The 113,427-nt window shown below is 47.5% G+C and carries 116 protein-coding genes, 4 tRNA genes and 1 pseudogene (1 of these 121 only partly in view); 76 read left to right on the forward strand and 45 right to left on the reverse strand.

Annotated elements, in window-relative coordinates; all coding sequences use genetic code 11:
- Nucleotides 1-223: 223 nt before the first annotated feature.
- The 10 genes and pseudogenes from dnaA (at nt 224) to ACES2G_RS00050 (ending at nt 11,481) form a co-directional block, all read left to right on the forward strand.
- The gene (gene dnaA, locus ACES2G_RS00005) at nt 224-1,597 is read left to right on the forward strand and encodes a chromosomal replication initiator protein DnaA (protein WP_374000942.1); all 1,374 of its coding nucleotides are present in this window, start codon (nt 224-226) and stop codon (nt 1,595-1,597) included.
- A 232-nt stretch (nt 1,598-1,829) separates the two neighbouring features.
- Nucleotides 1,830-2,936, forward strand: a complete 1,107-nt coding sequence (gene dnaN / locus ACES2G_RS00010) for a DNA polymerase III subunit beta (protein ID WP_347355658.1) — start codon at nt 1,830-1,832, stop codon at nt 2,934-2,936.
- On the forward strand, nt 2,936-4,060 hold the full coding sequence (recF, locus tag ACES2G_RS00015) for a DNA replication/repair protein RecF (RefSeq protein WP_347355657.1): 1,125 nt from the start codon (nt 2,936-2,938) through the stop codon (nt 4,058-4,060). Before dnaN ends, recF begins: the two co-directional genes overlap by 1 nt.
- An 87-nt stretch (nt 4,061-4,147) precedes the next feature.
- A pseudogene (gene gyrB, locus ACES2G_RS00020) lies at nt 4,148-6,567 on the forward strand (DNA topoisomerase (ATP-hydrolyzing) subunit B).
- Nucleotides 6,568-6,590: 23 nt separating this feature from the next.
- Entirely contained in the window at nt 6,591-9,071 is a 2,481-nt protein-coding gene (gyrA, locus tag ACES2G_RS00025; RefSeq protein ID WP_374000943.1) for a DNA gyrase subunit A, read from the forward strand.
- 1 nt (nt 9,072) lies between these two features.
- Entirely contained in the window at nt 9,073-9,870 is a 798-nt protein-coding gene (locus ACES2G_RS00030) for a tetratricopeptide repeat protein (protein WP_374000944.1), read from the forward strand.
- On the forward strand, nt 9,870-10,103 hold the full coding sequence (locus ACES2G_RS00035; RefSeq protein ID WP_374000945.1) for an AtpZ/AtpI family protein: 234 nt from the start codon (nt 9,870-9,872) through the stop codon (nt 10,101-10,103). Before ACES2G_RS00030 ends, ACES2G_RS00035 begins: the two co-directional genes overlap by 1 nt.
- Nucleotides 10,100-10,456, forward strand: a complete 357-nt coding sequence (locus ACES2G_RS00040) for a hypothetical protein (protein ID WP_374000946.1) — start codon at nt 10,100-10,102, stop codon at nt 10,454-10,456. Before ACES2G_RS00035 ends, ACES2G_RS00040 begins: the two co-directional genes overlap by 4 nt.
- A complete protein-coding gene (atpB, locus tag ACES2G_RS00045; protein ID WP_374000948.1) occupies nt 10,446-11,135 on the forward strand; it encodes a F0F1 ATP synthase subunit A in 690 nt (229 codons plus the stop codon). The genes ACES2G_RS00040 and atpB overlap by 11 nt, the downstream gene beginning before the upstream one ends.
- Nucleotides 11,136-11,166: 31 nt before the next feature.
- Nucleotides 11,167-11,481, forward strand: a complete 315-nt coding sequence (locus ACES2G_RS00050) for an ATP synthase F0 subunit C (RefSeq protein WP_374000949.1) — start codon at nt 11,167-11,169, stop codon at nt 11,479-11,481.
- A gap of 102 nt (nt 11,482-11,583) precedes the next feature.
- Here the strand turns inward: ACES2G_RS00050 and ACES2G_RS00055 are convergent, their stop codons facing one another.
- Entirely contained in the window at nt 11,584-12,504 is a 921-nt protein-coding gene (locus ACES2G_RS00055) for a hypothetical protein (RefSeq protein ID WP_374000950.1), read from the reverse strand.
- A 77-nt stretch (nt 12,505-12,581) separates the two neighbouring features.
- On the opposite strand from ACES2G_RS00055, the gene ACES2G_RS00060 reads away from it, so the two are divergent.
- Complete coding sequence (locus ACES2G_RS00060; protein ID WP_374000951.1) at nt 12,582-13,118, forward strand: hypothetical protein; 537 nt, start codon at nt 12,582-12,584, stop codon at nt 13,116-13,118.
- 32 nt (nt 13,119-13,150) lie between these two features.
- Here ACES2G_RS00060 and ACES2G_RS00065 read toward each other — a convergent pair whose 3' ends face one another.
- From ACES2G_RS00065 to ACES2G_RS00100, 8 genes are all read right to left on the reverse strand, one after another.
- Nucleotides 13,151-14,518: a phosphomannomutase/phosphoglucomutase gene (locus ACES2G_RS00065; RefSeq protein ID WP_374000952.1), complete on the reverse strand. Its 1,368-nt coding sequence runs from the start codon at nt 14,516-14,518 to the stop codon at nt 13,151-13,153.
- A 47-nt stretch (nt 14,519-14,565) separates the two neighbouring features.
- Complete coding sequence (locus ACES2G_RS00070; RefSeq protein ID WP_347355638.1) at nt 14,566-15,516, reverse strand: 4-hydroxythreonine-4-phosphate dehydrogenase PdxA; 951 nt, start codon at nt 15,514-15,516, stop codon at nt 14,566-14,568.
- Nucleotides 15,509-16,453: a peptidylprolyl isomerase gene (locus ACES2G_RS00075; RefSeq protein WP_374000954.1), complete on the reverse strand. Its 945-nt coding sequence runs from the start codon at nt 16,451-16,453 to the stop codon at nt 15,509-15,511. The genes ACES2G_RS00070 and ACES2G_RS00075 overlap by 8 nt, the downstream gene beginning before the upstream one ends.
- On the reverse strand, nt 16,446-17,414 hold the full coding sequence (locus tag ACES2G_RS00080) for a peptidyl-prolyl cis-trans isomerase (RefSeq protein WP_374000955.1): 969 nt from the start codon (nt 17,412-17,414) through the stop codon (nt 16,446-16,448). Before ACES2G_RS00080 ends, ACES2G_RS00075 begins: the two co-directional genes overlap by 8 nt.
- 12 nt (nt 17,415-17,426) lie before the next feature.
- Entirely contained in the window at nt 17,427-18,236 is an 810-nt protein-coding gene (locus ACES2G_RS00085) for a peptidylprolyl isomerase (RefSeq protein ID WP_347355634.1), read from the reverse strand.
- 103 nt (nt 18,237-18,339) lie between these two features.
- Nucleotides 18,340-18,846, reverse strand: a complete 507-nt coding sequence (locus ACES2G_RS00090) for a lysophospholipid acyltransferase family protein (protein WP_347355633.1) — start codon at nt 18,844-18,846, stop codon at nt 18,340-18,342.
- A gap of 161 nt (nt 18,847-19,007) precedes the next feature.
- The gene (locus ACES2G_RS00095) at nt 19,008-19,976 is read right to left on the reverse strand and encodes an electron transfer flavoprotein subunit alpha/FixB family protein (protein WP_347355631.1); all 969 of its coding nucleotides are present in this window, start codon (nt 19,974-19,976) and stop codon (nt 19,008-19,010) included.
- Between the two features lie 12 nt (nt 19,977-19,988).
- On the reverse strand, nt 19,989-20,762 hold the full coding sequence (locus ACES2G_RS00100) for an electron transfer flavoprotein subunit beta/FixA family protein (RefSeq protein ID WP_347355629.1): 774 nt from the start codon (nt 20,760-20,762) through the stop codon (nt 19,989-19,991).
- Nucleotides 20,763-20,945: 183 nt separating this feature from the next.
- On the opposite strand from ACES2G_RS00100, the gene ACES2G_RS00105 reads away from it, so the two are divergent.
- The 5 genes from ACES2G_RS00105 to ACES2G_RS00125 all read left to right on the forward strand — a co-directional run bounded on the left by ACES2G_RS00105 (nt 20,946) and on the right by ACES2G_RS00125 (nt 26,776).
- Nucleotides 20,946-21,605, forward strand: coding sequence for a succinate dehydrogenase cytochrome b subunit (locus ACES2G_RS00105; RefSeq protein WP_374000956.1), 660 nt, complete (start codon nt 20,946-20,948; stop codon nt 21,603-21,605).
- Nucleotides 21,606-21,617: 12 nt separating this feature from the next.
- Complete coding sequence (locus ACES2G_RS00110; protein WP_374000957.1) at nt 21,618-23,534, forward strand: fumarate reductase/succinate dehydrogenase flavoprotein subunit; 1,917 nt, start codon at nt 21,618-21,620, stop codon at nt 23,532-23,534.
- Between the two features lie 10 nt (nt 23,535-23,544).
- Entirely contained in the window at nt 23,545-24,333 is a 789-nt protein-coding gene (locus ACES2G_RS00115) for a succinate dehydrogenase/fumarate reductase iron-sulfur subunit (protein ID WP_374000958.1), read from the forward strand.
- 339 nt (nt 24,334-24,672) lie between these two features.
- Nucleotides 24,673-24,921, forward strand: a complete 249-nt coding sequence (locus ACES2G_RS00120) for a hypothetical protein (RefSeq protein WP_347358399.1) — start codon at nt 24,673-24,675, stop codon at nt 24,919-24,921.
- A 211-nt stretch (nt 24,922-25,132) separates the two neighbouring features.
- On the forward strand, nt 25,133-26,776 hold the full coding sequence (locus ACES2G_RS00125; protein ID WP_347358398.1) for a S8 family serine peptidase: 1,644 nt from the start codon (nt 25,133-25,135) through the stop codon (nt 26,774-26,776).
- Between the two features lie 62 nt (nt 26,777-26,838).
- Here the strand turns inward: ACES2G_RS00125 and ACES2G_RS00130 are convergent, their stop codons facing one another.
- The gene (locus ACES2G_RS00130; protein WP_347358397.1) at nt 26,839-27,717 is read right to left on the reverse strand and encodes an alpha/beta hydrolase; all 879 of its coding nucleotides are present in this window, start codon (nt 27,715-27,717) and stop codon (nt 26,839-26,841) included.
- Nucleotides 27,718-27,730: 13 nt separating this feature from the next.
- Nucleotides 27,731-28,420 (reverse strand): FHA domain-containing protein, encoded by a 690-nt coding sequence (locus ACES2G_RS00135; RefSeq protein ID WP_347358396.1) that lies wholly within the window; start codon nt 28,418-28,420, stop codon nt 27,731-27,733.
- Between the two features lie 149 nt (nt 28,421-28,569).
- Between ACES2G_RS00135 and rpsF the strand changes: the two genes are divergently transcribed.
- From rpsF to ACES2G_RS00155, 4 genes are all read left to right on the forward strand, one after another.
- Complete coding sequence (gene rpsF, locus ACES2G_RS00140) at nt 28,570-29,028, forward strand: 30S ribosomal protein S6 (RefSeq protein WP_374000959.1); 459 nt, start codon at nt 28,570-28,572, stop codon at nt 29,026-29,028.
- 16 nt (nt 29,029-29,044) lie between these two features.
- On the forward strand, nt 29,045-29,935 hold the full coding sequence (locus ACES2G_RS00145) for a DUF2232 domain-containing protein (protein ID WP_374000960.1): 891 nt from the start codon (nt 29,045-29,047) through the stop codon (nt 29,933-29,935).
- Between the two features lie 14 nt (nt 29,936-29,949).
- Nucleotides 29,950-30,393, forward strand: coding sequence for a 50S ribosomal protein L9 (rplI, locus tag ACES2G_RS00150; RefSeq protein ID WP_347358393.1), 444 nt, complete (start codon nt 29,950-29,952; stop codon nt 30,391-30,393).
- A 169-nt stretch (nt 30,394-30,562) separates the two neighbouring features.
- A complete protein-coding gene (locus ACES2G_RS00155) occupies nt 30,563-31,444 on the forward strand; it encodes a trypsin-like serine protease (protein WP_347358392.1) in 882 nt (293 codons plus the stop codon).
- Nucleotides 31,445-31,498: 54 nt separating this feature from the next.
- Here the strand turns inward: ACES2G_RS00155 and ACES2G_RS00160 are convergent, their stop codons facing one another.
- The 5 genes from ACES2G_RS00160 to ACES2G_RS00180 form a co-directional block, all read right to left on the reverse strand.
- Nucleotides 31,499-31,702, reverse strand: coding sequence for a hypothetical protein (locus ACES2G_RS00160; protein WP_347358391.1), 204 nt, complete (start codon nt 31,700-31,702; stop codon nt 31,499-31,501).
- 113 nt (nt 31,703-31,815) lie between these two features.
- Nucleotides 31,816-32,742, reverse strand: a complete 927-nt coding sequence (locus tag ACES2G_RS00165; RefSeq protein WP_374000961.1) for an SDR family oxidoreductase — start codon at nt 32,740-32,742, stop codon at nt 31,816-31,818.
- A 14-nt stretch (nt 32,743-32,756) separates the two neighbouring features.
- Nucleotides 32,757-34,169 (reverse strand): replicative DNA helicase, encoded by a 1,413-nt coding sequence (gene dnaB / locus ACES2G_RS00170; RefSeq protein WP_347358389.1) that lies wholly within the window; start codon nt 34,167-34,169, stop codon nt 32,757-32,759.
- A 125-nt stretch (nt 34,170-34,294) separates the two neighbouring features.
- On the reverse strand, nt 34,295-34,594 hold the full coding sequence (locus ACES2G_RS00175; protein WP_011162662.1) for a helix-turn-helix domain-containing protein: 300 nt from the start codon (nt 34,592-34,594) through the stop codon (nt 34,295-34,297).
- Between the two features lie 34 nt (nt 34,595-34,628).
- Entirely contained in the window at nt 34,629-35,267 is a 639-nt protein-coding gene (locus tag ACES2G_RS00180) for a radical SAM protein (RefSeq protein WP_374000962.1), read from the reverse strand.
- A 92-nt stretch (nt 35,268-35,359) separates the two neighbouring features.
- Between ACES2G_RS00180 and ACES2G_RS00185 the strand changes: the two genes are divergently transcribed.
- The 11 genes from ACES2G_RS00185 (at nt 35,360) to ACES2G_RS00235 (ending at nt 45,685) form a co-directional block, all read left to right on the forward strand.
- Complete coding sequence (locus ACES2G_RS00185; protein ID WP_347358387.1) at nt 35,360-37,756, forward strand: DNA translocase FtsK; 2,397 nt, start codon at nt 35,360-35,362, stop codon at nt 37,754-37,756.
- A gap of 72 nt (nt 37,757-37,828) precedes the next feature.
- Nucleotides 37,829-38,401 (forward strand): hypothetical protein, encoded by a 573-nt coding sequence (locus ACES2G_RS00190; RefSeq protein ID WP_347358386.1) that lies wholly within the window; start codon nt 37,829-37,831, stop codon nt 38,399-38,401.
- 4 nt (nt 38,402-38,405) lie between these two features.
- Nucleotides 38,406-39,272: a hypothetical protein gene (locus tag ACES2G_RS00195; protein WP_347358385.1), complete on the forward strand. Its 867-nt coding sequence runs from the start codon at nt 38,406-38,408 to the stop codon at nt 39,270-39,272.
- Nucleotides 39,256-39,447: a hypothetical protein gene (locus ACES2G_RS00200; protein WP_347358384.1), complete on the forward strand. Its 192-nt coding sequence runs from the start codon at nt 39,256-39,258 to the stop codon at nt 39,445-39,447. The genes ACES2G_RS00195 and ACES2G_RS00200 overlap by 17 nt, the downstream gene beginning before the upstream one ends.
- Complete coding sequence (dapF, locus tag ACES2G_RS00205) at nt 39,444-40,301, forward strand: diaminopimelate epimerase (protein ID WP_374000963.1); 858 nt, start codon at nt 39,444-39,446, stop codon at nt 40,299-40,301. Before ACES2G_RS00200 ends, dapF begins: the two co-directional genes overlap by 4 nt.
- Nucleotides 40,298-41,179 (forward strand): 4-hydroxy-tetrahydrodipicolinate synthase, encoded by an 882-nt coding sequence (gene dapA / locus ACES2G_RS00210; protein ID WP_347358382.1) that lies wholly within the window; start codon nt 40,298-40,300, stop codon nt 41,177-41,179. The genes dapF and dapA overlap by 4 nt, the downstream gene beginning before the upstream one ends.
- Entirely contained in the window at nt 41,176-41,862 is a 687-nt protein-coding gene (locus tag ACES2G_RS00215) for a dihydrodipicolinate reductase C-terminal domain-containing protein (RefSeq protein WP_347358381.1), read from the forward strand. Before dapA ends, ACES2G_RS00215 begins: the two co-directional genes overlap by 4 nt.
- Nucleotides 41,863-41,876: 14 nt before the next feature.
- Complete coding sequence (locus ACES2G_RS00220; RefSeq protein WP_374000964.1) at nt 41,877-42,368, forward strand: hypothetical protein; 492 nt, start codon at nt 41,877-41,879, stop codon at nt 42,366-42,368.
- 59 nt (nt 42,369-42,427) lie between these two features.
- On the forward strand, nt 42,428-43,075 hold the full coding sequence (gene fsa / locus ACES2G_RS00225; protein ID WP_347358379.1) for a fructose-6-phosphate aldolase: 648 nt from the start codon (nt 42,428-42,430) through the stop codon (nt 43,073-43,075).
- Nucleotides 43,075-43,515 (forward strand): hypothetical protein, encoded by a 441-nt coding sequence (locus ACES2G_RS00230; RefSeq protein WP_347358378.1) that lies wholly within the window; start codon nt 43,075-43,077, stop codon nt 43,513-43,515. The genes fsa and ACES2G_RS00230 overlap by 1 nt, the downstream gene beginning before the upstream one ends.
- A 133-nt stretch (nt 43,516-43,648) precedes the next feature.
- The gene (locus ACES2G_RS00235; RefSeq protein ID WP_347358377.1) at nt 43,649-45,685 is read left to right on the forward strand and encodes a hypothetical protein; all 2,037 of its coding nucleotides are present in this window, start codon (nt 43,649-43,651) and stop codon (nt 45,683-45,685) included.
- On the opposite strand, the gene murD is transcribed toward ACES2G_RS00235, so the two are convergent.
- Nucleotides 45,686-47,035: a UDP-N-acetylmuramoyl-L-alanine--D-glutamate ligase gene (gene murD / locus ACES2G_RS00240; RefSeq protein WP_374000966.1), complete on the reverse strand. Its 1,350-nt coding sequence runs from the start codon at nt 47,033-47,035 to the stop codon at nt 45,686-45,688. It lies immediately after the preceding gene.
- Between murD and ACES2G_RS00245 the strand changes: the two genes are divergently transcribed.
- From ACES2G_RS00245 to ACES2G_RS00255, 3 genes are all read left to right on the forward strand, one after another.
- On the forward strand, nt 47,017-48,483 hold the full coding sequence (locus tag ACES2G_RS00245; RefSeq protein WP_374000967.1) for a metallophosphoesterase: 1,467 nt from the start codon (nt 47,017-47,019) through the stop codon (nt 48,481-48,483). The two genes, murD and ACES2G_RS00245, sit on opposite strands and share 19 nt — an antisense overlap.
- 87 nt (nt 48,484-48,570) lie before the next feature.
- The gene (locus ACES2G_RS00250; RefSeq protein WP_011162677.1) at nt 48,571-48,765 is read left to right on the forward strand and encodes a histone-like protein; all 195 of its coding nucleotides are present in this window, start codon (nt 48,571-48,573) and stop codon (nt 48,763-48,765) included.
- A gap of 76 nt (nt 48,766-48,841) precedes the next feature.
- Nucleotides 48,842-49,744: a M12 family metallopeptidase gene (locus ACES2G_RS00255; protein WP_374000968.1), complete on the forward strand. Its 903-nt coding sequence runs from the start codon at nt 48,842-48,844 to the stop codon at nt 49,742-49,744.
- Here the strand turns inward: ACES2G_RS00255 and ligA are convergent.
- Nucleotides 49,741-51,738 (reverse strand): NAD-dependent DNA ligase LigA, encoded by a 1,998-nt coding sequence (ligA, locus tag ACES2G_RS00260; protein ID WP_347358373.1) that lies wholly within the window; start codon nt 51,736-51,738, stop codon nt 49,741-49,743. The two genes, ACES2G_RS00255 and ligA, sit on opposite strands and share 4 nt — an antisense overlap.
- Nucleotides 51,739-51,852: 114 nt before the next feature.
- Between ligA and gatC the strand changes: the two genes are divergently transcribed.
- The 6 genes from gatC to ACES2G_RS00290 all read left to right on the forward strand — a co-directional run bounded on the left by gatC (nt 51,853) and on the right by ACES2G_RS00290 (nt 57,867).
- Nucleotides 51,853-52,134, forward strand: a complete 282-nt coding sequence (gene gatC, locus ACES2G_RS00265) for an Asp-tRNA(Asn)/Glu-tRNA(Gln) amidotransferase subunit GatC (RefSeq protein ID WP_374000969.1) — start codon at nt 51,853-51,855, stop codon at nt 52,132-52,134.
- Nucleotides 52,135-52,142: 8 nt separating this feature from the next.
- Nucleotides 52,143-53,618: an Asp-tRNA(Asn)/Glu-tRNA(Gln) amidotransferase subunit GatA gene (gene gatA, locus ACES2G_RS00270; RefSeq protein ID WP_374000970.1), complete on the forward strand. Its 1,476-nt coding sequence runs from the start codon at nt 52,143-52,145 to the stop codon at nt 53,616-53,618.
- Nucleotides 53,608-55,041: an Asp-tRNA(Asn)/Glu-tRNA(Gln) amidotransferase subunit GatB gene (gene gatB / locus ACES2G_RS00275; RefSeq protein WP_347358370.1), complete on the forward strand. Its 1,434-nt coding sequence runs from the start codon at nt 53,608-53,610 to the stop codon at nt 55,039-55,041. The genes gatA and gatB overlap by 11 nt, the downstream gene beginning before the upstream one ends.
- Before the next feature lie 14 nt (nt 55,042-55,055).
- Nucleotides 55,056-55,970 (forward strand): Ppx/GppA phosphatase family protein, encoded by a 915-nt coding sequence (locus ACES2G_RS00280; RefSeq protein ID WP_347358369.1) that lies wholly within the window; start codon nt 55,056-55,058, stop codon nt 55,968-55,970.
- Nucleotides 55,936-56,403, forward strand: a complete 468-nt coding sequence (locus ACES2G_RS00285; RefSeq protein ID WP_347358368.1) for a DUF192 domain-containing protein — start codon at nt 55,936-55,938, stop codon at nt 56,401-56,403. Before ACES2G_RS00280 ends, ACES2G_RS00285 begins: the two co-directional genes overlap by 35 nt.
- 114 nt (nt 56,404-56,517) lie before the next feature.
- A complete protein-coding gene (locus ACES2G_RS00290) occupies nt 56,518-57,867 on the forward strand; it encodes an LPXTG cell wall anchor domain-containing protein (RefSeq protein ID WP_347358367.1) in 1,350 nt (449 codons plus the stop codon).
- Between the two features lie 74 nt (nt 57,868-57,941).
- Here the strand turns inward: ACES2G_RS00290 and ACES2G_RS00295 are convergent, their stop codons facing one another.
- Nucleotides 57,942-58,310: a PilZ domain-containing protein gene (locus tag ACES2G_RS00295; RefSeq protein ID WP_347358366.1), complete on the reverse strand. Its 369-nt coding sequence runs from the start codon at nt 58,308-58,310 to the stop codon at nt 57,942-57,944.
- Between the two features lie 368 nt (nt 58,311-58,678).
- Here ACES2G_RS00295 and rho point away from each other — a divergent pair, with 368 nt between their 5' ends.
- The gene (gene rho / locus ACES2G_RS00300) at nt 58,679-60,433 is read left to right on the forward strand and encodes a transcription termination factor Rho (protein ID WP_374000972.1); all 1,755 of its coding nucleotides are present in this window, start codon (nt 58,679-58,681) and stop codon (nt 60,431-60,433) included.
- A 56-nt stretch (nt 60,434-60,489) separates the two neighbouring features.
- Here rho and ACES2G_RS00305 read toward each other — a convergent pair whose 3' ends face one another.
- Nucleotides 60,490-60,906 (reverse strand): hypothetical protein, encoded by a 417-nt coding sequence (locus ACES2G_RS00305; RefSeq protein ID WP_374000973.1) that lies wholly within the window; start codon nt 60,904-60,906, stop codon nt 60,490-60,492.
- Nucleotides 60,907-61,238: 332 nt separating this feature from the next.
- Between ACES2G_RS00305 and ACES2G_RS00310 the strand changes: the two genes are divergently transcribed.
- From ACES2G_RS00310 to murA, 4 genes are all read left to right on the forward strand, one after another.
- The gene (locus ACES2G_RS00310) at nt 61,239-61,484 is read left to right on the forward strand and encodes a type B 50S ribosomal protein L31 (RefSeq protein WP_374000974.1); all 246 of its coding nucleotides are present in this window, start codon (nt 61,239-61,241) and stop codon (nt 61,482-61,484) included.
- 114 nt (nt 61,485-61,598) lie between these two features.
- A complete protein-coding gene (gene prfA / locus ACES2G_RS00315; protein ID WP_347359464.1) occupies nt 61,599-62,672 on the forward strand; it encodes a peptide chain release factor 1 in 1,074 nt (357 codons plus the stop codon).
- 3 nt (nt 62,673-62,675) lie between these two features.
- A complete protein-coding gene (gene prmC, locus ACES2G_RS00320) occupies nt 62,676-63,557 on the forward strand; it encodes a peptide chain release factor N(5)-glutamine methyltransferase (RefSeq protein WP_347359463.1) in 882 nt (293 codons plus the stop codon).
- Nucleotides 63,550-64,803, forward strand: coding sequence for a UDP-N-acetylglucosamine 1-carboxyvinyltransferase (gene murA, locus ACES2G_RS00325; RefSeq protein ID WP_347359462.1), 1,254 nt, complete (start codon nt 63,550-63,552; stop codon nt 64,801-64,803). The genes prmC and murA overlap by 8 nt, the downstream gene beginning before the upstream one ends.
- A 42-nt stretch (nt 64,804-64,845) precedes the next feature.
- Here murA and ACES2G_RS00330 read toward each other — a convergent pair whose 3' ends face one another.
- The gene (locus tag ACES2G_RS00330; protein WP_374000975.1) at nt 64,846-65,748 is read right to left on the reverse strand and encodes a polysaccharide deacetylase family protein; all 903 of its coding nucleotides are present in this window, start codon (nt 65,746-65,748) and stop codon (nt 64,846-64,848) included.
- A gap of 148 nt (nt 65,749-65,896) precedes the next feature.
- Complete coding sequence (locus ACES2G_RS00335) at nt 65,897-66,295, reverse strand: hypothetical protein (protein WP_374000977.1); 399 nt, start codon at nt 66,293-66,295, stop codon at nt 65,897-65,899.
- A 260-nt stretch (nt 66,296-66,555) separates the two neighbouring features.
- Between ACES2G_RS00335 and ACES2G_RS00340 the strand changes: the two genes are divergently transcribed.
- The 9 genes from ACES2G_RS00340 to ACES2G_RS00380 all read left to right on the forward strand — a co-directional run bounded on the left by ACES2G_RS00340 (nt 66,556) and on the right by ACES2G_RS00380 (nt 74,057).
- The gene (locus ACES2G_RS00340) at nt 66,556-69,447 is read left to right on the forward strand and encodes a tetratricopeptide repeat protein (RefSeq protein WP_374000978.1); all 2,892 of its coding nucleotides are present in this window, start codon (nt 66,556-66,558) and stop codon (nt 69,445-69,447) included.
- Nucleotides 69,448-69,470: 23 nt separating this feature from the next.
- Nucleotides 69,471-69,779, forward strand: coding sequence for a hypothetical protein (locus ACES2G_RS00345; RefSeq protein ID WP_347359458.1), 309 nt, complete (start codon nt 69,471-69,473; stop codon nt 69,777-69,779).
- 29 nt (nt 69,780-69,808) lie between these two features.
- On the forward strand, nt 69,809-71,104 hold the full coding sequence (gene serS, locus ACES2G_RS00350; RefSeq protein ID WP_374000979.1) for a serine--tRNA ligase: 1,296 nt from the start codon (nt 69,809-69,811) through the stop codon (nt 71,102-71,104).
- 95 nt (nt 71,105-71,199) lie between these two features.
- Nucleotides 71,200-71,289 (forward strand) — tRNA-Ser (locus ACES2G_RS00355).
- A 121-nt stretch (nt 71,290-71,410) separates the two neighbouring features.
- A complete protein-coding gene (locus ACES2G_RS00360) occupies nt 71,411-72,223 on the forward strand; it encodes a DUF4476 domain-containing protein (protein ID WP_374000980.1) in 813 nt (270 codons plus the stop codon).
- Nucleotides 72,224-72,282: 59 nt separating this feature from the next.
- Nucleotides 72,283-72,918: a DedA family protein gene (locus ACES2G_RS00365; protein ID WP_347358791.1), complete on the forward strand. Its 636-nt coding sequence runs from the start codon at nt 72,283-72,285 to the stop codon at nt 72,916-72,918.
- A 182-nt stretch (nt 72,919-73,100) separates the two neighbouring features.
- The gene (locus ACES2G_RS00370) at nt 73,101-73,247 is read left to right on the forward strand and encodes a hypothetical protein (protein ID WP_374000981.1); all 147 of its coding nucleotides are present in this window, start codon (nt 73,101-73,103) and stop codon (nt 73,245-73,247) included.
- A gap of 21 nt (nt 73,248-73,268) precedes the next feature.
- Nucleotides 73,269-73,475 carry a hypothetical protein gene (locus ACES2G_RS00375; RefSeq protein WP_374000982.1) on the forward strand — a complete coding sequence of 69 codons (207 nt, stop codon included), beginning with the start codon at nt 73,269-73,271 and terminating at the stop codon, nt 73,473-73,475.
- A 3-nt stretch (nt 73,476-73,478) separates the two neighbouring features.
- On the forward strand, nt 73,479-74,057 hold the full coding sequence (locus ACES2G_RS00380) for a trypsin-like serine protease (protein ID WP_374000983.1): 579 nt from the start codon (nt 73,479-73,481) through the stop codon (nt 74,055-74,057).
- 15 nt (nt 74,058-74,072) lie between these two features.
- On the opposite strand, the gene ACES2G_RS00385 is transcribed toward ACES2G_RS00380, so the two are convergent.
- Nucleotides 74,073-76,019, reverse strand: coding sequence for an adenylate cyclase (locus ACES2G_RS00385; RefSeq protein WP_374000984.1), 1,947 nt, complete (start codon nt 76,017-76,019; stop codon nt 74,073-74,075).
- Nucleotides 76,003-78,039 (reverse strand): hypothetical protein, encoded by a 2,037-nt coding sequence (locus ACES2G_RS00390; protein WP_347358786.1) that lies wholly within the window; start codon nt 78,037-78,039, stop codon nt 76,003-76,005. Before ACES2G_RS00390 ends, ACES2G_RS00385 begins: the two co-directional genes overlap by 17 nt.
- A gap of 118 nt (nt 78,040-78,157) precedes the next feature.
- On the opposite strand from ACES2G_RS00390, the gene ACES2G_RS00395 reads away from it, so the two are divergent.
- Both ACES2G_RS00395 and ACES2G_RS00400 read left to right on the forward strand, forming a co-directional pair.
- Nucleotides 78,158-78,565 (forward strand): DUF333 domain-containing protein, encoded by a 408-nt coding sequence (locus ACES2G_RS00395; RefSeq protein WP_374000985.1) that lies wholly within the window; start codon nt 78,158-78,160, stop codon nt 78,563-78,565.
- 3 nt (nt 78,566-78,568) lie between these two features.
- A complete protein-coding gene (locus ACES2G_RS00400; protein ID WP_347358784.1) occupies nt 78,569-79,678 on the forward strand; it encodes a C1 family peptidase in 1,110 nt (369 codons plus the stop codon).
- A gap of 22 nt (nt 79,679-79,700) precedes the next feature.
- Here ACES2G_RS00400 and ACES2G_RS00405 read toward each other — a convergent pair whose 3' ends face one another.
- On the reverse strand, nt 79,701-80,834 hold the full coding sequence (locus ACES2G_RS00405; protein WP_374000986.1) for a hypothetical protein: 1,134 nt from the start codon (nt 80,832-80,834) through the stop codon (nt 79,701-79,703).
- Between the two features lie 433 nt (nt 80,835-81,267).
- On the opposite strand from ACES2G_RS00405, the gene ACES2G_RS00410 reads away from it, so the two are divergent.
- The 6 genes from ACES2G_RS00410 to ACES2G_RS00435 all read left to right on the forward strand — a co-directional run bounded on the left by ACES2G_RS00410 (nt 81,268) and on the right by ACES2G_RS00435 (nt 87,286).
- Nucleotides 81,268-81,735 (forward strand): nucleoside deaminase, encoded by a 468-nt coding sequence (locus tag ACES2G_RS00410; RefSeq protein ID WP_347358768.1) that lies wholly within the window; start codon nt 81,268-81,270, stop codon nt 81,733-81,735.
- Nucleotides 81,736-81,792: 57 nt separating this feature from the next.
- Nucleotides 81,793-83,832, forward strand: coding sequence for a hypothetical protein (locus ACES2G_RS00415; protein ID WP_374000987.1), 2,040 nt, complete (start codon nt 81,793-81,795; stop codon nt 83,830-83,832).
- A 25-nt stretch (nt 83,833-83,857) separates the two neighbouring features.
- On the forward strand, nt 83,858-85,153 hold the full coding sequence (locus tag ACES2G_RS00420; protein WP_374000988.1) for a hypothetical protein: 1,296 nt from the start codon (nt 83,858-83,860) through the stop codon (nt 85,151-85,153).
- Nucleotides 85,150-85,638 carry a hypothetical protein gene (locus ACES2G_RS00425; protein ID WP_374000989.1) on the forward strand — a complete coding sequence of 163 codons (489 nt, stop codon included), beginning with the start codon at nt 85,150-85,152 and terminating at the stop codon, nt 85,636-85,638. The genes ACES2G_RS00420 and ACES2G_RS00425 overlap by 4 nt, the downstream gene beginning before the upstream one ends.
- A gap of 40 nt (nt 85,639-85,678) precedes the next feature.
- On the forward strand, nt 85,679-86,191 hold the full coding sequence (gene queF, locus ACES2G_RS00430; protein ID WP_374000990.1) for a preQ(1) synthase: 513 nt from the start codon (nt 85,679-85,681) through the stop codon (nt 86,189-86,191).
- A 102-nt stretch (nt 86,192-86,293) separates the two neighbouring features.
- The gene (locus tag ACES2G_RS00435) at nt 86,294-87,286 is read left to right on the forward strand and encodes a hypothetical protein (protein WP_374000991.1); all 993 of its coding nucleotides are present in this window, start codon (nt 86,294-86,296) and stop codon (nt 87,284-87,286) included.
- 62 nt (nt 87,287-87,348) lie between these two features.
- Here the strand turns inward: ACES2G_RS00435 and ACES2G_RS00440 are convergent.
- Nucleotides 87,349-87,441, reverse strand: a tRNA-Ser gene (locus ACES2G_RS00440).
- 142 nt (nt 87,442-87,583) lie between these two features.
- On the opposite strand from ACES2G_RS00440, the gene ACES2G_RS00445 reads away from it, so the two are divergent.
- The 7 genes from ACES2G_RS00445 to groL all read left to right on the forward strand — a co-directional run bounded on the left by ACES2G_RS00445 (nt 87,584) and on the right by groL (nt 92,426).
- Nucleotides 87,584-87,660: transfer RNA gene (locus tag ACES2G_RS00445), tRNA-Arg, on the forward strand.
- Between the two features lie 66 nt (nt 87,661-87,726).
- Complete coding sequence (locus ACES2G_RS00450) at nt 87,727-88,182, forward strand: hypothetical protein (RefSeq protein WP_374000992.1); 456 nt, start codon at nt 87,727-87,729, stop codon at nt 88,180-88,182.
- Between the two features lie 57 nt (nt 88,183-88,239).
- Nucleotides 88,240-88,315 (forward strand) — tRNA-Asn (locus ACES2G_RS00455).
- A 149-nt stretch (nt 88,316-88,464) separates the two neighbouring features.
- Nucleotides 88,465-89,574, forward strand: a complete 1,110-nt coding sequence (locus ACES2G_RS00460; protein ID WP_374000993.1) for a hypothetical protein — start codon at nt 88,465-88,467, stop codon at nt 89,572-89,574.
- 191 nt (nt 89,575-89,765) lie between these two features.
- On the forward strand, nt 89,766-90,272 hold the full coding sequence (locus ACES2G_RS00465) for a hypothetical protein (protein WP_347357861.1): 507 nt from the start codon (nt 89,766-89,768) through the stop codon (nt 90,270-90,272).
- Nucleotides 90,273-90,435: 163 nt separating this feature from the next.
- Complete coding sequence (groES, locus tag ACES2G_RS00470) at nt 90,436-90,723, forward strand: co-chaperone GroES (protein WP_038452046.1); 288 nt, start codon at nt 90,436-90,438, stop codon at nt 90,721-90,723.
- Nucleotides 90,724-90,785: 62 nt separating this feature from the next.
- The gene (gene groL / locus ACES2G_RS00475; protein WP_374000994.1) at nt 90,786-92,426 is read left to right on the forward strand and encodes a chaperonin GroEL; all 1,641 of its coding nucleotides are present in this window, start codon (nt 90,786-90,788) and stop codon (nt 92,424-92,426) included.
- Nucleotides 92,427-92,505: 79 nt separating this feature from the next.
- Here the strand turns inward: groL and ACES2G_RS00480 are convergent, their stop codons facing one another.
- A complete protein-coding gene (locus tag ACES2G_RS00480) occupies nt 92,506-94,104 on the reverse strand; it encodes a hypothetical protein (protein ID WP_347357859.1) in 1,599 nt (532 codons plus the stop codon).
- A gap of 77 nt (nt 94,105-94,181) precedes the next feature.
- Here ACES2G_RS00480 and ACES2G_RS00485 point away from each other — a divergent pair, with 77 nt between their 5' ends.
- The 3 genes from ACES2G_RS00485 to ACES2G_RS00495 are packed head-to-tail and all read left to right on the forward strand — an operon-like array spanning nt 94,182 to nt 96,045.
- Complete coding sequence (locus ACES2G_RS00485; RefSeq protein ID WP_347357858.1) at nt 94,182-95,363, forward strand: hypothetical protein; 1,182 nt, start codon at nt 94,182-94,184, stop codon at nt 95,361-95,363.
- 42 nt (nt 95,364-95,405) lie between these two features.
- Nucleotides 95,406-95,798 (forward strand): response regulator, encoded by a 393-nt coding sequence (locus ACES2G_RS00490; protein ID WP_347357857.1) that lies wholly within the window; start codon nt 95,406-95,408, stop codon nt 95,796-95,798.
- Nucleotides 95,785-96,045 carry a hypothetical protein gene (locus tag ACES2G_RS00495; protein ID WP_347357856.1) on the forward strand — a complete coding sequence of 87 codons (261 nt, stop codon included), beginning with the start codon at nt 95,785-95,787 and terminating at the stop codon, nt 96,043-96,045. The genes ACES2G_RS00490 and ACES2G_RS00495 overlap by 14 nt, the downstream gene beginning before the upstream one ends.
- 81 nt (nt 96,046-96,126) lie before the next feature.
- Here the strand turns inward: ACES2G_RS00495 and ACES2G_RS00500 are convergent, their stop codons facing one another.
- From ACES2G_RS00500 to ACES2G_RS00560, 13 genes are all read right to left on the reverse strand, one after another.
- Nucleotides 96,127-96,318: a hypothetical protein gene (locus ACES2G_RS00500; RefSeq protein WP_347357855.1), complete on the reverse strand. Its 192-nt coding sequence runs from the start codon at nt 96,316-96,318 to the stop codon at nt 96,127-96,129.
- Nucleotides 96,319-96,509: 191 nt separating this feature from the next.
- On the reverse strand, nt 96,510-96,836 hold the full coding sequence (locus ACES2G_RS00505; RefSeq protein ID WP_347357854.1) for a hit locus: 327 nt from the start codon (nt 96,834-96,836) through the stop codon (nt 96,510-96,512).
- 15 nt (nt 96,837-96,851) lie between these two features.
- Nucleotides 96,852-97,802 carry an RHS repeat domain-containing protein gene (locus tag ACES2G_RS00510; RefSeq protein ID WP_374000995.1) on the reverse strand — a complete coding sequence of 317 codons (951 nt, stop codon included), beginning with the start codon at nt 97,800-97,802 and terminating at the stop codon, nt 96,852-96,854.
- A complete protein-coding gene (locus ACES2G_RS00515; RefSeq protein WP_374000996.1) occupies nt 97,765-98,505 on the reverse strand; it encodes a DUF6531 domain-containing protein in 741 nt (246 codons plus the stop codon). The genes ACES2G_RS00510 and ACES2G_RS00515 overlap by 38 nt, the downstream gene beginning before the upstream one ends.
- 124 nt (nt 98,506-98,629) lie before the next feature.
- On the reverse strand, nt 98,630-99,412 hold the full coding sequence (locus ACES2G_RS00520) for a type II secretion system F family protein (RefSeq protein ID WP_374000997.1): 783 nt from the start codon (nt 99,410-99,412) through the stop codon (nt 98,630-98,632).
- 3 nt (nt 99,413-99,415) lie between these two features.
- Complete coding sequence (locus tag ACES2G_RS00525) at nt 99,416-101,641, reverse strand: ATPase, T2SS/T4P/T4SS family (protein ID WP_347357851.1); 2,226 nt, start codon at nt 101,639-101,641, stop codon at nt 99,416-99,418.
- Between the two features lie 53 nt (nt 101,642-101,694).
- Nucleotides 101,695-103,227 carry a BON domain-containing protein gene (locus ACES2G_RS00530; RefSeq protein ID WP_347357850.1) on the reverse strand — a complete coding sequence of 511 codons (1,533 nt, stop codon included), beginning with the start codon at nt 103,225-103,227 and terminating at the stop codon, nt 101,695-101,697.
- 32 nt (nt 103,228-103,259) lie between these two features.
- The gene (gene cpaB / locus ACES2G_RS00535; RefSeq protein ID WP_347357849.1) at nt 103,260-104,168 is read right to left on the reverse strand and encodes a Flp pilus assembly protein CpaB; all 909 of its coding nucleotides are present in this window, start codon (nt 104,166-104,168) and stop codon (nt 103,260-103,262) included.
- 15 nt (nt 104,169-104,183) lie between these two features.
- Nucleotides 104,184-104,687 (reverse strand): hypothetical protein, encoded by a 504-nt coding sequence (locus ACES2G_RS00540; protein ID WP_347357848.1) that lies wholly within the window; start codon nt 104,685-104,687, stop codon nt 104,184-104,186.
- On the reverse strand, nt 104,681-105,319 hold the full coding sequence (locus ACES2G_RS00545; RefSeq protein ID WP_374000998.1) for a hypothetical protein: 639 nt from the start codon (nt 105,317-105,319) through the stop codon (nt 104,681-104,683). Before ACES2G_RS00545 ends, ACES2G_RS00540 begins: the two co-directional genes overlap by 7 nt.
- Nucleotides 105,320-105,337: 18 nt before the next feature.
- Nucleotides 105,338-105,589 (reverse strand): hypothetical protein, encoded by a 252-nt coding sequence (locus ACES2G_RS00550; RefSeq protein WP_347357846.1) that lies wholly within the window; start codon nt 105,587-105,589, stop codon nt 105,338-105,340.
- A gap of 2 nt (nt 105,590-105,591) precedes the next feature.
- On the reverse strand, nt 105,592-105,780 hold the full coding sequence (locus tag ACES2G_RS00555) for a hypothetical protein (RefSeq protein WP_262554936.1): 189 nt from the start codon (nt 105,778-105,780) through the stop codon (nt 105,592-105,594).
- Nucleotides 105,781-105,827: 47 nt separating this feature from the next.
- Nucleotides 105,828-106,016 (reverse strand): Flp1 family type IVb pilin, encoded by a 189-nt coding sequence (locus tag ACES2G_RS00560; RefSeq protein ID WP_262554934.1) that lies wholly within the window; start codon nt 106,014-106,016, stop codon nt 105,828-105,830.
- 126 nt (nt 106,017-106,142) lie between these two features.
- On the opposite strand from ACES2G_RS00560, the gene ACES2G_RS00565 reads away from it, so the two are divergent.
- Together ACES2G_RS00565 and ACES2G_RS00570 are read left to right on the forward strand one after the other, a co-directional pair.
- On the forward strand, nt 106,143-106,553 hold the full coding sequence (locus ACES2G_RS00565) for a hypothetical protein (protein WP_374000999.1): 411 nt from the start codon (nt 106,143-106,145) through the stop codon (nt 106,551-106,553).
- A complete protein-coding gene (locus ACES2G_RS00570) occupies nt 106,525-107,307 on the forward strand; it encodes a hypothetical protein (protein ID WP_374001000.1) in 783 nt (260 codons plus the stop codon). Before ACES2G_RS00565 ends, ACES2G_RS00570 begins: the two co-directional genes overlap by 29 nt.
- Before the next feature lie 96 nt (nt 107,308-107,403).
- Here ACES2G_RS00570 and ACES2G_RS00575 read toward each other — a convergent pair whose 3' ends face one another.
- The 5 genes from ACES2G_RS00575 to ACES2G_RS00595 are packed head-to-tail and all read right to left on the reverse strand — an operon-like array spanning nt 107,404 to nt 111,643.
- Nucleotides 107,404-108,831 carry a hypothetical protein gene (locus ACES2G_RS00575; RefSeq protein ID WP_374001001.1) on the reverse strand — a complete coding sequence of 476 codons (1,428 nt, stop codon included), beginning with the start codon at nt 108,829-108,831 and terminating at the stop codon, nt 107,404-107,406.
- A 17-nt stretch (nt 108,832-108,848) separates the two neighbouring features.
- Nucleotides 108,849-109,367, reverse strand: a complete 519-nt coding sequence (hpt, locus tag ACES2G_RS00580; RefSeq protein ID WP_347357842.1) for a hypoxanthine phosphoribosyltransferase — start codon at nt 109,365-109,367, stop codon at nt 108,849-108,851.
- Nucleotides 109,368-109,378: 11 nt separating this feature from the next.
- On the reverse strand, nt 109,379-110,101 hold the full coding sequence (locus tag ACES2G_RS00585) for a lipopolysaccharide assembly protein LapB (protein WP_011162737.1): 723 nt from the start codon (nt 110,099-110,101) through the stop codon (nt 109,379-109,381).
- A complete protein-coding gene (locus ACES2G_RS00590; RefSeq protein ID WP_347357841.1) occupies nt 110,101-110,838 on the reverse strand; it encodes an outer membrane protein assembly factor BamD in 738 nt (245 codons plus the stop codon). The genes ACES2G_RS00585 and ACES2G_RS00590 overlap by 1 nt, the downstream gene beginning before the upstream one ends.
- A gap of 34 nt (nt 110,839-110,872) precedes the next feature.
- Entirely contained in the window at nt 110,873-111,643 is a 771-nt protein-coding gene (locus ACES2G_RS00595; protein WP_374001918.1) for a hypothetical protein, read from the reverse strand.
- 150 nt (nt 111,644-111,793) lie between these two features.
- Here ACES2G_RS00595 and ACES2G_RS00600 point away from each other — a divergent pair, with 150 nt between their 5' ends.
- A complete protein-coding gene (locus tag ACES2G_RS00600; protein ID WP_374001002.1) occupies nt 111,794-113,170 on the forward strand; it encodes an aminotransferase class III-fold pyridoxal phosphate-dependent enzyme in 1,377 nt (458 codons plus the stop codon).
- Nucleotides 113,171-113,427 carry the start of a M20 family metallopeptidase gene (locus tag ACES2G_RS00605; protein WP_374001003.1) on the forward strand. 1,090 nt of this gene lie beyond the right edge of the window, so 257 of the gene's 1,347 nt are visible here — the first part of the coding sequence; its start codon is at nt 113,171-113,173; its stop codon lies off the right edge, out of view.

The following is a 113,427-nucleotide window of genomic DNA, read 5'->3' on the forward strand; positions in this document are numbered from 1 at the left end:
TATCTATCTCCCCAGTTTTTTACGACGCTAACTGACGTCAGTTACATCTATATATGTATCCCACAAAGTTGTTCACAACTAGATACGTGGGGCATTAATAAAGCACATTGCGGCAATAAGGTCAACTGTTGAAAACTTCAGCTCCCCTTGTTAAGAGGACCCGGTACTTGAGGGGAATCACGTGGAATTAAACTCGTCTTTTTGGACACTTATCAAATCAAAGATGAAAAGCAGGAACGACAACAACAAGTTGTTGGATACTTGGCTGGACCCTATTGAGTACGTAAGCACCACGGGTTCTAGCGAACGACCTCGTTTGGTTCTTGGAGTGCCTAATGCCCTTCATCAATACTTCGTTATTGAGAACCTGCAGGATAAGATTTATACAGAGATTTCAGACACTTACGGAAAGCCATTTGAGGTCGAGTTTAGTATCACCGGAAATAAGATAAATTCTCATATTGAGACATCCTCTACCCCGGACGAGCTTTTAAGTGGATCTGAAATCCTCCAGGCTCAATTGGCGCGTGCTCAGAATATCCAGCCTACTCAACCAAGGTCCAGTACGGATAGTCTGAATTCAGATCTCACTTTCTCTACCTTTGTCGTGGGGAAAAACTCAGAGTTTGCCCACGCCGCTTGCTTTAATGTCGCAAGAAACCCAGGGGCTGATGATTACAACCCTCTCTATATATATGGACCTGTAGGAATGGGTAAAACTCATCTTTTGCACGCCGCTGGAAACCATATTCGCGAGCAATATCAGCAACTTAGAATCACATATATCTCGGCTGAACGTTTTATGAATGAGTGTATTTCAGCCATCCGCCGCCATGAAATGGACAAGTTCCGCCAAAAATACCGCGAGAACTCTGACATCCTGCTGGTGGACGACGTACAATTCATCGCCCGTGGTGAGGCTGTACAAGAAGAGTTTTTCCACACGGTGAACAGCTTTATCGACAGCCGCAAGCAGGTCATCTTGGCCAGCGACCGCATGCCCAAGGATATCCACGGCCTGGAAGACCGCAGTCGTACACGTCTAGAGCGTGGTTTGATCGCAGACATCACAATGCCGGATTTAGAGACGCGTATTGCGATTCTTCGCTACAAGGCAGAAAAGTTCAATGTGCGCCTTCCTGAGGACGTCGTGAACTACATAGCCAGAATATCCAAACGATCCATCAGAGAGCTTGAAGGCAATCTGAAGAAGGTAAAGATGTTCTCTGAGCTTCAAGGTCTGCCAATTGATCACGAACTTGTTAAACGCATTTTGGCCCACCACGAAACACAAAGCACAATCTCGGTTGAAGAGATTATGAAGCTGGTGGCGGATCACTTTAAAGTGCGTGTTTTGGACTTAAAATCTTCAACCAGAGCCAAACCGATTGTCGTTCCACGTCAAATCGCGATGTATCTGATTAAGAAGTTCTTGGACAAATCTTTGGTGGATATCGGCAAGTCTTTCGGTGGCAAAGATCACACAACTGTGATGAATGCTCTGGAACGGGTTAAGAATCTACAAGCCACGGACCAGGATATTGCCAAAGATATCGAAGATTTAGAGCAGAGAATCCACAATATCACAGGAGTGTGAATGTGGACTGTGGAAAGAGTTGTGGAAGAGTTTGGGGCTTAAAATGTGGATCTAAGTTACCCCCAAAAAAGGCTCAAAAACTGCAAAGTTGTACAGAGTCTTTATCCACAAATGTTTTTTAGTGTTTACATGGACTTAGGGGATTTGTTAGGTTTTCCACGCCCCTACTACTACTACTAGTTATTTATATATATAGAATTAGATAATAAGAGCGTTCAAAAGAGGGTCTTTCATGAAACTAGAAATTGATAAGAGAGATCTATTAAGCCTTATCGGAAAAACTCAGAACATTGTTGAGAAACGCAACACAATGCCAATCTTGATTAATGTTTTGTTGGAAGCAGACCAAAACACTCTGAAGGTTTTTGCCACAGATCTGGAAGTCAGCCTTACAGACCAAATCAAAGTTCAAGTTCATCAATCTGGAAAAGTAGCCGTCAGTGCAAAAAGTCTTTTTGATATTGCCAAAGAACTTTCTGAAGGTCCTATCACACTCATCAAAAAAGAAAATAATTGGCTGGAGATCAAGCAAGGGAAATACACATCCAAGATTGTGGGTATCTCTGCGGAAGAATACCCGATCTTCCCAACTTACAACTCTCAGGCTTTTATTAAAATTGATGCGCAAGTTTTAAAAGAGATGATTGATAAAACAATCTACTCTGTTTCCACAGATGAAACTCGCTATCACCTCAACGGCGTTTTCTTTGAGCTCAATCCACAGTCTGGATTCAAGATGGTGGCAACAGACGGTCACAGAATGAGTTTGGTGAATAAACCATCTTCAGAGATCAAAGTCAGCGCAACTCAAGGTGTGATTATTCCACGCAAAGGCCTTCACGAGATTAAGAAAATTCTTGAGAGCATCGAAGGCACTGTGGAAATAGCTGTGGAAGGCTCCCAATTCGTACTAAAACATTCATCAACAATTTTGATGATTCGTTTGATCGAAGGAAAGTATCCGAATTATCAACAGTTTATTCCACAGAAGCTTCCGCAAAAAGTAATGATCAGCCGTGATGCTTTCCTGACTTCACTAAAACGCGTGTCATTGTTGGCGAATCAAAAATCCAAAGCGGTTCTTTTGAATCTTTCCAATGGTCGTATGGAAATATCTTCCAACAATCCGGAGCTGGGTGACGCGAAAGAAGAAATCGAAGTGGATTACACTGGCAACGAAATCAAAATTGGTTTCAATGCCAAGTACATCACAGATATTCTTACAAGCATGAACCACGATAAGATTGATTTCGAACTGAATGATCACTTGTCTCCAGGTTTGATGAGACCGCACAACGATCAGACTTACACCTGTGTTGTGATGCCGATGAGAATCTAATGATCTTCGAACGACTGCGTCTGGTTAATTTCCGAAATTATCGGGACGTAGTCTTGTCCTTCTCTCCTCGGGTGAATGTCTTCCTCGGAGAAAACGGACAGGGAAAAACAAATCTCCTTGAGGCGATGTACATGATCTCTCAAGGGGACTCCTTCCGCTACTCAGACAACTCCACACTCATCAACGCGCAATACAGCGAATCAGTTATTCAGGCGCTGATTAGTCAAAATGAACTTCACTACAAACTGAAGATGGGCCTTTCAAAAAGTCGCAAAGTTCTGACGTTAAACGAAAAACGTGTGAACTCTGCAGACATCCGAAAAATTTTTGCCAGTGTTGTGTTTAGTCCTGAAAGCCTGGCTTCAATCAAAGAAGGGGCTGATCACCGCCGGGAACTGGTGGATGAACTACTGGTGACTTTTGATCGTCGGAATGTGAGTTTAATTGCGGATTACCGAAAAGCACTTAGAACGCGCAATAAGATCCTTAAGAACTTTTTGGAGGGCTTGCAGGATAAAACGGTCACTGAAGGTCTTTTAGAGTCCCTAGAGCCCCAATTTGTGCGTTTAGCGAGCGATTTAACCCATGCTCGCATCACCGCCCTGGCAGGACTTTCCAAAGAGTTTAATAATGCCATGCAATACATTTCCGGGAATTCCTCTGTGGATATCTCGGTGGAATACCTTGTTTCCGATCAAAACGCGGTGAGTTTTTCCCGAGAACAAGTCGAAAATGCACTGACGAAACGTCTGCGCGAACTGCATGATGCGGAGCTCTCAAGTGGCACCAGTTTGGTGGGGCCTCATAAGCACGACATCGTGTTCCTATATGGTCAAAAAGACTCACGATTTTTCTGTAGCCAGGGGCAGCAGAGGGCGATCATATTGTCTTTCAAAATGGCCCAAATTGTGTATCATAGGAAGGCTCACGGAACCTATCCTGTGCTGATGTTGGACGACGTACTTTCCGAGCTTGATAAAGCCAAAAGAGATGCACTGATTACGTTCTTACACGAGATCAATACGCAGATTTTTGTGACAACCACGGATTTCACTTTGCCCGATTCTTTCAGCCTCGATCAGCTTTCCGTTGTGCGCATCAAGGATGGCCACATTCTTGAGTAGCTCCTTTCGGTTTCTAAACCGGAAGTGAATGATGAACGCGACTTCTTCGAGAGTGTCGAAGGGTATGCAAAGCAATGAGGGGTTCCAGTGTCAGTAGAAGAACAAAAATCCTATTCAGCCGATTCAATTCAGGTTCTTGAAGGTCTCGAAGCAGTTCGTAAACGTCCCGGAATGTATATCGGGGATACAGCCTTCAAAGGTTATCACCATCTTGTGTATGAAATTGTGGATAACTCGGTAGACGAACACTTGGCTGGCTACTGCAAAAAAATCAGTGTTTCCATCAACGCTGATGAATCCATCACGGTCGAAGATGACGGTCGTGGTATTCCTGTTGCAACACAAAAACAAACTGGTAAATCCGCTCTGGAACTGGTTATGACTGTTCTTCACGCCGGTGGTAAATTCGACGGCGGTGGTTATAAAGTATCTGGTGGTTTACACGGTGTGGGTGCTTCCGTAGTGAATGCTCTTTCTGACCGTGTGTCCGTGGAAGTTCAACGTGATGGATATTTCTGGAGACAAAACTACGAGCGTGGAAAAATTCTGGCGCCGGTGGTTCAAGGTGAAGCAACAACAAAAACCGGAACGAAAGTGACTTTCAAACCGGATCGCACCATCTTCAAAGACGAAACTTTGAGTTATGACTTCACCACTTTGGCAAATCGTTTCCGTGAACTGGCGTTCTTGAATGCAGGCTTGCATATCGCTTTGACTGATGAACGTAACGGCAAAAAGCAGGACTTCCAATATTCTGAAGGTGTGGCTGAATTCGTGAAGTACATGAATCAGTCCAAAAAATCCCTGCACAATGAAGTTGTTTACTTTAAGGGTGAAAAAGAAGGCGTCGACATAGAAATTGCGATGCAGTGGAATGATTCTTACTCAGAATCCGTTTTCACTTACTGCAACAACATCAATACACATGAAGGTGGTACTCACCTTGTTGGTTTCCGTGCGGCATTGACCCGTACAACCAATGCTTATGCGACTGAAAAAATCTTTTGAAAGATCTTAAAACAAATCTTGAGGGTGAAGACATCCGTGAAGGTTTGGCAGCTGTAATTTCTGTTAAAGTTCGTGAACCGCAGTTCGAAGGTCAGACAAAAACCAAACTGGGTAACGCCGAAGTAAAAGGTATTGTCGAGGCGATGGTGAATGAAAAACTGGCTGACTGGATGGATCGCAACCCATCGGTAGCAAAAAACATCATCATGAAATGCGTGGAATCTGCGCGTGCTCGTGAAGCTGCCCGAAAAGCCCGTGATCTGACTCGCCGTAAGACAGTTTTGGATGGCGGCTCTCTTCCAGGAAAAATGGCTGACTGTCAGGAACGTGACCCGGCTCTTTGTGAATTGTACCTGGTGGAGGGGGACTCCGCAGGTGGTTCCGCGAAGCAAGGACGTGATCGTCGTACGCAGGCGATCTTACCGCTTAAAGGTAAAATCCTGAACGTTGAAAAAGCGCGTTTTGATAAAATCATTTCTTCTGAAGAGATTAAAGTCATTATCTCTGCATTGGGTACTGGTATTGGTAAAGACAATGTGAATGTGGATAAAATCCGCTATCACAAAATCATCATCATGACCGATGCCGACGTCGATGGATCGCACATCATGACTCTTCTTTTGACGTTCTTCTATCGCCAAATGCCACTAGTGCTTGAGCGTGGTTATGTGTATATCGCGCAACCACCTTTGTACCGTGCGAAAAAAGGCAAAGAAGAAACTTACCTTAAAAATGAAGCGGCTTTGACTGAGTATCTTTTGAGCTCGGGTCTGGGTAACTTCAAAATCAAAGGCAAAGAATCCCTGCCGGAAAAAGATCTGCGTCAACTGATTTTGAATATCCAGCGCTTCAACGATCTTCTGCGTGTTTCGTCCAAGAAATACGACAAGGACGTTTTGTACTTCCTGCTTAGCAAAGTGAATGATTTTGAAAAAACCTTCACTGACGCGAAAAAAATGGAACAGGTTCTTACTGACCTGGGTGCATGGGTTAATGCTGATCAGACTTTGGGTATCACTGAATACAAAGGCGAAGTTAAGACGGAAGCGGAAACTGGAAAAATCTATGCTGACATCTACACTGTTCGTTATGCAGACCGCATGACGACGAAATTCAGCACGGACAATCTGCGTTCTTCTGAGATCATCGAGCTTAGAAAAATCTGGGCTGAGATCCAAGCAATCAGCACGCTGCCATTGACGATTCTTGAAGGTGATAACGAAGTTCAGTTTGAAAACTACAACGACTTCTACACTCACATTATGGAATCCACGAAAAAAGGAATCTACATCCAGCGCTATAAAGGATTGGGAGAGATGAATCCAGAGCAGTTGTGGGAAACCACTCTGAACAAGGAAAACAGAACTCTTTTGAAAGTGACTATCGACGACGCTGTTGCCGCCGACGAAACCTTCTCTATCCTGATGGGTGAGATGGTTGAACCTCGTCGTCAGTTTATCCACGACAACGCATTGCTGGCACGAAGCCTGGACGTTTAATTTTTTAAGGGATTTGAAATTTTATGGAAAATAATCAAGAAGAAAAAGGCGTCACGTTAGTTGATATCAGTAAGGAAATGCGCGGAGCTTATCTGCAGTACTCCATGTCTGTCATCGTGGGCCGTGCCCTGCCGGATGTTCGTGACGGTCTAAAGCCGGTTCACCGCCGTGTTTTGTTTGCTCAAAGTGAAATGAACAACCGCCACAACAGACCGTACTTGAAATCGGCTCGTGTGGTCGGGGATGTAATCGGTAAATACCATCCACATGGTGACGCTTCCGTTTACGATACAATGGTTCGTATGGCGCAAGACTTCTCTTTGCGCTACCCGCTTGAGGATGGTCAGGGAAACTTCGGTTCCATCGATGGTGACTCTCCGGCAGCCATGCGTTACACGGAGATCCGTTTGACTGCTTTGGCGGAAGAACTGCTGAATGATCTTGAAAAAGAAACAGTTTCCTTCGGTCCGAACTACGATGACTCTTTGCTGATTCCGACGGTGTTGCCATCCAAATTCCCAAATCTATTGGTGAACGGTTCTGCGGGTATCGCGGTTGGTATGGCGACGAATATTCCTCCGCACAATCTGGGCGAGGTTATCGACGGATGTATTCATCTGATTGGAAATCCTGACTGTCAGATCGAAGACCTCATGCAACACATTAAGGGTCCGGACTTCCCGACTTGCGGTGTGATAGCCGGCCGCGAAGGCATCTTGCAGGCTTATAAAAAAGGCCGCGGTATTGTGACTATCAAAGCAGTGGCTGAAATCGTTCAGGTTAAAGACCGTGAAGAGATCATTATCACTGAGATCCCTTATCAGGTGAATAAAGCCAAGCTGATTGAAAGCATGGCGGACCTGGTTCGCGATAAACAAATCGAAGGCATCTCTGACATCCGTGATGAGTCCTCCAGAGAAGGTATGCGTATCGTGGTTGTTCTGAAACGTGGTGAAAACGCCAGCGTTATTCTGAACAGACTTTACAAATACACGCAGATGCAGACGAGCTTCGGTATCATTATGCTGGCGTTGGATGCGAAAAACCAACCGGTTACTTTCGATCTTAAAGGCATGCTGGAAGCTTTTGTGGATCACCGTCGTGACGTTGTTACGAAACGTTGTATCTTCGAACTTAAAAAAGCCCAAGAGCGCGCGCACATCTTGGAAGGTTTGAAAAAAGCTCTCGATCATATCGAAGAAGTTATCAAAACCATCCGTGCTTCCAAAGAGGCCAATGCGGCTCGTGAAGCGTTGATGGAGAAATTCGAATTCTCTGAAAGACAAGCCGTTGCGATCCTGGAAATGCGTTTGCAACGTTTGACAGGCCTGGAGCGTGACAAAATCATCGCTGAACTTGCTGAGTTGATGAAACAAATCGACTGGTTGAAATTCGTCCTTTCTGATGTTCGCGAAATCTACAAAATCATCGTGGGCGAACTGGAAGAAGTGAAAAAACGTTATGCCGATCCTCGCCGCACTCAAATCACGGGTGACCTGAGCGACCTGGAAGACGAAGACCTGATTGCCGATGAACCAATGGTTGTGACTGTGACAAACACAGGTCTGATCAAACGTATCCCGGTTGAAGAATACCGCGTGCAAAAACGTGGCGGTAAAGGTCTGAAGGGCATGGAAACCAAGGATGAAGACTACGTAACAGACATCTTCTCTGCGAGCACTAAAACCATGCTGTTGGTGTTCACGGATAAAGGTAAAGTTTACTGGTGTAAAGTTCACCGTCTGCCTTTGGGCTCAAGAACTTCCAAAGGGAAGTCTTTGGCGAACGTGGTTCAGCTTTCCAATGGTGAAAGTGTTCGTGCGATTCTGCCGGTGAATGAGTTCAGCGAAAGTAAATATGTTGTTATGCTGACTGAAAAAGGTGTGATCAAAAAAACATCTTTGGATGCATTCTCTAATCCAAGAACAGCCGGTGTGATTGCGCTGACGACAGATCTGGATGATACGATCATCGACGTAAAAATCTCTGACGGTCAGAGTGACATCTTCATCGCGACCAAAGAAGGCATGTCCATCCGCTTTAACGAAGCTGATGTTCGTGGCATGGGTCGTACAGCTCGTGGCGTGAAAGCGATCACTTTGGCTAAAGACGACATCGTGGTGGCTATGGAAGTTCTGGAAAAGAACACTAAAGACACCATCTTGATGGTGACCTCCAAAGGTTATGGTAAACGTTCAGAAACGGGCGAATACCGTATCCAGTCCCGCGGTGGTGTGGGTATCATCACTCAGAAAACGACCGATAAGGTGGGTCTGGTTATCGGCACCAAAAAAGTCGCTGACAACATGGAGCTTATCCTTTCCACAGACAAGGGTCAGGTTATCCGCATGAAAGTGACGGACATCTCTGTCCTTGGCCGTAACACTCAAGGTGTCCGCCTGATCAATATTGATGAGAAGGAAGAGACCGTGACCGGTGTGGCGGTTGTTGCTGAGGATGACTCTGCGGCTGAAGAAACAGCTCCAGAGGGAGTCACTCACTAAAATGATCAGAGCCTTGCTGGTTGCCCTAGTTTTGGCTCTGTCAGCCTGCTCTTCCCAGGAAGAGGCAGATTTCAAGCAAGCACAAAAATCCATATCCCAGGGTCATTATCGAATTGCCCTGGGATACCTGGATCAAGTCATCAAAAGAAATGCCCCCAGTAAGTATCCTCTGGATGCTGCCCGCGAAGCCGCCCGAATTTCATACTTTGAGATCAAAGACTTTAAAAAGGCCGTCGCCTATCACCATTATATTGTTTTAAATTCGACGGATGAAAAAGAGCGCCTGGAATCACAAAGACAGATCGCTTCAATATATTTTAATAATCTTCAGGACTATCAGGCTTCGATTGTGGAATTCAGTAAACTGCAACAGATGCCTCACACGGATCTGGAGGCCGCCCAATACAAGATGAATATCGCGCGGGCGCAGTATTACCTGAGTAATTTCTTCCAGGCAGAATCTGAAATCGATTCTTTGTTGAAACTTAAAAGTGACGACAATCTTCGTTTTAGCGCGATGATGCTGAAGGGAAATATCCTGGTTGCCAAGAAGGACTTTAAAAATGCGGCGGTGATCTTTAAGGATCTGATTGATCACTACCCTGATAAGGCCGTGCAGGAAAACGTCGCACTGACGCTGGCGGTTTGTTACGAAGAGAACTTTGATTTTAGAAGTGCCATCGAGGTTTTGGAAGAACACCGTGGGAAGTACAACCCTCCGGAATATATTGAGCTGCGGATTAAACGCCTGCAAGAGCGTATGAAAAATGCGCCGGGCGCGAAAGGCTTCAGGAAGTAATGAAAAAGTATATAATCTTTGCATCCATTGGCTTTGAACTTGTCGGTTTGATCCTGGGATGTTTTTACCTTGGCCAATACCTTGATCAGAAATATCAAACAAAGGGCCTTATCTTTGCCGGATTAAGCCTGGCTTGTTTGGTGGGATGGTTATGGAGAGTCATCTGGTTGCTGCAAAGAATGCAGAAACAAGAGGAAGAGTCAGAATCTAAGAAACCACCCGGAACGCCATGAAATTTGTACTTACCATTCAAGCCCTTGTTATCCTCCTCGGAGGCCTGCTTTTAGGGTTTTTTGCCGCGCCACAACACAGCTATTCCTTCATTTCCGGCAGCTTGGTCATTTTTCTGAGCTTCTTGTTGGCCGGAGTTGCCTGGGTATTGATCTTCAATAAGAAATTGGTTGCCCTAGCTATCGGGATCATTGTATTTAAGTACGCGATTTTAGGGATTATTATCTTTAAGCTTGTGGCCTTACCTTGGTTCGATACCTTGTGGTTCGCTCTCGGTGTCGCAAGCTTTATTCTTTCAGCACTCGCATACGCGGTGAAAGAAGCCTTAAGAGAAGGAAAAGAAGATGTCATTTAACTGGACACAATTAGCACCTGGAGTAGGTCACGAATACGCACACGTTGCTACTTTGGGTATTGCAACTGTTGCAGCGTTTGGAATTGGTTTGATGGCAAGAGCATCACTTGGAAAAGGTGAAACTGCTGTTATGCCTGCAAACAAGTTCTCTCTTCGCGGGATCTTCGAACTTCTGACTGAAATGACATCCGGCTTGGCTGAGATGGTTATCGGTGAGCACGGCAAACACTATATTCCGTTCTTTGCTTCTGTCTTCTTCTTTATCTTGTTCAACAACTTGTTGGGCATGATTCCAGGTATGACTCCTGCGACTGAGAACATCAACACGACATTCGGTTTCGGTGTTTTGATGTTCTTGTTCTACAACTTCCAAGGTGTGAAAGAAAACGGCCCGGTGGCTTACCTTAAGCACTTCATGGGTCCGGTTATTTTCCTAGCTCCTTTGATGTTCGTGATCGAACTTGTTTCACACATTGTTCGTCCGTTCTCTTTGGGTCTTCGTCTTGCGAACGTTATGATGGGTGACCACACAGTATTGTCTGTGTTCTTGGATCTCGTACCAATCGGTGTACCAATTCCATTCTACATCATGGGATTGTTCGTATGTTTTGTTCAGGCTTTTGTATTTACATTGCTTTCAATGGTCTACGTGGCATTCGCGATTGCACACGATCACTAAAAGGCAAAATTTTAAACCATAAGGAGTTCACATGAAAAAAATGATCATCGCAGCTATCACTTTGCTTGCTTCTTCCGCTTTCGCTCAAGAATCTGCAGCTGTTGTAACTGAAACTGTTGTAGCTAACGCAGACCGCGGTCTTGTTGCTATCGCAGCAGCTATCGCTATCTCTTTGTCTGTATTCGCGGGCGCTATGGCTCAAGGTAAAACAGCTTCTACAGCTCTTGATGGTATCGCTCGTAACCCAGCGGCTTCTGGTAAGCTTTTGATCCCAATGATCTTGGGTCTAGCTCTTATCGAATCTCTAGTTATCTACGCATTGATCATCGCTTTGGGCTTGAAATAATTCAGGCTTGATCTCTTGATCAAGAAGGCCGGTTAAACGGTCTTTAGAAACCCACAACTTTCATCGGTTGTGGGTTTTTTATTTTCTGGAAATGAAAACCCTCTAGTTCGACTCTTCCAGCGGCTTTTTAAGGCCGGTGCTTTCGTAAACTCTCACACCGTCTTTCTTTAATAGGTCTGCTTGGGTGCAAACATTGGAAAGCTCTTTCAGAAGATCCTGATCTTGAGCATTCAAAGTTTTCGCCAGATCAACACAGTCTTCCAGAATAAGGCGCAAAGATTCCTGGGCCTTTTGTGACGTGTTGAAGACGTATCTGTCGCTGCGTTCGATATCGTTGCGACCAAAGCCATGAGGCTTGTGTGTGACATAGTATCTACGCAAAAGCTTTTCGATTGTGGTTTCTTCAAGACTTGCCGAGCGTTCAAAGAACACCTGCATCTTGGCATATAGAACGAAGCTTTGAATGGTTCTATTCTTGTGGCTTTCATCGCGATATTGTCCCAGATTGCGATAGATCTCTTTGGCTTCGAAGAAATCTTCCTGAGCATCCTCAGTGTGCATCAAATGAAGAGATTCCCGGGTGTTGTCAGTCATCATACGAGCCCGGTCAAAAAGGTAGTGAGCGTACTCATGGATGACCGTCCAATCGTCAGTACTTTCGATCAAAAGAATAGTGGGATTTTTAACTCCATAGGCATAGTTGGAATCTGTCATATACAGGCCGATGGCGCCTTCTGAAAATACCTTCAGGAACTTTTTTGGAATCATATCTTCTGTCGCGTACGGCAGAAATGAAACTGTCACGAGAAGGTTTTCCGTATCTTTCACGCGAAAGACATCAATTCCCTGGGACTGAATATAGGCAATTTTCTGCTTCAAGTTCATGTCCAGCATCGGTGTTAGCAGGTTGAGTTGAATCTCTTTTTCGAAATCCACAGTGGTGCAATCGCGACATTCAGCCAAGGCCACGGAAGTTGTTAAAAGGAATGAAAGAACAGCGGCCCCAAGCATAATCAGATTCATAGTCGCGCACCTCGGAGGCTTGAAATGCAAAGGCTATGACATCTCAGAGGCTCTAGATTACAGCGGAGACATTCCAGGTGTCTAAGACTTTGACAGAGGCCTTTTTCCGTCTTGAGAGCTTCTTGGGGCCTTGGTATCTATGGTGTATGAAGCAATTTGAAAACCGCTGGATCTATGAGTTCTTCGCGGAAAAATCCGATGCCATTATCAAGTCCATGTTCGGCGGACTGGCGCTCTACTATCAAGGGCAGTTGAAGTTCCTGCTGTCTGAAAATCCCGGCGACTATTCCTATCGTGGTCAGAAGTATGACTTCGAGATTTGGAATGGTGTTTTGATTGCCACTGACAGAATCCATCATGATTCCTTGTTAAAGCAATTTCCTTTCCTGGTGAATCATCCCGTGCTGCCGAAGTGGCTCTATCTGCCTTTCACTTTTGAAGGATGGGAAGACCGAATTGAATTAATTCTTCGTCTGGCAAAGACATCAGACCCACGAGTGGGTATCTGGCCCCAGGAAAAATCGCGAAAGAAAAGCAAAGTTGCCAAGAAGAGTTCTAAAAAGAAAGTGACTCAAAAGAAGGTTGCCAAAAAAGCACCAAGAAAATTGAAATAAAAAAGCCGGGTTTGTTGCCCGGCTTTTTGTTTTTAAAGATACTTGTTCACAATCTCTTCGACGCGGTTACGGATCGCATCTAGCCCCGCCTGGGAGGAGGATTCATAACGAACCACCACCACTGGTTGGGTGTTGGAAGAGCGGCACAGCGCCCAACCATCCGCGAAGCTCAGACGGATTCCGTCAGTGAAGTCCACTTTGTAGTCAGCGCCCTCTTTAGCCGGGAAAGCCTCGATCATCTTTTCAACAATCAGAACTTTCTTTTCCTCTGTGGTATCGATACGGATTTCGGGAGTGTTGAAGGATGGTGGCAAACCTTCCAAAAGCTGCGGAATCGTTTTGCCGGTCTTTGCCAGGATTTCTACCAAACGCAAAGCCGCGTAAGGAGCATCGTCGTAGCCGTAATTGCGGTCTGCAAAGAACACGTGTCCGGACATCTCGCCACCAAATGGTGCTTTTTCAACTTTGATTTTTTCTTTCACCAAAGAATGTCCAGTTTTCCACATGATCGGCTGTCCGCCGTGTTTGGCAACGTCGTGGTACAAGCGATCAGAACACTTCACATCACCGATGATTTTAGCCCCTTTTTGTTCAGCCAAAATCGCACGAGAGATGACAACCATCAACTCATCACCATAAACCATGCGGCCTGTGTGATCGACCACGCCGATACGATCCGCATCGCCGTCAAAACCAATACCGGCAACAGCGCCCTCTTTAAGTACCTGAGCTTTCAGGTCCACAAGATTTTCTTCAACAGTTGGATCTGGATGGTGATTAGGGAAAGTTCCATCTGGTTGTTCAAATAAAATTGTCGGATTCAAACCAACAGCGTTGAAAAGACCTTTCACGACGGATCCGCCAGCGCCATTCCCACAATCCAAAACAACTTTCGTATTTGGAATTGTTCCAAACTCTTTCGCATAGCGAGCATAGTACATCGGCTTGATGTCGAAGGATTCTTCAGAACCCTGACCATCAATGAACTCGCCTTTTTGAATGATGTGCAGAAGTTTTTGGATTTCCACACCAAAGATAGTGCCTTTACCAACGGAAATTTTAAAACCGTTGTATTCTGGTGGATTGTGGGAACCTGTCACCTGAACCGCGCCATCCACTTTCAATTCAAAAGTGGCGAAGTAACAAACCGGAGTGGTGACCAGACCCAAGTGAACTACATTTGCACCAGAATCCATCAAGCCTTTTGCGAGGTTCTTGATGATTGCCGGAGAACTTTCACGAGCATCACAACCCAAAGCCACTGTTGGCTTGTCGATATTCTTATTTTGTTTCATGTAAACGACATAGGCGCGACCCAGAAGGTAAGCGAAGTTATCGTCGAACTGTCCGTTATAGACACCGCGAATGTCGTATTCTCTAAAAATCACAGGCTGAAACATATATCACCTCAATTATTTCAAGGACTTAGGAGTATAATTTTTGCGCTCTAGAGTCGAGCTAATTTTACCGCCCAGCGAACGGCATCAATCATTGAGTTGGGATTGGCTTTATTCAGGCCGAAAATATCTTTTGCGGTGCCGTGATCCACGCTGGTTCTAATAAAAGGAATCCCTAGGGTCATGTGGACCCCGCTGTCCTGGCCATGGATCATTTTAAAAGGAATTAGGCCCTGATCATGGTACAGACACAGATAGATAGAATACTTGGGCCAATTTACAGGGAAGAAAGCAGCATCCGGCACCAAGGGGCCTTCGACAGGAATCTTCTTCTCTTTAGCAAAGGACAGAAGCTCAGGGAAGAAGAGAAGTTCTTCCTGGCCGATCAATCCTTGTTCTCCGGCGTGGGGATTGAGTCCCAGAATTCCGATAGGTTTTTTTGCCTGAGCTGCAGGAAGCTTCTTGCGCAGGTCATTGGCATTTAAAAGAGCTTCCGCCAACGTGCTAAAGCTGAGGTGCTTTGAAATATCCCGAATAGGAATATGGGCGGTCGTCAGAACAACATTGAACTTGTTGCCCAAAAAACCCATGTGAACATGACGGCTTTTGGAGACTCGCTTCAGGATGTCGGTGTGCCCGAGATCTTTATATCCGGCTTCTTTGATGGACGTTTTCGATAAGGGGGCCGTCGCCATTGCCTGCAAATCTTTTTTCAGACAAGCCTTGGCAGAAGCCTCCACCCAATGGGCTGGTGGTGCTTCCGTGGCGATGTCGATCAGATAAGGCCCTGTGACTTTGAGGGCCTCTGACAGGGTGTCCACCACGATACGTTCAAACTTTTTATCAATAAGCTTCAGATACTTGTCAGAAGCTCCTTCAGAACGCCAAAGAATAAATTGAGTGTTGGGCTGAGGACCTAAGTGATGCAAGGCTTTGGCTGTGACTTCCAGTCCAATGCCGTCTGCATCACCTGTGGTAAGAGCAATTCGATTTCTACTCATTGACTCGCACGAAAGATTCGTCGCGTTTTGTTTGCAGCCAGTTTTTCAACTGACGGCGGAAGCTGGTTTCCAACAACTGAGATTTGATTCTTTCCTTAGCCGCTTCAAACTTTGGATCTGTTGTCAGCTTTTTACCTGTCAGCTTTACGATGTGAAAGCCCATGCGGGATCTTACGATCGGTGTGGTTTCATTTGCCTTCAGGCTTGAGATCGCCTCTTCAATTTCCGGCAGGAACTCACCGGATTTAAAGGTGCCCAGGGCTCCGCCGGAAGAAAAATTCGGATCTTCACTGTATTGCTGAGCCAGATTTTCAAAGTTCTCGCCGCTGCGAAGTTTACCCAACACGGTTTCTGCGCGTTTGACAGAAGCCTCGGCGCCACCTTTTTTGGGGTTAAAGAAGATATGGGAAACGCTGAATTCATCAATGGATGGACGATTGTTTGGATTGGATTTCAAATACTCATTCAAGGCATCTTCGTCTGAAATGCGCAGCTTGGAAATAATCTCTGCATCCATCAAAGAACGTTTTTCAATGCTGTCTTTCAAGAAACGGCGATAATCATCCAGAGTCACACCCTGCTGCTTGATCACATTGGCAAGCTCCGCCTCGGTGACATGATTTTTTTTCGCCATATCCTTAAGTTCGGAATCCACACGGTCACTGGTGATAGTCAGGTTCAGGCGTTTGATCTCAGACTGAAGAATTTTTTCATTGATGAGGTATTCCAACTGAGCCTTGCGATTTCCTTTGAGGCTGGAGATCGGCTTATCAAACAACAAGGCCTCATCCACCATGCCTGGTTTTGGCAGGCGTTTCTCAAGATCTTTAAAATCTGATTCCAGTACCAGCTCGCTATTGACGATAGCCACAGTTTTTTCCACAACCTCAGCATGACTTGGAACGGCCACTAGCAAAGAAAAGAGAATATTAATCATTGGTTCCTCGTGTATCTACTTTAATGGAATTCATCAAATCGTAGTCCTTTAAGACTTTACTACTTCTGAGCTGAGCATCAAGCCAAGCGACGTATTCCGCCTGCTCGCGTTGTGCGCGCAAAGCCCGGATAATTTGTGGTTTAACCTCTTCCAGAGTCAATGTGGAGGCCGCAGCCTTCTTTTCCACACGGATCAGATGGATACCGAAGGGACTTTTGATTGTTTGCACCCCAGAGCCGACGCTAAACAGGGGGTCAAAATAATCCACAGTCCCCTTCTCGATCCAACCCACGACCCCACCTTGTTTGGCATCAGGAGTGATTGAGTACTTGCGGGCCAGCTCTGCGAAGTCGCCGGATTTAAGATCGGACTTAATGGCATCAGCCTTGGCGTCCTCGTCAACGACGATCTGGCGCAGGTAAATGCGCTCTTTGCGCTTGTAACGGTCTTTGTTGTCCTCGTAGTAACGTTTGATTTCCTCTTCTGTAGGAGCCTTGACCTTTTCATTGATCTTTTTAAAGACCTCACGTTCGACCAACGAATAACGAAGCTCCTCTCGCCATTCCGAGAAGGACAGATTTTCCTGAGCCAAGGCTCTGCGGAAGGAAAGATCGTCGGGATAGTTGGCACGCAAGGAATCGACTTCTTTGTCGAGAGTGGCCTCAGAAATCACAATGCTTTGAGCGCGCGACCAATCCAGCGTCAGACTCTTCACCAGGAAATCACGCAGAATTTCTTCTTTGATTCTGTGGATGTTGTTGGGGTCCTTGGCGGCCAGGGCATCAAAGTTACGCAGGCGACGTGCCAGTTGATTGGCGAACTGTTTGGAGGTCAGAACGTGATCGTTCACTTTCTCTACCGGTTTGGTAGAGATCTTCTGGTAGCTTGATGGACAACCCGCCAAGGCGAGGCTCATAAAAATAAAAAGCCCCGTCAGTGCGGGGCTCTTATTGATTTTCATCGAATCAAATCCTTATTTAAGAAGACCTTTGTTTTCTTTGATCGGATAAGACTTCTTCAACTTTTCAAAGTAGTCATTGAAGACGTCTTTTCTTTTCTCATCGTAAACTGCAGCTCTGATCTGGCGTTTGTTCGCGTTCTCATAGCTTCTACGACCTGTCAGCTTAATGATGTGGAAGCCAAATTTCGTTTCGATAAGCCCCGTAATCTCACCGACCTTCATATTGGCAACAGCATCATAATAGTTCGGAACCAGAGTTATACGAGACTGCCAGCCGATGTCACCACCAACTTGCTTGGAAAGCGCATCGTCAGAGTACAACTTAACCAGTTCTTCAAACGGTCTTTTGCTTTTTTTAACTTCGTCGTAAATTTCAGTCGCACGCTTCTTGGCTTCAGCAACTTGAGTCGGAGTGGCGCCCGCCTTGAACTCAATCAGGATGTGGCTGGTGCGAAGTTCCGGATTCTTGGCATACCAAGCTTTCATCTCAGCATCAGAAACCTGGATTTTCTGGATTCTTTGACCAATGTCTTTTTCAAGAAGAGCTTTGTACATTTCCTGGTCGAAGCGATCTTGAACGACAGGATCCTTTTGCATATTGCGCTTTTCAGCTTCCTGAACGCCCAACTCGAAGCGCACCAGGTCTTCAAGGAATTGCTCTTTGCTTGGAGGGTTGATCGTTTGTGACTTCACCTCGTTGTACTTTTTATTGAAATCTTCAAGTGTGATGGTTTTTTTACCCACCTGAGCCACGACTTCATTGGATTTCTGAGCGAAGGAGGTCGCAGAGATGAGCAACAAGATGCTGATTACAAGTTTCATACTTTAAAAGTCCCTCTAAAAAGTTGAAGACACACTAGCACTAATTCCAGATCAAGTAGCATCATTGCCTCGAAGATCTGAAAGCGAGTTCTACGCTAAAAGGCTAGCACTGAGCATCATTATCCGCAATGAATTTAAGAGCTTGCTGTCTAGCTTGATGTAAAAGTCCTTCTAACTCTAGAGCAAGGTCTGGGTTTCTTGGATCGATCTCTTTGCTCACTGGAGACATGGGGCCAATCCAGTAGATGATCACTTTGGCGAAGGGTTTTGGCAGGAAGGTTTTGTTCCACGATTTCGGAAAGTGAATCGCACGATCACAAGCCACGCCCGCTGCGTAGATCGGACCATGAATCATGCGAGAAAGTTCAAAGACTCCGGGTTTTACTTTGTGTAACGGACCCTTTGGACCATCAACTGCAAAGCTGCAATTTCCCCCGTCTTTTACTAAACGCAAAAGACCTTTAAGGGCCTGCACTCCACCGCGCGTGGAAGACCCGCGACTGGTTTTTGCACCCAACCACTTCAATACTGTGGCCATCAACTCTCCATCTTTGGATTGAGAGGCGATCGTGGCAATACGATACCTTTTTACGATGGATAAAAGAGCCAACTCATCTCCATGAAAGTGCGCTAGCACCACCGGCGATGGAGTGGAGGAATCAACAGATTGTTTCAGGGAATCAGGTTCGATAAGCCGAACCCTCCATGTCCATGAGAGGGTTCGGTAGAAGACGAAAACAATAATCGGAAGAATGTATTTTCTGAACACGATTAGTGGTGAAGAGCCTTTTTGAACTCTTCAGTCAGTTTCGGAACGATTTCCAAAGCGTCGCCAACAATTCCGTAGGTGGCTTTTTGGAAGATCGGAGCATTTGGATCGTTGTTGATTGCAACGATAACTTTAGATCCGCTCATACCTGCCAAGTGCTGGATCGCGCCGGAGATACCAACCGCGATGTACAGAGTTGGCGCTACAGTTTTACCTGTTTGACCCACTTGCATACCGTGACCAACCCAACCAGCATCAACAACGGCGCGGGAAGCTCCCACTGTTGCACCCAAAACATCGGCAAGATCATTCAAAACTTTGAAGTTTGCTGCTTCTTTAAGTCCACGACCACCGGAAACGATGATGTTTGCTTCGGTCAGATCCAGCTTTTCGCTGGCACCTTTCACGATTTCTTTCACCAAAGTTTTCAAATCAACCGTCGCTGCTGCGTTTTCAATAACGTTTGCAGTTTTGGAAGTGTCCGCTGCCGCTACCGGAAGTTGGTTGGCGCGCATCAAAACGATTTTAGTGGAGCTGTTTTCGAAGTTTACCGTCGCAAAACATTTGCCGGAGTACATCGGTTTGACCGCTGTTACGTTGTCACCGGAAATGGTCAAAGATGTGCAATCACTTGCCACGCCCACACCCAAGCGAGCTGCTACGCGAGGGAAAAGATCTTTCCCCGTGGAAGAAGCCGAAGCCAGGATGATGGAGGGCTGAACCTTAGCGATGATCGCTGCGATGTTCGCCGTGAAGGATTCAGGATTGTAAGCATCCAAAGCCGCGTCTTTAACAACGTGAACCTCAGAAGCGCCATTGTGACCCAAAGCTGCCGTCACATCACCTGCGTGAGAACCGAAAGCCACTGCCACAACGGTGTTGCCGGAAGCTGCTGCGGCCTGAAGCAATTCCTGAGCGCTGCGTTTAAGTTTACCGTTTGTGTGTTCAGCAAAAACTAGAATTTTACCCATGTCGCAAGCTCCTTACAGAACCTTCGCTTCGTCGCGAAGAAGTTTAACCAGTTCGGATGCCTGTGCAGAAGCATCGCCAGAGATCATTTTTACAGCCGGTTTTTCCGGAGGAAGAGCAAAGCCTGTGTATTTAACTTTGATGTCCGAAGCAGGGATGTTCAAAGAGGCAAATTCAACTTCTTTGATCACTTTCTTCTTGGCTTTCATAATGCCCGGAAGACTTGCGTAACGAGGCATATTCAAGCCCTTGTTCGCCGCCACAACCGCCGGAGTCATCATTTGCACAACCTCTTTGGCGCCGCCCTCAATGTCACGTTCAACCAGAACGTTTTCGCCATTGAAATTGAATTTCGATACCACTGTGGTGTGAGGGACATTAAGGAATTCCGCCATCATCTGGCTTACGGAGGAAGAATTGTCGTCGATCGCCAGTTTGCCGGAGAAGATGACTTTGGCGCCGCCTTCAGCCTTGATCACTTCAGCCAAAGCTTTTGCGGTAGAGAGATTGTCCAAACCTTCGCCATTAACCACGATGGCTTCATCAGCCCCCATTGCCAAAGCCGTGCGCAAAGACTCAACTACACGAGCCTTTGGTCCAACACTCAGAACCCATACTTGGGACCCTGGGTTTGCATCGCGAAGCTTGTTGGCTTCTTCAACTGCATACTCGTCATATGGGTTCATGACCCACTTAATACCCGCCGTGTCGATTCCGGTTTGATCGGGAGAGATCTTAATCTTTGTTTCGGTGTCAGGCACCTGCTTGATACACACAAAAATCTTCATGATTTTACCCCGTCTTTTAAGAGGCCTTGTTCTATCGCAAGTCCAGGAAAGGCAAAACTAAATTGTATATTTAACGTGTCGCGAAACATGACCGGGGACATGGACAAAAAGCTGCACCCGGGAGTAAGGTAAGTGGAAACTTATTGAGAAAATACATACCAACAAAACAAGGGGTTCTACACCATGTCTGGATTTCTCGGTTCTACCGTCGGGAAAAAGTACGTAATGGGAATCACCGGTTTGATTTGGGCGGGATTTGTTCTCGCACACATGGCCGGTAATCTTTTAATCTTCGTAAGCCATGATGCCTACAATGCTTACGGACACGCGCTGACAAGTGGAAATATCATCTACGTCGCGGAAACCGTTCTGGTTCTGGCGTTGATAGTTCACGTGTTCTGCGCCATCAGCCTCACGAAAAACAATCGTGAAGCCAAAGAGCAGCGCTACGCAGTTGCGGCTCGCGGCAAAAAGAAAGTTTCATTGGCCTCCAGAACAATGGCGGTTCAAGGAAGCTTGATTCTGGTCTTCATCATTCTTCATTTGATCACATTCAAATATGGCACCCACTATGAAACGACAGTGAATGGCGTGGTGATGCGTGATCTGGCGAAGTTGATGGTCGAAGTCTTCCAAAGTCCGGGTTACATCGTATGGTACGTGGTTGCTCTGGTTCTTTTGGGCTTCCACTTGAGTCACGGTGTCGGGTCCACATTCCAATCTCTGGGTTTGATGGAAGGCACTTATCGCAATACATGGAAAAAACTAAGCTACACATACGCAGTGATTGTGGCTTTGGGTTTCATTTCTCAACCCGTATTTATTTTCCTGAACGGCAACTAAGGGGACAGAACAATGGCTAATAAATTAGACAGCAAAATTCCAAGTGGCCCAATTGAGTCCATGTGGACTAAAACCAAATTTGACTACAAGCTTGTCAACCCGGCGAACAAAAGAAAACACTCTGTTATCGTTGTTGGAACCGGCCTTGCTGGTGCTTCTGCGGCGGCATCTTTGGGTGAGCTTGGTTACAAAGTAAAAGCATTCTGCGTGCATGAATCACCTCGCCGCGCCCACTCTGTGGCCGCTCAAGGTGGTATCAATGCTGCGAAAAACTATCAAAATGATGGTGACTCCACTTACCGTCTTTTCTATGACACTGTAAAAGGCGGAGATTTCCGCGCTCGTGAAGCCAACGTTTATCGTCTGGCGGAAGTGTCTGCGAACATCATCGATCAAATGGTGGCACAAGGTGTTCCATTTGCACGTGAATACGGCGGAACTTTGGCGAACCGTTCATTCGGTGGCGCGCAAGTTTCCCGTACGTTCTATGCTCGTGGTCAAACTGGTCAGCAGCTTTTGTTGGGTGCTTACTCTGAAATGATGAGACAAGTTGATGTAGGAAACGTTGAGCTTCGCAGCCGTCGTGAAATGCTGGATCTTGTGGTGATCGACGGAAAAGCCCGCGGTATTATCGTGCGCAACCTTTTGACTGGCGAAATTGAATCTCATGAGGCTGATGCGGTTGTGATCGCTTCTGGCGGTTACTCCAACGTGTTCTTCCTTTCGACAAACGCGATGAACTGCGCGGTGACGGCGGCTTGGAAAGCTCACAAACGTGGCGCTTACTTCGCAAATCCTTGTTACACGCAAATCCATCCAACGTGCATTCCGGTTCATGGAGAAAATCAGTCCAAACTGACTTTGATGTCTGAATCTCTGCGCAACGACGGTCGCGTGTGGGTTCCAAAAGCTGTTGGTGATAAACGTCACCCGAATGAGATCCCTGAAAATGAACGTGATTACTACTTGGAGCGTGTTTACCCATCCTTTGGGAACTTGGCTCCTCGTGACGTGGCTTCCCGTCAGGCGAAGTACCGCTGTGACGAAGGTCGTGGCGTGAATGAATCCGGCAAAGCGGTTTATCTTGATTTCGCAGACGCGATCAAACGCCTGGGTGAAGACAAGATCTCTGAGCGTTACGGAAACCTGTTTGAAATGTATGACAAAATCACCGGTCAGAATCCATACAAACAACCGATGATGATCTATCCGGCTCCTCACTACACCATGGGTGGTTTGTGGGTGGACTACAACTTGGAATCCACTATTCCAGGTCTGTTTGTTGCGGGTGAAGCGAACTTCTCTGACCACGGTGCTAATCGTTTGGGGGCTTCTGCATTGATGCAGGGTCTGGCGGACGGATACTTCGTTCTTCCATTTACCCTGGGTAACTACCTGGGTGGTACGAAGCTTGAGAAAGTTTCCACGACGAATGAGGCCTTCAAAGCGGCTGAACACGGCGTGAAGGAAGAAATCAAAAAAATGATGAACATCAAAGGTGCCCGCACAGTGGACAGCTTCCATAAGGAACTGGGTCATGTGATGTGGGAATACTGTGGTATGGGCCGTAATGAAGCGGGCTTGAAAAAAGCTCTTCAAGAAATCCCAAAAATCCGTGAAGAGTTCTGGAATAACGTGCGTATCCCGGGCGATCCAAGTTACTTGAACGTTGAGCTTGAAAAAGCCGGCCGTGTTGCCGACTTCCTGGAGCTGGGTGAGTTGATGTGCCGTGATGCTTTGGAAAGACAAGAATCTTGCGGTGGTCACTATCGCGAAGAGTATCAGGTTGATGGCGAGGCGAAGCGTGATGATGCTAACTTCTGTCACGTGGCTGCCTGGGAATACACTGGTAAAATCGACACTTCTGTTCGTCATAAGGAAGAACTGAAGTTTGAAAACGTACATCTAGCAACTCGTAGTTATAAATAAGAGGCGTAGCATGTCTGGAAAACATATTAATCTGAATTTGAAAGTTTGGAGACAAAAAGGGCCTGACGATAAGGGCTCCTTCGCAGAGTATCAGGCCAAGAACGTTTCTGAAGACGCTTCTTTCCTGGAAATGCTGGATGCAGTGAACGAGGAATTGGTTGCAAAGGGCGATGAGCCTATCGCATTTGACCACGATTGCCGTGAAGGTATCTGTGGAACTTGTGGATTTGTGATCGATGGTGAAGCCCACGGTCCAATGAAATCAACAACCGTATGCCAGTTGCACATGAGAAATTTCAACGACGGTGCGACTCTGACGATTGAACCATTCCGTGCGAAAGCGTTCCCAATGATCAAGGACTTGATGGTGGACAGATCTGCTTTGGATCGTATCATCTCCTCCGGTGGTTACATCTCTACGAACACAGGGAATGCCGTGGACGCCAATGCGATTCTGGTTCCGAAGGCGGATGCTGATGAAGCAATGTCTTCTGCAACTTGTATCGGCTGCGGTGCGTGTGTGGCGGCTTGTAAGAATGCTTCTGCAGCCCTATTCACTTCTGCAAAGATCTCTCACATGGCACTGCTTCCGCAGGGTCAGGTGGAAAGAAATGAACGCGCGATCCGTATGGTGGGCGCGATGGATGCGGAAGGTTTCGGCGCATGTACAACAACAGGTGCCTGCGAAGCAGCCTGCCCGAAAGAAATTCAGCTGACAAACATCAGCCGTATGAACCGCGAGTTCTTCGTGGCCAACGTCACAAAACGTGAAAAACACAAAGACGGCGGCGCCGGCTAACAAAAGAAAAGGGAGTCCAAGGACTCCCTTTTTTATTCCTTCTTTAAAAGGTAAAAGGTGCCTGGTTGTTTTTTCTGGCTAACCCGCATCAAATCGGGCCTATGAGCAGAATTCAACCTCTCTATTTAGTTCTTAAATAGTCTTTTAATATCAACCTCTTAAATTAACTTCTAAGGTCTTTTGTTGCGCTGTAGCCAGAAAAAACAACCAGGCACCTTTAACCTTTAAATTCTGCGGCATGAGTCTTTCTCATTGAGAGACATCTTCGAACTTTTCATCTTCGATATTCTTCTAAAGCTCGTTCAGCAAACTTCCGAAACTAGACCAAGGAATGGGCTTATGAAGAAGATTAATGAACTAATGGCAGAACTGGGTTTCAACAAAGATGCACCTGACAGTGTGAAAGAAGCCTTTATTAAACACCTCATCAAGGCCTCCGCCGGTGTCAATGTTGTGACGCCTTCAGAGCGCAAAGAGATTGCTGAGAACCCGCAAAGAATCGTGCAATTCAAAGCGCCTCAACAGATGAGTTTTGATTTTATCGACGAAAATCCAACACCTAAGACCAGTAAAAAAGCTGTTTCTTAGTCCTGCTAACAAGTGCAAAGTCCTGCTTCTCCTAGACCTTCGTCTGGTGTGAAGCTGGACTTTCAGCCAAAAATTCGAAAATTCTTAACCACAATAAAAAATAGATAACCAGCCCCTACCCTCATTGGTACCATTTTGGAACTAGGGACGTCTGGGGAAAATTTTTCCCCTCTCTGTCGATAGAAAATCACCCATTGAAGGAGGGGATCACATGAAAAGGCTTATGGAAAGAGCCTCCAAAGCGCTGGCGTTTGGCTTGTTGCTTTCTGGATTAAACGCTTTTGCGGCTGCGCCTGAGGCAGTACCTGGTGAATTCATCGTAAAATTTAAAGACGATGTTGTTGCGACATCTTCTTTGAATGTCTTGAGCCAAGAGTTGGGGTCTTATGTAAAAGACACTATTCCTGGTCAAAACATCGTGGTGATCAAACGTCCTGTGTTTGAGATTCAATCCAATGTTGTAAAATCATTGGCACAAAATCCAAACATCGACATTATCGAGCCGAACTATATCTATAGAATCAACAAAACTCCAAATGATCCAATGCTGGGTCAACTTTGGGGTCTGATCAACAACGGTCAGCCGGATTCTCAAAAACGCGAGGGCATCGCTGGTGTGGATATCGGAGCTTCTCAGGCTTGGGATATTACAACGGGTTCCAAAGACGTTATTGTTGCGGTGATCGACACGGGTGTTAACTACAACCACCCTGACCTTAAAGGCAACATGTGGACGAACGATGCTGAGTTGAACGGCCAGCCGGGCGTTGACGATGATGGCAACGGTATCATTGATGATATCTATGGTGCTAACTTCGTTACAGCGGCTAAGCCAACAGGCAACCCACTGGATGACCACGGTCACGGCTCTCACTGCTCCGGTACAATCGGTGCTTCTGGTGATGACGGCAAAGGTATCGTGGGCGTGGCTTGGAATGTTCGCATCATGGGTGTGAAGTTCCTTTCTGCAAGCGGCTCCGGTTCTTTGGATGGCGCTCTGAAAGCGATCGACTATGCAACTTCCAAAGGTGCTAGAATCCTTTCCAACTCCTGGGGTGGCGGTGGCTACTCTGAGACTTTGAAACAAGCGATCGAAAGATCCAATGCAGCAGGTGCTTTGTTTGTTGCGGCAGCGGGTAACGAATCAAACAACAACGATTCCAACCCGACTTATCCGGCAACTTATGATGTGCCGAACGTTCTTTCTGTAGCAGCTATCGACAACCGCGGTCAGATTGCTTCTTTCTCTAACTACGGTAAAACAAAAGTTCACGTTGGCGCTCCTGGTGTGAACATTGTTTCTTCCATCACTGGCACTGGCTATGACTCTTGGTCCGGCACTTCCATGGCGACACCTCACGTGTCTGGTATGGCGGTTCTGTTGGCCTCTGCAGAGCCAAATTTGACGGGTATTGAGATGAAGGAAAGAATCGTTTCCACTTCCAAGCCAATTGCAGGTCTGCGTGGCAAGGCAAGAGGTGGTTTGGCCAATGCCTACGCAATGCTGACGAACACTCTTCCACAACCAGATCCAAACGATCCGGTAAACTGGCAAACAGTGGACGTGGCGCACTCCACTCCGCACCCATACGCTGGTAAATCCAACCTGACGTATGAGGTTTCTGTTCCGGGCGCAAAACAGATCTCTATCTTCTTCTCTAAGTTCGATACTGAGAGAGACTATGACAACGTGAAGTTCTACGATGCTGCTGGCAAACTTTACGGAACTATGAGCGGTAAGAACGATGAGTCGTTCTCTCCGGTAATCGAAGGTGAATACGTGAAAATCGTCTTCACATCCGATGACTCTGTTAATAAATACGGATTTGACATCACAAAAGCTGCTTGGAGATAAAGGCTAGCTCCGTGATTTCTTAAAAAGAGGAAGGTCACCCGCATGGGTGGCCTTTTTCATTTCTATTTTGCGGAATTGTCAGAGAGGAATTTTTCCATCTTCAGATTGGTGTAGTCAGGAAAATCCAGCTGTGTGCAGTGTGATCCATAGGGAACAAGCACAAACTCAGAGTGTTTGATCTTTTCCTTGAAGTGATACTGAAAACGAATCGGCGTCACCATGTCTTTTTCACCGGAAATAATCAGCACGGGAACTTCGATGGTTTCCAGAACCCCTTCGCCATCATATTTCATCAGCTCTTCAAAAAGACGTAAGAATACTTCCAGATTCATGCGGGCCACGCCGCGGGCATAGACTTCAATATCTTTGAAGTGCGTGACCTTCAGATTAAAACCACCGGCTAAAGCCGCCAGATACATGGACATGGGATTATCCACAGCCAGTTTCCACAGAGTATTCCACAGGTCCGGTTGATGTTCGTATTGGGATTTAACGAAATAGAAGAAGGGTTCGATTACGTCCAAACCAAACATTCCCTTGATGGGATTTTTGGCAAAACCGTTGATAAAGGTCATAGAGAGAAAGAGCTCAGGCTTCTTGGAATACAGATCCAACAACAACGGGGCGCCGAAGCTGTGTCCGGCAAAATGGGCCTTCTTGATGCCCAGATGTTTTAAGAGGCCGATCATGTCCTTGGAGAGCGCTTCCACGGTCAACTGACTGGCGTCAGCCACAGGACAGCTTTTTTGGTGTCCGCGCAGATCGAAGCTGATGACTTTGTATTTCTTTGAGAAGTATTCAATCTGGTGATGCCAGTGATTCAGAAGACAGGCAATGCCGTACACCAATACCAGAGGCTCGCCTTCGCCGCGCACTTCGTAGTAGATCGGAGTGCCATCGAAGCTTTCAAAGCTGCCGGTGGTTTTTGATGTCGTTTCCATGATGCCCTTTTCGTTAGACGTAGGTGACTTTAATAAGGGTATTTCCCACTGAAATCAAATCCCCGTCCTTGAGCATTTCGGCATCTATTGTCTTATGGTTAAGTGCGACCCGACCCTTTGCCTTGATTTTAATTTCGACCATGCCTGGACCCGGGTGCAGCTCGAAGGCATCTTGGGGGGCCTCTTCGTCCAAAAGTTCAATATCCAAAGAGTCAGCACCCGCAGAACGAGGCCCGTACCCTAAAATAATTTCCTCGTCCGTCTGAATTCCCTGGATGAATAAAAGGCGCAGGGCAGGACTGAAGCTTTGCAGACTGACCTTTTTAGAACTCTCAGGTGCAGATATTTCAGCAAGACGATCCTGAAGAATGCTGCGCCAAGTTATGAGGCGCGAGAAATCCAAGGCGAGTTCTTCTTCGACGGTCACGACTTTGAACTGGGTTCTGCCGAGTTCAAAGATAACCCCCGGTAATAACGCTACTTTTTTCACACGGCGACCGTTGATATGGATTCCGTTGGAGGATTCCAAATCCTGCAAAACGTATTGCCCCTTCCCGTCCAAGGCGAACTGGGCGTGGGTGCTAGAGACTTTTCCGTCTTTGATGATGATGTCGGCCTTGGATCGCCCCAGGGTCAAACCCTCCTCAACCTTAAAGCGGGAGCCTTCGTTGGGACCGTCCATAATCTCAATAAAAGTGACCATTTACACATTCTAGGGCTGGATTCTTAGGTATTCAATTGCCTAATCCTTGTGCTTGGGCCAAAGCCGTGCTAAACCCGTTAAACATTTTAAAAAAGTCATCCTTGCTCCCGCTTATTGAGGTGGGGGCTATAAACCGAAAGGATAGTTCAATGGAAACTACTGCAACGAAAAAACCTTACGAGGTTGTCGTTATCATGCACCCAGATGCAACTCTTGAAGATCAAAAAGAGCTGTTCAAGAAGAACAAAGCGACGATCGAATCTTACAAAGGTTCCATCAACTCTTTGGAAACTTGGGGCAAAAGAACTTTGGCAACGCCAATTGGCAAGTTGAAAAAGGCAATCTACTTCCACTCTACATTCGAAGCTGACACACAAGCTATCGCTGAGTTGGAACGTACAATGCGTATCAACGACAAAGTACTTCGCTTCATGCACACTCGCCTTGATGAGCGTGTTTCTTTGGCAAAATTCATGGAAGGCTTCAAAAAAGGTCTTGCTGAATCTGCTGCTCGTGAAAAAGAACGTGAAGCAAAAGCTGCTGCTCGTAAAGCTGCTTTCGCAGCTGCAAAAGCAGAGCGTTCTGAGCGTTTCGATAAAGGCGAATAATTAAAGGGCGTAAGCCATGAAGAAGACGGCGACTCCCCAAAAGTTCATCACAATTTCATCACTCTCGATTTTGTTGTCGATGCTCACTGGGATTATGGGCGCCCCCCTCCTTCGTGTCTTGCGCAAGACATACGGTCCTATCGCCTTTTGGATTTTAGGGATCGTAGTCACAGGAGCTGCGTGGCTCCTGAACGCTCAACCTCTTGCTCTGTTCTTAGGCTCCGTTTGGATGACTTTAGGTGCCTACATGGAATTGGAACAAAGAGGACTTGGGTGGTGGATTTCGGGACTCTTGAGTGTTGCTGTGGGATCTGTGGCTGCGGGCCTGGGGATCATGGGAGCTTTCAAAAGAAACGGAATCAACACGTATGCTGAAGTTCAGAAGCTGGTGGAGCAATTCTCCCAAAAGGTTCAGGAAATGAATCCGGCGGTGAAGTTGGACCCGGGTGTTCTGATGCAGCAGGTGCCCTCAGCCGTGGTTATCATGTTAGTGCTAGCCCTGGGTTTGGGACTTATTTTTGAGAGAAGGGTTTTTTCGTGGCTCAATTTGCCCCGCGAGAAAATTGCCTCTCAGCTCAAGTTGTTAGAATATCGTGTGCCGGATTATTTTATTTGGGTTGCGATGATTGCCTTCCTTCTGACAATGGTGAGTTTTGGCGGTAAGGCCGTTGCTATCCTCGCAGTTAATATACTGAACGTTTCAATCGTTCTTTATTTCTTTCAGGGGCTGGCAGTGTTGGAGGTATTTCTAAACTCGATGCGAGCAGGATTGTTCATGCGAGTTTTGACGTACATAATCTTGGTCGGTCAGTTATTGCCGATTTTGGCAGTGGTTGGCTTGGTCGATTACTGGGTTGATTTCAGGGCGCGTCTTCGCAAGATGAAGGCACCGACTGAAAACAGCTAAAAAATGGAGATCACATGAAAGTTATTCTTCAAAAAGATGTTAAAGATGTAGGTCGTGTTGGTGAGTTGGTGAACGTTTCTGAAGGTTTCGCGAGAAACTTCTTGTTCCCTCGCAAATTGGCTGCTGAAGCTACTGAAAAACGCGTAAAAGAGTACGAACACTTGAAGCGCGTTGCTGAAGCTAAAAAGAAAAAAGCTCAAGCCGAAAGACAAGAGCTTTTGAACAAAATCAACGGCACAACTGTTACATTCAAATTGGCTGCTGGTGAGACTGATAAACTATTCGGTACAGTAACTACTACAGACATTTCCAAAGAACTTCAAAAAATGGGTCACTCCGTAGATCGTCGTGACATCCATCTTGAAGAGCCAATCAAAGTTTTGGGTCAACACAAAGCTGTGGTTCGCTACACTGAAGGAATGGAAGCTAAAATCCAGATCGCTGTAGAGCGCGCGTAAGCAACTCTATTGCTTCTGAAGCGAAAAATTCCCTAAAAGGGACCCACTCTGGGTCCCTTTTATTTTTTACCATAAGCATTTCTTATGCATTTCATTTGAAAAATTGTATTGCACCGGTGCCATTTTGGGTGTTTAAAGGCCTCACCTTTTAGGGGAAGGTGGGGGGAACATGAAACTTATCAATATTACAAGATCTTTGGTTCTTACGGGTGTGGCAGCGGCTTTGGCAGCTTGTTCCCCAGCAACTCAGAACTCTGTTCAGTCTGGCACACAAAGCACAGGCATTATCGGCGGTCAGCCAGTTGAGACCAAAGACAGCATTGCAAAGACGACAGTGGCAATCATCGCTTCTGTAAAGACTGCTGACGATCAAGAAGGTCAGTTCATTTGCACAGGCTCTCTTCTTAAAAACAATATGGTTCTGACGGCAGGTCACTGCGTTCCTCAGGTGGGCGAAGAATACAAGGAAGTTTCTTTGTATGTGATCTTCAATACCGACATCAACAAAATGCAAAGAACTGATATCCGTTTGGTTGTGGATACTGAAGTTCACGAAGGCTACGGTAAAATGGGTCAAGACGGCGAAGATGCTAACGACATTGCTGTTTTGAGATTCGCAGGCGGCATGGCGCCGGGCTACCAGGTTGCAAAATTCCTTTCTGACGAATCCCTTCTTGTTCCAGGCACGAAAACGACATTGGCTGGTTACGGTTTGATCGAAACAGATGGCGTGAACACAAAATCTGATGACCGTCTTCGTAAGGTTGACGTTGAGATCGCTGACAGCTTCGGTAAAACAGAAATTCTTTTGGATCAGACACAAGGTAAAGGCGCTTGCCACGGTGACTCTGGCGGCCCTGCATTCTTGGAAGTTAAAGGTGTTCAGTACGTTTGGGGAGTTACAAGCCGTGGTGCTGGTAAAGACGGTAAAGATGATTGCTCTTTGGTTGCAGTTTACACAAAGGTAAAAGCTCAGGCGACATTCATCAACACCGCGATCAAAACCTTGAACAAAAGAGCGCAGCAACAGCAGCGCTTGGCTCAACAGTAATTTTAATCTGAAAAGATTGAGAAATAGAAAAGGGTCCCGATGAGGACCCTTTTTTTATGCGCTCTCGGCGCTGCTTTCGACCTGCATTTCCAAGAAGACGGTTTGCAGATAGTCCGCCATCACTTCCCGCAGCTCCTCTAACGTGAGGCTTTCGGGGTTCTTGCCGTGCTTTTCCAGCAGGTTGTTGAATTCTCTTTCGACAGGGTCCTGGGGCAGTCCAGTTGCCACAACCACTGCCTTCGCCAAAGTATTTCCCATGATCAGCCTCCATGCTTTTCAAAGGTCTCTGTATTGAAGACGAATCCAGTCCATCAAGAGGTTAAAGGGAACTCAACCCTAAAGGCGCAATCAAGTCCAAGGTCCAGTTGGCGCTACTTGCGGCGATGAGAGTGCTCTTTGGCCCAATTGCGGGCTCCAGGCAGACACCAATACAGGAATGGTAAAAGCATCCGGCGAGGGAGCAAGCGACGGATGTAGTAAAACACCGTTGCATCCAGAGTCGCTGGCAACCACAAAGGGGGATTTTCAGCCTTCATGGCCTTCAGGATCTGTTTAGCGACTTTTTCTGGCGTTGTGAGCGACATGTTCATCATGCGCTCCACAAAAGGCGTCATGTTCTTGTAGAAGTCACAATACGGTCCGCTCCAATTGCGGGTCGGATCTGATTGAGCCGTGTGATAGACGTTTTTGTGTGAAGGGCTGTGGATGAACCCGGGCTGCACTAGGCAGATTCTGACACCGAAGGGCCGCATTTCATACCACAGTGATTCACTGGCACCTTCCAGAGCGAATTTGGAGGCTGAATACGCCGACATTGTCGGCATGGCCAGCATCCCACTGACGGAGGAAATGTTAATGATCTTTCCCCGGCCTGTTTCGCGCATATGTGGCAGGCACAGGCGAATCAAGCCCATCGGACCGAAATAGTTTGTGGCCATTTGCAGTTCTTCATCCTGTTCGGTCATATGCTCGACCACGGCCCGATAAGAAATGCCCGCATTGTTAATCAGAATGTCCACGCCACCCCAGGTGCGGTTGATATCACGAATCAGCTGTTCTCGGCTTTTTTCGTCTGTGACATCCAGGGCGCGAATCAGAAAGCGTTCGTCTTCTAAGAATTCATTTCGAACCTTCTCAAGACTTTTCTCTCGTGCGGTAGCGACGATGCGGTATTCAGTCCGGCCGTGCAGAAGTTTGGCAACGGCCATTCCAATACCGGAACTGCAGCCCGTGATCAGAACGACGGGCTTATAATATTGAGGTTTCTTACGTTGGAAAAAATAAATAAGGGGCCTCATAGGGCCCCATTATCTTAGACGGTTGATCCAGGTGCAAAGTTTTTAGGTCTGCCGCCCGGCATTGGTGGGGGCGCCTGTGGAGGAGGCAGTGGACTCACTGGGCCCTCCGGGTCTGCATCACGGAATCTATTGTACTGAGCATCGAAGCGCATTTTCACAGGACCCGTGGCACCGTTACGCTGTTTACCCACGATCACTTCCGCGTGACCTTGTTTGTCTGGATTTTCTTTGTCGTAGTAGTCATCACGATAAAGCATCATGATAACGTCGGCATCCTGCTCGATGGATCCGGATTCCCGCAGGTCAGACAGCATAGGTTTCTTCTCAGTACGTCCCTCAACCCCACGATTCAGCTGGGCCAGAGCGATCACCGGAATCTGAAGTTCCTTGGCGATGGCTTTCAAAGATTTGGAAATCTCAGCAACCTCTTGCTCACGAGATTGCATCTTTTGTTTCATGCTCATCAACTGCAAGTAGTCGATCATGATCAGATCAAGACCGTGTTCGGCTTTCAAACGACGGGCACGGGAACGGATCTCAAACGGAGAAACCCCCGGCGTATCATCAATGAAGATGGAAGCTTCGGAAAGTGCACTGGCTGCGTTGATCAGTTTCGGCCACGCCGAATCCTGGATGCGACCGTTACGGATTTCACTCATGCTCACTTTGGATTCCGCAGAAAGCATACGCATCATCATGGACTCTTTACCCATCTCCAAAGAGAAGTAAGCCACCGTCTTTTTCAGACGAAGTGCCACGTGCTGTGCGATATTCAGAGAGAAGGCTGTTTTACCCATGGACGGACGAGCGGCGATAATCGTCATCTCGCCCGCGTGCAGACCTGCCGTCATTTCATCCAGCTTTTTAAAGCCGGTGGCAAGACCGGTGATCTCAGCTTTGTTTTTGTAAAGCTCTTCGATTTTCTGGATGGAAGCTTTAACGATTTCCATGGAGCCGACAAGACCGGTTTTGGTCTTATTCTCGCCCACTTTGAAAATCTCGGATTCAGCTTGATCGACGAAGGATTCCACATCCACAAAATCCTGATCGTAGGCTTTTTCGATCAAAGAGGAATTAATTGCAATCAAGCGGCGCAAAGTGGCCTTGTCTTTTACGATCTTCGCGTGCGTACCAATGTTTGCAGAAGAGATTGTTTTATCCAGAAGACTGATAAGATATTCCGGACCGCCGGCCATATCCATGTGCCCTTGCGCCTGCAAGGTGTTGGTCACTGTGATAATATCAATAGGCTGGCCTTTGGCGTGCAGCTCTTTGATCGCTTCGTAAATCTTTTGATGACCTGGTTTATAGAAATCATCAGCCAGCAATACGTCGCCGACTTGGTCGAGCGCTTCGCGATCCAGCATCAAGCCGCCCAGGATGGACTGTTCGGCATCAAGATTTTGTGGTGGTATTCTCGTACTCATTGAACCCCTCTAGAGTAACGAAAATGAAGTTTTTAAAAACTTCAGCTTTCTGGATGGAACAAATTGCGGGCCTAGTGCTTGGTGGTGGTTCTAGGTGGCCCGCTGATGCAAGACTTGAACGAACTTTAGTTCATTTTCTTTACACGAATCTTGTAGTTGTCAATTTTCTTCTTAAGAGTGTTGCGATTGATGCCCAGCATTTGCGCGGTTTTCACCTGATTGCCATTATAGGCGCGCAAAGCAAGCTCAAGAAGTGGTTTTTCTACTTGTTCCAGAACTACATTGTACAAACCATTCAACTCAACTTGTGCTTCTTTTTGTTGAGCAAACAAAACTTCAAGTTTGCTTTTAACTAACTTCTCCAAGCTTACAGATTGAAGGTTGGCGACAAAAAGATTATCGGAACTGTTTAGGTTCGGCGTCATGGAACTCCCAAAATTTCAGATGAATCGTTAAGGACTATACTCCGCGTGTTTCGGGATTCCAAATATACTTATGCAGCTGCAATTGCAACCTTGCAGATGAATTTTTTTGCAAAATTTTTTCTGCCAACCAGCGTTCAGACACTTGGCCGTATGATGGGCTGTATAAAACCACAAATTTTTCAAATAATTTATGTTGACGACAGAATTCTTCGGACCATTCGAAATCTTTCTCTGAACAGATCACAAACTTGTATTCCGTGCTGGGAGTGGAAAAGCGGATGTTGTCCATAATAAAAGAATCTGCTGCACCACTATCTGGCGTTTTCACATCCAAAATAATTTTCACGCGCGCATCAACATCTGCAACACTTTTCGATCCACTTGTTTCCAAAGAAACTTTGTAGCCGCGATCGCAAAGAGTTTTCATCAACGTGTGCACTTCTTTTTGCAACAAGGGTTCTCCACCCGTGATGCATACATGGGGAGCTTTGTGGGAATCGATTTCCGCCAGAATATTTTCCAGCGTTTGCATCTCGCCTTCGTAGTAGGAATACTTGGTGTCGCAATAAGTGCAGCGCAAGTTGCAGGCGGTCAGGCGCACAAAGACTGTGGGACAGCCGACATAGGTGGTTTCACCTTGAATACTATAGAAAATCTCATTTATTTTAAGCATTTGACTGGCTCTTTGTCCTGCACCCCGGGGCTTAAGTCAAGGAAGGCCCCAGCGTGCATGACTAACTGCTGGGAATTTCGTAAATTTTTTAAATGAACCAATTCCTTAAAAAGTTTCGACAGGACGTCATTGCAATTGGCTTTTTGGGTTTAGGGCTGTTCTTCGCTCTTTCCCTGATTAGCTACAACCCCCTAGATCCCTCTATGAATTCTATTGGGCAAGGTCTAAAGGCATTAAATTACTGCGGAATTGTGGGTAGTTTCCTGGCAGATATGCTGTATCAGGGCATGGGTCTGGCGGCCTGGGTGGTTGTGGCCTGTTTTGCTAAAATTGCCTATGGGGCCTTTAAGGGCGAATCCCTGAACCTTAAAAATATTCGTTTTGTGTGGGCTTTCCTGTTGATTGTGAATGTCGCGGCCCTGTTCTCGCTGTATTTGCCTACGACCAAGATTTTTCAAGGACAAATCTATTTAGGCGGCTTACTTGGGTTGGGTGTGTCCCAGGCCTTGATGGGTGCTTTTAACTCTGTTGGCGTGCAGGTGATCCTGTGGTCTTTGATGGCCGTTTTGGTGGTCTTCTATTCCGAAAAGACGCTGCAAGAGCTGGCTGAAGTTCCGCAAGGATTCCTCGCCACCATGAAGAAAAAGAAAGTCATGGACAAAGTGGCGGCCTTCTTTGGCGGAATGTTTATTCAGGAAGGCAAAAAAGGAAAAGCTAAAAAATCTGATGCCAAAGAAACCAAGGCTAAGAGCATCTTCCCGTTGTCTGATAAAAAGTTCGTAGAAAAAGAGGCCGAAGAAGAGGACGAAGAGCTGGAAGAACTTCTGGCGGCGGCCGAGGAAGAAGACGAAGAAGAATCTGATGAAGAGGATTCTGAAGAGTCTGACGAAGAAGAGGAAGAGGTTCCGGCTGTTCGTTTGGCGCAAAAGCGCAAAGTCGTGATGAAAGCCAAGCCACCTCGTCGTATCGAGAACTGGGACATGCCAAAACTGGCATTGCTGGAAGATCCACCAGCGTCGCGAATTAAAATTGATAAGGCCGAGATTCAGCGCAAAGCGGATTCTTTGGTAGAAAAACTTAAGAACTTCTCTATCGAAGGAACCATTCAGGATGCCAAGCCGGGTCCTTTGGTGACGATGTATGAATTTAAACCAAATGCGGATGTGAAGATTTCCAAAATTTCAGAGCTGGAAGATGATCTGTCGTTGGCATTGTCTTCTGAATCCGTGCGTGTGGTGGGTCACATCCCGGGCACCGATGTTGTGGGTATTGAAACTGCCAACCTGAAGCGTGAAACAGTTTATTACAAAGATCTGATCGCGGAAGATACTTTCTGGAGTGATGATCTGGCATTGCCAATGGCTGTGGGTCGCGCGGTGGATGGTGAACCTAAAGTGGTGGATCTGCGCAAGATGCCTCACTTGCTGATTGCTGGTACGACAGGTTCTGGTAAGTCGGTGTTTGTGGGCTCTATCATCACAGGCCTTTTATTCCGCCATTCACCTAAAACGCTGCGTTTGGTTCTGATTGACCCGAAAATGGTCGACTTGGCGCCATTCTCCACAGTTCCGCATCTGGTTCTGCCACACGTGACTGAACCGAAGAAGGCGGCGACTGCGCTGAAGTGGGCGGTGCGTGAAATGGAAAAGCGCTATAAATCCTTGTCCAAGTTTGGTGTTGGTAAAATCGAAGCGTTCAACGAAAAAACTGGAAACCTTTCCAAGACGGACGTTGAAGAGCACGAAAAAATCAATCTGGAGCTGGAAGAGGGCAAAGCCAAACTGGATCAGTACTACTATCAACCACTTCCGTACATCGTGATCGTGGTGGATGAGTTGGCAGACTTGATGATCGTGGAAAAGCAGAACATTGAAGAGCCGATCCAGCGTTTGACGCAAAAAGCGCGTGCCTGCGGAATCCATTTGATTCTGGCCACCCAGTCCCCGCGTAAAGATGTTGTGACTGGTTTGATTAAAACGAACATTCCAGGACGCGTGGCTTTGAAGGTCGCTTCCAAGATGGACTCGCGAATCATCATTGATGATTCAGGTGCGGAACGTCTTCTTCCGAATGGGGATATGTTGTTCCAAGCTCCAGGTGTGGGGAAACCGACGCGCCATCACGGCCCTTATTTGTCAGATGTCGAAATCGGAAATGTCGTAAAGCACTGGGCTTCTCAAGCAGAACCTGAATACGATCCATTGGCGATGAAAGCGTTGGACGGATTTGCCGGTGGCGATGGCGGCGACGCTGGCAGCGGCGATGGTGGTGGCTTTGGTGAAGAAGAGTATGATGAAAGATACGACGAGATTTTGTCATGGGCTTCTGAACAGAAAGAAATCTCTGCGTCTTTAATTCAGCGAAAATTCAGACTCGGCTATCCGCGCGCTGCACGTATGATTGAGATCTTTGAAAAAGAAGGTGTCGTGGGCCCTGCGAATGGCAGCAAGCCGCGTCAAGTTCTGGTGAGTAGTTACAGAGAACAATAAATAGAGTCTTGACTGCACCACCCTTGGTCGTGGTCTCATTAGGGGACCATATAACCATTCAAGGAGGAATTTATGTTCAAGGCTCTTATTGCAGCCCTAGGTTTGGCGTTCTCTGTTAATGCGGTTGCAGCACCATCTGTAACGGACGTTCTGGTTCAGGCACAAATGCCTGGTATCCTGGAACAAGCTCAAACAACTGGTTTGGACTGGAAAGTTGGCGACAGAGCTGACTACAGCGTAGACATGGGCTTCATCAAAGGCTCCATGATCATGTCTGTAAAGTCTATCGGCGCTGATGGCATCTGGTTGAATCAGGATGTGGATCTTGGTTTTGCTGGTAAGCAAAAAATGGAAATGTTGATCGATCCAAACACTGGCGAAACTAAAAAATTGTTGGTGAACGGTAAAGAACAGCAAATCCCTAAGCAAGACGTAGAAGTGATCGAAGTTAAAGAAGATCGCATCACAGTTCCAGCGGGCACTTTCGATTGCATCCACGCTCGTTTGAAAAACAAAGAAGACAACTCTGAGATCAATGCTTGGATCAACCCACAGCAAATCCCAATGTCCGGTCTTTTGAAACAAGTGGCTCCAAGCCAGTTCGGTAACGTGACTGTTGCTTTGAAGTCTTTCCAAAAGAAATAGTTCAATGAAGTTGAAGTTCTTAAGAGCCGCTGTTTCAGCGGCTCTTACTCTTTCCAGCCCTTTCGTTTTTGCTCAGGCCAAAGCTCTCAAGTCTGAGACCTATAAAGACATTATTGAAAAAGCCTACAATTTGAGTTTGCAGCGAGATCGCCAACAGGCTCTCAATATTCTTTCCAGTGCAATTCAAAGAGAAACCCGTCCGCAAGCCATCAGTGAGCTGAAAAAGACCGTGAACGAGGTTTCAAACATCTTCTTTAGCGATAAGGCCCAGCAGCTTTTTGAAACCGGTGTTTCGTTGCGTAAAACTGAGCTCAATCAAGCCCTGGATAAGGTTGCAGAGGCGGCCCGGATTGAGCCCGACAACTTCCCTATTGTGAATGAACTCTCCCGGCTGATGATTGCCAAGGGTGATTGCAAAGGCGGTCTTGAGACTGTCAGAAAGCAGCTTTTGGTGGTTCCCTTTGATGAGGAACTGAAGCTGACTCAAGCCCAAGCTCTGGCATGCCAGTCCAAATGGGTTGAGTACCAAAAAGTCGCCGATACGGTTGCCATCAAAAAAAGCCCTCAACAGAAGTATTGGTATGCCTTAGAAGTGCAAAAGTACCTGGATCTGAATAATCCTGTTAAAACTCAGGAATCCTTGGGTCTCCTTAAGAAGGCGGACGACAAATATCCAGAGTCTTTCTATTGGATTTGGAAGGTCAGCCAGGCGCAGAAAAGTCCGAATTCAGAGGAAGCTCAGAAATACGTGATGACCTGCAAAAACATTTCAGCGAACCAGTATAGACAGTATATGATAGACCCCATGCTTTGTCGCCGTATCACCGAGGTGGAAGGCGATTTGAAGGGGATCAATGGAACACCTGAATAAAACGATCTTGTTGGCGGTTCTGACCTTGGCGATATCCGGCTGTGGAGTGAAGGGACGTCCTCTTCCTCCGCTGAACCCGGCGCCTTTGGGGCGTGGAGAGCCTACATTCAAAGACGCGACCCCGACAACGCCTGTTAAAAAGAAAACCAAGGACTCAGAGGTTGGCGAGCCATGAGTGGTTTTTTGCCAATTACAATCACGAAGATGTCTGGGGCGGGAAATACCTTTGCCCTGGTGGATGCTCGTGAGGGTTCCGCTTGGAAAGATATCGAAAGTCATTTGAAGATGACCCGCCCCCAATTTGCCAAGCTGGTTTGTGACCGGGTTTTGGGTGTGGGCACGGATGGATTTCTTTTGATCGAATCCGGCTCTGAGGGCTTTGATTATAACTGGGACTTCTATAACAACGACGGTTCCACGGCAGAGATGTGCGGAAACGCTGCCCGCTGCGCAGCCCGATTTTGTTATGAAAATCTGGGTGGCAACAGCACAGGCGCGTTGCGCTTTAAAACCGGAGCTGGTCTGGTGATTGCCAATGTTCTGGGTAACACCCGCATTCGTGTGCGCATGCCCGAGGCGCGATTCATTCAGGAACAAATTGAGCTAAAAACCAAATCCAGTTCAACAGAAAAATTTGCGTTGGTGAATACGGGCGTTCCGCATTTGGTTCAGAAAATACATGCCTTTTCAGACACAGTTGCATTAAAGGATATGGCGCGCGAAGCACGTTCACATCATGACTTGCAGCCCGCGGGGGCTAATGTCACGTTCTATGCCGAGGAAGCCGCCGGGAAGATCCGTGCGGTGACATTCGAGCGTGGCGTTGAGGATTACACTCTGGCCTGTGGAACCGGCGCTGTTGCCGCTGCATTTGTGCATGCCAAGCAGACCCAGGAATCCCGCATTGAGGTGCAGATGCCAGGCGGTGTGATGTTTGTGAACTTCATTGAAGGCGATCCCCGCCCGTTGATGGAAGGGGATGCTGTGTTTATTGGTGATTTTAAATATAATCTCGAGGTGGTTGGATGAAAAATTTCAGAGGAACTTTCACGGCGTTGATTACGCCATTCAAAAACGGAAAAATTGATTTTGCCTCTTTGGATAAGCTGGTGAAGCACCAACTGCAAAATGGCGTTGATGGCTTTGTTGTAAATGGCACCACCGGGGAAAGCCCGACTTTGACGGGTCCGGAAAAGGCCGAGCTGTTCCAGCATCTGCGCAAAGTTTGCGGCGACAAGGTTCCTTTAATCATGGGAACAGGCTCTAACAATACCGCGCAAACAATTGAGGACTCTCGCAAAGCTGAACAACTGGGAGCAGACGCTATTTTAGTGGTGGTTCCCTACTACAACAAACCACCACAGCGTGGTTTGTATGAGCACTTCAAGGCTGTTGCCAGTTCAGTCAAGATTCCAACGATTCTGTATAACGTTCCCGGTAGAACCATCACGTCTCTGTCCACGGAAACCATTCGTGATCTGTCGAAAGTGACTGGTGTTATCGGGATCAAGGATGCGACCGGGAAAATTGATATTGCCAATGAACTGATCGCAGCTTGTGGTAAAGAGTTTGTGATGCTTTCCGGTGACGATGGAACTTATGTGGAATTCCTGGGCGCCGGTGGACACGGAGTGATCTCTGTAGCGACACATGTGATTCCAGCGCAAATGGTGCAGTGGAAAAAATGGGTTTCTGAGGGGGCTATCGAAAAAGCCCGTGCTGACATCGCGAAGTACAACGACCTGATTAATTTACTTTTCGTCGAGGCCAATCCGATCCCGGTGAAGAAAGCTGTTCAGCTTTTGGGTTTGATTGAATCCGCCGAACTTCGTTTGCCGTTGGTGGAGTTGACCCCCGAGCATACAGACAGCCTTCGTGCTGAGATGAAAAAAGTGGGTCTGCTGTGAAAAAAATCAAAGTCGGATTGGTCGGCTCTGCCGGCCGCATGGGAAAAGAGATCTCGGCTGTTATTGAAGCCAACCCACGCTGCGAGCTGTCCTATGCTCCTTTGCGCGGCGAAAAGTGGGATGGTAAAAAAGCTGCTGCCGTGGATGTCTGGATTGACTTTTCTTCGCCCGAAGCGCTGAAGGATGTTCTGAAGAAAGCTTCCGAGCACAAAACACCGGTTGTATGTGGAACGACGGGTTTTTCCAAAAAAGAGAAAGACCTTCTAAAGCAGTACAGCAAAAAAATCCCCGTCTTGTGGTCTTCCAATATGAGTCTGGGCGTGGCAGTGCTAAACGAAGCGTTGAAGTCCTTGGCAGCTATTTCACACTTTGATTTTCAGGTTGAAGAAATTCACCACAATCGCAAAAAAGATCGTCCTTCAGGAACGGCCATTACACTGCAGGAAAATCTGGAGAAAGCTGTCGGTAAAAAATTACCAGATGCGTTGGCTATTCGCGGTGGCGGCGTCTTTGGGGTTCATAAGATTTTCGCCATGAGTGATGAAGAGGTTCTGACCTTTGAACACACGGCCTTGAATCGCACTGTTTTTGCTAAAGGATCTGTGCAGGCCGCCGAATGGCTGGTGAAGCAGAAGCCGGGTCTTTATCAGATTCGCGATGTTTTGTTCGGGAAGAAAAAATGAGTTCGAAGAGGCATATGGCGCTGATCTATCTCACGTTGGACTTGGTCGGCGGGGTGGATAAATCCAAAAAACTTTTGGAAAAGCTGTCAGAATGTGGGGAGATCGTTGCGATCTCCTCTGTTTATAAACGTTATCTTACAGAGGAGCGTCAGGATCTGAGTGCGCGCATGGAATTTGTTGTGCGCTTTGAGACGCCCTTATCTGTGGATCAGTGTCTGCATCTGGTTTTGTCCCAGTGTGAACAAGGGGCGCCAGGATTGCTTCAGCGCAGCCATGCAGAGCTGACACTTCTCACTTTTGACGACATGATCGTGATGTCGCCGCGGCTGACTCTCCCCTACCCGCAAATGCACCAGGACCCGATGATTATTCGCTGTGCCGCAGAGGCTTGGGGGGCTTATGAGCATCCCATCTATCAAAAAAGTTTAAGCGAAATTGCCAAGTCAGCACAGCCCGCAAGACAGGCGGAGTTTTATATTCAGGGTAAAAGCCTGGTTGATTTTTAAAATCAGCCAACGTACAAATTGTAAGTATCTAAAATCACTGACTAGACCTGGAGTTTCCCATGAAGTTTTTCATCGACACAGCTGAAATTGAAGAAATCAGACAAGCCAACCTGCGTGGGTGGGTTGATGGTGTTACCACAAATCCTTCTTTGATCGCAAAAAGCGGCAAAGACTTCCATACCGTGATCAAAGAAATCTGCAAAGAAATCGCAGGTCCAGTGTCGGCGGAAGTAATCAGCCTTCAACACGAAGAAATGGTTCGTGAAGGGAAAGAGCTGGCAAAACTTGCTTCCAACGTGGTTGTGAAGATTCCAATGTGTGAAGATGGCATGATCGCCGTAAAAAAACTAAAGGCCGAAGGTATTAAGACCAACGTCACATTGGTGTTCTCGCCTATGCAAGCTTTACTAGCTGCCAAAGCGGGAGCAACAATGGTTTCTCCATTCGTAGGCCGTCTTGACGACATTGGCGTTGAGGGTATGCAGATGGTTGATCAGGTTATCCAGATGTACCGCAACTATGATTTCGATACTGAAGTCCTGGTTGCAAGTGTGCGCAGCCCGATGCATATCCAAATTGCCGCAGAGATGGGTGCCGATATCGCGACTATTCCATTTAAAGTAATGCAGCAGATGACTCACCACCCGCTGACTGACAAAGGCATCAAGGCCTTTATGGATGACTGGAATAAGGCACAGAAGAAATAATGAATAAACTTTCTTTGTTATTTGTCTTTCTTGCGACTGTTCTTTTGTCCAGTTGTCGTACTGGAGGCGTTGTCCTGCGTGAGACGCCTCTGAACCTCAGCGAGACTCGTCGTGTAGTTATGTCGGTTATTGGTGAGCCTCGTTCGGTCAGCCAGAACGGACGCGAGATGACTTCCCGATATTACGACAAAAAAGGCAGCAATATCGAGAAGATGGATATGGCCAAAGAAAGATTCTACACGCACGTCACTATTCTTGGGGACCGTCGTCCCTATGATGTCCAGGTCCAGGTTCTGGTCGAAGGTCGTAACGAAGACGGGGGTTTTGACCTCCGCGACCGCGATGACGACAGAGCCGCGCCCATCGCGGAAAAGCTGCGCCAGGCGCTTAACCAAAGTCGCGACAGTCGTAACGTTATTGACGACTTCCGTTCCTTCTAAATACGATAAAGACTAGTCAGAAATGACTATTCTTCTAAAGAGGTGAATGTTGCAAGGACTGCGACTTAAGCGGTTGTTGATACCGCTGACCGTATTTGCTGGATGCTTATACTGGTCAAGCCCTACGGGTGGCTTGAAGTTCATTCCTATTTACGATGCGCTTGTCATCAAGGCTCAAAAAAATTCTCCACCACATATCGCCTTCGAAGAAATGCTTGAGTCTGAGAGGCAACTTTCAGAGTGGGCCCGAATCGAAAAAATCAAACCATTGAATCTGGCTTCTGAAAAAACATCGGCTCCACTATTTGCAAAAAAAATTGAGCTGACAGAAATGGTGATTCAAAAAACGCCCGAACGATTTGTGGCTCAGGCAATGCCGGCATCACAATCAGAAACTATTGATAGCGATCCGTCAGCCTGGATGAATGAGCTTCCGCCGTCGCAAGCCAAGCGTCTGCAAGCGGCACAACAGAAAAACGAAGTGCTTTCTCAGGATTGGAGTCAGCCTGCGTGGTCGGATATGGCGCGCGAGGTTCTGGCAAAATCCGGTATCACGGCAGGCGCTGCAGCGACCAACCCTAAAGTTTATGTTGCTGGTGTGGATGCCAAAGGGCGTGCGAATACATCTGTTCCCAAGGCGGACGTTTATGTGCCGTCCAGAAACGAATCTGCAGAAGAAGACCAAAATCTTCCGTCTTATGGGTTGGTTGAAGAAAAGCCAGCGGGGACTCGTTCTATTTCCGGACCCCTGGAAATCACGGGCGGCTTGGCGGTGACCAATGAGCACCACATCGAAATTCGCCGCAGTGACGAAGGTGTTCTGAAAGAACTGGGTCGTGTGAACCTGGTACAGGGACAATATAATATTGATGTCGAAGATGTGACCGGATCTATTGTGGCTAAGCTTGTGGATAAAGAAGGAAAGACCCTGGGTGAGGGTAGCTTCCGTTTGAACCGCGTGGCGTCCGTTGGCCAGAATAATCTTCAAGGTCCTAAAATCCGCATTGAACCGCATCCTGACTTTGCCGGTATTGTGACAAGTGCTTACAACCCACGCCCTGACGACTCGGCCCCAGCGAAAACTTTAGTAACATTTGTAAAGGGCGCGAAAGAAGTCGCTCCGAAAAAAGACGGCTCGGTGGCGATGGATAATGTGACCCGTGGATCAACCACCGTGGTCAGGGCTGCTGCTCCTTCGCACATGCAGACAGCGTCCATTGTTGTGTCTGGTTCCGAGTTCAAGACTCCGCTTTATCCAAACACAATGATCCAGGCCTTGCAGGACATTCTTTCCCAGCAGCGCCAAATGTCCTTTGACGGAGCTCCCAGTGTGATCTGGGGTAAAGTGACCTTGGATGGAAAAAGCCTTTCTGGAATCGAAGTTCAGGTGGAGTCCGATCAGAGTCTGGTGCCAGTTTACTTTAATCAGTTCATGCTTCCTGATCCAAGTCTGCGTGCGACCAGCGAAAACGGTCTTTATGCGTTTGTGGATGCGTCTCCAGGTTTCCACTCTTTGCTGGCAACACGCTCAGACGCCATCTTGGGTTATCAGAATATTGTTGTGGAAGAAGGCTCTGTTGCTCAGGGTGATATTGCTTCCACAATCAAAAATGAATCTGTTCCGCTACGGGTTTACGATGCCTTTACAGGCGAAGCTGTGACAGGCCTTGTGACCATGCAAAGTCTTTCTGAGGAATTGCAAGTTACCGGAGTAGCAACGGTCACGCTGCCGAACTTGAAAAGATACGGCCTGATGCGTGTTCAGCCAGAGGGCGCGGACTATGTGGCGGCCAGATATGTTTATAATGACAACGATGAATTTGTGCATGCACCGGTGGTCCACTGGTCCTGGTTGAGTGCGATTAAGAACTACCTGAAAATTGATGATCTGCCTTCTGCGGGTGTGATCGTGGGCTTTGTTCCGGATGAAAACTTTGAGGTTTATCTGGCAGCTTACGACAGCATCAATCCTCGTCAGATCGTTTACTTCGATATGCAGGGACGCATCCTGCAAAACGGCAAAGGTATTGCCGGTGGTGGCTTCATTATCTACAACGTGCCTGAAGACATTCATGAAGTGGTTGTTGTCGGCGAAAGAACGCAGAAGATCTATTCGCGTGTTCTTCCTGTCGATCCGAACACGCTATCCATTCTGAATTTCAGAGAATAATTATCGCGCGAATTCGCGAACGATTTCTTTAAAAACATCGCCGCGGTCCTCGAAAGACTTGAAGGCATCAAGGCTGGTGCCCCCAGGACTTAGCAAAACGGTGTCGGCAGGTTTTGCTTGAGATAAAACAAATTCCATTGCGTCTTGCATGCTGAGATAGGACTTGCCTGGCAAAGTGGATTTGTTTTGAGCAATCTGTCGACACTCGCCGAAGAAGACAAACTCAGTATTCTGCAAACCCTCCAACGGCTTCAGATCCTGCCAGGGAAGATTTTTGTCCCGGCCGCCAAGTAACAGCCAAAGTTTGCCAGCTCGTTGAAGGGTGTCATGAGCTGCAGTGGCGGCAATCAGAACGCTGTCCATGGCTGTGGCTTTGCTGTCATTGATGAAGCGCACACCTTTAAAGGTTCCGACACTTTCCAGACGATGTGCAAGGCCCTTGAAGGACTTCATTCCTTCGATGGCACTCGCTGGCCAACCCGCGGCCAGAGCCAAAGAACTCGCCAAAGCAAGATTGTCCTGATTGTGTTGGCCGATCAGTTCAGCTTTCTCCAGATGAAGATCTGCCACGGACGGATCTTTGCGGGAAATGACTTGAATCTGATGGGCAGAGCCGTTTTTGTTGAAGTACTCTACCAGATCCCCGCCTTCGCGGTTCAGCAAAAGCGCATTCTTTGTCAAAGACAGAATCTTCCACTTGGTTTTGTAGTAGTGTTCAAGATTGTCGTAGCGCTCAAGATGGTTGGAGGTAAAATAGGTAATAGCGGAATATTCCAGCTTCAAGCCATCACAGTTTTCCAATTGATAGCTGGAAAGCTCTAAAATCACCCAATCAGCACGGGGACGTTTTTTTTCCAAAACATCGGCGGCATAGTCCGCAAAAGGCGTCCCAAGATTACCCCCGACAAAGCCGGTTTGGGAAAATGCATGAAGACCTGCGCCCAATATGGATACGGTGGTGCTTTTTCCCACAGAGCCCGTGACACCAATAAGCTTCTCAGTTTCGAGTGTTGCACAGGCCAAAGAGATCTCACTGGTGATGGTAACGCCAGTTTTATGCGCCTCTTGAATCCACGGGGATGCCAAAGGCACTCCGGGAGAGACCACCAGAGTGCGCGGGGCGCCTTGTGCCATAAGGGCCTGTGGATCACGAAAGTGAGCCGATTCCAATTTGCCATCAAAAGTAAGAACGGATTCCGGCTTATAGCCAGCCAATAGGAGAAGGCGTCGAGCGGCTTCACCACTTTTGCCCATGCCGACAATTGCAATTGGAGTCTTCAGGTTCTTGATAAATTCTTTCATCTGCACGATCATAATCGTGGGAGGCAGCTTTGCCCACTTTTTTTTCAAGACCCTTTCCTGATTTTAAAACATCTTCGCACACCGCGATTATTAGCGATTTGCATTTGTGCGAGGCCGAGCCGGTCAACCTGCGCTTTCCTCTGTGGAAAAAATTTAAAACGCGACAGTTCTTTTTTGACGACGTTTTTGAGTCTTTCTTAAAACACTGCGAAGAACGTGCGCAAGGGGCTCCGGTGGAGCTGGTGCTCAATGGCGATATTTTCGACTTTGACAGTGTTTTAAAAATGCCTGATGAGCCTGTTTTTCACATGAGCTGGCTGGAAAAGCACCGGGGACTTTTTCCTATTGAAGAGCGTTCCCGCTATAAGATTGAAGTGATACTGCAGGATCATGCTGAATGGATTCGGGCTTTGCGAGAGTTTGTTCTTCGCGGGAACCGGGCCGTCTTTGTTATTGGTAATCATGATCTGGAGCTGCATTTTGCGGAAGTGCAGGCCGAGATTTATAAACATCTAGCTTTGCCGGACGACAAGCAGATGCAGGTGCGTTTTGTCGAATGGTTCTACATCAGCAATCAGGATACTTTGATTGAACACGGCAATCAGTACGATCCGTATTGCATGTGTGAAGACCCCATCAATCCCTATGTTCGAGGTTATAATTTCGTATCTTTAAAGCTGCCTTTTGGGAATCTGGCGTGTCGCTATCTGATGAATGGCATGGGATTCTTTAATCCCCATGTGGACAGCAACTATATCATGTCCATTCCTGAGTATATTCGGTTCTTCTTGAAGTATATGCTGCGCGCTCAACCCGGGCTGGTGTTGACCTGGTTCTGGGGATCTGTAGTCACATTACTACACTCGTTCTTTGATCGTTTGGCGGCTCCGATTCGCAACCCCCTGAAGATTGAGGATCGTGTGGCCTTTATCGCAGAAAAAGCCAATGCGGAACCTCGCATGGTCCGCGAATTGAAGGAACTTTTTGTGGCTCCCGCAGCCAGCAATCCCTTTTTATTGGCGCGAGAGTTGTGGCTGGATCGGGCGTTTATTATTTTTGTGGCCTTCTATCTGATCTTCCAGTTGATGGTGGTGGTTCGATCTATTTATGAGATCTCGTTCTTTTGGGCATTTATTCCGTTGTTCATGCTTTTGCCGTTCTTCCTGTTTTACAGTAAGTCTGTCACATCATTGGTCTCTGGGTATAAAGAACCCGATGATCGTGTGTTGGCGATGACCAGTGCTATTACAAAGGTCAATCGCATAGTTTATGGGCATACTCACCACACCCGCCACGAGATCATCGGATCCGTCGAACATTTGAACAGTGGTTGCTGGTCGCCAGCTTTTTTAGATGTGGAGTGTACCAAGCCTCTGGATCAAAAAACTTTTGTATGGATATCTCCAAGCGAAAGCGGAGCAAGGCAGGCAGAGCTTTTCAAGTTTGTTGATGGCAAGGCAGAGCTCTTGTTGAACCCGGGCCGCTCTATAAATTAGTGCGGCGCAAGAAGATTTCATATTGTCAATCCCAGGACCCTATGCAAACCTTTTATTGTTCGTTTAACATGGATGGAGAGGTATATCATGGCAGAGGTACTTGTAGTAACAAGCAAAGTTAAAAAACTTATCAAAGAAAAAGGTCAAATGAACACATCTGCTGAGACTATCGACGTACTCAGTAAGGCAATTGAGCAACTTTGCTTGAAAGGTGTTGAGAGCGCGAAAGCTGACGGTCGTAAGACTGTAATGGCTCGTGACATCGTTATCGACCACCTATAATTTCGGTCGAAAGCCTTAACGAGGCATTTGTAAAACCCACGGCTTATCCCCGTGGGTTTTTGTTTTTGGGGGATATATGAAAAAATGGATTCCCGTAGCAACCTTTGGGGCCTTGATTGCTGCCTTCTATTTCTATCAGTCAAACCTAACAGAACCGACTCATGAAACCCTTCCGGAGACGTCAGCTTCGCTGACGGCACCAGCTCCAGATGCCCGCGACAAGGGGACTTCATCCTCATCAATTGAAAATGTACCTTTAGAGCCAATGTCGGATGTTGAACAGGCGAAGGCCCACTTTTCAGCGCCGACTGCTGATGCTGTTACTTATGTCATGGAAGATGGTGTGGCTGTCGTTAACGAAGACATTGTTGTCGGAGTTCCTCGCAGCGCCAAGATGCAGGGCTCAGTCAGCTTTGAGTCCTTACGGCTTTGGGAAGACGGCGTGGTGCCCTTTCATATCCAGGGTGATTTGGAAGGAAAAGAGCGGGTGATTCAGGCTATCGCAATGTTTGCGGACACGCCCATCAAGTTTGTTCCTTTTAGCAATCAGGCTGATGCGCTGGTATTTGAAACGGGCTCTGGCTGCAAATCTTATTTGGGGAAGGTGGGGGGACATCAGCCCATTTGGATTTCTCCGGCGTGTTCTTCTCGCGATATTGCTCACGAAATCATGCATGCGCTGGGTTTTATTCACGAGCAAAACCGCAGTGACCGAGATCAGTTCGTCAGTATTGTCTGGGAAAATATCCAGGATGCCTTCAAGCATAATTTTGAGCTTTTCCCGCAAAGTCTTATGGTCCTGAGCGGACAGAGCCCTTTTGATTTTGAATCAATCATGCTTTATCAGGCAACGGCCTTCGGAAAAAACAACAACGAACCAACCATCTTGCCGAAAACTGAAGGCAAGATCATTGCCCCCAGCGCAGTGTTAAGTGCGGCTGATACGTTGCGATTGGAACGAGTTTACGGAAGTCGCTAGAGCATCTTTTGAAGATCATCCCAGGAGATGATCTTCACTCCTAGAGTTTGCGCCTTTTCGACCTTGGAGCCAGGATCATCGCCGACGACCAAATAGTTCAACTTGGAAGAAACTGATCCCAGAATTTTTCCACCATTCTTCTCAATAATGTCTTTGGCATCATCTCGCTTAATCGGCAATGTGCCCGTGATCAGGAAGCTCATTCCGGACAAAGCCCCCTCTAAAGAACGCAGGGGCTCGGCAAGCTTCACGCCCAGTTGAAGCATTTGGTGCACGTCATCCACAAGACGTTCATTCGAAGTCCAATCCCGGATGGATTTGGCCACCTTGGGGCCGATCTCGGGCACCAACAGCAGCTCCTCTTCGCTGGCTTGCAGAAACTTATCAATCGTCAGGAAGTGATCCGCCAGATGTTTGCCAGTTTGTTCACCCACAAAACGAATACCCAAGGCGAAGATGAAACGCGCTAGCGTGGGGTGTTTGCTGTTCTCAATGGAATTGATAATGTTTTCAGCGGACTTGTCGCCCTGGCGGTCCAGAGAAAGAATGCTTTCCTTTGTCAGGCGATAGAAATCCGAAAAGCTGGCCAGTAGCTTGTTGTCCACCAAAGTTTCAATCAGACGATCCCCGACCTTGTCGATGTTCATCGCACGGCGGGCGACAAAATGTTTCAGGGATTCTTTGACCATAGCAATACAAAGCGGGTTCACACAGCGGGTGACCACTTCGCCCTCTGCCTTGACCGCCTTGGAACCGCAGGCCGGACAGTTTTCAGGAATCACAAAAAGTGTACTGTTCTTCGGGCGCTTTTCTTTTACGACTTCGACAACTTCGGGAATGACATCGCCAGCACGTTGGATGATCACTGTGTCCCCAATATGAATGTCCTTGCGAGTGATCTCATCTTGATTATGCAAAGTCGCGTTGGTGACGGTGACTCCGCCCACCTTGACGGGCTTCATGATCGCAACGGGAGTCAAGGCTCCGGTGCGGCCTACTTGAACAACAATATTCTCAATTGTCGTCAGTGCCTGCTCGGGCTTGAACTTTGCGGCTGTGGCCCAGCGAGGGCTGCGCGCAACAAGGCCCAGATCATCCTGCTGGCGCAGAGAATTGACTTTGATCACGACGCCATCGATATCAAATGGCAGGCCGGGTCTGACCTTTTCGATGTGATGGTAGTACTCCACCACTTCTTCGGGGCCCCGAGCCACACGCAAAAGATCGCCTTGATATTTCAGCACCGTAGGAATGCCGTGTTCTGCAAAATATTCCTGGATGTTCTTTTGTGTCTCAAATGTAATGCCCTCAGTAGCCCCCAGTGCATATCCAAAAAAACGCAAAGGTCGGGAGGCCGCAATTTTTGAATCCAGTTGGCGAACGGTGCCAGCAGCGGCATTGCGAGGATTGGCGAAAGTCTGCAGTCCGTTTTCCTGCTGCATTTCATTGAGCTTTGCGAAGTCCTGCTTGAACATCAGAACTTCTCCGCGCACCTCAAAGAGCTCGGGCGGGTTTTTGTGACTTAATTTTAATGGAACGCTTTTGATAGTTTTGATGTTCTGAGTGACGTCTTCCCCAACCGAGCCGTCGCCACGGGTGATGGCTTTTACAAAATGACCGTTTTCGTAAATTAATTCCATGGAGAGGCCGTCGAACTTCAGTTCGCAGAGATACTCAATAGGTTCATCAGTGTTCAGAAATTTTTTAATGCGCTCATCGAAATCGAAAATATCTTCTGGAGAATAGCTGTTGGCCAGGGAGAGCATCGGCAAACGATGGGGCGCTTTCTCAAAACCGTCTAAAATACTTCCGCCGACCCGTTGAGATGGCGAATCGGTAAGGTCCAGACTTTTACCGGACTTTTCCAGTTCCAGCAGCTCGGCAAAGAGCTTGTCGTATTCAAAATCCGTAATGGTGGGCTTATCAAGAACATGATAGCTATGGTCGTGTTCAGAGATGATCTTCTTAAGCTCTTCGTGACGTTTCTTGGACATGAAATCATTTGTACCATGATTCAAGGTCCAGTCACGAAGAAATTGCGTGTCGTGAGAGTGACGTTGGTGCTGGTTTAAGATAATTTACTAAGTTCTATGCTAAGGAGTTTTCCGATGATTGATAAAAAGACCATTGAGCATATTGCCAAGCTGGCCCGCCTCCATGTGACCGAGGCAGAAGCTCAGGAATACAGCGTCCAGCTGGATAAGGCCCTGGGGCATTTCGAAAAAATCTCCAAAGTAAATACCGCCGGTATTGAGCCTATGATCACTCTGACTGAAATTGAAACTTATTGGCGCGAGGATGTTGTGAAACAGGAATTTACGTCCGAAGAAATGACCAGCAATGCACCGGCAAAGTCCGGGAATCTTTTCCAAGTCCCACCTGTGGTTTAAGGAACGTTATGGATTTAACTTTTGCCACGATTTCAGAGATTGCTGATGCTGTGAAAACAAAAAAAATCAGTGCGAAAGAAGTCACCGCTCACTTCCAAAAGCGCATTGATTCCTTGGATGGAAAACTGAACGCCTTCACATCCAAAAATGAAAACGCGGTGAAAGAGGCCGACATGCTGGACGCCCGTATCGCCAAGGGTGAAGACGTTGGGGTTTTGGCGGGGGTGCCCTTTGGAATTAAAGAAATGTTCTGCACCAAAGGTCAAAGAACCACAGCGGGTTCCAAAATTCTTGAAAACTTTGTGCCGCCCTATGATGCGACGGCGGTGGCCCGTTTGAAAAATGCAGGCGTCATCGTTCTGGGAAAATTAAATCAGGACGAATTTGCAATGGGTTCTTCGAATGAAACTTCTTTCCATGGCCCAGTTAGAAATCCTTGGGACCTGGAGCGAGTGCCGGGAGGATCTTCAGGTGGTTCTGCGGCAGCCCAAGCTGCTCGTTTGGTGGCGGGGACTTTGGGAACAGATACCGGGGGCTCGATTCGCCAGCCAGCCAGTTTCTGTGGAATTGTCGGTGTGAAGCCCACTTACGGTCGGGTCAGTCGTTACGGAATTATTGCTTACGCGTCTTCGCTGGATCAGGCGGGTCCCATGGTCAGCACAGTGAAGGATGCAGCGCTGACGCTGGAAGTGATTTCAGGCTTTGATGCTCAGGATGGAACAACTTCTCAGAAGAAGGTTCCGCAGTGGAGTCAAAATCTCAGCACAAACATGAAGGGCCTGAAGGTCGGCTTGGTGAAAGAATACATGTCTGCTGCCGGCCTTGATTCTGATGTGCAAAAGACTGTGGAAAACGCAGTTGCTGAGTTAAAAAAAATGGGTGCCGAAATTGTCGAAGTGTCCGTGCCACTGACAGAGTATGCGGTTCCGGTCTATTACTTGGTGGCGGCCAGTGAGGCGTCTTCCAATCTTTCCCGTTATGACGGAGTTAAGTACGGATTCAGAGCCGAGTTTAAAAATCTGTCTGCGGTAGATCTGGCGGAATTCTACAGTCAAACCCGTGGCCAGGGCTTCGGAGCCGAGGTCAAACGCCGAATTATGCTGGGGACCTACTGCCTTTCCAGTGGTTACTATGATGCTTATTACACAAAAGCAGGTCAGGTTCGCCGTCTTATCATGGAAGAATATCTTTCCGCCTTCAAGCAATGCGATGTGATCCTCAGTCCGGTGACAACGGCACCCGCCTTCAAAATCGGTGAGCGTATTTCAGACCCATTGGCGATGTACTTAAATGACATCTTCACGACTTCAACAAATCTGGCAGGCCTGCCAGGCATGAGTGTGCCTTTTGGGATGTCCAAAGGCGGCTTGCCGATTGGTGTTCAACTGACAGCAGCTCACTTTGAAGAACAAAAAATGCTAAACGTGGCCTTTGCTTTAGAAGGTGTGTCTTCGGTGAAAGGTAAAAATCCCCATGTCATATAGAGGTTATGAAGCCGTTATCGGCATCGAGATCCATGTGCAGCTGAGCACCAAGACAAAAATATTCTGTGCAGATTCGACATCCTTTGATGCCGGGGATAATGAAAACACCTCCCCCGTCAGCGTGGGCATGCCGGGGACTTTGCCTGTTGTTAATTCCAAGGCCATTGAGTATTCCATTAAAACCGGATTGGCTTTGGGTTGTGATATCAGAAGAAAATCTGTTTTTGCGCGCAAGAACTATTTTTATCCTGATTTGCCAAAGGGCTATCAGATTTCTCAGTATGATTTGCCTATCTGTGAAAATGGCTCGGTGACGTTTGCGGTGGACGGAAAAGAAAAGACTGTCTCCATTACGCGTGCACATATGGAAGAAGACGCAGGCAAGTCCACACACTTCGGTGATTATACACTGATCAACTACAATCGATCGGGCATTCCCTTGTTGGAAGTGGTTTCGGGCCCGGATATTAGGTCACCTGCTGAAGCCGCCGAATACGCCCGTACCGTCCGGCAAATTGTGCGCTATCTTGATGTTTGTGACGGAAATCTTGAAGAGGGTTCTTTACGCTGTGACTGCAACGTTTCAGTACGTAAGCTGGGTGATCCCCAGTTTGGGACCCGTGTAGAGATTAAAAATATCAACTCATTCCGCTTCGTGGAAAAAGCCATCGAGTATGAAATCGAAAGGCAGATTGATGAAGTTGAGCGCGGAGAAAAGATCATTCAGGAAACCCGCTTATGGGATCCGGATAAAAATCGCACGTTCTCAATGCGAAGCAAAGAGGACGCTGAGGACTATAGATACTTTGCGGATCCGGATCTGCTGCCGATTATCGTGACGGACAGCATGATTGAAAAGTTCCGTAAAGAACTTCCCGAGCTACCTATTGCCAGAGCCAAGAGATTTGAAAGTGAGCACGCCCTTCCGGCTTACGATGCCTCGGTTTTGACCATAGAAAAAGATGTGGCAGACTATTATGAGGAAACGGCCAAAGAGGCGAAAAACTTCAAGGCGTCTTCCAACTGGATCATGACGGAACTGATGCGCGAGCTGAACAGTGCCGGGAAGAACATCAAGGACTCCCCGATCAAGCCGACCCAACTGGGGCGCATGATTGTCTTGATCGATCGAGGTACGATTTCCGGCAAAATTGCCAAAACGGTGTTCCAGGAAATGTGGGAGTCCGGAAAAGATCCGGAAGTTATCATCAAAGAAAAAGGTCTGGTGCAGATTTCAGATCCTGGTGCTATTGAAAAAATTGTCGATGAGGTTCTGGCCGCCAATACTCAGGCCGTCGATGATCACCGTTCCGGTAAAAAGAAAAATCTTTTCGGTTTCTTTGTCGGCGCAGTGATGAAAGCCTCCAAAGGTCAGGCAAATCCGGATATGGTAAATAAGATTCTGCTGGAAAAGCTAAAGTAAAGTTAGGAAGAGAAATGAAGAAAGTTGCTGCGCTTGATCTTGGGACAAATACCTTTTTGTGTCTGATTGCCGATGGGGACCAAAACGGAATTCGCAAGGTTCACCGCGATCTGGCCCAGGTGGTTCGTTTGGGGCAAGGGGTTGGTCAAACGGGGGAATTTCACCCCGATGCTTTGGATCGGGCTCGCAAGTGTCTGACGGAATTTAAAAAAGAAATTGATGTGGAAAAAGTCGATCAAATTCTGGCGATGGCAACATCGGCGGCTCGTGATGCGCGCAATGGTCAGGAGCTCTTCCGCATTGGTGAAGAGCTGGGCATTCCCATTGAAATCATTCCTGGCGAAGATGAGGCTCGCATCACTTATCAAGGAGCGACCGCAGGGGCGAAAAATCCCAACCTAACCTCCTTGGTGGTGGACGTCGGGGGCGGATCGACGGAACTGATTGTGGGTCAGGATTCCAATATTCTTTTTGGTGAAAGCTTGGATATCGGCGGGGTTCGTCTGACGGAAAAATTCATCAGCACTCAGCCGGTTAAGGAAGAGGATCGCCGCAGGCTTGAAATGCACATTCAGGAACAACTGCAGAAAGTTCTGCCTGATCTTAAGAACCACAATATTGATCAGATCATTGCGGTTGCGGGGACGCCGACATCTTTGGTGGCTATCGAGGTGGGTGGTTTTGATGAAGCCAAGGTCGACGGATTCTTCCTTAAGAAAGACCGCCTTCATCACTGGGTGGAAGAGTTTGCCCGTACCACAGTCGAAGAAAAAAAGACCAAGTATCAACTTGGTGGACGAGCTGATATTATCTTTGCGGGAGCCTCGATCTTGTTGGCGGTTGTAGAGGCGCTCGGGTTAGAGGGCATGATGGTCTCGACCAAAGGAGTTCGTTATGGAGTTGCGCTTGAAATGCTTAGGTCTCGTTAGTTTTCTTGCAAAGATCAGTTTGTTCTTTGTCCTTATAATGCCGTCGGCTTTCGCCAAAGATTTTGCCAAAAAGAAGATCTCTTTAGGAGGCAAGACCTTTGTCGTAGAGATTGCTGAAACACCGGATCAGCACGAAAGAGGTCTGATGTTCAGGACCAAGATGGGGGAAGATGAAGGGATGCTCTTTATCTTTAAAAACACAGAGACTCGCTTCTTCTGGATGAAGAACACCTTGATTGATTTGTCGATTGGCTATTTTGACAGCGGGATGAAACTGATAGATGTCAAAGAGATGAAATCTGGCAAAGGCGTTCCAGACACGGCTTTACCTTCCTATGCCAGCGCACAACCCGCAAAGTACGCACTTGAAATGAACGCAGGATGGTTTGATAAGAATAAAATAAAACTGGGATCGAAACTGAAGATACACTAGATCGAAAGTCCAGTGAAATTCTTAGTGTTTGCAAGCCTTCGATCTTGTGCATTAGATTGTTAATAACGCTTAACTGAAACAGTATGTTTCGTGGCATCAATCAAGGATGAATACATGATGAAAAAACTCGTTGTCTTACTAGCGTGCCTCGGTCTGGCATTCCAAGTAACAAGCTGTACGTCTAAGGATAGCCAAGCAGACTCTGAAGTAGCTGCTGATTTTGACTCTGCTGACCTTGAGAAGCTGGAAGGCGATGAGGCTCTTGAGATCGCTGGTGACGACTCTTTGGCAAGCGACCAACTTCCAGAAGATGCTTTGGGTGAATCAACCACAACAACAGAGACCACCACTACGACAACTGAAACGACAGTTGCTGACGGTGAAGCGACCACAGAGCACACAGATGTTGCAACAACAACAGAAACTCTTCCGGCAGATCCTTTCGCAGAACAACCAGATGTTGCATCCACGACTCCACCACCTGTAGAAACATCCACTTCCGTCGCTCAGTCTGAAACTTCCAGCTCTGTATTTGAAAGCTCCTCCACAAGTGAATCTTCCACGACTGTTGTTGATTCCGGGGCTTCTGAAGCTCCGAAGAAGGCTAGCGCCCCACTGCAAAAAGTGGCAACGACTCCCTGGAAAGCTGGCGGCACTTGGTATAATACAGTTTACTTCGCCCGCCCTGGAGACACTTTGAAGAGCGTCAGCCAGATGATCTACGGCTCTGATAAAAGAGCTGAATTGAAAAAAGGCAATCCAACTTATCACTCACGCGATGTGCGTGCTGGTGACAAGGTTTACTACAACTCTCCACACCGTCCAGAAGACTCTGCTCGTATGATCACTTATTACGAAGACAATGGTCTTGCGCCTGAAACATACGTGGCGAAATCCGGCGACAATATCAGAAAAGTTTCCAAGACTCTTCTGGGGTATGACAACGCCTGGAAAGAAGTTTGGGCTTCCAACTCTGTGGATTCCAAAGGTGAAATCGCAGAAGGTACTGAGCTTCGTTACTGGAGAGGCGGCGCAGTCGCTGCAGCCCCAGTTCCTCAGCAGCATCAGGAAGTAGCGGCAGCAATGCCAGAACAAGCACCGCCGCCAATGCAGGAAGAGATTCCGGCTCCTCCGATGCCTGAAGATCCAATGGCTCACCAGGCTCAGATGGACATCCCGCCACCGCCTCCAATGGATCAAGCGGGCGACATGGCTCCACCTCCGCCGCCAGATATGGCTCAAGAGATGGCTCCGCCACCACCACCGCCAGTTGAAGCAATCAATCCTCCAGCTCCGCAAGTGGCTGAAGAAGCTCCGACGGGCATGGACAACGACACGACAATGGCTTTGGCTGTTGTGGGTCTGGCGGCAGCAGGTTTGGCTGTGTTGATCGTGATGAGAAAGAAAAGAAAACAGAAAGAGCTTGAACAGCAAGCGATGGATAACACTCACGTCGGCACATAAACCGGCGTCAGTAAAAGACAAAAATAAAGAGCGAGTTTGCACTCGCTCTTTTTGTTTCTACCTGTGATCTTGAATTAGCCGACCTTTTTAAAGATCGTATCCATCACGGAACGACGGTCATTTCGGGAGTTCTCCACGAAATAGATCAGATCATCGACAATCTGAACATCCCGATTATTGACCGGCATAAACTTTACGCCGACCCCTACGGAATTAATCCAGATCACGTGGGCCGCGATTTTTCTTTCGCGACCGGCCACGATGATGACCAGGTTTAGTTTCTCATTGGCGCGAACTTCTCCGCCCTCAAACTCCAAAAAGGCTCCAGTGATGCTAATATTCTTAAGCGTGCCTTTGGTTTCTTCGCGCGCGTAATTGCGCTTGAAAGACACCTCGAGGTTGAGAGGGGTTCTTGGTGCCGGAACTTTATAAGTGTCCTCCACGTTAGACTCCTTGTGCTTAAATCTTGGATACTATCCTTTCGGTATTACAAACCAAAAATTAATAGCCAACAGGCCCCATTTTTAAAAAATCAGGTTACTTTTTAGAAAACTGGACGTCATAGACTCATATTTAAACACCTGAAATAGCTTAATTTTTATAAAACTCGAAAATCGTATAAGCTTAAGACATTATGAACATATTTCTGTTTTCCGGGCCCTCTGAATCAATTCGGGACAGGTTTTCCGGTTGACAAGCGGGGGGCGGCTCTAGGACAGTGTGTTCATAACGTAAGCACGAATCCAATCGGATCAGCTCCCTTTTAATTATCGCTCTTTTTTCTGATTAAAATCCTACAAGGAGAATTTGTTTGTCTGAACCTAAAGATCAACAAGGCGTTGAGGTGAAAAAACGTACTCGTACCGCAAAAAGTACGACGACGGAAGAAACCTCAGCCCCCCCTCCTGCAGCGGCTTCTCCAGCACCTGCAGCCGAAGCGGCCCCTGCGGCCCCAGCAGCTTCTGAAAATACACCAACACCTCCGCCAGCAGCTCCTCAAGCTGCCGCTCCAGAAGCGCGCCAAGACAGACCCCAGCAAAACAATCAACGCCGTGATTTCCGCCCGCACAATCGAGACAACCGTGACCGCAATGATCGTGGTGACCGTGGTGATCGTAACGACCGTGGCGACAGAAATGATCGCGGTGGTCACCGCCATGATCGCAATAACAACCCACGTCGTGATTTCAGAAATGACCGTAATCGTGATGAAGGTCAGCCAATGGGTGATGATGCTCACTCCACAATGCCGGCTCAGGCCCAGGAAGTGGATTTGGCAGACATCTCTTTGACGGACGAGGAAAAAACCTGGTTGTCATCCAAGGACTTGAAATCAAAAAACATCACGCAGCTGACAGAGCTTGCGAATAAACTGAAAATCGAAAACGCTGCCGGTCTTCGCCGTCAGGACATGATCTTCGAAATTCTGAAACGTGCCGCGAAACTGGGTCAGGACATTTATGGTTCTGGCGTTCTGGAAATCCTTCCGGACGGTTACGGTTTCTTGCGTTCTCCGGATTACAACTATCTTCCAGGTCCGGATGATATCTACGTTTCTCCATCCCAGATCCGTCGTTTCGGCCTAAGAACCGGTGACACGGTTACGGGCACAGTTCGTCCACCGAAAGATGGCGAGCGTTACTTTGCATTGTTGAAAGTGGATTCTCTGAACTTCGAGACCACTGAAAACGGTAAAGATAAAATCCTGTTCGACAACTTGACGCCGCTTTATCCAAACGAGCGCCTGAAACTGGAACACAGCCCTGGTGAATACACCACGCGTGTTGTGGATTTGATGGCTCCGCTTGGCAAAGGTCAGCGTGCCTTGATTGTCGCGCCACCAAGAACGGGTAAAACCGTTTTGATGCAGCAAATTGCCAATGCGATCACGCACAATCATCCGGAAGTAAAATTGATCGTTCTTCTGATCGATGAACGTCCGGAAGAGGTGACTGACATGCAACGTACTGTAAAAGGTGAAGTTGTATCGTCAACATTCGATGAGCCACCAACTCGCCACGTTCAAGTTGCAGAGATGGTTATCGAAAAAGCAAAACGTCTGGTTGAGCACAAGCACGACGTGGTGATCTTGCTTGATTCCATCACTCGTTTGGCGCGCGCTTACAACACGGTTGTTCCTCCTTCTGGAAAAATCTTGTCGGGTGGTGTGGATTCCAACGCCCTTCACAAACCAAAACGTTTCTTCGGTGCGGCTCGTAACATCGAAGAAGGTGGATCTTTGACTATCATCGCAACAGCGTTGATCGATACGGGTTCTCGTATGGATGAGGTTATCTTCGAGGAATTTAAAGGTACTGGTAATGCCGAGATCCACTTGGATCGTAAGCTTATGGAAAAACGTATCTTCCCTTGCATGGACATCAACAAATCAGGTACTCGTAAAGAGGACTTGTTGGTTGATAAAGCAGACCTGAACCGTCTGTGGATCCTGAGAAAAGTTTTGGCGCCAATGAACGTTATCGACGCGATGGAATTCCTGATCGATAAAGTTGAAGGCACAAAAACCAATACGGACTTCCTCAAAGCAATGTCCGGCCCAGGTTAAGTTTCATCCTAGATGTGAAAAAAGAAAAGGGAGTCGTAAGACTCCCTTTTTGTTTTCTATGGCTGAGGTTGTGGTTGGGGCTCCGGCTGTGGTTGAGGCTCCGGTTGTGGCTGAGGGGCTGGTTCGCCTTTTTTGAGAGCGTCTGTTTCGCAACCACCATAGAGGCTATCGTCAATAACGCCTTCAAATGGATAGACAAAATCAGACATACCATCAGAGCCTTCTTTGGTCGTATTCACAGCCAGTTTGTGGTTGATGCCTTCGGTGGTGATCGTGATGATGCCACCCTTATCAAATGTGACTTTGCCAGGGACTTCCAAAGTTCCCTGATCAGGGGATTCGACCTTCACTTTATTGGTGTCTGAATTATAGGACACAGAAAGGAAGGGCTCAGTGAATGTGCAATAGATACTTTCTGCCGACGCCACATGGGACAGGGTCAAAATGGCCGCGAACGGGACCAAGAATTTCATGAAATACCTCCTTGTTGGTGCATCAAGGGTAGGTGGCTCAAAGGCCCCTCTCAACAATCCCCAAGGCTTCGAGCCAAAATACAAAGGAAGCATTCTCGCCTGAGAGGTCCTGATTTACGGGGAGCTTGGAAATCCGAAAAACCCATACAGCGAGATGTTTTATTTAATATAAGTATATGTAATTACATGTTTTTATAGAAACACTGGGGTTCGCCGGGAGGGGCAGGAGATGCTAATAAAATCAGCGATTTATGCTCGACACGGGGTAGTCAGTATGTTACATCCTTACAGCTTAAGACCCATAGGTTAAATTATTTAGAAGGAATCAGGTCATGAAACAAAACCTACATCCAAAAGTAAATACTGTTGTATTTAAAGATATCTCTTGCGATTTCGCTTTCTTGGGAACATCTACTCTTCACTCTTCCGAAACTGTTAAATGGGAAGACGGTAAAGAATATCCTCTTATCAAAGTTGAGATCTCTTCTGCATCTCACCCGTTCTTCACTGGTAAGCAACGTGTGATGGATACTGAAGGTCGTATCGATCGTTTCAAAAAACGTTACGGCAAGAAGTAAATTTCAGACCTCCGTTCGGGGGACGTTCTTGTATGAAATGCGGTTCAAAGTTCGAGCCGCATTTTCGTTTTCAGCCACAGTCATTTTCCATCTCAGCATGAGCAGGAGCTCTTCATGTTCTCGAAGTTAGACGCAGTTGAATCTCGTTACGAAGAAGTCAATATGGCTCTTCAAAGACCGGACATTGCCTCTAATCAGACGCAGTATCGTGCGTTGATGAAAGAGCTTGGGAATCTGGAAAAGATTGTTCTGGTTTATCGCGACTACAAAAAGAAAACTGAAAACCTGAAGGCCAGCAAAGAACTTCTGACGGCAGAACAAGACGCAGAAATGCGTGAGTTGATCCGTGAAGAGGTGAAAGAGCTGGAAGCCAGTCTGCCTGAGTTGGAACAGCAGCTAAAGATTGCGTTGATTCCCCGAGATCCAAATGACGACAAGAATACCATTCTTGAGATCCGTGCGGGTGCCGGTGGGGATGAGGCCGCCCTTTTTGCTGACGAACTTTTCCGTGGTTATGTTCACTATGCCTCCACGCAAGGATGGAAAGTGGAAATGATTTCTTTCTCTGAAGGTAACGCCGGCGGAGCAAAAGAGATCATTGCCAGCATCACTGGGGATTCTGTTTTCAGTAAAATGAAGTACGAATCTGGTGTTCACCGCGTTCAGCGTGTTCCGAAAACCGAGGCGGCGGGCCGTATTCATACCTCTACAGTGACGGTGGCGGTGATTCCAGAGGTGGAAGTTTCTGAAATCAAGATCCCGATGTCTGATGTGCGTATTGAGACCATGCGTTCTCAAGGCTCCGGCGGTCAGTCGGTGAACAGAACGGAATCTGCGGTTCGTGTCGTGCATTTGCCGACCGGTATCGACGTGAAATGTCAGGAAGGTAAGTCACAGTCAAGCAACCGTGAGCGTGCTTTCCAGATCCTTTACGCAAAACTGCAGCAGATCGAGGACGATAAGGCCCGTAAAGAGGCTTCCGACGTTCGTTTGGAGCAAATTGGTACGGGCGATCGTTCAGAGCGCATCCGCACCTATAACTTCCCTCAGACCCGTATCACCGATCACCGCATCGGTTTGACGATCCATCAGCTGGATCAGGTTATGGGCGGTTCATTTGAGTTGCTGATTGACCCACTCATTGCTAACTTCCAAGCAGAGGCACTTAAAAAACAAGTCTCTGCTTAATGAATGAAACTAAAAGAAATACTCGATAAAACCACAGCTTTCTTCAAAGACAAAAAAATCGATACTCCACGTTTGGATGCGGAACTGCTTTTGGCCCACGGCCTGAAGTTGGAACGCATTCAGCTTTATCTGCGCTTTGATCAGCCGATGAAGGACGAAGAACTGGCAGTTCTGCGCGAACTGGTGCGCCGTCGCGCGGCCGGAGAACCTGTGGCCTATGTCCTGGGCTATCGTGATTTCTTTGGTCATCGTTTTGAAGTGAACTCAAACGTCCTGATTCCCCGCCCCGAAACTGAGCATATCATCGAAGATGTACTAGCATGGGCGCAAGATAAAGATCAGCCTTGGGGCTTTGTGGATCTTGGCTGTGGTTCTGGTTGCATTGGTTTGAGCCTTTTGAAGGAATATCCACAGGCCAAACTTATCGCTGTGGATCTTTCCGCTGGTGCGGTGGAAACAGCGAAAAGAAACGCCGAAGCCCTGGGTGTGGCAGACCGGGTGCAGTTTGTGAACTGTGATGCCGGAGATGTGGATGCGGTTATGTCGGCTTACAAGGACTTTGCCGGCAAAGCACAGATCGACGTGTTGGTTTCCAACCCACCGTATATTGCACAGAATGATCCTCAAGTTGAAGAAAACGTAAAAAAATATGAACCCAATTCCGCGCTTTATGCGGAAGAAGACGGCTTGGCACTATTAAAGGCATGGTCGGCAGCTTTTGCCCCCTACCTAAGGAAGCCCGGTCTGATGCTGATGGAAATGGGAATGAGCCAAGGGGCCGCGATGAAGCAGTCCTATGATAGCTTAAAAATATTTAACGAAATCAGTGTCATCAAAGATCTTTCTGGGCATGATAGAGTCATCCGCGGAGAAACACATGGATAAAATGGTCGTTACGGGCAATGGCCCACTAAAAGGTACTGTCGCTACGAGTGGTGCGAAGAACGCTGCTCTTCCAATTTTGTTTTCAACTCTTCTTGCAGAAGGCACACACGTTTTCACAAACATGCCCAAGCTGAAGGACATCGAATCCACCTCTGAACTTCTGAACAGCTTGGGTTGTGAGACGAAGTGGGTGGGCGATGAATTCCACGTGACAGTGAGCAAACCTTCTTCTTTTGAAGCTTCTTATGATCTTGTTCGCAAAATGCGCGCAAGCTTTCTGTGTATGGGACCGATGCTGGCAAAATACGGTGAAGCTGTTGTTTCCCAGCCGGGCGGATGTGCGATCGGCAGTCGTCCGATTGACCTGCACTTGGATGGTTTCAAAGCTCTGGGCGCCACCATCACTCAAAAAGAAGGCTACGTTCATGCGGGCTCTCCAAAACTACAGGGTTCAACTTTCTTGTTTGAAACTGTGACTGTGGGTGGAACCGAGAACGTGATGATGGCGGCGACATTGGCAAAGGGCGTGACTGTCCTTGAGAATGCCGCAAAAGAGCCAGAGATCGTGGATCTTGCAGAGTACCTGAATAAAATGGGCGCGAAGATCACAGGCCATGGAACCAGCGTGATCCGCATTGAAGGTGTAGAGCAACTGAAGCCTGCTAAGCACTCCATCATGCCGGATCGTATTGAAGCGGGAACTTTGCTGATTGCCGGAGCGATCACCAAAGGTCAAGTGACCGTGACGAAGTGTGTGCCAGCTCATCTGGAAGCTTTGATTCTGAAAATGCGCGAAGCAGGTTTCAAAATCGAAACTACCAAAGACACCATGACCGTCTTCCCTTGTGAAAAATGGGAAGCCGTGGATGTTACAACAGCGCCTCACCCCTTGTTCCCGACAGATCTTCAAGCGCAGTTCATGGCGTTGATGACAGTGGCGCATGGAACCAGTGTGATCACTGAAACTGTATTTGAAAACCGTTTCATGCACGTGACCGAGCTGTGCCGCTTGGGTTCTGATATAACTCCAAAAACACGCGTGGCAGTTGTTCGTGGCAACCCAGGTCAGTTGACAGGTGCGCCGGTGATGGCGACAGACTTGCGTGCAAGTGCTTCCTTGGTTCTTGCGGGTCTTGTGGCTTCGGGTGAAACCGTTGTCAGCCGCATTTATCACTTGGATCGTGGTTATGAAAAGCTGGAAGACAAGCTGTCTTCCTTGGGTGCGAACATCAGAAGAATTGAATAATAAAAAAGCCCTGAGAAATCAGGGCTTTTGTTTTTTGGGACTCTAGAGGCCCAGGGCATCCATCTTATCTTTTTCGTAGGTGTCGTTTTCACCAGGATATCTGAGTTCAGATTCAAACTTCCCGCTTTCTTTTGCCAGTGCCCAGATCAGGCTTTGTCCGGAGGGCATGCTGTTGGGGAGTTTTTCAAAAATAGAATCCTTAAAGGCGGCTTTTGAATCAATCACTGTCCAGCCACGGTCTTTAAACATCTGAATCAGATCATCCAAAAACAAAGCATTCAATAAATTGAAATGCACAAGTAAAGTATGTTTAACCTCGCGGCCAACGACCTTTTTGGAAAGCTCGTTGTAGAATTGCGCCCGCTCCCACATGTGTTGCAAATAGAATTCTTTGAATTTCTTCAGATCAAAATTTGGATCCTTTTCCAGTTTGTCACGCAACCTGCGATCGACATACCAGTCTGAAGCATCAATTGTCACATGTCCCAACTTGTAGTTGTTCTTTTTTAGCCAGGATCTGACAGCGTCCCTTTTTTCGACAGTGTCCCCTTCAGCGAGCATGGGGAAACGGAAAATCTTTTGAAAGTTCTTTTCTGATTTAAGCTGATCTTCACATTGATGAATCTCGCTGATTTCTTCATCGGCGGTGACTTTGTTGTCGAAGCGACGGTGATTGACGGTATGGTTGCCGATCGTGTGGCCCTGCTGCGACCAGGCGGCTAGAAGCCTTTTGTCTGCTTCGTTGTGCAGATGTTTGCAGGTCACAAACAGTGTGGCTTTGATCTTGTGCTTTTTAAGTACGGCAAGGATCTGTTCATTTCGCTTATCAGCTGGAAGAAGGGTTTCTTCATGAACATTGAAGTCATCCATGGTGATACTGACTTCCGCAGCGTGTGTATTCAGGGAAACAAAAAAGAATGAGAAATATAGAATGAATCGGTTCATGGTATTTACCATGGCATTTGAATTTAGAAAGTGGAACTTTTAAAAAAGAAAAAGGCCTACAAGGAGGGGGATCCGTAGGCCTTTTAAGAGAAAAAAAGAACAGTCTCAGCCCGCGGAGGGGATGGGGCTGAGACTTAATGACATGAAACTACAAAGTAGCTTCGCTGATACCAAACACAAAGAAGACGACCGTTTTGTTCCCAGAACCGAAACCAGGGAGGGGGTCCACAGTTTCAAGTTCGAAGTTGGGAGCAAGTTGATGCTCAAGTTCAATACCGCTCATCATAACTTTAGAACCAATATAAGGTGTTAGGTCGAACTGTGACTTCAATACGAAGAAAGTTTGCTGATCAGCCATTGTTAAAACAAGGGTGCCGTCAGCCAACGCCACAACTTCGCCAGTGTGAGTTTTGAAGTTATAGTTTTGAAGGTCAGAAACACCAACTTCTTCACCGAGTGCATTGTTTGGAAGTACACCCGCGCGAGCCACTGCTGAAATCGCGAGAACTACCAAGATGTAAACTGCTATCAATGCGTTTCGGATCACTATTAACTCCCCAAATCACGATCTAACGATGTCTTATAAAGCAAAGGCTGTGCCAATATGAGACAGTCGTGAAAACGGCTTATATTCGATTTGAGGTGTGATTAAAGCGAGTGCCAAACTCAAATCGGAACCAGAGGTAATTCCATTATGGGTTTTAGGTTCTATTCTGGAACCATCTTCCTTGACCAAAGCACAGACCTTGAGACGGTCCCGACGGCGACATAGTCCTTTGTTAAAAACCACAATATAATCAAGTGTCTATGTCACGCATACAGGTAACTTGGGTTGTTAAAACTAGAAAGGGTCAGGTCAAGGGACCTTACTCTACGGAAGCCATTCTTCGCATGATTGGTGAGGGTGTATTTTCCGGTCAGGAAATGATCTCGCGCTTGCCTGATGGTCAGTGGACTTTGATTTCCAAGGAACCTGCGTTCTACGATAAACTTCTGGAGGCCTTGGAAGGCATCGTTGATGTCGATCCCAAAAAAGCTCAGAAGATGGAAGCTGAAACGGTGATCGTTCAAGCTCCCCGTCCGTCCAAGCCTGCGGCGGATACCAACAGCACCAATGGTTTTAATCCCCCGCCTCCAACTCAAAAACCTCTTTTGCAGCAGATTGATGTTTTGGATACGCCAGCTTATGTGCCTCCGGCAGCGAAGATCGCTTCGGTCCCTTCTGGCGGAGACAAATCGAGTTCTGTGATTGAGCTTTCCAATGTGAAGAACATGGAAAAAGGAGAGCTGCAAAAATCCTTGAAAATTCCAGCGTTGATTCTGGCGGTGGTGATCGTATTGGGTGTGTGGTTGCTTTGGGATACGGGACCTGCCGATGGCTCCAAGATTCATTTGTTAGCTCCAGGAAAAGCTGGCGCGACATTGTCGGATCAAGCGGTTAAGGAAAAACTGAACGAAGCCCTGTTTGCGATGGAACAGGACACTTTTGAATCTTACGTATCTGCGCAAAATAAACTTGTCAGCATTATCGAAGGCGCGCCGATGAATATCGAAGTGCGGGCTTTGCTGTGTGTGGTGTATTACGAGTTGTGGCCGTTTGCGGTTCAGGATGCTCAGGATGTCAGAACGATTGCCTCAGTGACCCAGGCCACGCGGGCGCTGAATGTGGTGAGTCCTTTCGGGCAAGTCTGTGAAGCGGTGAAGCTGATGACAGCAGGACGATACAAAGAGGCCAAAGGAGCGATCGAAGCCACCTTGGAAAGCTCGGAACCGTTTTCGCTTTTGCCGGTTTTGTATAGCTTCAAGGCCGAACTTCTTGCTGGTGAAAAAGACTTTATGAATGCTGTGCCTTACTTTGAAAAAGCCACTCAGCTTTGGGAAAAATGGCTTGATCCGCAGGTGGCATTGGCGGAAGTGCTTTACCAACAAGGGGATTTCACGGCGTCGGCCACGATCTTCCGCAATGTGCTGACCAAGAATCCAAAACATAAAGAAGCCAAGGTCGCCGCCGGACTTGTCGAGTATAAAGGCTTCAAAAAGTCCGATACCGCCTATGCTCTGCTGAATTCAGCATTGGAATCCAAAGGTCGCATTCCTTCCTTGATCGAGGCTGAAGGTTATGGGGCCTTGGCAGAGATCTTTGTTTTGCGTGGGGAAAAGAAGAAGGCTCTGGAAATTGCTCAGAAGGCCTTTACGTTAAATCCGAATAACGGCGAGCTTCGCCAGTTGGTGATCCGACTGGGTGGAAGTGACAAGATCAAAGGCGAAAAAGGCCGAAACAATGAATTGCTGTATTTGGGGGACCAGTACGTGCGCCAAGGGGACTTCCTGGCGGCGCAGGCTGAATTCAAGGCGGCTTTCGAAGCTGATCCTAAAAACGGAACAGCCGCGATGAAGGCGGCCAAAGCCCTGTGGCAATTGAACCAAAGTTTTGAAGCCATCGAGTGGTTGAATAAATCCATCAAGGCAGAGCCCAAGCTAGTATCTGCTTATGTTCTGCAGGCGGACTATATGTCTCAGCGCTTTGATTTTGTCGGGGCGTTGCAGATTCTGACCAATGCGATGCGAATTGCTCCGAACAACTATGAAGTTTTGCGGGGATTGGCTCAGTTGGAATTCCGTAAAAACAATATGGTCGGAACGATCAATTATGCTCTTCGGGCGGCGAAAGCTTATGATGGGGATATTGAGACTTTCATTCTGCTGTCTAAAGCCAATGGGTTGCTAGCTCGTTCCATTGTGCCTATTAATAAGAAAGAAATCGAACGCAAAGAAAATGCCGCGAAGGACGCGATTCGCTATGCGACCAAAGCGGTTGAGATTGATGCCACCAACCCTGAGGCGCAGATTACTTACGCCAAGATGCTGGCGCAAACTAACGGTGTGGATTCGGGAATTACTTATCTGAATGAGCTGATCAAAAGATTCTCTTACACCATGGATTACAGGATTGCTTTGGCGGAAGTTTATAAATCAGAAGACCGCTACAGCCAAGCCAAAGAGATTTACGAGCGCGCAGCCGAAGCCGATCCACGCAGTAAAAAAGCTTGGTTGGGTTTGGGTGAAAGTGAAAAAGCCCTGGGTCTGAATGACCGGGCGCTGAAGGCCTTCTTAAGTGCGGCGGTTCTGGATCCTACGGACGGAGAGGCTTTGTTCCAAGCCGGTAAGCTGTATCTGGAAACCAGCCGATTTGAGGAAGCCATCCAGCAGTTTAAGCGCGTGCAAAGACTGAATCCCAACTATCCGCGAACCCATTACTATATTGGCAAGGCAGCCTTTGCCTCAGGTGATTTTGTCACGGCCTTAGAGGCCTCGAAGGCCGAAAAGAAACTCAATCCCAATGTGGCTGATTCTTATGTGTTGGCGGCGGAAGTCTATACGGCCCGCCGTCAGTATGCGGAATGTGCGGCAGAGTATTCAACGGCCATGAAGCTTCGTCCTCAAGGGGCGGACATCTATGTCAAGTCAGCCCAGTGTTATCGTCAGTCCGGTTCCTTGGATGTGGCAGAGGACATGCTTGCCCTGGCCTCCGCCCGGGAAAGTGGTTATGCCGAAATCTATCGTGAACAGGGTGCCATCTATGAGATGAAGGGCGATACTCGCTCTGCGGCGCAAGCTTATAATAAATATTTGGGACTCTCGCCAAACGCATTAGATCGTGCTGAAATAGAAGCGAAAATGATGAGACTTGGCAACTAGGACGGACAACGGAGGAATAAGCCATGGGAATCGGCGACAAAATGCGGGGGCTGGCAAGCAGCGCTCAGGAGGGTGTTAAGTCATCCACAATCTCACTGTTTCATATTTTACTGCGCTTGGTGACCGGGCTTGTTCTGGGTTTGACCTTGGCACTGATCGGACAAGAGCTGATGGGCTATGGCACATTTGCATTGTTGTTCGTAATGGTTGTGGTTGTTGCTGCGCTGATGAAGATTCTTGCGAACTGGAGCATCGGTCAGATTTTAATTTTTGACCTGATCTGCGTCCTTGTCGTCATGTTGCTAAGAATGTATATACTTGTTGCCCCTTAAGGGGTGTTGTTGAGTCAAAGGAAATTGAGATGATTGATATTAAACTTCTGGAAAAGAAAGCTGAGAACGGGACCTCTTACTATGATGAGTACAAGCAAGGGCTTGTAAATCGTGGGGCTTCCACAGAAGTGCTTGAGCAGATCATGGAGCTCAATAAAAAGCGCAAAGAACTGATCACTCTGGCTGAGACGGCCAAGGCCAACCAAAACAAACTCAGTGGTGAGATTGGTAAAATCAAACGCGAAGGTGGCGATGCTTCTGCAATTTTGGCAGAAGTGGATGTTTTGAAAACTCAGGTGAAAGAACTTGAAGCCAAGGCTGCGGAAGCCGATCAGCAGGTGACAAACCTGGCATTGGTGATCCCGAACAAGCCGCATTCTTCTGTGCCGGTGGGTTCTTCTGAAAAAGACAATAAAGAGATCAAAGTTGTTGGCACTCCGACCAAGTTTTCTTTCAAAGCCAAAGAACACTGGGAACTGGGGGAAGCGCTGAACATCATTGATTTTGAGCGTGCTGGTAAAACCACGGGCACTCGTTTTGCCTTCCTGAAAGGGGCGGCGGCGCAAATGGAGCGCGCGTTGATCCAGTTCATGATGGATAAACACTCCATGAAACATGGTTACACCGAAATGATTCCTCCGTTCATGGTGAACAGCAACAGCTTGTTGGGCACTGGGAACTTCCCAAAATTCAAAGAGGACGTTTTCCATCTGGAAGGTTCTGACCTGTATCTGATTCCAACGGCGGAAGTACCGGTGACGAACTACTACAATAACGAAATCCTGGATGAAAAAGATCTGCCTCAAAGCTTCTGTGCTTATTCTCCGTGCTTCCGTTCTGAAGCGGGGTCTGCAGGTCGCGACACCAAAGGTCTGATTCGTCAGCACCAGTTCGACAAGGTTGAATTGATGGTATTTGCTCATCCGGACAAGTCCCACGAAGTTCATGAGGCTTTGACGTCCCATGCAGAGCAGATCTTAATTGATCTGGAGCTGCCGTTCCGCCGTGTGCTTCTGTGCACCGGAGACATGGGCTTTGGATCCGCGAAAACTTATGATCTGGAAGTTTGGTTGCCGGGCCAGAATGCGTATCGTGAGATCAGCTCTTGCTCTAACTTCGAGGACTTCCAGGCTCGTCGCGCGAACATCCGCTTCCGCAGTGCCGGTGGCAAACCTCAGTTCGTTCACACGCTGAACGGCTCTGCCCTGGCCGTGGGAAGAACTTTGGTAGCCATCCTGGAAAACTACCAGCGCGAAGACGGTTCCGTGGGCATTCCAAAGGCCTTGCAGCCTTATATGGGCGGCCGTACCGAAATCAGAAAGTAGGTCTGTCCTTCCAAGCAGCATGAGGCTCCGACCTTGTGCTGCGTCATGGAAACAACTGCTTGAATACTCTCGTCAAAACCCATAAAACGGTCGACGGAGAGTTGGTAGAGCGGTTGAATACACCAGTCTTGAAAACTGGCAGCCCTTCGCGGGGCTCGAGGGTTCGAATCCCTCACTCTCCGCCATTTAGGTTTCTTCTCAAAACAATCCTGCAAAACTGAATAATGTTTTTATGAAAGCGGCTTTTCTATTGCGTTTGCGCGTCTGAATTGATGTTATCCGGCTATCAAAACAAGAGGTGGCGCTATGTCGGTTCTTTCCAAGATCTTTGTTTCTTTGGTGGCTTTGGCTTTATTTGCTGGCTGTGACAGCGGCGGCGGCTCCAAGGGCGGCAACAATACTGCCAACGGAAAACCAAGTGTCAAAAACCGCATCCAGTGGTCCTCCATTCCTTCCACATACAATCCCTCTGTCGAAGACATTGAGTTCCGCACGGACGGTTATGAAAAGATCAACGTGAACGTCTTTGGTTTTGATGATGACGTAGAGGTTGTTTATTCCAAAGACCTTCCGGCGGATACGGGGTTCTTGCGCATCTATCGTGTGTGGGCGAAGTCAGCTTCCTGGGGTTATGTGAACAACAGGCCTAACGGCACCACTTTGGATCTGATCGGTAATGGCAGATATTCTTGCTCTATCGGCACTAGCAACGGTCAAATTGTGCAGCTTGAAGGTGGATGTTATGTGCGCATTCAAGTGTTCATGCCCGCTGATGCACAGATCGAGGTTTATAACGTCAACAAAATGCTGACCAAAAGATTCTTCGCCATAAAAACGGATTTGATGCTTGAGCAATTGGACAGAGCTTCCAGGGATGAAGACAAATTTGCAGTGATTGAAACCTATCTGGCTTCGTACCGCGGACTTAAAAAGAAACCAGAGATGCAGACTTACCAGCTGGGTGCCGCCGTGGCGGAATTCCCATTCGCAGAAGGAAAATTTAAAGCCCTTCGTCTGCTGCACACTGCTGTTGTGGATCGCGAAAATCTTGCCAAGATGATAGAAGACAAATTCAGTTATTTCGATCGCGAAGAAGCCCGCCGCATTGTCGGAATCTAATCTCGGGCCGCGTTTTCTCTTGCGCTTAAGGGGCTTTACGAAGATTCTGGGCCCCTATGATGGAACTTGTTGATATTATTCTGCACCTTGATAAGCACATCGCCGAATGGATCGTTTTCTTCGGGCCTTGGCTGTATGTGATTTTATTCCTGATCATTTTTGCTGAAACTGGCCTGGTGGTAACTCCGTTCCTGCCGGGGGATTCCTTGTTGTTTGCTCTCGGCGCTTTCACTGTCGTGGAAGGTGGCTTGAATCTTTGGGTGATTCTGATCAGTCTGACGATTGCAGGTATCTTGGGTGATACGGTCAACTATCACGTCGGAAAATATCTAGGGCCCAAGGTCTTTGAGTCGAATTCGCGCTTCTTTAAAAAAGAGTATTTGGATCAAACCCATGCGTTCTATGAGCGTTGGGGAGCTTTCACGATTGTGGCTGCCCGTTTTGCTCCGATCGTTCGTACTTTTGCGCCGTTCGTGGCTGGTATTGGTGAAATGCAATACCGCAAGTTCATCGTTTACAACGTCGGTGGTGCGATTGCTTGGGTGTGGATCTTTGTTCTAGCAGGTCACTTCTTCGGAAATCTTCCGGTGGTGAAGCAGAACTTCCATATCGTGATCTTCGGTGTGATCGGGGTGTCTTTGATTCCGATGGTTTGGCCGTGGATTTCTAGTAAGCTTAAGAAGAAGAATGTTTAAAAGCCTGAGACCCTTACTTAAGAAACAGGGGTCTTTGGGTGTTCAAAAGTTTGACAGTCGTTGGCTAGCAAAAAATAGCATCAAAATTTAGTTTACCCCATCTAATCGAATTTAAGACACTTTGATCTTGGCAAAGAACTTGCTCATGTATTTGCGAATTCATTTTCTTATTTCTGAGGAGTGTGTTCGGAGAGGAAACCACGATCGGCGCTCCGTTGTTTGACGAACTTGATGAGGCAAAGCCGCAGCAGATGGCGATTTTACCAGCAAGGGTGCGCGAGGATTTTGTGGATAAAAATGATCCTGATATGGTCCCAAACTTTTATTAAATAAATCATGTGAGAGGGAAAATGCATAATTTGAAACAGTTAGCAGCCTGCGCTCTCTTGTTGCCATTGTTGGCCTGTTCCGAATCATCTAAAAGCGAAGGGAAAAACTCACGTCCTTCGGATGAAGTTATTTGGAAGGTGGGAAGAACTATTTCTGCTTCGGAAGACAGTATTCTGGGAAAAAGTACGGTAAGAGTTTTATCCACCTGGAGAGATAAAGATAAATAACTCATGGCGAATCTTTGTACGGGTGTTGTCGTATCAAAAAGAATTGTATTGTCTGCTGCGAACTGTTTCAGCGACCAACTTGATATCGAACCTGTCCAAGTTGTGTTTCCAGGCAATAAAACTTATGTAGAATCAAATACTCTTACGGGTTCTGTAGAAATTCATCCAAAGTACGATGACAATGACGGCTCATATAATTTGGCAGTAATAAGATTGAACGAAGATATTCCGTCTCAGGCTCAGCCAATCGAGATTGGAGAGGTGGAAGATTTGGCCTCTTTAAAGAGAGTTTATACCGGAGGATACGGGCTTTTTTATGTTGTGAAACCAGCGGAGCTTTGGGAGCAGCAGATTCATTTTAGTATGGAAGATGGACTATTCAGATTTACGAGTGTAGATGGTCGTGAATCTTGCAAAGGCGACGATGGTGGCCCAATAGTTAGCGTCGATGAGGGAGGAAAAGCGCGACTTGTTGGAATTACGACTCTATCTCTATTAGACTGCACGGGCTGGAATTTAAACCATTTGCCAATGTATAAGGTTAAGGACTACTTGAGATTGTATCTTGCAGAGGCTGAGTAGATATATTGGCTAATTCTAGGCTATCTTACGCAGTAAGTCCTTCAGCATGGAATTGGTCTCATAAAAAATAGGGTCAGCATTTCTATAATGCTCCCCTAGCGACTTCACCACAAAACGACCACTAGCCTGGAAGAGAGGATTTTTGGAATCCAGATACTCTTTCAGCTTTTCGGTCAGTTCTTTATCTAAATCTCTTTTGCCACTGACTAGCAAGGCATCGGCCGAAACGCGGTTGTTTTTGGAATAAACAAAGCGTCGCAGGAAAGCGATGTCTTTGGCAAGATCCCCCAGCACGATAATGGCATTGGCTTGCACGCGATGATCTTTGTGTTCAAGGCAGGTACCTAGTTGTTCCAGCAGATTTTCTTTCACCAAGTAAGCAGGAACAAAATTCGAAGCCAAAGAAATCGCGGCAGACAGAACTTTGTCGTTGGCTTTTTGTTCTTTGTTGAGTTTCAGAATGTCGGCCAGGAACTGCGTAAAGCCATCAGCCTGAGCCTCAGTGCTCATTTTTAGTTTAAATGTTTTTAGAATATTGAAGGCTGTGAAGAATGTGCTGTCCTTCCCTGTTTCGAGTTCTTCGGTCAGGAAACTATAGGCGTGACAAAGATCTTCGTCGCTGCGGAAGTACGTCAGCAATGTGATGTCTGTGGCAAGAGCCTTCTCGACACTGGTGAACTCTTTGGCGCGATACAGAGTCGAAGGCTTTGAGAAGCCCTTAAGAAGGGTCTCTTTGGTATCCGCAATCGTACAGAGTTCTTGCAGAGATTCGGAGGCTTCTGCATAGAAAGTAGCGGAGCTGGAGGCCTTATCGTCCACCTGACTTAGAAGTCGTGCGGATTCGATCAGCGGCAAGCCACTGAGGGCAAAGCCTGAATCCTGATTCACAAAACGGATTTTACCTAATACGAAGCTTCCCTTTACTTTAAAGCAGTGATCTGCGCCCACAGGCAGAGAGTCTTCAATCTCTTGGGCGGCCTTAAAGACGCTGCGTAAGCAGGCCAAGGCCATAGCTTGGGAGTTTTGTGGGCCTTCTTTGATGTGAAAGACGATCTCATCGCCGACGTACTGATAGATCAATCCATTATAGCGTTCGATCAGCTCGCGCGCCTGGATAAAATAGGCGTTCATGATGTCAGTGACGTATTCGTCTTTCTTTTCCAAAAAAATCTGCGTATAGCCGTTCAGATCCACGCGGATCATGGTGCTTTGGAATGCGTAGGGTGCTTTTTTCCCGGACTTCATTTCGTGAAGAATCGCAGGAGTTAGCGAGTCGGAATAGTATCTGTTTTCATGTTCGAGATACTGCTTTGTGCTTTCATAGCTTTGTGTTGCCTTAAGAAGGGTCTGGCCTTCTTTGGATAGGGACTTTACCGAAGCAAGCTTTGAGCGATCGCGTGTGGAAAGGATCTTGGTGAGGTCGATGATATCCTTTAGGAATAAATAAACGATTAGTCCTACCATCAGGGTGACAATGATAAGCTCTTGAAGAATCATGCCTTTCATAAGCCAGATATTTTGTTTTAGAATCTCATTGCGGTCTTGGAAAACACCAGTCGTGAACCGATAGTCCATCAGTTTAACGGTGCGGAATGCTAATTGGTCATTCTGAAGAAGCTGATTGAATACTTGATAGTCAACGTTGATGCCTGAAAGATTATCAAAGTTGTTATACCAAGTCACAACGTCGCTGCCATTTTGCAGAATATAGAAATCAATTAAATGAATCTTGCGTGCATTTTCCAAACGGTCTTTTAAGAGATTGAAGTTTTCAGTAATTACCAGGGGTATGAATGACTCTTGTATAAACTGCATTTGAGTCTGACGGCGCAGGATCTCTTTTTCGGTAAGACTGCGAACGTTAAAGTAGAATTGAATAGAGCTCGAAACGACATATCCCAGCCAGAAGACGCCGACAATAAGAAGGATCAGGGATTTACTGCGCCTATTTTTGCCGAACAAAGCGATCTCCTTGATCGAGGAAAATCACCTCGCCTTTGCTGGCACCTATTGAATTGCCATAAAGGTCCAAAATGGTGATCTTTTGTGATTCAAGCTGTTTTTTGAAGTCAGGCTTTTGTAGCTTTTCTTTGGTGGTGCGATAGCTTCCATTGGAAATGAAGGTGACGACCTCATCCCGTGTTGTGTTGCCCGCACCAGCTTGCACGACAGGTTCTTCTTTCTTTGAAGAGGCCCTAGCCTTAGCTTCGATGGACGGGCTTACGGCGGCTGGTGATCGCGACGGTGCGGAGCCCCCGCCGCTCGTGTTTGGCGAGGAAGAGTCGAAGCCGCCACCAGAGTTGCCTCCAGATGAAGCGGTTGCTCTGGCAACTTCATTCTGCCCAGCCCCCGCACCGCCAGAGGTTTCTCTGAGCGTGCCAGTTTGGGCAGTTTTAGGGCCGGTAGCCTCCCTAGGCGAGGACGGTTTTACGGTGGCAGGTTGAGTGCTATTTCCGTCGAGAGTGATCTGTTCAACGATTTTTTCATCAGAACCGACGCTGTTGCGATTGAAAGCGGCGAAGGCATCTGACTTAGTTTTGCTCGAACCCGAGGATCTTGCTTTCTTGCCACCAGAAATATCAGAATCTGATGAAGTTTTGGAATCACTTGAAGCCAAGTTGCCTGAAGCGGTAGCTCGGGTATTCATGGCGCCGACCAGGTTGTTAGCGACACGTAGGACGCCACTGCTTTCAGAGGCTGACTGCACCAAGGCCTGCTGTGCCCCGGCTTCAGTTGCTGGTGGTGGATTGTAAATAGATTCGGACAGCTTTGGTGCTGTTGGAACTTGTGACTGAGCCACCGTCATTTCCATTGGAATGCTCGCGGAAGCTTTGGCTGCCGCTGTTTGGTTGGCGGTTTTAGGCGCCTCGGTAGGTTTTGATGTTACCGTTTGATTTTCAGAGGCTATGCCGCGCGTAGGTTCCTTTGTGGGGGCTATTGCGGTATCTGCCGTATTGGCTGAGGTCTTATCTGCAGCATTGTTGGTAGCTTCTGATATTGCTGAGTCTGAGATGACTTGATTTATCTCGAAAAAATTAGACTGCAGAGGAGCAGGGTTTTCAGTCTTTTCTCCAGCACAGAACTGTTCGACCACTTTAACCTGTTCTTCAGTTTTAAGGCCTGCGCGATGGAGAAGTTCGTGTTCAATTTTGCTTGCAGTCAAGACCTGGCCGACCTCGATTACACCGAGCCTCGCAATTGACTCTGGATCGATAAATATCGTTTTCGAATTTTCGTGGGTAGTCATTATGCTTGTCTGGCCCTTCAGTTTTTCGCACTTGACTAGGGGTCCATGTTTCTCGCTGTGCTGAGCAAGTTGGAGTCTTTGGAGCTTGAACTTTGTTGCAAGTAGCTTTGCCGCAGAGAAGCTCTGTCCTTTTGGGGAAATCTCTTTTGCGAAATCTTCTTTTTCCAAGCAAGATTCAATGGGAGCATTTGGAGAGAGAGCCTTATTCAAGGCGGTCGCCAGTCGTTGTGCGGCTTTTGGAGCGAGATTTTCTTTGCAGGACCTGTCTAACAGATGATTTTCGATATTCCCTGCTAAGTTCTGTTTGCCTAATTCTTCTGTGAAGGATTCAACTTTATCTTTAGTGTCCTTATCTTCACATTTTTCTTGTGGAAGATTCATTAGCAGAGGTTTGCGGATATTTGAACTTTTTAGGCGCCATTGATCTGCTTCCATAGCATATAGAAATGAACTAACTTCAAGCGCGCTTGTTAGTTGGCCTTGAAGAAACATTGGCTGGGAATCTTTGAAGCTGATGAGCACCTCTAAAGAACCTTTTTTGACATACCAAAGATCTACTTTGCCATCGAGATCGCTATCCACACGAATATCTTCGTAATCTTTATAGGCCACCACGAATTGCCCGACACGCTTCTGTGGATTGTAAATAATATTCTCAGGCCTCAAATACGTTTTACCTGGGGTTTGTGCCCAGGTTGATTGAAGCAAGAAGGTGATTGCGAGAATAATTTTCACGGCTTTTAAATCGGCAGAAACTAACGAATGGTTTACAGGACTTATTGCCAGCTCGCCAATAGCCTAGATTTAGGCGATAAACTTCCTTGTTTAGGCCATCCATTTAGAATGTATAAATATGAGACAACTTTTATCTTTATTATTCCTCTGCGCCATTCTGCTTTCTTTGGCAACGCATGCGGCCCCAAAGGCGCAGAAGTTGAAGCTTTATAGTCATACCAAGAAGAAGTACGAGGTCATTGCCGTGATCAGTCATCAAGGCCTGACCTTGTCAGCAAACTGCCAAAAGAACGGCAAAATGAATTGTGATGCCTGGAAAGCAGCACAGAAGAAGATGGCCCGGGAGGAAACTCCAGACGTAGGCGTCATTGGCAATCCTGCGGCTCGATACTGTCTGACGCAAAATGCGCTCAATCGAATTTTGAAGGATGAACAAGGTCGTGAGTACGACTATTGCGTGTTCCCTGATGGATCGGCTATTGATTCTTGGAGTCTTTTTAATAAACATTTTACGGAGAAGAAATAAATTATGTCGAAGATGGTTTTTGTTCTCCTATTCTTACTTTGTCATCAAGTCTTTGCGGCTCTTGGAATGGATCCCGTGCCTCGAGATTTACTTGCCGACAAGAGCACTGTGATTGAAGTCGGCAGTATGCCCCGAGTTCGCTCTCAAGATACATTTGGGATATGTTACTCATTCGTAGCTGCCACTCTATTAGATCAGGCGAACTGTGTTACCAAAGGTGTAGAAAGCTGTTCGAGTGTCCCGGACTCGGAAAAAAATTCTCCTCTAGATATGGCTCGTTATGGCTCTTTTCTCTCGGCTCACTCTGGCCTCGATTCTACAGATCGCTTTAGCTATATGGGGATAAACGAAGGTGGATCAGTGGCAGTAGCTTTGTATAATGCTCTTGAAGTTAATGCGACGGTTAAAGAGTCCTGTGCGCCATTTGATCACGTAGTAGCAAAAGCTCAGAGTCCGTTGGAAGTGCAGAAGTTAGAGCAAGCCATGTGGAAGAAGTTTAGAGATAGCTATGAGTCTTATCAGAAAAAGATCAAGGAGTGTGCTAATTGTGGTCTTGAATATGCAACTGCCAAGGCGCAGGAGCTCAGAGAGAACTATAATTTAAAAACGACTAATAAGGATATTCTCCAAGCCTTTGCTCAAGATACCTATGGAAAGTTTCTAGATCGTCTCCTAATTCCGGAAGAGTGCTGGGAGTCCGAAAACAATCTTACAGCAAAGGGCAAGTGGGAAGTAAAAGAGTATCCACAGAAAGGGAAGAAGTCAGACTATGCATCTACTATTTCTCAAATAAAGGAACTACTGACGAAAAGGCGTCCTGTCTCTGTGGGTTTTTGTGCTCAAGAAAAAGTATCCGTCAAGTCGATTGCAGAGTGTGGAAGTATAAAAGACGGATCTGGCAACATCTCTGGCGCAAATCACGCTGTGATCATCAAGGGTTATCGCAAGGTGTGCAGAAGTGCCAACGACTGCTATGAGGCCTTGCAGATCCAAAACTCCTGGGGAGAGTCCTGGCAGACTGCAAACAGTGATGGTTGGGTAGATGCAAAGACTTTGTTGGATCGTTCATTCTATGAGTGGGGTGCATTGACCTGGCTGGAAGCAAAGCAATAGGTCTTAAGCTCAGTCGGCACAACTATTCTATAATTGCGTTCTTCAGCCCATTGAGCTCGATAGTCCCAACTTTTCCGGGTTGGCCGACTTGTCCGGTGCGTCCTGGCTTGCCTGGGGCTCCGTCTTTTCCATTGGATGCTGGCTTACAGACTCTCTGCTGATCCAGGGCTCCTGCCTTGCCACCTTTGCCGCCTGCTTTTCCAGGGGCTCCTTGCCCCCCAAGTCCGCCCATGCCGGGCTTCAGCGACACTTTTAGCGTGAAATTAACATGATTGTCGATTTGAGCGAATAGATTGCCGGTGTCGCCACCGTCGGCTCCGTTTTCTCCGTCGACTCCATTGGGACCATCCTCACCATCTTCGCCATTTGTGGGCTGACTTACGCAGCGGAGATTAATGATTCCACAACGAGTTTGGCCGGAATAACGATCCTCTGTGCAGTCTTCGTCGCCATCCCATTCGCCGTGGTTACCGTCGTAACCATCGGTGGCTTTGCGAATGCCAATGAGGTTTTCGATTTCTAAACCGGAGCGTCCATTTTTACCTTTGGCACCAGTCAGATTGATCATCAGATAACCTGCGGCTTCTTTTGCCCTGATGACGATGGCGCCTCCCATCTTGTGTTGAGAAGAACCCCAAACCTCATTGCTGCTGAAATTCATGATCTTAGCATTAGGTCGCGCGAAAATTTTATTGGCCTCAATCGATAAAGGAAAACCTTTGGTTTGGACGATTGAATCGTCGTTCAGATAAAGCCTTCCAAGCTTCCAGTTGGTGTCTTTGTTTAAAACTACAGTATCAGAGATAACAAGATCTGACGGAGTCGGAATTTTTTTGATGGAATTCAAGACCATAACCCCATTGCTGTTATAGGCAATTAATCTAAAGTTGAGTTCACTTCCACCTAGCACGGAAATTAATATTGGGGTGCCTGCTGTTGTTTCAACGGGCTCATCATTAAGAACAAGGTGCACTGTTAGGCCATTCTTTTGGGGATATGTCACTTTAACGGAGTATTTGTTGGGGGCTTTGTCTTCAAGCAATTCGAAGGTGAAATCCTCTGCGGAGATCGTTTCCTTCTGAAGCTGTTCATTTTTCTTGCGTTCAAGCTCATCGGCAACGTCTTCTGCTGTGGGTGCTGCAGGTGTGCTCAACACTATGGCCGGCTTTATCCGGAAATGACATTAACTTTGCAGAAAAAAAGATTGAAGAAGGCGTCTTCTATATTATGGCGGAGGGGCCTCCAAAGACATCTGACGAGGCACTAATAGAAGCGCTTGCTCGGAAGTGCGCAGAAGTTACGATAGCTAACGGTTACCAGTACTATGCGCCCTATATCGTCGGTCAGCCGGGCGTAGGGACATTCGCAAACCCTGAGTCTAGGAAGAACATAAGAATCAGACGAAGCACGACCATTAAGTTGTACGCTAAGGAAGCGGCCCCACCCAACGCCACCGATGCCGCGGCTGTTTTAAATAAGTAGAAGCTTGTTAATGGGGTGGGTTTCATGAGCCCTCCTTAGATTTCTTTAAATACACCCCCCAACCTCAACTTGACTAAGTCCATGCGGCCCCATAAATTCGTCGGCTTATGAACAAAGAATTTATGTTAAGAGCCATCGAACTTTCCAGAAACAATATGAACGCGGGTGCGGGCGGTCCTTTCGGGGCTGTGATTGTAAAAGACGGAAAGATCATTGGTGAAGGTTGGAACAAAGTAACCTCTTCCAATGACCCGACGGCTCATGCAGAGGTTTCTGCGATCCGTGATGCTTGTGCGAAAAGCAATAACTTCGAACTGGCGGGTGCAGAGATCTATACAAGCTGCGAACCTTGCCCGATGTGCTTGTCTGCAATTTACTGGGCGCGTATCTCCAAGATTTACTATGGAAATACTCGCAAAGACGCAGCAGAGATCAATTTTGATGATGACTTCCTTTATCAGGAAATTCCAAAAGATCTCAAAGATCGCAAAGTTCCGATGATCCAATGTGCTCATACAGAGGCCTTGGAAGTCTTTAAAGAGTGGGACAACAAGTCCGACAAGGTCCCCTACTAAAGCCTAAGAAATAGTTCAGGACTCCTGCCCGGGAGTCTTCTTAGAGAGAATAAAGGAATGAAAGCACTTTCATTCCTTTTTCTGTTTTTGAGCGTTTTTTCCGTCGTATCTTGCCAGCACAAGGAAAAACAAATCCCCAGAGATATCGCCTCATTACAAGCCAGTGGTGGGATGGAAGGTATTTGGTTTTTGCAAGGTACGTCCTCCACGCGGGGCCCCTACAACGGGGAGCTGGAGCTTCGCAAATCCCATGACGGGACCTATGACGTTGTTCGTATCGTCACATATATAAATTATTTCTTTGATGGTCTGAAAGTTCAGGAGGTCTGGACTGGAAAGGCTGTTGCCACGGGCGAAACGCTGACAGTTTCTTACGATATTCGCCAAGGCGATTTTATCACCCGCCTGGGGGATCTGAAACGAGACCCTTCAGAATTTTCAGCCACTATCAATGTTGTCTCAAGATACGCGGTGACGCCCAATGGACTGGCGACTTCTTATGCGGATAAAAAAGTTTCTAACTACACAGAATGGATCACGACTAAGAGGGATCTGGAAGTAAAACCCCTGTGGGTGAATCAGCGTCAGCTGATGAGCGCGAAAGGACCCAAGATTCCTATCGTCGTGCGCGGAGTGATCAATCTTTTCAAAAAAGATATCGGTTATGAAAAAGATCCTCTGGTGAAGTCATACAAAAACAGGAAAGAGTACAAAGACGAAAATCCTTATATCGTCTTTGATCCCACAGATTTCGAATTCTATCGAAAAAACAAAGACGTCATCCGTGTTGTGAATAAAGTCGTGGATGATATCAGTATTACGGAAGCTGTTGTAAAACGAAATGCCTACGCACCGACGTTGGAAGAAAAAGCGCGCAGCTATGATCGCAATGCCCGCGACTTCCATATCAATGAAGCCGGAATCGTGACGCCATCCCAGATTGATGATCAGGGTCGTTTGGTTGCCTACAACCTTCATGGAGATGCCGCTTTGTGGACTGGGATGTACCTGGGGTCTCAGGCAATGCGCTATCAAGTGACCAAGGACAGCGAGGCCATAGACAACGTCAAAAGGACTTTGCGTGGATTGATCTCGCTTATGGAAATCACCGGGGACCCTCAGCAGTTTGCAAGAACTCTGGCTCTCTATGATCCGGTCAAAGGGCTTCCTGATTCAAGATGGCATCAGGGTAAAGGGAAATTCCAGCACCTGATGTGGCAAGAAGGTGGAAACAACGACATGGTCAAAGGAATCACTCATGGATTCCTTTGGGCAGGTTTGGTTTTGCCAAAATCTGAAGGTGAACTTTGGCGTGATCTTAAAGCCTATTCACGCAAGTTGATTGATCTGCAGGTTGTTTGGGATAAGCCGCAGAACAAAGCCGCAGCATTAGGGTTGGCGGCTTGGCTGACTAATGATTCTGCCTTTAAGGAAGAATACATCGGGTACTATGGAAAAATTAAGACCAAGCTGACGGGATACAGTTTCGATTCGACCTTCTATTGGCATGGCTCCGCAGATTGGAGCGGTATCAATCTTGGCCTGGTCGGCGATGTGACGGATATCACGATTGCGGATCTTTTGGGGCAGACAAAAATTCGCGACCAATTACGTGAACGTCTGATGGACGCTTGGGTGACCTATGCGCCAGCGCAAAGGCATTTGCAAACACTGGTGGCTTACGGCTTTGCTTATAAGCACGGAACACGGGGAGGAAACTTCCGCTCTGAAAGCAGTGATTCAAAATTTGCAGAATCCCTGAAGCAGGCGAACTGGGGTTTGCGAGAAATCCCCTATCCCCGTCCGAATCTGAATGTCAGTATTGATCATTCCTTAAGACCGGACTGGTGCATGTCGCCAATTCCAAGACTTTTCTGGAAGTCTTTGAAAAAGCCCGAACCACCGATCGATTACTTCTACCAGGGACTATATAATTATCCGGTGTTTGAGTTGCAGGCTTTCTCAAGCAACTTTGTCTGGAAGGATACGGCCTTCGGATATCAGCTTTCGCACGTTAAGGGCGAGGAAGAATCCGGTGTTGATTATCTTTATGCCTATTGGCTAGCAAAATATGTAGGTGCGAATAATGTGGATTAAGGGGATTTGTTCGTTTGCGATAGTTTTGAGTTTCGCAAACGTATCGTGGGCAAAGAAAGAGATCTTGATTCTTGGTGGCGGTGGCGAGCCCACGGGTGCCACAACTATCTTTGATAAGACGTTAACGAACTTGGGGACTTTCTCGAAAAGCTCTGGCTGGAAACCAACAGTTGTCTTTAATGGAGGCCATCGGACGACCGAGGCGCTGGCAAAACAGGCTGGTGGTGGCAAAAATATTTCAGCTACGACCGACAATCTGAATAAGCAAATTGAAGCCTTTAAGCAGAAGATCCAAAGGGGCGAGCTGCGCAGTGGTGATCAGCTGATGATCAGCGTGGCAACGCACGGCTTGGAAGCGGCAGCTCCTTTTGAAACCCATGCTGTGTCCTCCAAAAACGGAACCTTCAATATGGACCGCTTGAAAGCCTTAAGAGACCTTGCAGAAAAAAAAGGTATTCAACTGGCGATCATGGATTTTAGCTGTCATTCGGGGGCAACGCTGAAGCTGGGAACGGATAAGACTTGTGTGATCTCTGCAGCATCTGCCAATGTCGGGTACAACAATGCGGGTGAGGCTATTGCCGGAAATCTTAGAGCGGGTACAAATCTGGAGTTTGCGTTCCTGGGCGCACGTGCTTCGGAAAAAGCTCTTTCACCGGGGACGCCTCAGATTTCGACCGAGGCCGGCAGAAAGACATATCAGGCCACAGCATTTTTGTCTGATTCTATGAGAGAAAGAGCCTCTCTGGATATGTGGGCGGAAAAAAGTAAAAAAGCCGATGCCTGCAATCTGACGAACTCGTCCTATGCGAAGTTGGCGCGCGAACTAAAAGATATCAAAGATTCGCACGGAAGACTTGTGGGCATTCGTACACTTGTGGGTTTGCCGGATGTGGATCAATCCAAGGCGCAATTGCAAGCAGCGATCAAAGACTATGAGACAGCCAGAAATCAGGCTGTGAATACTCACAAGGCCAAAGCGGCTTTGGATCAAAAAGTTTGTATGGATCTTTTGCCGAAACAACAATACTGCGGAACCATGAGCCAATTTGAATACGGACACCAGGTGGTGAAAGAGCAGTATGCCGCCAAACCGACCCCGGCTTTGCGGGCCGAGCTTCAAGGGTATGAAAAATTCATACAGCGCGAGGACTTCGTGGACTGGCAGCAAACTTCCAAAACCTATGACAAGCAGTCACAGGATCTTTATTGGAAGGCAGAAAAAGTGGGTCGAGCTGAAAGAAAAATTTACGACGCTCTTTATACGCACTATTCGAAAGAATCCAAAGCTCCAAATCCATGCAGGAACTTTAAGCTATGAAAAACACAATGTGGAAAACTCTGTTTATAACTTTGATCACAGTCGTGTCGCTGGATGCCTTCGCCCAAGAAAGCTTTAAGTGCGGAGAATACGACATATCGGGTGTGGTTAAGAAGTCAGATGGGAAGTTCGTTCTAAAGCTCTATGAAGGCACCATGAGCGAAATCACCTTGTCATTGCCGGTGGATCTTGAGCAGGCGGTGCAGGTTTATGAAAATAAATCCGTGCTACTAAGGGCCAAGATGATGGCCCCGGTGAAAGATACTCAGGGGACTGTTCAGTCGCTTTTATCTGATGAGGAAGTCAAAAAGCTGTTAGGCCCGGACTCCCCGTATTCGGCTCGCTTCTTGCGCGATGACATCAAAGAGCGCGTTCCAGATCCTTTGCATCCAGATCTGGATTCAGGAATGAAGCTCACAAAAGAGACCCCTTGCGAAGGCGCGCGAGCACCGAATTCCAAGAAGCCGGCCAAGGCCAAAAAGTAGGATTGCTAAAAGCAGGAACTTCCTCTAAAAGGGCAGCATTATGAAAAAGAAAACTGGAAGAGACACAAAAGAACTGGCCGACTTTGCTTTGGGTGAAAATCAAACAAAGTACCCAGAGACTTACGCCCCAGAAGTGCTGGAAGCCTTCGACAATAAAAACCCTGGCAAGATTGCCTGGACAACTTTCGTGTGCACAGAGTTTACGTCTTTGTGTCCGAAGACCCGCCAGCCGGATTTTGCCAAAATTTTCGTAAACTACATTGCAGACAAAAAGATGGTCGAATCCAAATCTTTGAAGCTGTACCTTTTCAGCTTCCGCAATCACGGGGATTTCCACGAGGACTGCGTGCAAACCATCTGTGATGATCTGGTGAAGTTGATGAAGCCGAAATACATCGAGGTTATTGGCGAATTCACTCCTCGCGGAGGTATCGCGATTTATCCTTATGCCAACTATGCAGCGAAGGATAAGTTCTTCCAGGATCTGTATAAGAAGCGTATGAGCGAGTATGCTCCGGGCAAGTATTCTATGGAGCTTTCCAAGCTTTATTAAGGCGGATTTTGGACGCTCTTAAAGACGGGCGTCCAAAATATAGACAGCCGAAATTCAATAAATTAAGGTCTCACAATTGGCACGACTTGCAAGGTGAGCAATATGGTTCAGCGGTATCTTATCCACATTCTATTATCGGCTATCGGGCTTGTCTTAAGCTCCGGTGCCTTTGCTGCGGATCTTACCACTTCCTTTTACACAGCTTTAAACAGTCAGCAGTCTTTAAGTGCGCAGGAACAAGAAATCCTGAGCGGCTATGATGTCTATCTGGTGCCGGGTATTTTGTCAGAGGCCTTCGTGGACGGTGACGACCGATCGTCGATCACATTCTCTCGCCTGACCGGAGAATATTTTGAGACCCAGCGCAAGCTGCTTCAAAATCAATACGGCTTGAAGGTTCAGCGTCTTTCCAGTTCTTCAAAATCTGTTGCCGATATCAGATCTAATATCCGTAAAGCTCTGGCAGACTCACGGTCGGCGCACAGAAAAGCTTTATTTATCACTCACTCGTTGGGTGGGTTGGCCTTGTTGGAAGAGCTTGTGAGTTTCCCGAGTCATCAAAACACCCTAGCAGGCATTCTGTTCCTGCAAAGTCCGTTTCAGGGTTCGCCTATCGCCGATGTGTATTTTGAAGGACCTTTGCATCTTGATAAATGGCTGAAGCCGGTCATTCCTTATTTCAACACATCCCCAGAAACCATTCGTTATTTGAGCACCATCAGCCGCAAGCAGTTCATGACTGAAAACCACGCGATCATTCGGGACTTGGTGCAAAGAATTCCGATAATTACTGTCGGCGGAGTGGTGAACGGTCACAGCAGTCTATTCACTCCTGCGGTGAACATTATCGCGACAGGTTGTTTTAAGATCGTTTTAGGTCAGTGTGTGATCCGAACTTCTTTTGCCGGCCCGTTTGACTCCAGTGATGGGATGGTGCCTTTTGAAAGCTCCAAGATCGAAGGGGCCGACTTCATCCGACTTGAAGGCGTGGATCACGGCGAAACTGTCGTAGGCATTCCCTTTGAGCAGTATGACAAATCCCAGGTCACGACGGCCCTGCTAAAAACTCTTCTTTCTAAAATTGGTATTAACTAGGAAAGCGTCAGATAGTTTCGGCACCTAAAAACAAAAAAACCTGCTCTAGGCAGGTTTTTAAGTGGCGGAAAGGGAGGGATTCGAACCCTCGGTACACCTTTTGAGTGTACGAGCATTTAGCAAACGCTTGGTTTCAGCCACTCACCCACCTTTCCGCGGTCGGTTTTCTCGACTGAGGATTCAAAGTGCCATAGCCGGGGGCTTTAATCAAGGGCTTGGCCGGACCATTTTTGTAATTTTATCAAGAATGCTTGATTTTTCCCTGACCGCAGTCTATCTATACTTCTCTTTCACAGTGCACTCGTAGCTCAGCTGGATAGAGTACTTGACTACGAATCAAGTGGTCAGAGGTTCGAATCCTCTCGAGTGCACCATTTTTTCTCTTTTTACTTCCCACGTTATAGCTAGCTAGTTTCAACTCGCCGAGTTAAATTCAAGCGATGAAGATCTCATTTATTCTTAAAATCTCAATGATGCTGATTGCTTTGGCTGGGGTTCTGTATGCGATCCGAGCCCTCAATACCGGGGATGTGGCCGATAAAATTTCGGATCCGCAAAGTGCCCTGGGTCTTTTGATTGGCAGTGACTATCGCCCTTATAACTGGTGCCCGGAAAAGACCACAAAAGTGGATATTTTCGCCAAAGACGGCACGATCTTGAAGACTTTGGAAGCTCCGGCCGATATCAGCGCGGTGTGTGAGATCATGATGGGAGCCTTTTCCAGCGAAGGTATCGAGGAAGGCTCTTATCAGAAGGTTCTGGCGGCCCATGGGATCGCAGAATCTGAAATCGTGATCCTGGAGTGGGTGGCCGGGAAGCCGGTTTTCCGCGTTAAGGGGATGCCTTTTAGCTCGCCGATGCTTTCCAAGGCTTTGGATAGGCTTGCAGTTCCTTAAGATTAATTCTGTTTGACAAGAATGGGCCAAAGCCGCTAATTTAGCCCTTCACCGAGTTCAGAAGTAGCTCAGTCGGTAGAGCAAGCGGCTGTTAACCGCTGGGTCGGGGGTTCGAGTCCCTCCTTCTGAGCCATTTATTTTTCAATAAATGTGATTAAGAAAACCAAGCCCATAAGGCTTGGTTTTTTTTATTTTTACCCTTCGCAAATCTCTGGACCCTTTCCAATTGTACTTTGAGGAACAAAACAGAAGCCGATAGCATGGAACTGAAAAGGAGTTGCCATGAAGTTTTGGATTTTCAGTGCGTTGATTCTTCCGATCCAGGTTCTTGCTTCGGCCCCGTCTTTTCAGGAATCCGTTGCGGGTATCAATCCCCACCTGGCCAAAGCCAAAAAATTTGAAATTCCGGCCGCCAACGACAAAGACCTCTACGTGCGTATGGAAAAATCTCTGACTTCGGAAAATCCCGAGCAGTCCCTGCGCACTCTGGCGGATGAGGGTGACTTCACCACGTGCTCGGCTTTTCAGGCCACCACCGCTTCCGGCTTGCTTCCGATGACGGGACTGTTGGACATCTCGAAAAAACTGAATGCCGATGCGATCGCTGCAAAATCCTGGGAACAAAGCCTGAAGCTGGCAAATCTGTGGTGGCACTTTGGCAATTGTGAAATGCCGGTGATCACCGGGCAGATCGGGATGTTGCTCTTGAAGGACTCACTGGCAGAGATGGCCAAGCTTTCTAAGGAAAACATGAGCGATGATGATCGCACAAAATTGGCTGAACTTAAACGCAACATCAAGGACTGGAGTCCGTCCGCCCATCTGGAAAAAGACTTCCGTTTTGAAATGGCTTTGACGGGCGCATTGCTGCTGCCAGAGCTGAAATCCGGGAAATTTGAATTCAACAAAGAAGAGCTTGAAGAAAGCTCTGAAGAAACGGCCTTGGTGGGCTTTCCGGGCCTGATCAAACTTTTATATCCAGAGGGCTATGGCACGTTTGACTGGAATGACGGTGCTAAGCCAGTCGCTGCGGTGGTGGATCAAATCAAGGGCGCCAAAAATCCGGCCACGGCTATGGGGAAGGCTGTGGATGAACAAGAAGCAAAGTACCTCAAATCCTTCTATGAAGAACTGAAGCTGCGTGATCAGGGTGTGAAGTCCGCGAAGGATTTGTTGAAGGATGCAAAGGCCAGTGAGTTGATTGAGGCTTTGCAAAAAAACGAAGAGTTGTTGAAGGCAAAGCGAGAACTGGCGCAGAGCTACAAGGACAAGTCTGCCTTCGTCATGTCGGTACTGGTTTTCAAACTGACGACTCCGAATTTTTCCAAGTCCATTGATAAGAAAGCGCAAACGTTGCGCAAAGATCTGATCAGACTCAGTAGGCCGCTTTAGTGGTGGGCCATGGCCCTTTCCGGGCCCGTCTTTGTATCAATTTCCTGTAAAGCCATATTTGTCTCAAAGTGACCCAATTGGGCCATATTTCGGGGGTCAAATCGTTTATATTGCAAATGAGCCATCTTTTGCCGGGCATATCCTTTGTATTATGGGGACTTTGGAATTATCGGACGTCTGCTGGAGGACTCATGCGCCTTATTAAATACCTACCTCTTATCGCCTTTTGGGGCTTTACGGCTTTCACTATGAAGGCGGGCGCTGACGTTAAAAGCTACCGTGAATGGAAAACAGAACGTGTTCAGGCGGCTCAAACCAAGGTTACGACCCTAAAAGCTCAGATTGATCTGAAGAAGTCAGGCCGTAGCTTGGCGAATGGAACAGACCCCAATATGGCTCACAAAGCGGGTTTAGAGGCTGTTTCTATGCAGGATATGTCTGTGGAAAAGCTGGAAAGAGAACTTCGTGAAGAGATCTATGACCTGGAAGTGGCTAAAGATCTTTCTGTGACGGACTATTTCGTCGGTTATCTCACCAAGGTTCAGGATAAAAAGACGGCTTTCAATGAAGTCGCAGGAAAATTATCCGCTGAAGAGGTGGCAGAGCTGATGACGGCCTATGCGAACTCTGTTTTCGGGGCTCATTCCGCGGATCTGCCAGTAAGTGCGAATAACTTGTCTAAAGATGGCATTAAATAAGTCCTCGTAAATTCTTATAAAACTATAATCTTCGAGCCCTTTCTTAAGCGCTGCGACATTAAGTTTTTGCAGCACCCGACCTTGACTCTTTTCAGAGGCGATTCATATTAGCTTCCGTACAGTTTTTACTTAAAAACGGAGGCATAGTATGGCTAAGAACGAAATCGGCGTTCGCCCACTTCACGACAGAATTCTAGTTCGCAGAATGGCGGAAGAAGAAAAAACCGCTGGCGGACTTTTCATCCCTGATACAGCAAAAGAAAAACCACAAAAAGGCGAAATCATCGCGACTGGTAAAGGTCGCGTAACTGAAGACGGCAAAATTTTGCCTTTGGAAGTTAAAGTTGGCGATAAAGTTCTTTTCGGCAAATACGCTGGAACTGAATTGAAACTGGATGGCGCAGAATACCTGATGATGCGCGAAGAAGACATCCTGGGCGTATTCAACTAATTTTATTTTTTAATGTCTACTCCAGCGAAGCTGGAGTGAATCAGACTTGAACGGAGAAAATCATGAGTAAGGTAATTACATTCTCAGAAGACGCTCGTACACACATCCTTAAAGGTGTGAACACTTTGGCGAACGCAGTAAAAGTAACTTTGGGACCTAAAGGTCGCAACGTTGTTATCGATAAATCTTTCGGTTCTCCACTGATCACTAAAGACGGTGTGACTGTTGCGAAAGAAATCGAATTGGAAAACAAATTCGAAAACATGGGCGCTCAGATGGTTAAGGAAGTTGCTTCCAAAACTAACGACGAAGCTGGTGATGGTACAACGACTGCGACAGTTTTGGCGCAAGCTATCTACCGTGAAGGCGCGAAATTGGTTTCCGCTGGTCACAACCCAATGTCTATCAAGCGTGGTATCGACAAAGCTGTTGCAACCATCATTGAAGAATTGAAGTCCATGTCCAAACCAGTAAAAGGTTCTAACGAAGTAGCTCAAGTTGGTGCGATCTCTGCAAACAACGACAAAGAAATCGGTCAAATGTTGGCAGATGCTATGGACAAAGTAGGCCGTGAAGGCGTTATCACTATCGAAGAATCTAAAACTGCAAAAACTGAAGTGACTGTAGTTGAAGGTATGCAATTCGATCGTGGTTACTTGTCTCCATACTTCGTAACTAACGCAGAAAGAATGGAAGCAGTTCTTGAGAACGCTTACGTTCTTGTTTACGACAAAAAAATCTCTTCCATGAAAGATATGATCGGTATTCTTGAAGGCGTTGCTAAGCAAGGTCGTCAATTGTTGATCATCGCTGAAGACGTTGAAGGCGAAGCACTTGCAACTCTTGTTGTAAATAAACTTCGTGGCACTCTTCACATCTGTGCTGTTAAAGCTCCTGGCTTCGGTGACCGTCGTAAAGCTATGCTTGAAGACATCGCGATCTTGACTGGCGCGAAAGTGATCTCTGAAGACATCGGTCGCAAACTAGAGCAAGCAACTGTTGCTGATCTTGGTATCGCGAAACGCATCGTTGTCGATAAAGACAACACGACAGTGATCGATGGCGCTGGTAAAAAAGCGGACATCACTGCACGTGTTTCTGCTATCAAAGCTCAAATCGAAGAAACTTCTTCTGATTACGACAAAGAAAAATTGAAAGAGCGTTTGGCTAAATTGGCTGGCGGCGTAGCTGTTATCCACGTTGGTGCTCCTTCTGAAGTTGAGATGAAAGAGAAAAAACACCGCGTAGAAGACGCTTTGAATGCGACTCGCGCAGCTGTTGAAGAAGGTATCGTAGCTGGTGGTGGTACTGCTTTGCTTCGTGCTTCTACAAAAGTTGATAAAACTAAATTCTCTGAAGAAGAAGCTTTCGGTGCGATGATCATCAAACGCGCTTGTGAAGAGCCAATTCGTCAAATCTCTGCAAATGCAGGTCTTGATGGCGCGATCGTTTTGGATCGTATCCTTCAAAACAAATCTGCTACTTGGGGATTCAACGCTTACTCTGACGAATACACTGACTTGATCAAAGACGGTGTTATCGATCCAGTTAAAGTTGTTCGTTGTGCTTTGACGAACGCAGCTTCTGTTGCGTCTTTGATGCTTACTACTGAAACAATGATCGCTGAAGCTCCTAAGAAAGAAACTGCAGCTCCTGCAATGCCTGACCATGGTGGCATGGGCGGTATGGGCGGCATGATGTAGTCTGCTGACTACTGAAACTGCTTAAACGCAAAAAGCCTGGGCTATAAACCCAGGCTTTTTTATTTTCTGAAATTAGATCTTAGAAAAGATACTGAACGCCACCGAACAAAGTCGTCATTTTGTGGCTGGTGCTGGTGGCAGGATCGGCCCGCTGGCCAGTTCCTGAGAAATCAGTGCTGTAGTTTTCCAGCATCAATTCCCCACGAATCTTAAATCTTGTTTTCATGCGATAATCGACAAAGAAGCTGAATGAATTGATCTTGCTGTCAGAGGAAGACCCGCTGTCTTTGCTTTCGCTGACATTCGGATTCATATAGAAATCAAAACGTCCTCCGATATCCACCGGAAGCTCTTCAGAAAGTGGGAACTGGCCTGCCAGGCTGATCAGGAAGCCACTGTAGTCCATGGTCGTAAAGGTTGTCGGGGTGCTGTTATCGACAGAGAACTTCGTTGTATTGTATCCGGCCCCCACTTGCAGCTTGGGACCAAAGAAGTCGCTGGTCAGCAGGAAGTTGTATCCGGCGGAAACCCCATACTGCCCGACTGACATATTCAAAGACCCCGGAGAGGATCCTGTTTGGTTGTTGTCGATCGAAAATACGGATTGGCGCAGCTGAACACCGACGTACCACTCTGGATTTAGCCACAGCTCACCGCGCACCAGAATATTTGGAGTGATATTGTTGCTGCCACTGATGGACCCCGCCGTCACCAGACTGGTGTTTTGCGTGTAGTTGCCAAGGCCCGCCATCAGCTCGATCTTTCCGAACTGCGGGGGCATTGTCGGCAGCCATTCTTGTGGGTCTTCGCCGAAGGCCACGTCTTTGTCCGGGCGAGTGCTGACATCCTGAAGAACTTTTCCAGAAGGAGTAGTGATGGGTGTTGAGTACTTTACGAACTCATCAGGCATCACTTTGGAGCCGACGGAAATCACACCGGGATCTTTTTCCATTTCGATGTAACCAAAACTAAGATAGGGCTCTACTTTGAAAAGCTTCACACGACCCAGAACTTCTTTTTCGGTGCTGACCATGAAGTTCAGTTTAGGATGACGGTTGACTTTGATGATCTGAACGACGGACACGCGGCTTTCAGGTTTTAAGCCATAGTTGCTGCCCAGATTCAGTGTTACTTGCTGACCACGGCGGCTAAGAATCGTCGCACGGAATGGCATCCGGTATTTTAGATTTTCAAACAGACGGCGAACCTCATTGCGGATTTCCGCTGTTTCAAACCCTTTGTAGTCAGTCAGGGATTCTTGCAAAAGAGGAAGGCCTTCTCGTCCCACAAACAGCGTCAGGGTGATGGAGATCCCTCGCGGTCCACGAATAATTTTGGAAGTCAGTGCGGCTTCGCTGCGTGTGTTTTGCAGAATTTGCTGAACATCAGAAGGATTTTCATCCAAGGTTTCAGATTTGATTTTTAGATCTTTTGGGAAATTGGACAGCGACCATTGTTTGTCATCGTTCAGAAGGTTGCGCAGTTCTTCTTCTGCGGGTTTTGCATAAATGCCACCAACATTGTCAGTGGTGGGAATAAGTACGATGGATTTGATTGCAAGATCTTGGTCGGCTGCGCTGACGTAGGTGTTCTGGGCATTGGTCTGGGCCTCAGCAGTCGGGCAGATTGAAATGAAACAGGACGCGACGAAGAGAGAACTCAGCAAGAATGATTTCATATTTTTATTCTGCACTGCCTCTGAAAACAGGTCAATTTGACGTCAAGTAATTCGGACCGGGAGCCGAAAGATTTCTTATGAAGTCTTCATTTTCTTTTCTGATTTTTATCGCGCTTTTCTCCCTGACCTTTGAGTCTTCCGCCCAAGTGGGTCTGGAAGGTTTTTCTTCGGGACGCTATGAAGTGCGAAAATCCAATAAAAGAACTCCGGCATCGGAATCAGCACCAGTTGTTACAGACTCTGACGGTGTTGCGGTACGCACTTTGAAAACAAGTGAGCTGGAAGCGGAAGAAAAAGCTCGTAAAGAAGCCGAAGCTAAGAAGGCAGCTGAAAAGCTGGCTTTAGAGCAGAAGAAAGCGGAAGAGCAGAAGGCAAACACTGCGCCAGCTCCGGCCGTGGCAGCAAAGCCTGCCGTGGAAAAGACCGTGGACACTGACTCGTCTGAAGTCCAGGAGCCGGGGATCAGCGAACAGGCCGAGAGCTTGTTTTCCAATAAAGCCGGCAAAATCTATGAATTTTACCGTGAACAGATTCACCCTGATGACATTCGCAACAACCGCTTGGAGTTGGATGTGATGCCAGTGGTAGCCTATAACGACTCCCAGTCTAATTATGGTTTCCGCGATTATCAGAGCTTCTTCAATGCATTGAGCATTCGTGCCAATGTTTGGTTTACACCTTTGATTGGTGTCAGTGGGCGCATTCTATTCTCTTTTGCTGCGGACGTGGACTCTGTGACAGCGGACCAATCTCGTATTCCAGCAAAATATGAAATGGTGGATCTGGGTGTGAACTTCCGCAAGTTCTTCGGTGTTTCCCGCAAGGCCAACTCGCTGGAATTTTCTATTCTTCTGAGCGATAGCAAAATGACTGTTCCAAGTGACAACACTTCGCGCGCTCGTCTGAAAACGCAAGGCTTGGGCTTGGGGCTGAAAGGTCGCATTCCCACTTCGGCGGATTATGCCTGGACAGTCGGGGGGTCTTTCTTCCCACGCTTGCAGCATTCCGAGTCCGAAACGGGTGTAGCCATTCAATCAGGAGCCGCTGAGGAAAGTGTGCGTATTGGCTTGGATATCGGCGGGGAATGGAAGTTCACCCGTGAAAGTCAGATGATCTGGAATCTGGGCGCCAGCGTAGAGCGAAATGTCTTTGATGGCGCGGCAGGCATCCCAGACCCAAGTACAGGTTTGACTCCGAACAATGTCAGTGTGACAAACGCCTTCTATATGCTCTCTCTGGGCTATCGTTGGGGTCACTAGAATCCACTCATCAAAAGCGTTCCAAGATCTTATACTGGCATCATGAAGATACGTTTCGCTGTTGTTGATGATGCCGCCTTTCTAAGAGAACTTATAAAAAATATCGTCGTTTCTGACGGAGGCATTTGTGTGGGCGAGGCCTCCAATGGTGACGAGGCTGTTGAATTGGTTCAATCCACCCTGCCCGATCTGGTTTTCCTGGATATGGTGATGCCACTTCGCAATGGAATTGAAACGGCGAAAATTCTGAAAGAGCTGCATCCCTCAATCAAAATCATCGGCTGTTCGACAATTGATCAGGAAGAGCTTGTGCAGAAGGCGTATGAGGCTGGTTTTGACTCTTATCTGACGAAGCCCTTCAATAAAGATCAAATTTTAAAAGAGATTTCAAAAGTATTACCGCATCTGGGAGAATCCACTCATGGAAGAACTTAAGTTTGTAACTAAATGCCTGGCATTCACATCATTGATGGTTGTGCTGATGCAGGTTAAGGTTGGTGGCGCATCAGTTGAGTCACATACTTTCCACTGGTTGCAACGCTCAACGGTTTCTCAATACATTCAAAGTGCTGCTGCTGGTGGCGCGATGGCTTTGCGTAATTTGGGGCGTGGGCTGAGTGATGGTGTTGCCAGCACAGTCGATGGCTTCCAAGAAGGCGCTCACGAAAAAGCAATCCGCTAGTCTTCTTGAAAAAGGGGAAGGGAGAGCGACCGTAAGGGGGGGAAGTCACTCTCCCTAGGGGGCATATTCAATTCAACAGTCTTAGCGAGTACCGCGGACTGTCGTCTCTTTACCAGATTTCGTATCAGCTTTTGCTACACGAACTGGATTGGTGTTTTTGAAAAGGTCATTCGTAGCAGAAGCAACTCTGTGAGAGCACTTTGGATTTGCCATTGCCGTGGATGCAAAGACCATCAAAGAAACTGCGATTGTAGCTTTCACGATTTTCTTCATAAATACTCCTTTGAACTCATAGCTCTCGCTATAAATACTTAATTAACAGCTCAATGAAGGCTATTGCATCGCGTGTGCCAGGGGTTTTGTATCAGGGTGAGACAAATAGGTGGGTTTTAGGGCAAAAATAAAGGGCTTTGGATGACCAAAGCCCTTTTGTGTAAGGCGAGTGTTAAGAATCTAGACAGAAATTAGCGGGTCCCTTTAACGCCGGATTCTGTGCCGGTGGCGCCAGATGAGCCAGCTTTGCCTTCAGAGAAGGGGCTGACTCTGCTGTTGGTGTTGTCCATAGGGCGGCTGCCATAGCCAGCACCTGCGCCGAAGCGGCGGGCGATACATTCACGGCAGATGCCTGTGGCGGAAACACTGCTTTCTGTCGCTTCGGAAGAACGAGCCTCATTTGGATCGTCGCCCGGATTCACCGTGCGTTTAGAGTCATCTTCCTGAGCAAATGAAGTTGCGCCTACAAAGGAGAAGCCCAGAGCCAGCATAATGGAAAGAACCAAAAGTCTTTTCATATAATCACCTTCTCCTTAGAGATACAGTTCCGCTGTTGCGGGGGCAATAATGTCCAAGAGGTTATTAAAGGTACTTGCAACTTGCATTGCCACAGACGGTCCCTCTTTACTATCAACTTTGTTGATTTCACCGTTCTGTTTATAGCTTACCACAATAGTTCCCAAACCGGGACGAGTAACTACAGCAGGTTTTCCGTAACGTTCCTCGTACTCGATTTTAACGACCTTTTTAGCCTGATCTGTAATAGTTGCAATACGGCCACGGGCATCGTAGGTCATGTTGATCTTCTGCCCATCAGTGTTCTGGGCATAGTTCAGATTCCCTTTGCCATCGTATTTGAACTGAGTCGCCTTAACCGCAGCTTTGGCGCCTTTCTCATTAAAATACGTACTGGTTACAGAACTGACTTTTTTGAACTTAGGATCGTACTCGAATGCCATTTTAACATTCGGAGCGGCCTTTACCTTAACCAATCCGTCTGAATAGTACTCATAAGAGATACGGTCGGCATTACGACGAATGGAAACCGGTTTGCCGAAGACCTCGTGATAAGTGATATCAGTGACATTACCGCTCACCGTAGTCATCACACGTTGCAGGAAGTACTGACCGTCAGGGCGTTGTTGGTGCCAGAACTCGTACTTGTTATCCGCAACCACTTCTTTGCCACAGGTCTTTTTTACCGTGGACCAATAGTGATTTTTTGGATCATTTTGAGAAAATTCGTAGCTATAGGCCTCGATACACTTGTCGCGATCTGCAAAAGCCACAACCCAGTCATTCTTTTTATCATACTTGATAGCCACAAACGTTTTGTCCGGCCATGAAGCCTTCGTCAGATTGTGAAGTTCATCGTACTCATAAGTGTACGTCTTCAACCAAGCATTCTTTACGGAAGCCAGGTCATCCAGATTTGCGAACTTGTATTCAGCCATCAGGCCATTGGGGCCAGTGATGGATTTCACTTTTTTTATTCTGGAAGTATTTGAAATTCAGACGACGGCCATTGTTGTCCTGAATGGTGGCAATGGTGTCTTTGTCATAGTCAAACTTCAGGAAGTTGTTGTTCTTGTCATAGATGTGCGTCAGCTTGCCCTGGGGGCTAAAGCGCTGGGCGCTGCCATCGGGAAGATTGCGAGTGTAGTAGGTCTTATTGAAGATGAAGTGTTCAACTTCACGTCCGTTGGCAAAGAACTTGGTGCCTTCTTTAACGGGTACTGTGATTTTGTAGTGGTTTGCATATTCAGAACGAAGACTGTCGTCTTCCAGAAGCTGAGCTTTCAGGTTTGTGATAGCGGCTTCGGTCAGTCCGACCTTTTTTTCCGCTTTCATCTTGTTGATGATCTGATTGATGGTGCCATCGACTTCTTTACGTGTGATTTCACGCGCAGAGAAAGTAACTTCCAAGCCGCCGCCACATTCTTTGACTTTGATGTTGCCTTCGGCAGTCACTTCCATCGCTGTTTCAAAATCCGAGCACCAGCCAAAGCCGAACATACCATTGAAAAGAGAACGGCTGTTATAAGTGCGAACGATTTTTAGATCATACCCGCTGCCTGGAACATCCATATCAATCCAGGTGTTGGAGTAGTTGGCATTTTTCATGTCAACAAGCGCGTACGCCTGTGCAGAAAAAAGAAAGGCGAACGCCAAGAGTACTTTCTTCATTATCGATACCTCTTCCTTGAAACTGACAAACTACACTTTAATGGTAACAAGCTTTTTAATGAGCACGCCACCGATAATTTGCAGACCCAGCATTGCCACGAGCAACACTAGACCTAAGGTTGTGCTAAACATGGGTTTGATGAAGGTGGGATCGATGATGGAAAAAACGACCATTAAGATAAATGGAATCAGCGTGACGATAATTCCCTGCATAAGACCTTGAGCAGTCAGAGCTTGAATTTTTTTTCTCGACCTTTTGTCGCTCACGCACAACCAGTACAATGGTCTGGAAAGTTTCCGCCAGATTACCACCGGTCTCTTTCAGAATGTTGATAGAGGTCACGAACATTTGTACGTCAGGGCGTGGAATGCGATTGCCCAGGTCATTCAGTGCGCTTTCAAAGCTGTCACCAACTTGCATCTGGTACAGGACTTGAGCGAATTCCTGGCTCATGGGATTTCCCATAATCTCCACAACGCGTTTCATGGACTCTTGAGGATTGGAGCCGGCTTTGATTCCATTGGCCATGATAGTCAGGCCATCCACCATCTGATCCACAAAGCGGGCACAACGTTTTTCATAAATCATGCGGACTAAAAGCAAAGGCAACTGCCAGCCTGCAACGGTAATGGAAGCGCCGAAAACAAAGCCCATTAAAACATTGGGCCAGAAAATCAGAAATGCCAAGGCACCCAAGCCAAAGCTCATCATCAAAATCAGAATGGTGACTTTCTTTTCCTCAACTTCCATTCCCATAATACGAATCAGACGCATGACTTCGTCTCGTTGTCCAAGACTGCGTTTGTGCAACCACGTGATGGCCTTGTCTGCCCAAGCGATGACAATGACGAAAACGCAGAGGCCAAACAACGGAATCATGATCCATTCGTTAAACAGGAAGCTCATAATCTATCCTGACTTTTTCACCGGAGGAATGCCGGGCATTTTCGGTGCCATTGCCGCCGGAATTGGTGGTTTGTTTTGTGTCGGGGCTCCCACAGCCGGGTTGCCAGCATTCGGATCATTGGCAAAGATCTCGCGAGGAATCACGACACCTTTGTCACTCAGCTTTTGGATAAAGCTTGGGATCGTCCCCGTAGCCTGGAACACGCCTTGGATTCTTCTGTTCTTGTCGTAGCCGGTTTCCTTAAAGCGGAAGATTTCTGCCAAAGTGACAACGTCACCCTGCATGCCGGCAACTTCGGTGATACTCAGAATCTTACGACTGCCATCAGAAAGACGGGAGATCTGCACAATCAGATTTACTGCGCCTGCGATCTGCTCGCGAATGGCGCGCATGGGAAGATCCATGCCGGACATCATACAAAGTGTTTCCAGACGGGCCACACACTCGCGCGGAGAATTGGCGTGAGTCGTGGTCATGGAACCATCGTGACCTGTGTTCATGGCTTGCAACATGTCCAAAGCGGCGCCGTCACGGCACTCACCGACGATGATACGGTCAGGACGCATACGCAGAGCATTCTTGATCAGGTCGCGGATGTGAATGGCATTAGAGCCTTCCATGGAAGCCGGGCGTGTCTCCAGGCGCACCACGTGCTCCTGTTGCAGTTGCAACTCGGCCGCATCCTCGACCGTGATCACACGTTCGTTGGACGGGATGAATGAAGACAGCATATTCAGCAAAGATGTTTTACCTGAACCGGTACCACCCGAGATCACCACATTTAGACCGTTTTCCACGCAGATGCGCAGGAAGTCGATCATGTTCTTGGTGATACTGCCGTAGCCGATGTATTTTTCAGCGGTGATACCACCTTTTTTAAATTTACGAATAGTCAGTGCCGGACCGTCGATTGCCAAAGGCTCGATCACGGCGTTCACACGCGAACCGTCTTTCAAACGCGCATCCACATAAGGAGTGGAGTCATTGATCTGACGACCTAGCGGTGTCACGATACGTTCGATAATTCGGCGCAAGTGATCGTTAGAGGTGAAGGTCACAGGACTGAGCTGAACCTTACCGCTTTTCTCGACGAAGACCCTTTTGTTTCCGTTCACCATGATCTCAGTGACATCGGGATCAGCCAGAAGATCTTCCAGTGGCCCTAGGCCCAGAGCTTCTTCCAAAACCTCTTTGATCAGCTTGGAGCGTTCTTCACGCGGAGAATCCGGAGCTTCACGATCCACGATCAGGGTGATTTCACGTTTGGTTTTTTCTCGAACTTCTTTTTCTTTGTTTTCATCCTGCTTGCCATCGACCAGAAGCTTTTTCAGATCCACGGTGCGGATCAGCTCGTTATGGATGCGAATCTTTAAAAGAGTCCGGGAATCCATTCCTTGAGTGGAAACAGACGACCCACCATCAGCAGAGGCTGCGGCTGGTGGTGGAGTGGGTTTCGGACGAGCTGTTGTCTTAAGTCGCTGCAAAACGCCGCCAGTCAATTTTCTGGCAACATCGTAGTAGGCCGCCGTGATCGGAGCTTTTGGAGAAGAAATCACAAACGGCGTATATTTCTGCAGGGACATCATGGAAGTGGCTTCATCCTGAGGAATGATCCCCAGGAAAGGCAGCTGCAACTGGTTGGAGATTGTCTGCGGGGAAAGACCCGTCGGAGAAGCTTTGTTGATCACCAACTGGAACATGTCTTTCGGGAAAGTGGCCGACAAAAGCTCGTTCACCAAACGCTGTGTTTGTGTGACGACTAAAACTTCCGGTGTGGTAACGATCATAATGGCAGTGGCTTCCTGAAGAACAGCCATTTGTGCCGGTCCCAGATCCGTGCCGACATCGACAACGACATACTTAAAGGCACGGCCGAAGAAATCCAGCAGTTTTCCCAACAAGTCAGGAGAGATATTCAAACTTTCTTCCGGTCCACGAACCGCGCCCAGGTAAGCCAAGCCAGATTGGTGCATGGTCACAAGGGTGTTCATCGGCTGGGAATTTAAAGAGCCTTGGAAGCTGGCAAGTTCTTTCAGAGTCTTTTGTGGCTTCAGACCCATGATCACGTTTTGATCGCCGACGCTCTTGGCATCAGCATCAATCAAAAGAACCTGACTGCGGAGTTCGTTCATGATGGTGCAAGCGAAATTGGCTGCGAATACGGACTTACCGACGCCGCCTTTACCGCCCACCACTGCGATGAGATTACAATTAGGATTAATAGCCAATGCAGACCTCCAGCTTTCCTATCGGCTGAAACGGGAGGTCCGTTTACGAGACCTTAATCGCGTAAACGGAACTTCTTCTTAATTTGCTCAGCACCGGAGCTCGCAGAAGTTTTCACTATCGGTGTGACAAAGACCACGAACTGGCTTTGTTGCTTGATGAAGTCTTTGGATGCATACAAGCTGATGATCGGATTTTTCTGACCTGCAGGACGATTGTACCCTGTCGAGGTCGAGTTACGAATCAATCCACCCACGGCCGCACTTTGGCGGTCTCTGACAGTGACTGCGGAAGACATCTCGTTGGCACTGGTGATAGGAGCACCGCTTGGTGTATTCCCCAGAAGACTGGAGACCTTGAAGGCCATATCCATGCGCACACTGCCGGACTTTTCGCCCAAAAGCTGTGGGGTGATGGAAGTCACGATACCGACTTCCGCAAATGCGGTTCCTTGAGTGCCGTCTTTGCCGATTACTGGGTACGGCTGATTGGTGACCTGCTTGATTTCACCTTTTTTTCCGTCTTCCACAATCAAGCTGGTGCTTTCCAGAACGCGGGCATGACCATGTTGTTTTGCCCAGTTCAATTTAGGCAAAAGATTGGAAACGGTCCCGGTGATGGAACTGATAACACCACCCGGAGAGTCGCCCCCGGTTTGGAATGTCATCGTTGAGTTGTCACCCAGTTCTGGTGTGAACTGGAACTTAAAGGCTTTGGAATAGTCCTTATTCAGCTCGACATAGTGAACCACCAATTGGATCATTTTCGCCGGAGCTGCTGGAGGAGCCGCTTTAATCTGAATAAGATTGATGACACCATCGTTGGCAGGTTTACGCTTTTTGATAACGCCTTTTTCTTCCGCAGCTTCGATCACGATATCGGGAAGATAAGTTTTGGCGATAATTTCAGCGCGTTTGGACTCTTCGTCTGAATTTGCCCAGCCTTGCAGAATGATTTTTTCATTTACGGCACGAACTTCGATTTCAGGGTTATTGATATCGCGGGCAATGAATTCCGCGATCTTCTTCTGCGCCAGAGGACTCAATGTCACCAAAGAAGAGGCCTGATCACCGAACTGTTGAACGACGTTATAAATACGCGCCAGATCTTTCGGCAGAAGGATCTGACCATCGACAACCACGCGGTTGTTGACGATTTTGATATTGATGCCTTCGATGTCACCCAAAAGGGCGCGCATCTCACGAACAACCTTGTCGAGCTTGCTCTTTTTTACGTCAATGCGGAACTCCGCCACGATCTTGCCATTGCGTTTGTCGTGAATGGTCAGGGTCGCAAAACCTTCTGACTTCGGAGTGAAGCGCATGATGTTCAGATCTTTGGCGTAAGCGGCGCCGACCACTCTGCGGAAGTCGCCTTTGAATTCGATGCTGTCCGGAAGCGGGGGAAGCTTCTCGTCCTGCTCGATACCCAGGGTCAGATTGATGAACTTACGAGAACGATAGATACCTTCTTCACCCGAAGTGGATGAAGTCGGTGCGGCTTCCAGTTCTTCCTGGGCCCAGGCGATGCTTCCACTGAGCAGGAATACACTTAACAGGCTTCCTGCGATCAGATTTTTACGTCTCATAAATCCCCCTTACTTCCCCTAAATCAGACCCATTACAAAGTTTGAAATCCGTTGGCGCGTGGTCTTTGTGCTGGCGGAGGTGCAACTCGTTGTTGTTGAACTGGTGGCATAGGTCGTGGTGGCATCGCAATGGCGGGCGCGGCTGGCGCATCCATGGATACAACCGGTTTACCCAGTACGCTGTCCGATGTGGAGCTTGGCATACGAGGCGGGATGGTTCTGTCGCTTGGATTTCTCAAAGCCATGAACAGATTCCCTGGTGCGGTGGAAAGAATATAGAACAAGTCCTGAGCTTCCTTGGGGGTCGCTTCGACCGTGATGGTGGTGTATTTGGTATCACCCGTCAGCGCGATCTGAGTCAGATTTTTCCCCGTGGAATCCAGTTCGAACATGCGTGGAATGTTGTTAACAACACTTACACCCGTAGCCAGAACAACCACGTCATTCATCATCGTGAAGACCTCACGGCGCTGATTGACCCCTTTACCGGAATCAACCGCAGCGTAGATATCAATACGATCACCAGGACGGATCAGCTTAGCAACACCACGAACCTCATCCACAGGAATAGTCACAGCACGTTTGCTTGGAGCCACCTGCAGGGAAATCCCTGTATCCGGGCCGGGAGTCAAAAGATTGTTTTTTACGATCATCTGACCTTTACGAATTGGTACGGCCGCCACGTTACCAATAATTTCGTCAGGAACAGTGATGGCATCCGGCTGGATGAAGTCCGCCGGAAGCTCTTTGGTTTCCACCATGGTGTCATAAACAGTTTGCATCTCGGCGATATCTTCTTTGGCGACAACAACACGCTTGGTAGAACCAAAACGCTTGTCGTATTCAGCTTTCTTCTCTTGGGAATAGCTGTAGAGAAGGAAGGTGGCGAAAACCCCTGCTGCAATCGAAAGCCATAAATTTCTAGTTTCGTTTGATCCCATAAAGTCCTACTTCTCTTATGTGCCCGTGCATCCGGCGTTAAGGCAAATTCCGTAAGTTGTCTTGATCCATATAGGGTTCACTGCAACCCCTTCGTTTCTTGCCCCGGGAAGATTGCGCACCTTTTCGTGCTCAGCCTTGGTGTTCCCGGTGACTTCGGCCGCTCTTTTTTGGAAAGTGAAGAAGTCAATCAGACGGGCACTGGCAATCCAGTCCTGTCCTTTGGCGTTTTCTGACAAGGTTCCGTGAACACGCATGCCTATCTTGTTATAGGTGTACTTCAGCGTGTTAGGGTCGGAACTGATCGCACTGAGGTAATTCAGATTCGATCGATTGCGGAAAGTTTCAAAAGCATAGTTTCTGGAGGCGATGGAATTCAGAATCCCCGTGTGAATGGCGCCAAAGAATCCCAAAGAGAAATTCACCAGCAGGACAATAACAATGATAATAGGGATGAGCTCCAAAACAGCCATCCCTTCTTCATTCTTTAAAGAGGATTTACGTTTTTGCTTTTTCAGCATCCGTTGTCCTCCATCGGTATATAGTCACCGGTGTTATTTCCAAGTTCCTTGTACCTCGGGTCCAGATCCAGCAGCGCTGAGTAGCGCTTTTTAATCTGACCCTCCCAGCACTCTTGACGGCTGGGCTCACGAATCAGGAAGCCGGTGACTTTGGCCGAGAAACCGGAGTCATCTTCACTGGTGGAACCCAGGAAGGCGACCTTCAGACTTAGCAATTTAGGTTTGAAATCAAAGCGCACACCGACTTGGGGCACGCGGCCCTCTTCGCCCTTGTATTCATCAGCGAAGTTATTCCCGGTGCCACCACCGCGAATTTCAAGTTGTGGAGAAAGTTGGAACCAACCGCCGTCAGGTTTGTTGAAAAGAGGCTTAAGGACGGGATTGTTGATCAGGGCCAGATACTTGTCTTTGCCCATTTGTTCCTGTTTGGTTTGATCGACGTGAGCCGCAGCATGGGCTCGTGAGGCGGAAAAGGCGATATACTGTGCCACTTCAGCCATGGACAGAGTGAAGTTCAGTGCGAAAAAGACAATGCAAAGCCCCACCGAAATGACGATGGCAAAAATGAACTCAGCGGAAATCATCCCGCGTTCATTTCTTAAGGTTTTTGCAAAGCGTTTGGTTTCGCCCATTCTTTCCTCTTTGAACCTTTACTCTGGCTCTACCGTCAGAGAACGATTCAATTGGTTGGGATGTTTGCTTTTGGCTTTGTCCGGCGTGTCCCACACGCCACCTTCGATCATGCCGGAAACCTTCTGCCATGGGCCTGAGATCATTTTTGCAAGATACTTATTCTCTCGCAGTTGACCAGTGGCCCACACCAGCGCTCCCACCATGAAAGTCATCAGCAGGACGGATTCGATAAGAAACTGGCCCTTGTTGTTACCAAGAGTCTTTTTCATGATCATTCACCCACCCAGCCAATGTGATTGCCACCTTGAGGCTTAAACCCCGCTCCTGTCATGAGCTGTTGTTCCACGCGTGCTCCCAACCGAGGCCCTGATTCTTTGAAGGCCTTAGCCGGAACAGTCATGAACCCCTTCAGGATAAAGAAGAAGGTGGCAAATATTAAAAGCACATATTCAATAGTCATTGGGTCCCCCTTTTTTCCCAGCTAAAAAGCAGAGAGTTCAGGAGAACTTAGTCACCAGAGAAGCCTGTGATATCACTGGAAAGAGTCTGTAGCTTACTGTCCATCGCAGACTTGATCTGATTCTTAAACAGCATCACTAGCGCAACGACAACAACCAGCAAAAGAATGTATTCAGTCGCACCTTGACCGGATTCATTCTTAAATAGCTTCTTTGAAAAGTTCTTAAACTTCTTCATGGATATTCCTCCTTAGACAGAATATCGGATAATTTTGGGATTCTCTTTAGAGGACAGATTACAGAAGCTTATTTTGTCTTTGCCTCAAAGTGAGATTTTGCTCTCTGGACGGGCTGGGATCAGGGGTTGTCGAAAACTTTGACGAAATATCCGGCTTCCTTTTTCCATAATCCGGCCCAAGGTCAGGTGTTCTTCACTCGGGATTGGACTATCCTCGTATTTATGAACCGCTGGGTCCGGGTCTTATTGGCCGTCGAGATTGTCTATTTATTGGTCGCTGCACTGACACCTTTTTTGCCAGGCTGGAAGATGTTTTCGCGCTTTGAATATCCCGCGAAAATGCAGATTCTGCGCGACGACGGGGCCGAGGTGGATCTGCAAAAGGTTCTGCCACCACATATCTATTCCATGAGTCAGGGGCAGGCATTGAAGCTGGCAGCATTTGTGTGCCGCAAGTATCAGGATTCCCCCACGTGGACGCTGAAGTACGACGACAAGGAGTTCGTTCTTGAAAATCAGAACTGTCAGCAGCCTTAAAGATCCTTTCACATGGTTTTATCTGCTGTTGTCTGCGGCCTTGTTGGCACGTGTAACGGAAGATCTTTTCAACCATCGCTGGGAAATTCACACGGGTGCAATCTTTGATTACCGCCATGCGGGCTGGATTCCTCTTTATTCCACCAATGTCTTAAGCCTTGAGCTGGCACTTCTGATCGCCGGCGCATTTTTACTGCTGACCAGACAAAGACGGATGGGGGCTTTGTTGGCTTTCTGCGGACTGGGGATGGGACTGACCCAGATGTTCATGAACCAAAAAGTTCTGTTGCTGATTGTGTGTGGGGCTGTGGCAATTCGACCGCCGGAAAAGTCCCGGTCTTCCTGGCAGTTTCTAAGATGGCAGCTGATGCTGGTGTACCTGTTTTCCGCCGTGGCAAAGGCGTTCGAGGATTTTGGGAGTGGAAAAGTTCTGGAAAATCTGGGGCAAGCGGTCTCTGGGCCTTTGGGGGCGCTGGTTTCCGGGATGCAGGCAATTCCCGGCGGAGTATTGATTTTTTCAAGCCTCATCGTGGGTCTTCAAGTGCTGCTGCCGACGTTACTGCTCTATCGACCAAAGGCTGGAGTCCTGCTGGTGGCGGGGTTTCACATGGTTTTGGCTTTGTTTCTTCCGGATATTTGGGCGTTCTCTTTCGGAATGTTGGCTTTGGCAGCGCTTTTCCTGCCGCAAGACTTAGGTCAGAAATCTGAACCTTTGGTGGGGTCCAATATTGACGAAGGTCTTAAGACTGAATAGATTGGGCCTTAGGAGATCTCTCAGCATGCCTAAGCACCTTGTTTTTCTCTACGCATTTTGTGTAGTTGTTCTTTTTGTTGTGAACGTCGTCGTTTCCTAAGGCGCGATGCTTTCCGGACGGTATAAAAGAACGTAACTATTTTCCCACTGCTGTTCTGTAAAGCCGGCATTTTTAAGTCTGTCGATCAACGAAGCAGACCGCTGTTTTGAAAGCACCGAAAAAACCCCCGTTTTAATACTCAAAATCCCCGACAGATCTTCTTTCAGAAGGAAATCTTGATATTTCACCCAAGCTTCGGGCGTAAAGGGTGTCACGCGGCCATCAATCAATAAAGGATTGTCGGTGGCCATCAGTAAGAATCCCCCGACAGCAAAGTCATTGTACACCGGGCAGTGTACCGGACAGGTTTGATTGATTTTATCTGCAATTTTAAAAACGCTTTCCGGATCAAAAGGGGCCGCAATCCGTTCTGGAATCTGCATGGGTAAGTGAGCTTTCAAATAGGGTGTGCCCAGAACGGCCAGAACCAAAATCACGGCAAACGGTAAAAGTCCGTCTCCTTGGGGCGGATTGGATTTTGGTGGTGTTGATGTTGAGAGTTGCATCCAGCTTTTCACGAAAAGTGGCAACGCAATAAAAGCAAAGACACTTAAGCGCAGTCCCGCAAAAGGAAGTAACAACAACGGAGTGAAGGCGGACTGCCACAAGGATTTGTCTTTGGAGGTCGCCAGCCGCCAGCAGAAGAACCCCAGAACAGCCCAAAAGAGCACTGTCTGTGTGGGATAGTCCCAGGAAAAGGCGGATGCCCATTCTTCGATATGGTGGGCAGACGATGTGTTCTGAGTTTTTAGAACGTAGGGAATGATCTTCCAGCCATACGGATTGATCAGGCAGGCGGCCGCAGTAAGAACTGTTCCCGCGACATCACTTTTTTGCAGATCTTGTCGGCGTTGGAGCAGATACCAGGCGGTCAGCAATGGCAGAATCACAAAGCTGCCATGCACGTTGACCCAGACAATCTGTAAAAGCAGCAGTTTGATCCAGCTTTCACGCGTCAGGCTCTTTTGAGTTCGGATGTGTGAATCCAGAATCTCGTAGGCAATCAAGAAGGGAATCAGGGCCAGCAGGTTCGGTCGGAATGAAAAATAGATTCCGGCACCCAACCACATTAAATAAATCGGCAGACGATCCTGCACCCGCCACGGCCAGGAGCTGGTGAAAAGCGTCTTTCTGTAGATCAGCCAAAGCAGCACTAAAAGGCAAAGATGGTGAAAGTGAGCCACGGCCCAAATATTCCCCACCTTGTAGAGCCCGAAATAGATCAGGGAAGGAAGCCAGGAACTGGTGATGTTGTTGTCAGTGGGAAGAAGACTGAAGTTGTCTTGATAAAGAAAGTGCCAGTCGCTCCACAGATGTTTTCCGTAACCGATCCACAGCCCCGCTTCGCTCGCAATCCAAGGGGTTACGAGCATAAAGGTCAGGGGGATCAGATAGAAAATCCATCTATGGAATCTGTCTTGCACACCGGGTCCGGGGGCAATTAGTTTTTCAGGGCGTAGATATCAGGATAGTTTCTGCCAAGCTCTTCAGAGTCCATGCCGTAACCAACGACATAGCGATCTTCAATTGTTTTACCGATGTAGTCGGCCTTGATAGGCAACTCACGGCGAGCGGGCTTATCCAGCAAAGTCACGATCTTCAAGGATGCAGGAGCTGAAGCAAACAGGCGGCTTCTGAGGAAGCTCAAAGTGCGACCTGTGTCGATGATTTCTTCAACTATAAGCACATGTTTGCCGGCGATATTCACAGAGATATCTTTGACGATTTTGATCGCGCCACCGCGCTCAACCGCTTGCACGTGTACGAAATCCACCTGTTGAGGAAGATCCACTTTGCGCATCAGATCCGCTGTGAAGTGGATGGAGCCGCGCAGGGGGCAGATGAACACAATGTCTTTTCCTTCATAGTCCGCTTCGATTTGTTCTGCCAGGTTGGAAACAAGTTCAGAAATCTCTTCGCTTGTCAGGAATGGAACCATTTGATCTTTAAGTTGTGCCATGTTGTGTGCCTCTACAAATCGATGGAAGTTATGCCAGCAGCTTGAGCCATTTTCAAATAGCGCAAAGCCTCGGGATGTTGTGGGTCCCGAATGAGAATATTCTCCCACTGTTCGGTCGCTTCAGCAATATTGTTTGAATTGTAGTAGATCGCCCCAAGCTTTAGGCGAGCTGGAATAAGGTGTGGGTACTCACGGATCAGGGACTTTAAATCCTTGATCGCACGGTCACCCTGGCCCAGTTGTACGTGAACTTCAGCAATGCGCATGGTGATTTCCGCTTTTCTGCTGGAAAGCTTCTGTGCTTTAAGAAGTTGTTCAAGGGCTTCATTGTAGCGTTTGTATTGGTAGTACAGATCCGCCAGCTCTTCGTGTTTGGAAGCGATCTTTTCGTCAACGAATGGATCTTGTTTGCCGGATTTCTTTTCCAACTGGGATTGAGCATCCAGGAACACCTGTTTGCCTTCATCGTATTTACCCAGATCATTCAGAATGATGGACAGGCCCACACTGGCATCGGTGTACGTTGGGTCGATTTCCAAAGCACGGCGGAAAGTTTTGATCGCCTTGCTGAACTGGCCTTTGTCGTAAAAGATCGTCGCCAGCATCTGATAAACTTCCGGATTGCGGGTGTTTTGCAGAAGCATTTGGTTCAGAATCGGCTCTGCCATCTTATAATTGCCGTTGATAAAGTATCCACGGGCTTCAGACAGCATGTCGTCATGAAGAGCGTTCATTACTCAAGCTCCTTTTCAGCGGCTTTCAGTTCGCGAGTTCCAGGGAAGTCACGAGCCAGAATCTCTTCGTACTTCTTTGCTTTCGCCGTATCGCCAATTCTGTGAGCGGCAATGCTGGCGCGGGAAAGAGCTTTGGCATCAAAACCCAATCCGCGGAAGTTGTTGTAAAGGCCTTCATAGCGACCCAAGGCGCTGTCGAAGATTTTACGTTTGAAGTAGAAGTCGGCGATGTATTCTTCTTTTTCCGCCAGCATCTTGATCGCAGCCGTACGTTTTTCTTTGGCTTCGGTTGCGTATTCAGAGTTTGGATATTTCTTAATCAAATCAGACAGATTTAGAATCGTGTCATTGGCCAAAGATAAGTCACGGTCAATCGAGGAAGGCAGCTGATTGTAGTAGCTCATCCCGATGCGGAACTGAACATAGTCCGAGTTCGGAACTGTCGGGTGAAGCTCTTTGAACATCTGGTAAGAGACTTGCGCTTCCGCGTAGGATTCTTGCTTGTAGTAAACATCCGCGATCGCAAGTTCGGCCTTGGTGGCGAAGTTGCTGTAGGGGAATTTGTTTTTTACTTCCGTATAACGGCGGATAGCTTCTTCAAAACGCTCAGACTTGTCGTACTCTTCCGCAATGGCGAAAGCCCCCTCCGGCGTGTTGGAGTTCTTTTCAGTGGAGGCACAGGAAACAAGAGTTCCCACGGCCGCGAGAATAACTATGACTCGGAGCGTTTTCAACATAGAGGTAAATCATATTTTGACCAAGGTCCAGCTGTCAACGCGTCAAAAGCAGTGAGGATTTTTTAATCCACCCGGTAAGAGAACCTGGGTAAGTCACCTGCACCCAATCCCCTTGAATGGTGTGCGCAATGACTTCCATTCCGCCAAATAGATCCAGAATGGCGACCTGATTTTCGCCCGGAGCGGTCTGTAATGCGATTTTCTCTTCGATGATCGTGCCGCGCAGGATGGAAGAATCATAAATTTTCAAAGTCAGAAGCCCTGTAAATATCACAAAGCCCACGGTCAAAAGGGCTGCAATCGTCGGAAATCCAGGCAGGGCTTTTTCCTCTAGCAAGGCGCGGCGACGACGTCCGGTGTAGGACAGAAGCAGCCAGCCTGCAGCAAAGAAAAGCAGAGTAGAAAGAACAAGATAGGCCGTTAGTGGAACCGGTTGCAGCAGGTTCAAGCGCAGGGTTTCATAGGTTTCGATTTGGCGAGGAACTTCACGAACTTGCATCTGTGACAGAACAAACTTAAGTCCAGCAACAGCGGTGGGGAGTTCTGGTTCTGTCTGCAAAGCTTTACGCAAAAGGCCGACGGACAGAGGCTTGTGATCCAGTTGGAATTCGGTCAAAGCCAGATTCGTCAGAATTGTCGCATTGTGTGGGTCTTGCGCAAGAGCTTTTGTGAAACTTTCCTGTGCCTTTGTGTAGTCTTTGGCGACGTAAAGTTGAGTTCCCTGCTTAAAAAAGTCTGCGGAGCTTTCAGATTGCGCCGCGCCCAGAGAGGGCAAAATCAGAAAAAGAAAGAACACAGAAAGCATTTTTAAGTTCGACATAGCTTTCAAAGTTTACAGATAAAAGTCTCTTCATGTCTAGGGCGTGGCTTGTCTTAGTCCTGACCCGGGAGTAAACTAGACGGGCATTTCAAAAAAACAATGGGTCCGGCTCATCTTGGACCCGCGAAAGGTATTATGAGTTCTCTTGTAGGTCATCAGATACAGCAATCCGATAAAATCAAATCCATGATTCAGGATCTTGTTGGCGAAGTTGGGAAACTGAACGCACAGATCACTGGTATTCGCGCGCCTCAGGATGAGTTTAAGGATTCTGGAAAACAAAAAGTAGATCTGGCTGGTCAATTCCGCGGACGCCCTTTGCATTACCCATACATGGGCACGGGTGCCGGTCGCGGCCCTTATGTTGAGCTTGAAGACGGCAGCGTCAAATTGGATTTGATCAACGGTATCGGCATTCACTTGATGGGACATTCTCACCCACGTGTGATCACGGCTGCTGTTCGTGGATCTTTGGCTGACATTCTGACTCAAGGGAACTTGCAACCAAATAACGAGTACCGCCTGTTTACGGAAAAAATCGTGAAACTGGCAAGCAAGAAAAGTCGCTTGAAGTACGCGTGGATTGCAACTTGCGGTACAATGGCCAATGAAAATGCGCTGAAACTTTCCCGTCAAAAAAATTCTCCAGCACGTTTTGTGATGGGCTTTAAGGATGCATTTGCCGGTCGTTCGACAATGATGGCAGAAGTGACGGACAACCCGGCTTACAAGCAGGGTCTGCCAGAGTATCACGAAGTTCTGCGCGTGCCGTTCTATGATAAGCGTGATCCAAAATCCGGCGAAAAAGCTTTGAACGTGATGAAAGAACACGTGGCAAAACACGAAGGCAACATTTCTGTCTTTGGTTTTGAGCCGATGCTGGGTGAGGGTGGTTATCAGGCGGCGCCTCGTGACTTCTTCATTCCACTTTTGGATTTCTGTAAATCCAAAAACATCGCGATCTGGGCGGATGAAGTTCAGACATTCACGCGCACGGGTGAATACTTTGCTTTTGAAACTTTGGACATCGGCCAGTACATCGACATCTGCACCATCGCAAAAACGGCGCAAGTGGGTGCGACTCTTTACACGGAAGACTACAATCCAAAACCAGGTTTGATTGCAGGTACTTTCTCTGGCTCCACTCCGTCTTTGAGCGCGGGCATGGAAATGCTGGATATGCTGGGTGAAGGCTTCCTGGGGCCTCAGGGTCGCATCAATCAAATTCACAGACGCTTTATTGATGGCATCAATCGCCTGAATGAAACATCCTGCAAAGGCATCGCACAAGATGCTGGTGGTATGGGGCTGATGATTGCGTTTACTCCGCATGATGGGAAAAAGGAAAGCGCGAATGCGTTCCTGAACAAACTTTTCCAAAACGGAGTGATTGCATTCCCTTGCGGTAAAGATCCCGTGCGCGCGCGCTTCCTGGTGCCGGCGATCATCGAAGATGCTGATATCGACATCGCATTAAAAGCGATCGAAAAAACTTTGCTTGAAGGAGTCTAGTTGGACTTCATCGAAGCCTGCCGTCAGCTGATCGCAATAGACAGTACGCCCACTCATGGCAATCGAGAGTTGTCAAAGTGGGTGGCCGCTTTCTGTCGTCAGCGCGGGTTGCATGTGGAAGAGCAGGAAGAAGTCGTTGGGGATCTGGAGCAGGCCAATGTGATTGCGCGTCCTTCAGTTGAAAGACCCAGCGGTGAGTTCTTGCTGCAAACTCATTTGGATACTGTGGATCCGGGGCCGTTCTCATTGTGGACGGA

Origin of the sequence: Bdellovibrio bacteriovorus, assembly GCF_041888015.1 — a bacterium.
Classification (GTDB): Bacteria; Bdellovibrionota; Bdellovibrionia; order Bdellovibrionales; family Bdellovibrionaceae; genus Bdellovibrio.

Excerpts from the sequence above, each read along its gene's own strand:
- ACES2G_RS00075 (WP_374000954.1), bottom strand. The coding sequence starts at position 16,453 with ATGATTAATATTCTCTTTTCTTTGCTAGTGGCCGTTCCAAGTCATGCT.
- ACES2G_RS00200 (WP_347358384.1), top strand. The coding sequence starts at position 39,256 with ATGGAACACCTGAATAAAACGATCTTGTTGGCGGTTCTGACCTTGGCG.
- ACES2G_RS00590 (WP_347357841.1), bottom strand. The coding sequence starts at position 110,838 with ATGTTGAAAACGCTCCGAGTCATAGTTATTCTCGCGGCCGTGGGAACT.
- ACES2G_RS00345 (WP_347359458.1), top strand. The coding sequence starts at position 69,471 with ATGGGAATCGGCGACAAAATGCGGGGGCTGGCAAGCAGCGCTCAGGAG.
- ACES2G_RS00425 (WP_374000989.1), top strand. The coding sequence starts at position 85,150 with ATGAAAAACACAATGTGGAAAACTCTGTTTATAACTTTGATCACAGTC.
- ACES2G_RS00375 (WP_374000982.1), top strand. The coding sequence starts at position 73,269 with ATGCATAATTTGAAACAGTTAGCAGCCTGCGCTCTCTTGTTGCCATTG.
- dnaA (WP_374000942.1), top strand. The coding sequence starts at position 224 with ATGAAAAGCAGGAACGACAACAACAAGTTGTTGGATACTTGGCTGGAC.
- ACES2G_RS00560 (WP_262554934.1), bottom strand. The coding sequence starts at position 106,016 with ATGAAGAAGTTTAAGAACTTTTCAAAGAAGCTATTTAAGAATGAATCC.
- prmC (WP_347359463.1), top strand. The coding sequence starts at position 62,676 with ATGAAACTAAAAGAAATACTCGATAAAACCACAGCTTTCTTCAAAGAC.
- queF (WP_374000990.1), top strand. The coding sequence starts at position 85,679 with ATGAAAAAGAAAACTGGAAGAGACACAAAAGAACTGGCCGACTTTGCT.
- ACES2G_RS00115 (WP_374000958.1), top strand. The coding sequence starts at position 23,545 with ATGTCTGGAAAACATATTAATCTGAATTTGAAAGTTTGGAGACAAAAA.
- ACES2G_RS00230 (WP_347358378.1), top strand. The coding sequence starts at position 43,075 with ATGAATAAACTTTCTTTGTTATTTGTCTTTCTTGCGACTGTTCTTTTG.
- ACES2G_RS00500 (WP_347357855.1), bottom strand. The coding sequence starts at position 96,318 with ATGAAGAAAATCGTGAAAGCTACAATCGCAGTTTCTTTGATGGTCTTT.
- ACES2G_RS00505 (WP_347357854.1), bottom strand. The coding sequence starts at position 96,836 with ATGAAAAGACTTTTGGTTCTTTCCATTATGCTGGCTCTGGGCTTCTCC.
- ACES2G_RS00285 (WP_347358368.1), top strand. The coding sequence starts at position 55,936 with ATGGAGTTGCGCTTGAAATGCTTAGGTCTCGTTAGTTTTCTTGCAAAG.
- ACES2G_RS00495 (WP_347357856.1), top strand. The coding sequence starts at position 95,785 with ATGGAAGAACTTAAGTTTGTAACTAAATGCCTGGCATTCACATCATTG.
- dnaN (WP_347355658.1), top strand. The coding sequence starts at position 1,830 with ATGAAACTAGAAATTGATAAGAGAGATCTATTAAGCCTTATCGGAAAA.
- ACES2G_RS00400 (WP_347358784.1), top strand. The coding sequence starts at position 78,569 with ATGTCGAAGATGGTTTTTGTTCTCCTATTCTTACTTTGTCATCAAGTC.
- ACES2G_RS00190 (WP_347358386.1), top strand. The coding sequence starts at position 37,829 with ATGTTCAAGGCTCTTATTGCAGCCCTAGGTTTGGCGTTCTCTGTTAAT.
- recF (WP_347355657.1), top strand. The coding sequence starts at position 2,936 with ATGATCTTCGAACGACTGCGTCTGGTTAATTTCCGAAATTATCGGGAC.
- rpsF (WP_374000959.1), top strand. The coding sequence starts at position 28,570 with ATGGAAACTACTGCAACGAAAAAACCTTACGAGGTTGTCGTTATCATG.
- serS (WP_374000979.1), top strand. The coding sequence starts at position 69,809 with ATGATTGATATTAAACTTCTGGAAAAGAAAGCTGAGAACGGGACCTCT.
- ACES2G_RS00410 (WP_347358768.1), top strand. The coding sequence starts at position 81,268 with ATGAACAAAGAATTTATGTTAAGAGCCATCGAACTTTCCAGAAACAAT.
- ACES2G_RS00330 (WP_374000975.1), bottom strand. The coding sequence starts at position 65,748 with ATGAACCGATTCATTCTATATTTCTCATTCTTTTTTGTTTCCCTGAAT.
- ACES2G_RS00130 (WP_347358397.1), bottom strand. The coding sequence starts at position 27,717 with ATGGAAACGACATCAAAAACCACCGGCAGCTTTGAAAGCTTCGATGGC.
- ACES2G_RS00485 (WP_347357858.1), top strand. The coding sequence starts at position 94,182 with ATGAAGTCTTCATTTTCTTTTCTGATTTTTATCGCGCTTTTCTCCCTG.
- ACES2G_RS00095 (WP_347355631.1), bottom strand. The coding sequence starts at position 19,976 with ATGGGTAAAATTCTAGTTTTTGCTGAACACACAAACGGTAAACTTAAA.
- ACES2G_RS00220 (WP_374000964.1), top strand. The coding sequence starts at position 41,877 with ATGGCGCTGATCTATCTCACGTTGGACTTGGTCGGCGGGGTGGATAAA.
- ACES2G_RS00195 (WP_347358385.1), top strand. The coding sequence starts at position 38,406 with ATGAAGTTGAAGTTCTTAAGAGCCGCTGTTTCAGCGGCTCTTACTCTT.
- ACES2G_RS00070 (WP_347355638.1), bottom strand. The coding sequence starts at position 15,516 with ATGAGTAGAAATCGAATTGCTCTTACCACAGGTGATGCAGACGGCATT.
- ACES2G_RS00120 (WP_347358399.1), top strand. The coding sequence starts at position 24,673 with ATGAAGAAGATTAATGAACTAATGGCAGAACTGGGTTTCAACAAAGAT.
- gatA (WP_374000970.1), top strand. The coding sequence starts at position 52,143 with ATGGATTTAACTTTTGCCACGATTTCAGAGATTGCTGATGCTGTGAAA.
- ACES2G_RS00540 (WP_347357848.1), bottom strand. The coding sequence starts at position 104,687 with ATGCTGAAAAAGCAAAAACGTAAATCCTCTTTAAAGAATGAAGAAGGG.
- ACES2G_RS00035 (WP_374000945.1), top strand. The coding sequence starts at position 9,870 with ATGAAAAAGTATATAATCTTTGCATCCATTGGCTTTGAACTTGTCGGT.
- ACES2G_RS00250 (WP_011162677.1), top strand. The coding sequence starts at position 48,571 with ATGGCAGAGGTACTTGTAGTAACAAGCAAAGTTAAAAAACTTATCAAA.
- ACES2G_RS00545 (WP_374000998.1), bottom strand. The coding sequence starts at position 105,319 with ATGGGCGAAACCAAACGCTTTGCAAAAACCTTAAGAAATGAACGCGGG.
- ACES2G_RS00280 (WP_347358369.1), top strand. The coding sequence starts at position 55,056 with ATGAAGAAAGTTGCTGCGCTTGATCTTGGGACAAATACCTTTTTGTGT.
- atpB (WP_374000948.1), top strand. The coding sequence starts at position 10,446 with ATGTCATTTAACTGGACACAATTAGCACCTGGAGTAGGTCACGAATAC.
- gatB (WP_347358370.1), top strand. The coding sequence starts at position 53,608 with ATGTCATATAGAGGTTATGAAGCCGTTATCGGCATCGAGATCCATGTG.
- ACES2G_RS00125 (WP_347358398.1), top strand. The coding sequence starts at position 25,133 with ATGAAAAGGCTTATGGAAAGAGCCTCCAAAGCGCTGGCGTTTGGCTTG.
- ACES2G_RS00595 (WP_374001918.1), bottom strand. The coding sequence starts at position 111,643 with ATGCTTTCTGTGTTCTTTCTTTTTCTGATTTTGCCCTCTCTGGGCGCG.
- ACES2G_RS00450 (WP_374000992.1), top strand. The coding sequence starts at position 87,727 with ATGAAGATCTCATTTATTCTTAAAATCTCAATGATGCTGATTGCTTTG.
- ACES2G_RS00145 (WP_374000960.1), top strand. The coding sequence starts at position 29,045 with ATGAAGAAGACGGCGACTCCCCAAAAGTTCATCACAATTTCATCACTC.
- ACES2G_RS00550 (WP_347357846.1), bottom strand. The coding sequence starts at position 105,589 with ATGAAAAAGACTCTTGGTAACAACAAGGGCCAGTTTCTTATCGAATCC.
- ACES2G_RS00460 (WP_374000993.1), top strand. The coding sequence starts at position 88,465 with ATGAAGTTTTGGATTTTCAGTGCGTTGATTCTTCCGATCCAGGTTCTT.
- ACES2G_RS00085 (WP_347355634.1), bottom strand. The coding sequence starts at position 18,236 with ATGAAACTTGTAATCAGCATCTTGTTGCTCATCTCTGCGACCTCCTTC.
- ACES2G_RS00340 (WP_374000978.1), top strand. The coding sequence starts at position 66,556 with ATGTCACGCATACAGGTAACTTGGGTTGTTAAAACTAGAAAGGGTCAG.
- murA (WP_347359462.1), top strand. The coding sequence starts at position 63,550 with ATGGATAAAATGGTCGTTACGGGCAATGGCCCACTAAAAGGTACTGTC.
- ACES2G_RS00110 (WP_374000957.1), top strand. The coding sequence starts at position 21,618 with ATGGCTAATAAATTAGACAGCAAAATTCCAAGTGGCCCAATTGAGTCC.
- ACES2G_RS00520 (WP_374000997.1), bottom strand. The coding sequence starts at position 99,412 with ATGAGCTTCCTGTTTAACGAATGGATCATGATTCCGTTGTTTGGCCTC.
- ACES2G_RS00040 (WP_374000946.1), top strand. The coding sequence starts at position 10,100 with ATGAAATTTGTACTTACCATTCAAGCCCTTGTTATCCTCCTCGGAGGC.
- ACES2G_RS00290 (WP_347358367.1), top strand. The coding sequence starts at position 56,518 with ATGATGAAAAAACTCGTTGTCTTACTAGCGTGCCTCGGTCTGGCATTC.
- ACES2G_RS00080 (WP_374000955.1), bottom strand. The coding sequence starts at position 17,414 with ATGAAAATCAATAAGAGCCCCGCACTGACGGGGCTTTTTATTTTTATG.
- ACES2G_RS00415 (WP_374000987.1), top strand. The coding sequence starts at position 81,793 with ATGAAAGCACTTTCATTCCTTTTTCTGTTTTTGAGCGTTTTTTCCGTC.
- ACES2G_RS00530 (WP_347357850.1), bottom strand. The coding sequence starts at position 103,227 with ATGAGACGTAAAAATCTGATCGCAGGAAGCCTGTTAAGTGTATTCCTG.
- ACES2G_RS00155 (WP_347358392.1), top strand. The coding sequence starts at position 30,563 with ATGAAACTTATCAATATTACAAGATCTTTGGTTCTTACGGGTGTGGCA.
- ACES2G_RS00490 (WP_347357857.1), top strand. The coding sequence starts at position 95,406 with ATGAAGATACGTTTCGCTGTTGTTGATGATGCCGCCTTTCTAAGAGAA.
- ACES2G_RS00185 (WP_347358387.1), top strand. The coding sequence starts at position 35,360 with ATGAACCAATTCCTTAAAAAGTTTCGACAGGACGTCATTGCAATTGGC.
- dapA (WP_347358382.1), top strand. The coding sequence starts at position 40,298 with ATGAAAAATTTCAGAGGAACTTTCACGGCGTTGATTACGCCATTCAAA.
- ACES2G_RS00435 (WP_374000991.1), top strand. The coding sequence starts at position 86,294 with ATGGTTCAGCGGTATCTTATCCACATTCTATTATCGGCTATCGGGCTT.
- ACES2G_RS00585 (WP_011162737.1), bottom strand. The coding sequence starts at position 110,101 with ATGAACGCTCTTCATGACGACATGCTGTCTGAAGCCCGTGGATACTTT.
- ACES2G_RS00255 (WP_374000968.1), top strand. The coding sequence starts at position 48,842 with ATGAAAAAATGGATTCCCGTAGCAACCTTTGGGGCCTTGATTGCTGCC.
- ACES2G_RS00055 (WP_374000950.1), bottom strand. The coding sequence starts at position 12,504 with ATGAATCTGATTATGCTTGGGGCCGCTGTTCTTTCATTCCTTTTAACA.
- cpaB (WP_347357849.1), bottom strand. The coding sequence starts at position 104,168 with ATGGGATCAAACGAAACTAGAAATTTATGGCTTTCGATTGCAGCAGGG.
- gyrA (WP_374000943.1), top strand. The coding sequence starts at position 6,591 with ATGGAAAATAATCAAGAAGAAAAAGGCGTCACGTTAGTTGATATCAGT.
- ACES2G_RS00555 (WP_262554936.1), bottom strand. The coding sequence starts at position 105,780 with ATGACTATTGAATATGTGCTTTTAATATTTGCCACCTTCTTCTTTATC.
- ACES2G_RS00065 (WP_374000952.1), bottom strand. The coding sequence starts at position 14,518 with ATGTTTCAGCCTGTGATTTTTAGAGAATACGACATTCGCGGTGTCTAT.
- ACES2G_RS00175 (WP_011162662.1), bottom strand. The coding sequence starts at position 34,594 with ATGACGCCGAACCTAAACAGTTCCGATAATCTTTTTGTCGCCAACCTT.
- ACES2G_RS00515 (WP_374000996.1), bottom strand. The coding sequence starts at position 98,505 with ATGAAGAAAGTACTCTTGGCGTTCGCCTTTCTTTTTTCTGCACAGGCG.
- fsa (WP_347358379.1), top strand. The coding sequence starts at position 42,428 with ATGAAGTTTTTCATCGACACAGCTGAAATTGAAGAAATCAGACAAGCC.
- dnaB (WP_347358389.1), bottom strand. The coding sequence starts at position 34,169 with ATGAGTACGAGAATACCACCACAAAATCTTGATGCCGAACAGTCCATC.
- ACES2G_RS00600 (WP_374001002.1), top strand. The coding sequence starts at position 111,794 with ATGAGTTCTCTTGTAGGTCATCAGATACAGCAATCCGATAAAATCAAA.
- ACES2G_RS00310 (WP_374000974.1), top strand. The coding sequence starts at position 61,239 with ATGAAACAAAACCTACATCCAAAAGTAAATACTGTTGTATTTAAAGAT.
- ligA (WP_347358373.1), bottom strand. The coding sequence starts at position 51,738 with ATGTCCAAGAAACGTCACGAAGAGCTTAAGAAGATCATCTCTGAACAC.
- ACES2G_RS00050 (WP_374000949.1), top strand. The coding sequence starts at position 11,167 with ATGAAAAAAATGATCATCGCAGCTATCACTTTGCTTGCTTCTTCCGCT.
- ACES2G_RS00100 (WP_347355629.1), bottom strand. The coding sequence starts at position 20,762 with ATGAAGATTTTTGTGTGTATCAAGCAGGTGCCTGACACCGAAACAAAG.
- gatC (WP_374000969.1), top strand. The coding sequence starts at position 51,853 with ATGATTGATAAAAAGACCATTGAGCATATTGCCAAGCTGGCCCGCCTC.
- ACES2G_RS00105 (WP_374000956.1), top strand. The coding sequence starts at position 20,946 with ATGTCTGGATTTCTCGGTTCTACCGTCGGGAAAAAGTACGTAATGGGA.
- ACES2G_RS00165 (WP_374000961.1), bottom strand. The coding sequence starts at position 32,742 with ATGAGGCCCCTTATTTATTTTTTCCAACGTAAGAAACCTCAATATTAT.
- prfA (WP_347359464.1), top strand. The coding sequence starts at position 61,599 with ATGTTCTCGAAGTTAGACGCAGTTGAATCTCGTTACGAAGAAGTCAAT.
- hpt (WP_347357842.1), bottom strand. The coding sequence starts at position 109,367 with ATGGCACAACTTAAAGATCAAATGGTTCCATTCCTGACAAGCGAAGAG.
- ACES2G_RS00135 (WP_347358396.1), bottom strand. The coding sequence starts at position 28,420 with ATGGTCACTTTTATTGAGATTATGGACGGTCCCAACGAAGGCTCCCGC.
- ACES2G_RS00380 (WP_374000983.1), top strand. The coding sequence starts at position 73,479 with ATGGCGAATCTTTGTACGGGTGTTGTCGTATCAAAAAGAATTGTATTG.
- ACES2G_RS00030 (WP_374000944.1), top strand. The coding sequence starts at position 9,073 with ATGATCAGAGCCTTGCTGGTTGCCCTAGTTTTGGCTCTGTCAGCCTGC.
- ACES2G_RS00480 (WP_347357859.1), bottom strand. The coding sequence starts at position 94,104 with ATGAAATCATTCTTGCTGAGTTCTCTCTTCGTCGCGTCCTGTTTCATT.
- ACES2G_RS00365 (WP_347358791.1), top strand. The coding sequence starts at position 72,283 with ATGGAACTTGTTGATATTATTCTGCACCTTGATAAGCACATCGCCGAA.
- ACES2G_RS00160 (WP_347358391.1), bottom strand. The coding sequence starts at position 31,702 with ATGGGAAATACTTTGGCGAAGGCAGTGGTTGTGGCAACTGGACTGCCC.
- ACES2G_RS00180 (WP_374000962.1), bottom strand. The coding sequence starts at position 35,267 with ATGCTTAAAATAAATGAGATTTTCTATAGTATTCAAGGTGAAACCACC.
- ACES2G_RS00360 (WP_374000980.1), top strand. The coding sequence starts at position 71,411 with ATGTCGGTTCTTTCCAAGATCTTTGTTTCTTTGGTGGCTTTGGCTTTA.
- groL (WP_374000994.1), top strand. The coding sequence starts at position 90,786 with ATGAGTAAGGTAATTACATTCTCAGAAGACGCTCGTACACACATCCTT.
- ACES2G_RS00465 (WP_347357861.1), top strand. The coding sequence starts at position 89,766 with ATGCGCCTTATTAAATACCTACCTCTTATCGCCTTTTGGGGCTTTACG.
- ACES2G_RS00395 (WP_374000985.1), top strand. The coding sequence starts at position 78,158 with ATGAGACAACTTTTATCTTTATTATTCCTCTGCGCCATTCTGCTTTCT.
- rplI (WP_347358393.1), top strand. The coding sequence starts at position 29,950 with ATGAAAGTTATTCTTCAAAAAGATGTTAAAGATGTAGGTCGTGTTGGT.
- dapF (WP_374000963.1), top strand. The coding sequence starts at position 39,444 with ATGAGTGGTTTTTTGCCAATTACAATCACGAAGATGTCTGGGGCGGGA.
- ACES2G_RS00305 (WP_374000973.1), bottom strand. The coding sequence starts at position 60,906 with ATGAAATTCTTGGTCCCGTTCGCGGCCATTTTGACCCTGTCCCATGTG.